This window comes from Citrobacter sp. MGH110, from assembly GCF_001037515.1.
Lineage (GTDB): Bacteria > Pseudomonadota > Gammaproteobacteria > Enterobacterales > Enterobacteriaceae > Citrobacter > Citrobacter portucalensis.
The window spans coordinates 3106724-3222066 of record NZ_KQ089830.1 but is presented as its reverse complement, the minus strand read 5'-3'; the positions used below and the strand labels follow the sequence as shown (position 1 = coordinate 3222066).

Here is a 115343-nt window from a genome sequence, read left to right as displayed (position 1 = left end):
TCGTCCGAGGTGATGTCGTCTTTACGCACCATTGGGATCTTAAACAGACGGAAAATGTTGTTTGCCAGACCGTTAAAGAACCACACCAGCGGGCGGAAGACCAGCAGGCAGAAGCGCATCGGGTTGATGATACGCAAAGCCACAGCTTCTGGCGCAATCATACCGATGCGTTTCGGGGTTAAATCCGCGAACAGGATGAACAGGCCAGTAACCAGCGAGAACGACAGAATAAAGCTTAACTGTTCGGACAGCTCTGGAGTGAAGTACTTCGAGAAAAGGCTGTAAAACGCCGGGGAGAATGCTGCATCACCGACGATACCGCCGAGAATGGCGACCGCGTTAAGGCCAATTTGCACGACGGTAAAAAACATGCCGGGGTTTTCCTGCATCTTCAAAACACGTTGTGCGTTTACGTTGCCTTCATCGGCAAGCAGTTTAAGTTTTATTTTGCGTGATGCAGCAAGCGAGATCTCAGATATCGAGAAAAACGCACTCACGGCGATCAGGCAGAGAATGACTAAAATACTGTTTAACATATCTTATCCGACCGTTCGGGTCAGATCCTCGGAAGGGAGAAGTTGATACTCGTCGTCTTTCAAGCTGCAGGTGCGTTAGCTGCACTCATTCACCCCAGTCACATAGTTCTCTATGCTCCTGGGGATTCACGAGTTTGCCGCCTGCCTGCAACTCGAAATCCTTAGAGTATAAATCCAATGGAATATTCATTGAAAACCGGCTCGTGGAAGTGAGCCGGTAAATTCAGAAGCTAGTATAGCGTAAGGTACTGTAAAGTCGCCAGAGGGGGAAATTATCCTTGTGGGGGCAGGCAAACACCAATACCACCAATGCCACAATATCCGTAAGGATTTTTGTGCAGATACTGCTGGTGATCGTCCTCGGCATAATAGAACGGGGTTGCCGTAGTGATTTCCGTGGTAATGGTGCGCTCGTCGCCTGCGGCGGTCATTGCTGCCTGAAAACGTTCAAGGCTGGCCTGTGCGGCGGCGGTTTGTTCCGGCGTTAACGGGTAAATGGCGGAGCGATACTGCGTGCCCTGGTCGTTCCCCTGACGCATGCCTTGAGCCGGGTCGTGATTTTCCCAGAACACCTGCAGCAGTTGTTCGTAGCTGATAACATGCGGGTCATAGACGATGCGTACCGCTTCGGCATGCCCGGTATCGCCAGAACACACTTCACGATAGGTTGGGTTTGGGGTGTAGCCGCCGGTGTACCCGGCCGCCGTGCTGTAGACCCCTGGCAATGACCAAAATAAACGCTCAACGCCCCAGAAACATCCCATGGCGAAATAAGCTATCTCCATACCGTCGGGCACGTTGGTCATCGAATGTTGGTTAACCGCATGCAGCGTTGCCACTGGCATCGGGGTGTTGCGTCCAGGTAGCGCATCTGCTTGAGTAACAAGATGCTTTCTATCAAATAAACTCATGGCCGTTCTCCCGAAATCAGTCATTTGGGTTAAGGTTGTAACGAGACGCGTCTTTGCCCACAATAAACGGCGTGAATGCGTCTAGAGTTAAACATAAGAAATATTTGGGTTGTCGTCTGTTTTTCAACTCTTATTGTTGATTTTTTGTTAAGCCGAGGAACGGCATAGTATTTTTTTCCAGGGGTGGGAAAAAAGGATATTCAGGAGAAAATGTGCCACATATCCGTCAGTTATGTTGGGTGGGATTACTGTGCTTAAGTGGCTCCGCCGCCGCCGCGAATGTTCGCTTACAGGTCGAAGGATTATCAGGACCGCTGGAGAAAAACGTCCGTGCGCAACTGTCCACGATTCAAAGTGATGAAGTCACTCCAGACCGACGCTTTCGTGCGCGCGTTGATGATGCCATCCGCGAAGGGCTAAAAGCGCTGGGCTACTTTGAGCCGACCATTGATTTTGAACTGCGTCCACCGCCGGCAAAAGGCCGCCAGGTGCTGATTGCCAAAGTGACCCCCGGCGAGCCGGTGCTGATTGGTGGCACTGAGGTGATTTTGCGCGGTGGCGCGCGTACGGATAAAGATTATCTGGATCTGCTGAAAACACGCCCGGCAATCGGTACCGTGCTGAATCAGGGGGACTATGACAACTTCAAAAAGTCACTCACCAGCGTGGCGCTGCGCAAAGGCTACTTCGATAGTGAATTTAATAAAAGCCAGCTCGGGATAGCGCTTGAGCGGCGCCAGGCGTTCTGGGATATCGATTACAACAGCGGCGAACGCTATCGCTTTGGGCATGTCACCTTTGAAGGCTCGCAAATTCGCGATGAGTATCTGCAAAATCTGGTGCCCTTTAAAGAAGGTGAAGAGTACGAGTCGAAAGATCTGGGCGAACTGAACCGTCGTCTGTCGGCGACCGGATGGTTTAATTCCGTGGTCGTCGCACCGGAGTTTGATAAAGCCCGCAAAACCAAGGTGCTACCCCTGAAAGGCGTGGTCTCACCGCGAACCGAAAACACCATCGAAACCGGGGTCGGTTATTCAACTGACGTCGGGCCACGGGTGAAGACCTCGTGGAAAAAGCCGTGGATGAACTCCTACGGGCACAGCCTGACGACCAGCGCCAGTATCTCGGCGCCAGAGCAGGTGCTTGATTTCAGCTATAAAATGCCGCTGTTAAAGAACCCGCTGGAGCAGTATTACCTGGTACAGGGCGGCTTTAAGCGTACCGATTTAAACGACACCGAGCAGGATTCCACAACGCTTGCGGTTTCCCGTTACTGGGACCTCTCCAGCGGCTGGCAGCGCGCGATTAACCTGCGCTGGAGCCTCGACCACTTTACCCAGGGTAATGTCACCAACACCACTATGCTGCTCTATCCAGGCGTGATGATCAGCCGGACGCGTTCACGCGGCGGCCTGATGCCTGTCTGGGGCGATTCCCAACGCTACTCTATTGATTACTCGAACACCGCCTGGGGTTCAGATGTTGATTTCTCCGTTTTCCAGGCGCAAAACGTCTGGATCCGCACGTTGTACGACAGGCATCGCTTTGTGATGCGCGGTAATCTCGGCTGGATTGAAACCGGAGACTTCGACAAAGTGCCGCCGGACCTGCGTTTCTTTGCCGGGGGCGATCGCAGTATTCGCGGCTATAAATACAAATCTATTTCGCCGGAAGGCAGCGACGGCAAGCTGAAAGGGGCCTCCAAGCTGGCAACTGGCTCGCTGGAATACCAGTACAACGTGACCGGTAAATGGTGGGGGGCGATGTTTGTCGATAGCGGCGAAGCGGTCAGCGACATTCGCCGAAGCGATTTCAAAACTGGTGCCGGGGTCGGCGTACGCTGGCAATCGCCGGTTGGACCTATCAAGCTCGACTTTGCCGTCCCGGTCGGCGACAAAGATGAACATGGTTTACAGTTTTACATCGGTCTGGGGCCTGAATTATGAGTTTATGGAAGAAGATAAGCCTCGGCGTGCTGGTTTTTATCCTGCTGTTGTTAGGCACGGTGACGTTCCTCGTCGGTACCACCTCGGGCCTGCATCTGATCTTCAAAGCAGCTAATCGGTGGGTTCCAGGTCTGGAAATTGGTCAGGTCACCGGCGGCTGGCGGGATCTATCACTGAAAAATATTCGCTACGACCAGCCTGGCGTGGCGGTGAATGCTGGTGAAGTGCATTTGGCCGTGGGGCTTAACTGTCTGTGGGACAGCAGCCTGTGCGTCAACGATCTGGCGCTGAAAAACATCAACGTGGCGATCGACAGCAAAAAAATGCCGCCCTCAGCGCCGGTTGAGGAAGAAGAGAGTGGTCCGCTTAATCTTTCCACGCCTTACCCCATCACGCTTTCGCGCGTGGCGCTGAACAACATCAACATCAAAATCGATGACACCACAGTTTCGGTGCTGGATTTTACCTCTGGCCTGAACTGGCAGGAAAAAACGCTGACGTTGAAGCCAACGTCATTACAGGGGCTGCTGATTGCTCTGCCTAAAGTGGCGGAAGTGGCACAGGAAGAGGTTGTCGAACCGAAGATTCAAAACCCGCAGCCGGATGAAAAGCCGCTCGGGGAAACGCTAAAAGATCTGTTCTCAAAGCCGGTACTGCCGGAAATGACCGATGTCCATCTGCCGCTCAATCTCAATATTGAAGAGTTTCGCGGCGAGCAGCTGCGTGTGACCGGGGATACGGATTTAACAGTACATAGCATGCTGCTGAAAGTGAGCAGCATTGACGGCAACATGAAGCTCGACGCGCTGGATATCGACTCGAATCAGGGAACGGTAAAAGCCAGCGGCACGGCGCAACTGACCGACACGTGGCCGGTTGATATTACGTTAAACAGCACGCTAAACATCGACCCGTTAAAAGGCGAAAAGGTGAAGCTGAAGGTCGGCGGTGCGCTGCGCGAACAGCTGGAAGTCGGCGTCAATCTGTCTGGTCCGGTGGATATGGACCTGCGTGCTCAGACGCGCCTGGCAGAAGCCGGATTGCCGCTCAACATTGAGGTGGTGAGTAAGCAGGTTTACTGGCCGTTTACCGGTGAGAAACAGTTCCAGGCCGATGACATCAAGCTCAAACTGACCGGCAAGATGACCGACTATACGCTGTCGATGCGTACCGCCGTGAAAGGTCAGGATATTCCTCCGGCTACTATCACGCTGGATGCCAAAGGCAACGAGCAGCAGATTAATCTCGACAAACTCAGCGTTGCGGCGCTGGAAGGGAAAACCGAGCTGAAAGCGCTGGTGGACTGGCAGCAGGCGATCAGCTGGCGCGGGGAGCTAACGCTGGATGGTATCAATACCGCGAAAGCGATCCCGGACTGGCCGTCAAAACTGAATGGCTTGGTGAAAACGCGCGGCAGTCTGTACGGCGGAAGCTGGCAGATGGAGGTTCCGGAGCTGAAGCTGACCGGCAACGTGAAGCAGAACAAGGTCAATGTGAACGGTTCGCTGAAGGGGAACAGCTACCTGCAGTGGACGATTCCGGGCCTTCATCTGGAGCTGGGACGCAACAGTGCGGACGTAAAAGGCGAACTGGGGGTTAAAGACCTCAACCTCGACGCGACGATTGATGCCCCAAGCCTGGATAACGCGCTGCCGGGGCTGGGCGGTACGGCGAAAGGGCTGGTAAAAGTTCGCGGTACGGTTGAAGCACCACAGCTGCTGGCGGATATTACCGCCCGTGGTCTGCGCTGGCAGGAACTTTCCGTTGCTCAGGTGCGCGTCGAAGGCGATGTGAAATCGGCCGAGCAAATCGCCGGTAATCTCAACGTTCGCGTAGAGCGGATTGTACAACCTGACGTGAATATTGGTCTGGTGACGCTCAACGCCAAAGGCAGTGAAAAGCAGCATGAACTGCAGTTACGCATTCAGGGTGAGCCGGTTTCAGGGCAACTGGATCTTGCCGGGAGCTTTGATCGCAAAGAACAGCGCTGGAAAGGGGAGTTAAGCAATACCCGCTTCCAGACGCCGGTCGGTCCGTGGTCGCTCAACCGGGCTATCGCGCTGGATTATCGTAATCAAGAACAGAAAATTAGTATCGGGCCGCACTGCTGGAACAACCCGAATGCGGAGCTGTGCGTACCACAAACCATTGATGCCGGTGCAGAAGGTCGCGCGGTGGTGAATCTTAACCGCTTCGACCTGGCGATGCTAAAACCGTTTATGCCGGAGACAACCCAGGCCAGCGGTGTGTTCACTGGCAAAGCTGATGTGAGCTGGGATACCACCAAAGAGGGGCTGCCACAGGGGCAGGTCACCCTGAGCGGACGTAACGTGAAGGTCACGCAAAGCGTGAATGATGCCCCGCTCCCCGTGGCGTTTGAAACGCTGAATCTGACCGCCGACCTGCACAATAACCGTGCCGAGTTGGGCTGGCTAATTCGTCTGACCAACAACGGGCAGTTTGACGGACAGGTGCAGGTAACGGACCCGCAAGGGCGTCGTAATCTGGGCGGTAACGTCAATATTCGCAACTTCAATCTGGCGATGGTGAACCCTATCTTCTCGCGCGGTGAAAAAGCGGCAGGGATGATCAACGCCAACCTGCGGCTGGGCGGCGATGTGCAAAGCCCGCAGTTGCTCGGACAGCTGCAACTGAGTGGTCTGGATATTGACGGTAACTTCATGCCGTTTGACATGCAGCCAAGCCAGTTAGCCGTTAACTTCAATGGAACACGCTCAACGCTGGCGGGCGTGGTGCGTACGCAGCAGGGAGAAATTAACCTGAGCGGCGATGCCGACTGGAGTCAGATAGACAACTGGCGGGCGCGTGTTGCGGCTAAAGGCAGCAGGGTGCGTATTACCGTACCGCCGATGGTCCGCCTCGACGTATCGCCGGACGTGGTCTTTGAAGCCACGCCGAGCCTGTTTACTCTCGATGGCAACGTGGATGTGCCGTGGGCGCGTATCGTGGTACATGACCTGCCGGAAAGCGCGGTTGGGGTTTCCAGCGATATGGTTATGCTTAACAACAACCTGCAGCCCGAGAAACCGCAGACCGCCGGTATTCCGATCAACAGCAACCTGAATATCCACGTCGGTAACAACGTGCGTCTTGACGCCTTTGGTCTGAAAGCGCGTCTGACGGGCGATCTGAAAGTGGTGCAGGATAAGCAAGGTCTGGGGCTTAACGGGCAAATTAATATTCCGAGCGGTCGCTTCCACGCCTATGGTCAGGATCTGATTGTGCGTAAGGGCGAGCTGTTGTTCTCCGGTCCGCCGGATCAGCCGTTGCTCAACATCGAAGCGATTCGTAACCCAGATGCCACCGAAGACGACGTGATCGCTGGCGTTCGCGTCACCGGTACCGCCGATGAACCGAAGGCGGAGATCTTCTCCGACCCGGCAATGTCGCAGCAAATGGCGCTTTCCTACCTGCTACGTGGACAAGGGCTGGATAGCGAACAGAGCGATAGCGCAGCGATGACTTCAATGCTTATTGGTCTGGGGGTTGCACAAAGTGGTCAGGTTGTGGGTAAAATCGGGGAGACATTTGGCGTAAGCAATCTGGCACTGGACACGCAAGGGGTGGGCGACTCATCTCAGGTGGTTGTCAGCGGATACGTACTGCCAGGTCTGCAGGTGAAATATGGTGTGGGTATATTTGACTCCTTAGCGACACTCACGCTACGTTATCGTCTGATGCCTAAGCTATATCTGGAAGCAGTGTCTGGCGTAGATCAGGCACTTGATTTGCTCTATCAGTTCGAGTTTTAGCAATGCGAATATTTGTCTACGGCAGTTTACGAACCAAACAAGGCAACAGCCACTGGATGACCAATGCCCTGTTGCTGGGAAATTTCAGTATCGATAACTACCAGTTGTACAGCCTGGGCCACTATCCAGGCGCCGTTCCGGGAAATGGAACAGTACACGGGGAAGTTTATCGTATTGATAACGCCACGCTGGCAGAGCTTGACGCTCTGCGTACCCGCGGCGGTGAATACGCACGCCAGTTAATTCAAACGCCGTACGGAAGTGCATGGATGTACGTGTACCAACGTCCGGTTGATGGCTTAACGCTGATTGAAAGCGGTAACTGGTTAGACAGAGACCAGTACTGATATATCGTCTACCAGAATAAACAACGCCGCCTTCGGGTGGCGTTGTTTATTAAAGGCTTAAAACTCCACGCGCGCGCCGAGGTTATAGCGGCGTCCTTCCACCTGCGCGGATTCATTCCATGCAGTCGTCAGTTTCGGATCTTCATCCAGCACGTTGTAGATCCCTGCCATCAGCTGCGTGTGCTTATTGAGCTTATAACGTACGCCTACGTCGACCATCGTGTAGTCATCGTACTTATAGTTATTGCCGCTGTTGCGGTTACTGCTGCGGTAATTCACCGTACTCCATACGTCCAGACTCTGCGTTGCCGCCCAGTTCAGCGACAGGTTCGCCATATGGCGCGGGTAATCGTTGAGCGCGTAGCCTTTGTTTATGCCGCTTTTCTGTTCGCTATGGTTCCAGGTGTAGTTAGCGTTGGCTTTTACATCGGCGCTAATCTGCCAGTCGGCATTCAGTTCTATGCCGTACACGTCCGCCTTGCTGACGTTGAAGTATTTACTGACGGAGTCCGCCTTGTAGCCATTCACGGAGCACTGATTCGTCGATGTAGTTTCGCAAATGGTTTGTTCAGCAATTTTGTCTTTGAACTGCGTATAGAAGACGGTGCTATCCAGTGACAGCGCATTCCCCGTCCAGTAGAGGCCCAGCTCAGAGTTAACGCTTTGTTCTGGTTTCAGATCGTCGTTACCGACGGTCAGGAAGGGATAAGGTACGGTCGAGCCGTATGGGGTAACAAAGTCGCTGGATGTCGCACGCAGCTCAGGTTTTTTATAACCTGCGGAAACGCCGCCCTTCAGCGCCCAGTCATTGCTGAAGGCCCAGTTACCGTACATTTTCGGCGTAATATGTGTGCCAAAGTTATCATCCTGGTCCATACGCGCTGATGTGGTCAGGATGAAGTCGTCAATGCTCCAGCCGTCTTCAGCAAACAATGCCCAACCGTTACGGCTGATTTTTGTCACTGGCTCAGATCCGGGCAGCGTTTTGTTGGCCACATCAAAGCGGTCATTCAGTTCTTCGCGGGTGAAATTCGCCCCAACGGTCAGTTTATGGTTGTCGAGCGTGAAGGTGGTTTGCGAATTGGCGACGTAGTTCTCCATCTGCACATACTGCGGCGACTGGCTGTCATAAACGTACTTCGAACGGCCTTTTTCATAGTTTATGTAGTTGGTCGTTGCAATGGTGTCGTCGGCATACCAGCCGGTATGCGTTAAGGTGGCGGCGTTACGATCGAACAGCCATGACCACGGCGCGCCGCGCTTCTGGGTACGGTTTTTCTCCTGCTCACCGGTGACCACATTGAGGTCGAACAGGTTATTTTCGCTAGCGGCCAGGCCCAGCGTCATATCAACGGATTTACGGTTGTGTTTACCGAAATAGTTATTGCGATCGTCATCGCGACGGTCAAGCCAGTCGGCCGCTACGCTAAGGCCGAGAACATCGGGCACAATCGGCCCCATGGTAAACAGATTCATCTGGCTGGTATTACCCAAATACTGGTGTTCCTGAAGCCAGGTATTGGCGGCAATTGCCGTCGTCCACTCTTTTGCGCCATACGGTTTTTTGGTAATCACGTTGACCACACCGCCGATGGCATCTGATCCGTACAGCGAGGACATGGGCCCGCGGATAACTTCGATACGCTCAATGGCCTCCATCGGCGGTAAGAAGTTGGCTTCAGTACCGATGTCATGTCCGTAAGGGCGAGATTCACCGGTATTTTGTTTGACGCTGTTGACCATAAACGCGGTATAGGACGGGTCCATGCCGCGAATCATAATGCTGCCAGCGTTCATACCGCTGCTGTTGGTGACCGAGACGCCAGGAAGGTTTTTAATCGCTTCACCAATGCTACGGTCCGGCTGAATATCCAGCGTTTTACGATCGATAACGGAAATGGTGGCCGGCGCTTCGCGCTTTTGCTGCGAGAACCCGGATGCGGTGATCACCATTTCATCTTCGCTATTGCGTGAGGTTTCGGTGAGTTCTTCTGCCTGAGTGGGGAAAATAACACCGCCTGAGAATGCAACGATCCCTGTCAGCGTAATAAGTTGACGCGTTTTCATAATATAGACACCTGAAAAGTAAAAAATAAAAGCATCACCTTGCAGCCCAGAAAAGCTGCAAGGTGTCAGAAGCGTTTTTAATTATTAATATTTGGAGAGGTCGATTTTCAGCACATAGTCGGGCTTCACACCGGTCATTTTTTCCGGCTGTTTGACGCTGACATACAGGGTGTTGGCATCAGACGAGAGCGCCAGGCTGTTAGGTAACGCATTGGTTTCAATGCTTTGTTTTACCTGATAAGTTTTGCTGTCCACAATGCTGATGCGCTTTGCATTACGGTGGGTGATATACACTTCCTGGCGCTTTTCGTTATAAATCACCGCCAGCGAGTTGATAACTTTAATGGGCGCAATAACCTTACCGGTATTAATATCAACAACCAGTACATCCGCTAAATCAGGATCGGTCAGGAATGTGCGATTATTTTTTGCATCCAAAGCAATATTCAGGAAAAAATGTTTTTTGCCTGGCTCAATACTAAAGCGGTTAATAATTTGATGGTTAGTGGTATCCAGCGTAATAAGTTCGTTGCGGCCATTTACGACATACAGGCGGTTCTTATTGGCATCTACGGCCATGCCGGTCGGATACTGGCCCATGTTTTCAAGGGTGGCGATTTTCTCGCGCTTTTGCGTATCCACCACCCAGACAATACCCTTTTCAGCCACGCCGGAAACGTACAGGCGGTGATGCTGTTTATCGAGCACCATTTCGCGGGTATGGACAATTTCTTTCGGGTTTTTGGCTTCGCTCAGTTGCAGTATCGCCAGCTCTTTACCGCTGCGGGTATCAATGAGCGTGACCGAACCCTCCAGCGTGTTGCCGACATAGAGCACCTGGTTTCCTGCATCCAGGGCAGTGGCAAAGGCACGACGGCTGGTTTCGATAACTTCAGTCGTGGTGAGCTTCTCCAGATCGAGTTTATAGATAAGCCCGCTGGTTTTATCTTTATCAAACGACGGCGACGAGGCAGCAAAAAGCGCATTCTGCTGGCTATCAACCGCCAGTTCATACACGCCGTTGCCAACGTCGCGGGTCAGAAAATCTTGCTCAGGTAGCGTCTGCGCCACGCTGGACAGGCTGGTAAATAACAGTGCTGTGGCGAGAGCCACGCAGGAATAGCGTTTCAGGGACTTCACATTGTGGAGGTTCATTGACTTTTATTCACATTTATTTACATGCTGAGAATGATAATGAGATCAAATCTCATTCGCAATTAAGATAAATGAAATGTGACTACCCAATCTGGTAGGTCAAAAAGAAAACAGCGAAGGGGAGGGGGAAAAGAAAGTAGAAATTAAAAAACCCTTACTAACCAGGGGCTGGCGTTCAGGGCTTTAAGCTAACGCGAACTTACTTCTTCGCGCGCTCGAAGGAAGCAACGATTTCAGCTTTAGCAGCTTCAGCGTTGTCCCAACCGTCAACTTTCACCCATTTGCCCGCTTCGAGATCTTTGTAGTGTTCGAAGAAGTGGGTGATCTGCGCTTTCAGCAGTTCCGGCAGGTCGGTCACATCTTTGATGTGATCGTATTCTTTGCTCAGCTTGGTGTGCGGTACCGCAACCAGTTTCGCATCTTCACCGGATTCGTCGGTCATTTTCAGTACGCCAACCGGACGGCAGCGGATCACTGAACCTGGCTCCAGCGGGTACGGAGTCGGGACCAGAACGTCAACCGGGTCACCGTCCAGAGACAGGGTGTGGTTGATGTAACCGTAGTTGCACGGATAGAACATCGCAGTGGACATGAAGCGGTCAACGAATAGGGCGCCGCTCTCTTTGTCAACTTCGTATTTGATCGGATCTGCGTTCGCAGGGATCTCGATAACAACGTAGATATCTTCCGGCAGGTCTTTACCGGCAGGGACGTTGAGTAAGCTCATGTCTGTTTCCTTTAAATAAGCTATGGCAAACAAGTGGCGGGTATTATAGCCAACTCGCGCGGAATGTCTCCGCTTGTTTTCGCTTTCTCTGCGTGCATTTTCTTCTTTTTACCTCTCTCTCGTGACAGAAAAATCCATATCTTCAGCCGCATTTTTCATAGCGAGATGAAAGCGATTACAAAGTTGTGATTAACGTTTTATTTACTTTTTTGAAGTGTGATGTAACGCAATCCGTTACATGCTCAATTGTCTATAGTTTTTTCGCAACGGTTAATTAACCAACAATAATCACCCTACGAGGACGCACTTATGTGGAAGCGCTTACTTTTAGTCACAGCAGTTTCGGCAGCCATGTCGTCTATGGCAATGGCAGCCCCTTTAACCGTAGGATTTTCGCAGGTTGGCTCTGAATCCGGCTGGCGCGCCGCAGAAACCAACGTCGCGAAAAGCGAGGCCGAAAAGCGGGGAATTACGCTGAAAATCGCTGATGGCCAGCAAAAGCAGGAAAACCAGATTAAAGCAGTCCGCTCATTTGTTGCGCAGGGCGTCGACGCCATCTTTATTGCGCCGGTCGTGGCAACGGGTTGGGAGCCGGTTTTAAAAGAAGCTAAAGATGCCGACATTCCGGTCTTTTTGCTCGATCGTTCCATCGATGTAAAAGACAAATCTCTCTATATGACCACCGTCACCGCCGACAACGTGCTGGAAGGTAAATTGATCGGCGACTGGCTGATTAAACAAGTGGACGGCAAGCCGTGTAACGTCGTTGAGCTGCAAGGGACCGTTGGGGCCAGCGTGGCGATTGATCGTAAAAAAGGATTTGCTGAAGCTATCGCTAATGCGCCAAACATCAAAATTATTCGCTCTCAGTCCGGTGACTTCACCCGCAGTAAAGGGAAAGAAGTGATGGAGAGCTTTATCAAAGCGGAAAACAACGGCAAGAACATCTGCATGGTTTACGCCCACAACGATGACATGGTGATCGGTGCGATTCAGGCGATCAAAGAAGCGGGCCTGAAACCTGGCAAAGATATTCTCACCGGTTCTATCGATGGCGTACCGGATATCTACAAAGCGATGATTGACGGTGAAGCCAACGCCAGCGTTGAGCTGACGCCGAATATGGCCGGCCCGGCATTCGACGCGCTGGAGAAATTCAAAAAAGACGGCACGATGCCTGAGAAACTGACCATTACCAAGTCGATCCTCTATCTGCCGGATACGGCGAAAGAAGAGTTAGAGAAGAAGAAAAACATGGGCTACTAAGCCTTCATGAAAATGCCGGGGGCGCTGCGCTTGCCCGACCTACATTATGCTCTTTTGTAGGCCGGATAAGCATAGCGCCATCCGGCGTGATGCAGGGGGAACCATGACCACCGACCAACATCAGGAAATCCTCCGCACCGAAGGATTAAGCAAATTCTTTCCCGGCGTCAAAGCGTTGGATAACGTGGATTTCAGCTTGCGTCGTGGCGAGATTATGGCGCTGCTGGGAGAAAACGGAGCCGGCAAATCGACGCTCATCAAAGCGCTGACCGGCGTTTACCATGCCGATCGCGGCACTATCTGGCTCGAAGGCCAACCGATCACCCCCAAAAACACCGCCCATGCCCAACAACTGGGGATTGGCACCGTGTACCAGGAAGTGAACCTGCTGCCCAATATGTCGGTTGCCGATAACTTATTTATTGGTCGTGAACCGCGGCGCTTTGGCCTGCTCCAGCGCAAGCAGATGGAAAAACGTGCGACGGAGCTGATGGCGTCATACGGTTTTTCCCTCGACGTGCGCGAGCCGCTGAACCGCTTTTCCGTGGCGATGCAACAAATCGTCGCCATCTGTCGGGCGATCGATCTCTCCGCGAAAGTGCTGATCCTCGATGAGCCGACCGCCAGCCTTGATACCCAGGAAGTTGAAATGCTGTTTGGCCTGATGCGACATCTGCGCGATCGGGGTGTCAGCCTGATCTTTGTCACCCACTTTCTCGATCAGGTTTATCAGGTCAGCGATCGCATTACCGTTCTGCGTAACGGCGGCTTCGTTGGCTGCCGTGAAACCCGAGAACTGCCACAGATCGAACTGGTCAAAATGATGCTGGGCCGTGAACTGGATACCCATGCGCTACAGCGTGCGGGCCGCACGTTGCTGAGTGATAAACCGGTGGCGGCATTCAGCGGCTTTGGCAAAAAAGGCACCATCGCGCCATTTGATCTACAGGTGCGTCCCGGTGAGATCGTCGGTCTCGCCGGACTACTGGGATCCGGGCGAACGGAAACGGCGGAGGTGATCTTCGGTATTAAACCCGCCGACAGCGGAAGTGCGCTGATCAAAGGCAAACCGCAGACTTTGCGCTCGCCACATCAGGCTTCGTGTCTGGGGATCGGTTTCTGTCCGGAGGATCGCAAAACGGATGGCATTATTGCCGCCGCTTCGGTGCGGGAAAACATCATTCTGGCATTGCAGGCACAGCGCGGCTGGCTGCGGCCTATCCCACGGAAAGAACAAAACGAGATTGCCGAGCGTTTTATCCGCCAGCTTGGTATTCGTACTCCGAACGCTGAGCAACCGATCGAATTTCTCTCCGGCGGCAATCAGCAAAAAGTACTGCTCTCGCGCTGGTTACTGACCAAACCGCAGTTCCTGATCCTCGATGAACCCACGCGTGGGATCGACGTTGGCGCGCATGCGGAGATCATCCGCCTGATCGAAACGCTGTGCGCGGATGGTCTGGCGCTGCTGGTCATTTCATCCGAACTGGAAGAGTTAGTGGGCTATGCCGATCGGGTCATTATTATGCGCGATCGCAAACAGGTGGCCGAGATCCCCCTGGCTGAACTGTCCGTACCGGCGATCATGAACGCCATTGCGGCCTAAGGAGACTATGGTGATGCCTCAATCTCTCCCTCAATCCAATCCGTCTAAACGGCGGTTCCGTTGGCCAAAGGGGATGCCACAGCTGGTGGCGTTACTGCTGGTGCTGCTGGTGGATAGCCTGGTCGCGCCGCACTTCTACCAGGTGATTTTGCAGGATGGTCGGCTGTTCGGCAGCCCGATTGATATTCTCAACCGCGCCGCGCCCGTAGCGCTGTTGGCGATTGGTATGACGCTGGTGATTGCCACCGGCGGTATCGACCTTTCCGTGGGCGCCGTCATGGCTATTGCCGGCGCGACGACTGCGGCGATGACGGTGGCCGGGCACAGTCTGCCGGTAGTGCTGCTTGCCGCCTTAGGCTCCGGCATTCTGGCTGGGCTGTGGAACGGGATTCTGGTGGCCATCCTCAAGATCCAACCGTTCGTCGCTACGCTTATTCTGATGGTGGCCGGGCGCGGAGTGGCGCAGTTGATCACCTCCGGGCAGATCGTCACCTTCAACTCGCCAGAACTTTCATGGTTTGGCAGCGGCTCGCTCTTACTATTCCCCACGCCGGTAATTATTGCACTGCTCACGCTGGTGGTGTTCTGGCTGCTGACGCGGAAAACGGCGCTGGGTATGTTTATCGAAGCGGTGGGTATCAACATTCGTGCGGCAAAAAACGCCGGGGTGAACACCCGCATTATCGTGATGCTCACCTATGTGCTGAGCGGCCTGTGCGCGGCTATCGCTGGTATTATCGTCACGGCGGATATCCGCGGGGCAGATGCCAATAACGCCGGCTTATGGCTGGAGCTGGATGCCATCCTGGCGGTGGTTATCGGCGGCGGGTCGCTGATGGGCGGGCGCTTTAACCTGCTGCTGTCGGTGGTAGGCGCATTGATTATTCAGGGCATGAACACCGGGATTTTGCTGTCGGGCTTCCAGCCGGAACTGAATCAGGTGGTCAAAGCCGTGGTGGTGTTGTGTGTGCTGGTCGTGCAGTCACAACGCTTTATCAGCCTGATAAAAGGAGTGCGTGGTCATGATAAAACGTAATTTACCGCTGATGATCACCCTCGGCGTGTTTGTGCTGGGTTATCTCTACTGCCTGACGCAGTTTCCCGCTTTTGCTTCCACCCGGGTCATTTGCAATATCCTGACCGATAACGCCTTTCTGGGCATCATTGCCGTAGGCATGACTTTCGTAATCCTCTCTGGCGGGATCGACCTTTCCGTTGGCTCGGTGATCGCCTTTACCGGTGTATTTCTGGCAAAGGCCATTGGCTATTGGGGCATTTCTCCGCTGCTGGCGTTCCCTTTGGTTTTGCTGATGGGCTGCGCGTTTGGTGCGTTTATGGGGTTACTGATTGATGCGCTGAAGATCCCGGCATTTATTATCACCCTGGCGGGAATGTTCTTCCTGCGCGGCGTCAGCTATCTGGTCTCTGAAGAATCCATCCCAATTAACCATCCGGTTTATGACACGCTCTCAAGCCTGGCATGGAAAATTCCCGGCGGTGGTCGCCTGAGCGCGATGGGATTGCTGATGCTGGCGGTTGTCGTCATCGGCATATTCCTGGCGCACCGTACGCGCTTTGGTAATCAGGTTTACGCGATTGGCGGCAACGCCACCTCTGCCAACCTGATGGGCATCTCAACCCGCAGCACCACCATCCGCATTTATATGCTGTCTACCGGGCTTGCGACGCTTGCCGGCATTGTCTTTTCCATTTACACCCAGGCGGGCTATGCGCTGGCGGGCGTTGGCGTCGAACTGGATGCGATAGCCTCAGTTGTGATTGGCGGAACGCTGCTCAGCGGTGGGGTCGGTACAGTGTTAGGGACGTTGTTTGGCGTCGCCATTCAGGGGCTGATCCAGACCTACATTAATTTTGACGGCACATTAAGTTCCTGGTGGACGAAGATCGCGATTGGCATTTTATTGTTTATATTTATAGCGTTACAACGCGGTCTGACGGTGCTTTGGGAAAATCGTCAAAGCTCGCCGGTTACCCGAGTGGGTACGGCGGCAACACCAAAGTAACATCCTGATTTTGCACAAAACATTTAAATATCTAAACTTTTTCCGGTTGTAGTCGATAGGTTCTGTACAGGTCTGTTTTAACCCTACAACCGGAAATATAACGATGCCAAAATCCCTTTCAATTCGATCAAGTTTGTTGGTGTTATTGTCTCTGCTGGCGTTCCTTCTGCTACTGACCGGTGGCATGGGGCTATATGCGTCTACACGTGTCATTACCTCGTTGATTTATCACGGTATTATGAGCGCTGCAATGTTGGCTGCTATCGCATTGCTGGCGGTCATTTGGTTTATGCTGCGAAATAAGTTTCTCAAACCGTTGGATAACATGGTTGAGCAACTGGAACGTCTGGCAACGGGGGATTTGTCGCCGGTTACCGCGTTGTCGGCCAGCGCCGAATTCAACCGCCTGAACGCAGCAATGGATGATATGCGCCATGCGCTGGGCGACTCGGTACAGCGCGTACGCGATGCCAGCTCGCAAATTGATATTGGCAGTCGTGAACTGACGGCCGGTAACCAGCATCTGGCGCAACGCACTGAATCGACAGCCACTTCGCTGGAGCAGACCGCCGCCAGCATGGAAGAACTCACGGCGACGGTAAAACAGAATGCGCAGAACGCGGAACAGGCGCACCAGCTGGCAAAATCGGTGTCGGATACCGCCGATCGCGGTAGCGAAATGGTGTGCTATGTGATCGAGAAAATGCGCGATATTTCCGGCAGTTCCAGCCGAATCGCCGACATCCTCAGCGTGATTGATGGCATTGCTTTCCAGACCAATATTCTGGCGCTCAATGCTTCCGTTGAAGCGGCGCGAGCTGGTGAGCAGGGGCGGGGCTTTGCGGTTGTGGCAGGTGAAGTGCGTAATCTGGCCAGCCGCAGCGCCGAGGCGGCCAAAGAGATCCGTACTCTAATCAGCGATTCGCACACCCATGTGGGGGAAGGCAGTGAACTGGCACAGCAGGCGGGCGAAACCATGGATGAAATCGCGACCGAGGTTATGCGTATGACCAAACTGATGCGTGAAATTGCCAGTGCGTCCCAGGAACAGAGTCGCGGCATAGAGCAGGTGAATATCGCGGTAATTCAGATGGATGAAACGGCGCAGCAAAACGCGGCGCTGGTGCAGCAGTCTTCAGCGGCTACCCGCTCGCTGGAAGAGCAGTCTTCAGCGCTAATCGAAGCAATGGCCGTATTTAAGCTACAGAAAGCGTAAGCAGACGATGGATTTTGTAGGCCGGATGGCAACGCTACGCGTTTTATCCGGCCTACGTCCGTGCGATGAATGATACTTACGCGTCCGGGAACTCGCGGATAAAGCGTTCTACATCTTCAACCATATGGTCGTTACCCACGAAGAAGGAGCGGCGCTGGTGCAGGCTTTCTGGGGTGATATCCAGAATGCGTTCTTTACCATCGCTGGCTTTGCCGCCCGCCTGCTCGGCCAGGAAGGCCATCGGGTTGCATTCATACAGCAGACGCAGTTTCCCTTGCGGGTGGCTGGCGGTGCTTGGGTACAGGTAGATCCCGCCTTTCAGCAGATTGCGATGGAAATCTGCAACCAGAGAGCCAATGTAGCGCGAGGTATACGGGCGCTGGGTTGGCTTATCTTCTTCCTGGCAGAATTTAATGTACTTCTTCACGCCGTTCGGGAATTTGATGTAGTTACCTTCGTTAATGGAGTACGTGCTGCCTTTCGCCGGGAAGCGCATACGTTCCTGGCTGAGGCAGAATACGCCCAGAGAAGGATCGTAAGTGAAGGCATGTACGCCACAGCCGGTGGTATACACCAGCATGGTGGAAGAACCATAAACAACGTAACCTGCAGCAACTTGCTTGTTGCCCGGTTGCAGGAAATCCTCTTCCGTGACCGGTGTGCCGACTGGGGTTACGCGGCGGTAAATAGAGAAAATCGTACCGACAGAGACGTTAACATCGATGTTGGATGAGCCATCCAGCGGATCCATTAGCACAACGTATTTAGCGTGTTCACAGCCTTCAAAGACGACGATTTCATCTTCTTCTTCTGAGGCAATGCCCGCCACAATGTCGCGCGCCTTCAGTGCAGCTTTCAGTTTTTCGTTCGCGAACAGATCGAGTTTTTGTTGAACCTCTCCCTGCACGTTCTCAGCACCGCTGGCACCCAGGATATCGACCAGACCGGCCTTATTGATATCGCGGTGGATGATCTTGGCGCCCAGCTTTATTGCCGACAACAAAGCAGTGAGCTCACCGGTAGCATGAGAAAACTCGTGCTGCTTTTCGACAATAAATTCACCTAACGTTTTCATAACACTTTCCCTGCAATTTATGTGGAGTAAAGCGACCGCAACAATATTAACAAATATTTCCTTTGTTGCGCTTAGGTGAATCGCGCCAGCAAACTGCGGAATATCCTGAAATGCGTTTCTCACTTGCCGGACATGTGCGTAAAATGGCCCCCAGATTAAAAAAGGATAGTGACGTATGCGCATTCATATTTTGGGAATTTGTGGCACTTTCATGGGCGGTCTGGCGATGCTGGCGCGCTCGCTCGGTCATGAAGTAACCGGTTCGGACGCCAATGTGTATCCGCCGATGAGTACCTTACTTGAGAAGCAAGGCATTGATCTGATTCAGGGTTACGATGCCAGCCAGCTCGACCCACAGCCGGACCTGGTGATCATCGGCAATGCCATGACCCGTGGTAATCCGTGCGTGGAAGCGGTGCTGGAAAAGAACATTCCGTACATGTCAGGCCCGCAGTGGCTGCATGACTTTGTCTTGCGCGATCGCTGGGTACTGGCGGTTGCGGGTACGCACGGCAAAACCACTACCGCCGGAATGGCGACCTGGATCCTCGAAGCCTGCGGCTATAAACCTGGCTTTGTGATCGGCGGCGTTCCGGGCAACTTTGAGGTTTCCGCGCGCCTCGGCGAGAGCGACTTCTTCGTGATTGAAGCGGATGAGTACGACTGTGCGTTCTTCGACAAGCGTTCTAAATTCGTACATTACTGCCCGCGCACGCTGATCCTCAATAATCTTGAGTTCGATCACGCAGATATCTTTGACGATCTGAAAGCTATTCAGAAACAGTTCCACCATCTGGTGCGTATCGTGCCGGGCCAGGGACGCATCATCTACCCGGAAAACGACATCAATCTGAAACAGACGATGGCGATGGGCTGCTGGAGCGAACAAGAGCTGGTGGGCGAACAAGGTCACTGGCAGGCGAAAAAGCTGACCACCGATGCCTCCGAGTGGGAAGTGTGGCTGGACGGTGAAAAAGTCGGCGAAGTGAAGTGGGGCCTGGTGGGCGAGCACAACATGCACAATGGCCTGATGGCGATTGCAGCCGCGCGTCATGTTGGCGTCGTGCCTGCGGATGCGGCCAATGCATTGGGCTCGTTCATCAACGCCCGTCGCCGTCTTGAGCTGCGCGGTGAAGCCAATGGCGTGACGGTGTATGACGATTTTGCCCATCACCCGACGGCCATTCTGGCAACGCTTGCGGCACTGCGCGGTAAAGTGGGCGGCACGGCGCGCATCATCGCGGTGCTGGAACCTCGCTCGAACACCATGAAAATGGGCCTGTGCAAAGATGACCTGGCACCGTCGTTAGGGCGTGCAGACGAAGTGTTCCTGCTGCAACCCCCGCACATTCCGTGGCAGGTAGCAGAAGTCGCTGAAGCCTGCGTTCAGCCGGCACACTGGAGCGGCGATGTGGATGCACTGGCAGATATGGTGGTGAAAACCGCACAGCCTGGCGATCACATTCTGGTAATGAGCAACGGCGGGTTTGGCGGTATTCATCAAAAACTGCTGGATGGTCTGGCGAAGAAAGCTCAGGCAGAAGAAGAGTAAAAAAATGCCCGGTGGCGCTACGCTTACCGGGCCTACAACGGATCGTAGGCCGGATAAGGTATTTGCACCGCCATCCGGCACTTTCGGCGGACGAAGAGGTTACGCCTCGTTTTCCGCCAGTTCACGCAGATACTGGAAGATCTGGCGGGAAGATTTTGGCGGCTTGTTGCCCGCTTTTTCTTTCCTGGCGTTACGCACCAGCGAACGCAGTTGCTGACGGTCGGCGTCAGGCCACAGGTTCATCACTTCTTCGATAGCTTCATCGCTACCGTCAACCATACGGTCACGCAGTTGCTCCAGCTTATGGAAGACAACGACCTGTTGGTTGTGACGGTTTTTCAGCTTGTCCAGCGCCTGACGGATAGGATCAACATCGCGCTGGCGCAACATTTTGCCAATCAGCTGCAGCTGACGACGGCGACCTTCCATCTTAATACGCTGGGCCAGCTCAATCGCGGCACGTAAATCCGCATCGAGCGGGATTTTATCCAGCGCGTTTTTCCCCAGTTTTACCAGTTCCACACCCAGGTGTTTTAACTCCTCGGCGTCACGTTTTATTTCACTTTTACTGACCCAGATAATTTCATCGTCTTCGTCTTCGATGTCATCACCGGGAACGTCGTCGAGCCAGTCTTCGGGCTGCTTAGTCATGTCAGGCTCCTTAAAAAAAGAGGCTAATGTTACCAGTTAAGATGCGCACTGAAAAACGGTTCTCTGTTAGACTTCAGAGAAACTCTCTCTACATTATGGCATTTGCGATGAAAGTAATCTCACAAGTTGAAGCGCAGCGTAAGATTCTGGAAGAAGCAGTCTCGACAGCACTGGAATTAGCGTCAGGTAAGTCGGATGGCGCGGAAGTCGCTGTAAGCAAGACCACGGGTATTAGCGTCAGCACCCGTTATGGTGAAGTGGAGAACGTCGAATTCAATAGCGATGGTGCACTGGGGATTACGGTTTACCACCAGAACCGTAAGGGCAGCGCATCGTCCACCGATTTAAGCCCGCAGGCGATTGCACGCACCGTGCAGGCCGCGCTGGACATTGCACGTTACACTTCGCCGGACCCGTGCGCGGGCGTGGCAGATAAAGAACTGCTGGCCTTTGATGCGCCCGATCTGGACCTGTTCCACCCGGCGGAAGTTTCCCCTGACGAAGCTATCGAACTGGCTGCCCGCGCTGAACAGGCGGCACTACAGGCCGACAAACGCATCACCAATACCGAAGGCGGCAGCTTTAACAGCCACTATGGCATCAAAGTGTTTGGCAACAGCCACGGCATGCTGCAGGGCTACTGCTCCACGCGCCATTCCCTTTCCAGCTGCGTAATCGCAGAAGAAAATGGTGATATGGAGCGTGATTACGCCTACACCATTGGTCGGGCGATGGGCGATCTGCAAACGCCGGAGTGGGTGGGGGCTGACTGTGCTCGCCGTACCTTATCACGCCTGTCTCCGCGTAAGCTTTCCACCATGAAAGCGCCGGTGATTTTCGCCAATGAAGTGGCGACCGGACTGTTCGGACACCTGGTTGGCGCCATTGCAGGCGGCTCGGTGTACCGCAAATCCACCTTCCTGCTCGACTCGCTGGGCAAGCAAATTCTGCCGGAATGGCTGACCATTGAAGAACATCCGCACCTGCTGAAAGGGCTGGCGTCTTCACCGTTCGACAGCGAAGGCGTACGGACCAAACGCCGCGACATTATTAAAGACGGTGTGCTGACTCAGTGGCTGCTGACCAATTATTCTGCACGTAAGCTGGGGCTTAAGAGCACCGGTCATGCAGGCGGGATCCACAACTGGCGAATTCCGGGACAGGGTCTAAGCTTCGAGCAGTTGCTCAAAGAGATGGGCACAGGTCTTGTGGTTACCGAGCTGATGGGACAGGGCGTAAGCGGCATTACCGGCGATTACTCGCGCGGCGCGGCGGGCTTCTGGGTCGAAAACGGCGAAATTCAGTACCCGGTGAGTGAAATTACCATCGCTGGTAACTTAAAAGAGATGTGGCGTAATATCGTCACCGTCGGCAACGATATTGAAACGCGCAGTAATATTCAGTGTGGTTCGGTCCTGTTGCCGGAGATGAAGATCGCCGGGCAATAATACCCGTCATACTTCAAGCTGTGGCGTGAATTATTGAGGGTATCTGGCGTTTGTTTATTTTTGAATAATAAAAAAGGAAGTGAGCAATGCGTAAACACCTGTTAGCGATCGTCGCAGCTTCAACGCTGGTTCTTGGTTCTTCTGCGTTTGCAGCCGATCTTGAAGACGATATGGGGATCCTCAACGACAACCTGAAAATCGTCGAAAAAACGGATAATGCGACTGAACTGAAAGATGCGTTAACCAAAATGCGTGCAGCTGCGCTGGACGCGCAAAAGGGAACGCCGCCGAAGCTGGAAAACAAATCCCCGGACAGCCCGGAGATGAAGGATTTCCGCCACGGCTTTGACACGCTGATCGGTCAGATCGACGGTGCGTTGAAGCTGGCGAACGAAGGTAAAGTTAAAGAGGCGAAAGCCGTTGCGGAAGAGCTGAAAACCACGCGCAACGAAAACCACAAGAAGTTCCGCTAATCTGCGCTATCCGGCCTGCATACCCGTAGGTCGGATACAACACCCCGCTACTGCACGTCCCATAAGTAAACGCTATCCCCATCACATTTTTTCATTTTTATCGCCCATTCATTGTTCGCACTTCCTTTCATTTTTCTGCTCGCTCTTGCGATCTCAATCACATTCTTCCAGTGATAAATCGTGGTTCCAGCTCTTTTTGCGGCACAGATCACTATCGCTGCACACCTTTCCACTTCGAAGTGGAAAACAACTCGCTACAAACTCATAACCTCCGTCGCTAATTTACCCTCAGAGACATTAATGGGGTAAGACGAGTGAATAACGGAGCTGTAATGAATGACATGGGGGAATCGGTGGAACTGGCCGACCGCATGCTGGCGCAGGTGTATGCCTTGCTGCGTGAACGCAACATTATTCCCAACGCCGTACAGGAACAGATGCTGACGTCGCATGTTCGCGCCATGGCGCACCGCTCGGTAACGGGTGAACCCTTACCAGAGGTCGATGCCAGCTTGTTTGATGAAATATCTGCCGAATCAATGGCGCTTGCCCGCGACGTGGTCGCCGAGTTTGGCAATCTTCCTGAGGAAGAGGCCTGGCTGCTGTCGGTGCACTTCGAAGTCGCGAAAGACAACCTTTAAGGAGCAAAAGATGGAACAGATTACCGTAGTGATTGGCGATCGTCTGGGTAAAGGCCAGAAAGTGGCGGCAGGCGTAGAGAAAGCGGGTGGCCGTGCCGTTGTGGTGCCGGGCGTTGCAGCAGATATGAAGCTGGGTGACGTGATGAAAGCGGAAAACGCCACCTTTGGTATCTCGTTTTGCGGCAGCGGTGGTGCGGGTGCGATTACCGCGCAGACCAAATACGGCTACAAGGCGAAATACGGCATGCGCTCGGTCGATGAAGGGGTAACCGCCATCAACGAAGGGTGCAACGTACTGGGATTCGGCTTTATGGACAAAGAAGAGCTCGGCGAGCGCCTGGTGCAGGCGTGGCAAAAGAAACACGGCGCTTAAGCATGAAAGAGCAATTCACCACCACGGTGAGAGTCACGGGTAAGGGCGAGACCAAAGCTCGCGCCTTTGCCGATGCCCTGAACCACGTTCAGGCTGCGGTGATGAAAGCGTCGCCGCATATCTTACTGCGTATTGAGCCACAGGATGTGCAGGTTGTTCAAGCGCGTGAATCGGTGCGTAAAGAGGCGTTTTTATTCCTCTTTTTGCGCCGGGAAAGACGCACTTTCAGCGTGGAGCTGGACGTGACCGTCAACGTGACTGCCATCAATCTCGACAAGGTGGATTTCGTTACGCAACGCTGATTTTCTATTAAAAGGCATAATTATGTTCCTGATAATATTAATAAAATCGCTCATCATCGGCGCGTTGGTTGGCGTTGGTGTCGGCGCTGGGGCTGCACGCATGTTTCATGCGCCTACCACTCAAGGGATGGGCGCGTTTCGTACTCTGGGAGAACTGAATTCCTGCGAAGGGGATCCGGCTTCTCACTTCTCGTTCGGCCTGGGCTTCTTCTTTAACGCCTGGGCTTCCTCTGTTGCGGCGGGGGCGTTCACGCAGGACGTCGACCATCGCATCATCCCCAACTGGGGCGCCGCCGCGCTGATGATTAAAAATCGCAACGTCGGTGAAACGCTGCACGACCCCAAACGCATGGCAATTGCCTGCGGCGTTATCGGGATGATCGTGGTGACCTTCCTGAACCTCACCGCATCATCCGTACCGGAAGCGTTGCAGGTTACCGCCGTCAAGGTGCTGGTGCCCGCGGCTAACCTGCTGGTTAACACCGTGATGCCAGTAATCTTCTGGCTGGCGGCGATCGACGCCGGTAAGAAATCTGGCTTCTGGGCCACCGTTTTTGGCGGCGCGGCGCAGCTGATCATGGGTAACGCCGTTCCGGGTCTGGTTCTCGGCATTCTGATCGGCAAAGGTGTTGAAGAGAGCGGCTGGAACCACGTCACTAAAGTGATGATGGTGGCTATCGTCGCGCTGTTTGTCCTGAGCGGCTTCTTCCGTGGCTTCGACATGAAGATGATCGAATCCTTCCATCTGACCGTGCCTAACTGGCTCGAACTTATCCACAACTCGCTCAGCGGCAAATAACGGAGGTCATCATGGAACAGAATAAAGGTTTTTGGTTCGCTGACTGGTCGTTCCCGATCTTCGTGGGCCTGCTCTCCTCTGGCGTGTTTGCCGGAACACACATGTACTACCTGTACGGTATTGGCGCATTTAACGAAGTGGCTTTTGTGGCGATGCTGAAGGCGGGAATGGATACCGGCTCCTACGGAGCGGTGGCGGCATTTGGCGCAAGCTTCCTGTTTGCCCGCATCATTGAAGGTTCGCTGGTGGGGATTTTGGATATCGGCGGGGCGATTCAAACCGGGGTTGGGTTAGGTGTTCCGGCGCTGCTGCTGGGCGCGGGCATTATCTTCCCGGTCGCCAACTTCGCCGCCTCGCTGGTCACCGGTCTGGTGATTGGTCTGGCGATTGGCTACATCATCATTCTGGCGCGTAAGTTCACCATCAACCAGAGCGACTCGACCTACGGTGCGGACGTCATGATGGGGGCCGGTAACGCCTCCGGACGCTTCCTCGGGCCGTTGATTATCCTCAGCGCGATGACGGCTTCGATTCCTATCGGAATCGGTTCTCTGGCAGGCGCGCTGCTGTTTTACCTGTGGCAAAAACCGATTACCGGCGGGGCGATCCTCGGCGCGATGATCCTCGGGTCCATCTTCCCGATTGCCATTAGTTGATGGTGTGTCGTTGTAGGCCGGATAAGGTGCAGCCGCCATCCGGCAATGACGCCTGATGGCGCTGCGCTTATCAGGCCTACACGACCGCCCCCATTTCAACAGGAGAGAGAGACATGTTTGATTTACTCCTGCGCCGTGCGCGCCTCGTTGACGATACGGTGAGCGATATTGCGCTCAAAGACGGCAAGATCGCGGCGTTGGGTGACGTTGATGGCCCGGCGCTGAAAACCATCGAGCTGGGCGGTGAGTGCTACGTCAGCGCAGGCTGGATTGACTCCCACGTTCATTGCTACGCGAAATCCCCGATTTACCACGACCAGCCGGATAGCGTTGGTATTGCGACCGGCGTCACTACCGTAGTGGATGCGGGCAGTACCGGGGCGGATGACATCGACGATTTTTACACCCTGACCCGGGAAGCTGCCACCGAAGTGTACGCGTTGCTGAATATCTCCCGCGTTGGGCTTATCGCCCAGAACGAGCTGGCCAACATGGCCAATATTGACGCTGATGCGGTACGAGAGGCGGTGAAACGCCACCCTGATTTTATCGTCGGTCTGAAGGCACGTATGAGCAGCAGCGTAGTCGGTGAAAATGGCATCACGCCGCTGGATCGCGCCAAAGCGATGCAAGCGCAGAACGGTGATCTGCCGCTGATGGTGCACATCGGCAACAACCCGCCGGACCTGGATGAGATCGCCGAGCGCCTGAGCGCAGGTGACATCATTACCCACTGTTACAACGGTAAGCCGAATCGCATTCTGACGCCGCAAGGCGAGCTGCGGGCGTCAGTGACGCGGGCGATTTCACGCGGCGTGCGTCTGGACGTTGGGCATGGCACCGCCAGCCTGAGCTTTGCGGTGGCAAAACGCGCTATCGAACTGGGTATTTTGCCGCACACCATCAGCTCCGATATTTACTGTCGTAACCGTATCAGCGGCCCGGTGCATTCCCTGGCGAATGTGATGTCGAAATTCCTCGCCATTGGGATGTCGCTTCCGCAGGTCATTGAATGCGTTACCGCCAATGCCGCCGATGGTCTGCGCCTGAAACAGAAGGGGCGGCTGCAGGTCGGTCTGGACGCCGATTTAACCCTCTTTACGCTTAAGCGCCAGCCAACCGTGCTGGTAGATGCAGAAAACGACAGCCTGCAGGCTGAACAACTGCTGGTGCCGCTTGCCGCAATACGTGCGGGCAAGGGCTATATGACCGAACAAGGGAGCGCGGAACATGCCTTCGATTTTTGAGAAATACGATTTAAAACAGGTGATTAATACCTCCGGCCGCATGACGGCGCTCGGCGTTTCCACGCCGCGACCAGAAGTGGTTGAAGCCGCGATGGCGGGGATGAACCAATATTTCGAGATGAAAGACCTGGTCAATAAAACCGGCGACTACATCGCGAAATTACTGGAAGTGGAAGGGGCAACGGTTGTCTCTTGCGCCTCGGCCGGGATTGCCCTGTCGGTGGCTGGCGTATTGGTTAAAGACAGCGACTGGCTGCTGGAGAACCTGCACGTCACGCCCATCGAGAACAACGAAATCGTGCTGCCCAGAGGTCACAACGTCAACTTTGGCGCACCGGTGGGCACCATGGTAGCGCTTGGCGGCGGCAAGTTAGTGGAAGCCGGTTATGCCAACGAATGTTCCGCGGCACAGCTGGCGGCGGCCATTACACCGCGTACGGCGGCCATTCTGTATATCAAATCTCACCACTGCGTCCAGAAAAGTATGCTCAGCGTGGAGCAGGCCGCGGTGGTGGCGCGTACGCATAATCTGCCGCTGATCGTGGATGCGGCGGCAGAAGAGGATTTGCAGTGCTACTACCGGGTTGGTGCAGATCTGGTGATTTATAGCGGCGCCAAGGCGATAGAAGGACCAACCAGCGGTCTGGTGATTGGTAAAACCCAATATGTTGAGTGGGTGAAGCGCCAGACGGCGGGGATTGGCCGGGCGATGAAGGTGGGCAAAGAGGGAATTCTTGGCCTGACCTGCGCCATCGAACTGTATCTGAACGCGCAGAAAGAGAGCGGCGCGGAGATGGTCGAGAAAATGACGCCGTTCATTAATGCGTTGAACCAGCTTAACGGCGTGAGCGCCCGCGTGGTGTGGGATAGTGCAGGACGCGACATCGCACGCACGGAAATTAAGTTTGATGAAGCGGTAACCGGGATCGCCACGGGGGAACTGGTCGACGCGCTGAAACAGGGGGAGTACGCGATTTACTTCCGTGGTTACAAAGCCAATGAAGGCATTATCGAAGCCGATGTGCGCAGCGTCGATCGCGCGCAGCTGGAGATTGTGGCCCGTCGAATTGGTGAAGTGATTTCGCAGGAGAAAAACGCATGAAACTGACCCCTAACTTTTATCGCGACCGCGTCTGCCTGAACGTGCTGGCAGGCTCCAAAGAAAATGCCCGGGATATTTATGCGGCGGCGGAAGGACACGTGCTGGTTGGCGTGTTGTCAAAAAATTACCCGGATGTCGCAAGCGCGGTAGCGGATATGCGTGAATACGCGGCCCTTATCGACAATGCGCTCTCCGTGGGGCTGGGGGCGGGCGATCCTAACCAGTCGGCGATGGTCAGTGAAATCTCTCGTCAGGTGCAGCCACAGCATGTCAATCAGGTCTTTACCGGCGTGGCCACCAGTCGCGCGCTGCTGGGCCAGCAGGAGACAGTGGTCAATGGTCTGGTCTCGCCAACCGGCACGCCGGGCAGGGTGAAAATCTCCACTGGTCCGCTAAGCAGCCAGTCGCCGGACGGTATTGTGCCGGTAGAAACCGCGATTGCGCTGCTCAAAGACATGGGCGGTAGCTCAATTAAATACTTCCCGATGGGCGGCCTGAAATGCCGTGACGAGTACATTGCGGTCGCGCAGGCCTGCGCCCGTCATGACTTCTGGCTGGAGCCAACCGGCGGTATCGATCTGGATAATTTCACTGAAATCCTGCAAATTGCCCTCGATGCCGGAGTGAGTAAAATCATTCCTCACATCTATAGTTCGATTATTGATAAGGTGAGTGGTAACACTCGTCCGGACGACGTACGCCATCTGATGGCGATGACCCGGGCCTGCGTAGGCTAACTGACTGATGAGGAAACTGACGTGCGATTCCCCAACCAACGTTTAGCACAGCTGTTTGACATGTTGCAAAACGAAGCGCTTCCACAGGACGAGCTGGCGCAGCGGTTGTCGGTTTCCACACGCACCGTACGGGCGGATATCACCGCGCTAAACGCGCTGCTCAACCAGTACGGCGCACAGTTTGTCCTCAGCCGGGGTAATGGTTATCAGCTCAAAATTGACGACCCGGCAAGCTTTCACACCCTGCAAACGCAGCAGCCCAATACGTTGCTGCGCATCCCACGCACCAGCCAGGAACGGATACACTGGCTGGTGGTGCGTTTTCTGACGTCGGCTTTCTCGCTGAAGCTGGAAGATTTGGCTGATGAATGGTTTATCAGCCGCGCGACGCTGCAAAACGATATGGCTGAGGTGCGCGAGCATCTGCAACGTTATCATCTGACGCTGGAAACGCGTCCCCGTCACGGCATGAAGCTGTTCGGCAGCGAAATGGCGATCCGCGCCTGTTTGACCGATCTGCTGTGGACGCTGGCGCAGCAGGATCCGCAGCATCCGTTAGTGACGCAAGAAGCGCTGAATGCGGGGCTTCCTGAACAGTTGCAACCCGTTTTGCAGGACATTTTTGCCCGTTTCCATATTCGTCTGACCGATGAGGGCGAGCTGTTTTTACGCTTGTACTGCGCGGTGGCGGTACGGCGGATTAGCGAAGGATATCCACTCCCGGATTTTGCCGCAGAAGAGGCCGATCAATCGGTGTGCCTGGCCACGCGGGAAATCGCGGCGGTACTGCACCGCCTGGCAGACAAACCGCTTTCCGTTTCCGAAGAAAACTGGCTACAGGTGCATATTGCTGCCCGCCAGGTTCAGGAGATCGCGCCCAGTGCTATCAATGCGGATGATGACGAAGCGCTGGTCAATTACATCCTGCGTTTTATCAACACCCAGTACAACTACAACCTGTTGAATGATAAACAGTTGCATGCTGACCTGCTGACGCATATTAAGACGATGATCACCCGGGTGCGTTACCAGATAATGATCCCCAATCCGCTGTTGGAAAATATTAAACAGCATTACCCCATGGCGTGGGACATGACGCTGGCCGCCGTCTCGGGATGGGGAAAATATACGCCGTACACCATCAGTGAAAATGAGATTGGCTTCCTCGTGCTGCATATTGGCGTCGGGCTGGAGCGTAGTTACAACATTGGTTACCAGAGGCAGCCGAAGGTTCTGCTGGTATGCGATGCCGGAAATGCGATGGCGCGGATGATTGAAGCGGTACTGGCGCGTAAGTATCCGCAGATAGAGATCGTCGATACCGTAACGCTTCGCGACTACGAACAGCGGGAAAGCATCAGCGAAGATTTTGTCATCTCAACCGCGCGGATTGGTGAAAAAGATAAGCCGGTGGTGATGATTGCGCCATTCCCTACCGATTATCAGCTGGAGCAGATTGGCAAACTGGTGCTGGTCGACAGAACCCGTCCGTGGATGTTGAACAAATTCTTCGATGCCGCCCATTTTCGTGTGATTGACGAGTCAATGGATCAACAAACGTTGTTCAAAACCTTATGCCGTCAGTTGCAGGATGAAGGTTTTGTCGACGCGGAGTTTCTTGATTCGGTGGTTGAGCGTGAGGCCATCGTCAGCACCATGCTGGGTGACAGCATTGCCTTGCCGCACGCCCTTGGTCTGCTGGCAAAGAAAACGGTGGTCTACACCATCCTCGCCCCACAGGGTATCGCCTGGGGAGATGAAACGGCCCACGTGATCTTCTTGCTCGCCATCAGCAAGAGTGAATACGAAGAGGCGATGGCTATCTACGATATCTTCGTCACCTTCCTGCGCGAACGCGCGATGACGCGACTCTGCGCGTGCCGTCATTTCACCGAGTTCAAAGCGGTTGCGATGGAGTGTGTGAGCCGTTTTTGAGAGGCGGATAACAGAATATTTACCGCCTGAAAGTTAACGCAAATGATGTACAACCTGGTTGCTGCTACCGCGCCAGATCAGCGACGGGTCTTTAAGATCCTGCACAAATTTACCATCGACCAGCACGTTGATGAGATCCACCACCTGCATTTGTGCGGCGTTGAGTTCATCAAGCTTGTAGCCGGTCCACACCCAGATATCTTTCCCCGGACACTCAGCGTGAATACGCTGTACCAGTTGCAGGATATCCGGCACGTTTTGCGGATGCAGCGGATCGCCGCCGGACAGCGAAATACCCTGGCGAGGGATTCGCGTGTCGTTCAGATCGGCAATGATCTTGTCTTCCATCTCTTTGGTAAACGGCTGGCCGGAATTGAGTCGCCAGGTGCTTTTGTTATAGCAGCCAGGGCATTCATGCACGCATCCCGACACAAACAGGGTGCAGCGAGTGCCGGGGCCGTTGACGATATCGACAGGATAGTATTGATGGTATCGCATTTTCGCTTCTCAATTGACGCCATTACTGCGTTGTCTGCGCTCGCTCTCCCGGGTCACTTACTTATGTAAGCTCCCCGGGATTCGCTTGCTTGCCGCCTTGTCCTGGCGCCAATTGCTTTGCGAAAAGCGTCACATCGCCAGGCTATAATACTGTCGAAATTAACCGATCTGCCCATTACCTAAATGCTTAACGCGGCGCTTCACTTCTTCCTGCTTACCGGCGTTAAACGGACGAGCGTCCGGGCTGCCTAAATAACCGCATACGCGGCGGGTGACCGACACGCGCGCGGCGTCGTGGTTACCACATTTCGGGCAGGTAAAGCCTTTGCTGGTGCACTCGAACTCACCGGTAAAGCCGCACTCGTAGCATTCATCGATTGGCGTGTTGGTCCCGTAATACGGCACGTGCTGATAGCTGTAATCCCAGACGTCTTCCAGTGCTTTCAGGTTGTGCTGAATGTTCGGGTACTCGCCGTAGCAAATGAAACCTCCGTTCGCCAGCGGCGGGTACGGCGCTTCGAAATCGATCTTGTCGTACGGGTTAACCTTTTTCTCCACGTCGAGGTGGAAGCTGTTGGTGTAGTAACCTTTGTCGGTAACACCCGGCACCACGCCAAACTCGGCGGTATCCAGACGGCAGAAACGATCGCACAGGTTTTCACTTGGTGTACTGTACAGACTAAAGCCGTAGCCGGTTTCGTCTTTCCACTGATCGACCGCCTGACGCAGACGTTCCACAATGGCGATAGCTTTAGCGCGAAGCTGCTCGCTGTCGTACAAGTGTTTGTCGCCAAACAGCGCGTTGATGGTTTCGTGAATGCCAATGTAACCCAGAGAAATCGATGCGCGGCCGTTTTTAAAGATTTCAGACACGTCATCGTCTGCTTTCAGACGTACGCCGCAGGCCCCTTCCATATACAGGATTGGTGCAACGCGGGCCTTCACGCCTTCCAGACGCGCAATGCGGGTCATCAGCGCTTTACGTGCCAGGAGCAGACGGTCGTCGAGCAGTTTCCAGAAGGTGGCTTCATCGCCATGAGCTTCCAGCGCGATACGCGGCAGGTTAAGGCTGATAACGCCGAGGTTGTTACGGCCATCGTGAACCTGTTCGCCGTTCTCGTTTTCCCATACGCCCAGGAAGCTACGGCAGCCCATTGGCGTTTTGAACGAGCCGGTCACTTTAACCACTTGATCGTAGTTCAGGATGTCCGGATACATACGCTTGCTCGCGCACTCCAGCGCCAGCTGCTTGATGTCATAGTTCGGATCGCCAAACTTGTGGTTCAGACCGTCACGAATCGCAAACACCAGTTTCGGGAACACGGCGGTTTTACGATTTTTACCCAGGCCGGCAATGCGGTTACGCAGAATGGACTGCTGGATCAAACGCGATTCCCAGCTGGTTCCCAGGCCGAAACCGAAGGTAACGAACGGCGTCTGACCGTTGGCGGTATGCAGGGTATTCACTTCATACTCAAGGGACTGGAATGCGTCGTAGCACTCTTTCTCGGTACGGGAATGCGCATAACCGTCGGCATCTGGGATCTGCCACTCTTCAGCGGTTTTGCGATGCTTATTAAAGCTCTCGGTCACGAACGGTGCGAGAACTTCGTCAATACGGTTAATGGTGGTACCGCCATAAATATGGCTGGCAACCTGCGCGATAATTTGCGCGGTGACGGCCGTCGCGGTGGAGATGGATTTTGGCGGCTCAATCTCCGCGTTACCCATCTTAAAGCCCTGCGTCAGCATACCTTTCAGGTCGATCAGCATGCAGTTAAACATTGGGAAGAACGGAGAGTAGTCGAGATCGTGATAGTGAATATCACCACGCTCGTGCGCCTGGACGACATCACGCGGCAGCAGGTGTTGACGCGCATAGTGTTTGGCGACGATACCGGCCAGCAGGTCGCGCTGGGTCGGGATCACTTTGCTGTCTTTGTTGGCGTTTTCGTTCAGCAGAGCAGAGTTGGTTTGCTCAACCAGACCACGAATTTCCTGGTTCAGACGGCCACGTTTTTCACGCTGTATATCACGGTCGTGGCGATATTCGATGTACGCACGGGCGAGTTGCTTGTACGGACCAGACATCAGCTGGTTTTCTACCGCTGTCTGGATCTCGTTGATATCGACCTGGCTGCGCTCATTCATCTGGCTACTAACGACTTCTGCGACGGTGGCACAGTAATCTGCGTCATCGACTCCCGCTGCTTTAGCTGCACGCAGAATGGCTTCTTTGATGCGCTCTGATTTAAACGGCACTTTACAGCCATCTCGTTTCATCACATGCGGTGTCATGATCACTCCATATTTATAAGAACAGGTTATCCACAGAGGTTGGGGAAGCGGTCATGGCTTTATTCATCTCTATTGCCAATGACTTCCCGCAATCCTGACCCACTTTATCCACAATTCCACCGTTAAACGGTGCACTGTAGTTGTAGCAATTGTAGTCGATTAATACAACATATTGGGTCGGCGTGCATTTTAAGTTCTATATGTAGTGATTTGCATCAAGGATGTTTACGATTTATTTGATGTAGCGCAAAGTAAAAATCGGAGCGTACAGATGACGGGCAGTACAGCGATTGTAAATTGTGGGCAGAAAATTCTGATTAATTATTCAACAAAAACAGGAAGCTAAGCTAAGCGTATATAGCAACGCCCGGTAGCGCTATGCGTACCGGGCCTGAACATAATTGCAAGCTATTTTTGCAACCACCAGACGGCCTCAAAAGGACGCAGTGTCATGTCCCCAGGTTGGCTGGCAACCTCGGCATAGTTGTGCATCAGCACCTGCCAGTTTCCGTCGGTCTGGGATGGCTGCCAGCTCTGGAAGGTACCGCTCAGATTGGCAATGACCAGCAGCCGCTGCCCTTGCCACTCTCGTTGATAGCACCACAGATGCGGGCTGTCCGGTAGCAGATCCTGGTAGTCGCCCCAGGTGATAACCGGCTCCGCTTTGCGCAAGGCGATCAGCTTCTGATAGGTGTAGAACACCGAGTCGGCATCGTTCAGTGCTGCCGCCACGTTAATGTCTGCTGCGTTGTCACACAGATTGATCCACGGCTCGCCGTAGGTGAAGCCCGCGTGTTTGCTGCTATCCCATTGCATCGGCGTGCGGCTGTTATCGCGTGATTTACTGGCGAGGATCGCCAGCAGTTCTTGCGCATCGCGTCCCTGGCCGTTCAACTCGGCAAACATGTTATGGCTTTCCACATCGCGATAATCGGTAATCTGGCGGAAATGCGGGTTGGTCATGCCAATCTCTTCACCCTGGTAGATGTAGGGGGTGCCCTGCATGCCATGCAGCACCATCGCCAGCATTTTGGCCGACGGAACGCGGTATTTACCTTCATCGCCAAAACGCGACACGATGCGCGGCTGATCGTGGTTACACCAGAACAGCGCGTTCCAGGCCTGATTGTGCATGCCCTGTTGCCAGTGGCGGAACAGGGTTTTTAGCGCCACATAATCGGGTTTTGCTAACGTCCACTTCTCACCGTTGGGGTAATCCACTTTCAGGTGGTGGAAGTTAAAGGTCATCGACAGTTCACTACCATCTTGTGCGGCGTACTGCTGGCAATGTTCCAGCGTAGTGGAAGACATTTCGCCGACCGTCATCAGGTTGCGTGGGGTAAAAACATCGCGGTTCATCTCACGCAAAAATTCATGCGCGCGCGGGCCGTCGGTATAAAAACGCCGTCCATCGCCGTCGGGATCGTTCGGGAAGTCCTGGTCTTTAGAGATAAGATTCACCACGTCGAGGCGCAGTCCGTCCACGCCGCGATCGGCCCAAAACTCGCATACTTTCTTAAGCTCGGCGCGTACCGCCGGGTTTTCCCAATTCAGGTCGGCTTGCTCCGGAGCAAAGAGGTGCAGATAGTACTGCTCGCTTTCGGCGTGCCAGCCCCAGGCGTTGCCGCCAAACTTGGAGCGCCAGTTATTTGGCGGGCAGTCTGGCGTGCCATCGCGCCAGAAATAAAACTGACGATACGGGCTGTCTTTATCCAGCGCTTCACGAAACCAGGCGTGCTGGGTTGAGGTGTGGTTAAACACCATGTCGAGAATAATACGGATGCCGCGCACTTTCGCCTGCGCCACCAGTTCGTCAAAGTCTTCCAGCGTGCCGTAGGCCGGATCGACAGATGTGTAGTCTGCGACGTCGTAACCGTTATCAACCTGCGGCGAAATATAGAACGGCGTCAGCCAGATGGCATCAACGCCCAGCTTTTGCAAATAGTCGAGGCGCTGCGTCACGCCGCGTAAATCTCCGGTGCCGCTGCCGGTGGTGTCCTGAAAACTCTTGGGGTAAACCTGATAGATAACGCCGTTTTGCCACCAGTGGGGAATATTCATGGTTGTTTCCTGGAAATACACTGGGGCGCAACTGCGCCCCGAAGAAAAGTTAGACAATCTGTAATGTGCCCAGACGGTGTTTACGCTGGTAAACGAATGAGGTCAGTATCATTGGGATGACAATCGCAATGACCATCGCCATGCCAAAGACCTGCCAGTAAGTCGGCTGGATGGAGAGGATGCCCGGCAAACCGCCGACGCCAATCCCGTTCGCCAGCACACCATTCAGGCCGCACAGCAGTCCGGCGAGACCGGAGCCGATCATCGCGCACAGCATTGGGAAGCGGTATTTCAGGTTGATCCCGTACATTGCTGGTTCGGTTACCCCGAGATAGGCGGAGATCGCGGCTGGAACGGAGATTTCACGTTCGTTGTGTTTGCGACTGGAGATAATGATCCCGACCACCGCAGAGGCCTGAGCGATATTCGACAGTGCGATCAGTGGCCATACCGGCGTACCGCCCATGCTCTGAATCATCTGCATGTCGATAGCCAGCGTGGTCTGATGCACACCGGTGATCACCAGCGGGGCATACAGGAAGCCGAACAGCGCCGCGCCAATCGGAGCAAAACTGCCGGTCAGCAGATGACGGACCGCAAACGCGACACCGTCGCCAATCATGCGGCCAAATGGACCGATAAAGGCATGCGCAAGGAATACCGCAAGGATCAGCGAGCACACCGGGACGATCACCAGATACAGGTAATCCGGGACGATGCGCTTCATGCGTGTTTCAATAAACCCGAGCGCCAGCCCGGCCAACAGTGCCGGAATGACCTGCGCCTGGTAGCCCACTTTCTCAATACTGAACAGGCCGAAGTTCCACACGTCCGGCACCTGCTGACCGAGCAAATAGGCGTTCATCAGTTGCGGAGAAACCAGGGTCACGCCCAGCACAATACCGAGGATCGGCGTACCGCCCATTTTCTTCACCGCCGACCAACAAATTCCGACCGGCAAATAGAAGAAGATCGCTTCACCAATCAGCCACAGGAAGTCATAGAGGGTTTTCAGCGAAGGATGCATCTGCGCCAGCGTCTGCCCGTTACTCATGGGCAGATCGCCGATCACGTTACGGAAACCTAAGATCAGGCCGCCGCTAATCAGCGCTGGCAGCAGCGGGAAGAAGATCTCCGCGAAGTGAGAAATCAGCTGCTCGTGCCACTTCATGTTCTGCCGCGCCGCTTTCTTTGCCTGCTCTTTGTCGGCACTGGCTTGTCCGGTGGTCGCCAACAGCGCTTTGTAGTAATCGCCCACCTCGGTGCCAATTACCACCTGAAACTGCCCGGCGTTGGTGAAGCAGCCTTTGACCATTGGCAACAATTCGATCTCTTTCGGCCTGGCGTTTGCAGGCTGATTCAGCACAAAACGCAGGCGAGTAATGCAGTGACTCACCGTAGCGATATTGTCGCGCCCGCCAACCAGCTCAATCAGCCGGTCGATGTCTGCTTGTTTTATTTTGCTCATGATGGTGTGTGTTCCCCGTAGACCGGAAAAGACGCTGTTGCGTCGTCATTCGGCAACTCTCTCGTTGTTGGCGCCAGAGTATATCTTCGATGAATATTTAAAAATGGGAACGTTCCCGAAACGCAGCGAAGATCACAAATTAATGCTCAGAAAGCGATCAGGAGAGGGTGGAAGGAATAACGATTTGTCGTGGTTCGCTTCGGCCGTTGATCTGTTCGATCAGCTGCGAGGCCGCTTGTCGCCCGGCTTCGGCGTATCCTGGATCGACGGTGATAATTTCCGGATGGAGGAATTTCATCAGCGGCGTGCTGCCCACGCTCGCCAGCTGCAGGTTCTCAATCCGCTGCTCCTGCAGGTATTTGCTGACGCCAAGGGCAAGGGTATCCGTCGCACAGACTAAAGCGGTGGTTTCCGGGGTGATGACGTTGGCGGCCTGCTCATAGCCCTGCTTCATGGCCAGACCCGGCAGCGCGGCCACAGGATGCAGTCTATGTTTTTTACAGAATGCCAGGTAAGCCTCATGGCGGCGTTTACCAGTGGTCACATCGCTATGCGGAACACCAATAAAGCTAATATGGCGATGCTCGCGTTCGTATAAACGCTGCATCAGGGTACGAATGGCACCCTCATCGTCATAGCAGACGGAGGCAAAGCCTTTTGCATCTCTTGCCAGCAGCACCAGAGAATCTTGCCAGGAGGCGAGCATGGCTTCAGTAATGCCGGTAAAACCAAACAGCACCACGCCATCAATGTTGCGGCGTCTGAGCATGCCGAGATGTTCTTCAACCAGCTCGGGCGAGAACTGGCTTTCCATCATGATCGGATCGTAGCCCTGTTCATAAAAGGCGGGCAGCATGGTCTGCACGGCGAGATTTTCCGAAAGCGAGTCCAGACGCGTGACGATAATCGCCACCACCTTGTCGCTTTGTCCGCGCATGGCGCGTGCGGAGCGGGAAGGGGAAAAACCGTGCTGATTCATCACCGCCTCAACGCGTTCGCGGGTGCGTTCACTCACGCCGCTTTCATTGTTGAGCACACGGGAAACGGTTGATTTTCCCACACCGCTTAAGCGGGCGATGTCTTTAATGGTCAGCCGATTTTGCATCTTGTTTTCCCGTGTTGCGTGTGAAGTTATGCCAAATAGAGAATAACTTTACTCAAGCGCGGCGCAATGGGCAAAGTCTGGTATACGTTTGGTTTAGTTTCCATGGTTTATCATACCGCCATAATTGCCACAAACCTTATGGTTTTCTGCGTATAATCCGCGGCGCAAATCATTCACTTACCGGAGGCTATATGGATCCCGATCCCACCCCTCTCCCGAGATGGAGAAACAACCCTTTCCGGTAAGCCTGTCTTTCACTGTCTTACCGGAACAGTAAGACAGTGACGTTCTGACGTCCCTGTTGTGATTTTAATATTGCCACCAGGCAAGGCTTTGCCACGCCTGAAGGATTTACTGCGCCTGTTTATACTGGTGCAGAGGGACTGCCTATGTTCAAAAATATGACCCGCCAGCTGTTTGCCCGGCTAAGCCGCCATTTACCACATCGTCTGGTGCATCGCGATCCGTTGCCGAATGCTCAGACCGTTGCCAGCACACCGATCCCGCCATCGCTGAGCGAACATTGCCTGAAAATGGCGCTGATGGACGAAGACGCGCTGTGGAAAACGTTCGGCGCTCATCCGGAAGGCTTAAACGCCGCAGAAGTCGAGAACGCCCGCGAAATACATGGCGAGAACCAGTTGCCGGCGCAGAAGCCGTCACCCTGGTGGGTGCATCTGTGGGTCTGCTATCGCAACCCGTTTAATATACTGCTGACCATTCTCGGGGCGATTTCCTATGCCACCGAAGATCTGTTTGCCGCTGGCGTCATCGCCCTGATGGTCGTCATCTCTACGCTGCTGAATTTTGTGCAGGAGGCGCGCTCCACCAAAGCGGCTGATGCGCTGAAAGCGATGGTCAGCAACACCGCCACGGTGCTGCGCGTTATCAACGAGAAAGGGGAGAACGGCTGGGTTGAACTGCCGATCGACCAGTTGGTTCCCGGCGATGTCATCAAGCTGGCGGCAGGGGATATGATCCCAGCCGATCTGCGCGTGGTGCAGGCTCGTGACCTGTTCGTAGCCCAGGCTTCGCTGACCGGTGAATCGCTGCCGGTGGAGAAAGTGGCAACCAGCCGCGATCCGCAGCAAAGCAACCTGCTGGAATGCGATACCCTGTGCTTTATGGGCACCAACGTGGTGAGCGGCACGGCGCAGGCCATCGTGATTTCAACCGGCGCCAATACCTGGTTCGGGCAACTGGCGGGTCGCGTCAGCGAGCAGGAAAGCGAGCAGAATGCCTTCCAGAAAGGGATCAGCCGCGTCAGCATGCTGCTGATCCGCTTTATGCTGGTGATGGCGCCCATCGTGCTTATTATCAACGGTTACACCAAAGGTGACTGGTGGGAAGCAGCGCTGTTTGCCCTGTCTGTGGCGGTGGGACTGACACCGGAAATGCTGCCGATGATCGTCACCTCAACGCTGGCGCGTGGGGCGGTGAAGCTGTCAAAACAAAAGGTTATCGTTAAACACCTCGACGCTATCCAGAACTTTGGCGCAATGGATATTCTGTGCACCGATAAAACCGGCACCCTGACTCAGGATAAAATTGTACTTGAGAATCATACGGATATCTCTGGTAAACCCAGCGAACATGTCCTGCATTCTGCGTGGCTGAACAGCCATTATCAGACCGGGCTGAAGAATCTGCTGGATACGGCGGTGCTGGAAGGTGTGGACGAAGAATCAGCCCGCCAGCTCTCGACTCGCTGGCAGAAAATCGATGAGATCCCGTTTGATTTTGAACGTCGCCGCATGTCGGTAGTGGTGGCAGAAGAAACCGATGTGCATCAGCTGGTCTGTAAAGGGGCGCTACAGGAGATCCTCAGCGTATGTACCCAGGTGCGTCACAACGGTGAGATAGTCCCGTTAGATGACAACATGCTGCGTCGGGTGAAACGCGTTACGGACACGCTGAACCGCCAGGGGCTGCGCGTGGTGGCGGTGGCGACGAAATACCTGCCAGCGCGTGAAGGTGATTACCAGCGTATTGATGAATCAGATCTGATCCTCGAAGGCTATATTGCGTTCCTCGATCCGCCGAAAGAGACCACCGCACCTGCGCTTAAAGCGCTGAAAGCCAGCGGCATTACGGTGAAAATCCTCACTGGCGATAGCGAACTGGTGGCGGCAAAAGTGTGTCATGAAGTGGGGCTGGATGCGGGCGATGTGGTTATCGGTAGCAGCATTGAAGGGTTAAGCGATGATGAGCTGGCTCGGCTTGCTCAGCGCACCACGCTGTTTGCCCGTCTGACGCCAATGCACAAAGAGCGCATTGTCACGCTGCTCAAGCGCGAAGGCCATGTGGTCGGCTTTATGGGCGATGGTATAAACGATGCCCCGGCGCTGCGCGCGGCGGACATTGGTATCTCCGTTGACGGCGCGGTTGATATTGCGCGTGAAGCGGCGGATATCATCCTGCTGGAAAAGAGCCTGATGGTGCTGGAAGAAGGGGTGATTGAAGGACGCCGTACCTTCTCTAACATGCTGAAGTACATCAAAATGACGGCCAGTTCAAACTTCGGTAACGTGTTTAGCGTGCTGGTGGCGAGCGCCTTCTTACCGTTCCTGCCGATGTTACCGCTGCACTTACTGATTCAGAACCTGCTGTACGATGTATCCCAGGTGGCGATTCCGTTTGATAACGTCGACGAAGAGCAGATCAAAAAGCCGCAGCGCTGGAATCCCAGCGAATTGGGCCGCTTTATGATCTTCTTTGGACCGATCAGCTCGATCTTCGACATTCTGACCTTTTGCCTGATGTGGTTCGTCTTCCATGCCAATACGCCTGAACATCAGACGTTGTTCCAGTCTGGCTGGTTCGTGGTGGGCCTGCTGTCGCAAACGTTGATTGTGCATATGATCCGTACCCGTCGTGTGCCGTTCATCCAGAGCCGCGCCGCGTGGCCGCTGATGTTGATGACGCTGGTGGTGATGGTTGTCGGCATTGCATTACCGTTCTCGCCGCTGGCCAGCTATCTGCAATTGCAGGCATTGCCGCTGAGCTACTTCCCGTGGCTGATTGCGATTCTGGCGGGTTACATGACATTGACTCAATTAGTGAAAGGTTTTTATAGCCGTCGCTACGGCTGGCAGTAAACATCAAACGCCTCAGCAGGATGGTGTTAATACCATCCTGCATTCCTCATTTTCATTCGAAGATATTACCTCACAACATTAGTGTTTTATTTTTATTGAAATGCTAACGGGTGTTATTAGTATCAAATCGCCTTCCTTGCGTTGTTTTTTTATCAATAAAACGATCTGCATTGCAAAAATGAAACAGTGTGCTAAAAATTTTAAGCAACTACGATTTTTTGTGAACGCAGTCATCGAAATAAATTGTTACACCAGTTAGTCTGCGCAGGTAACGTCGTTAAGAAAGTTTCTCGCTGCCCGTTTTTAATTCCGGCAGTCATTTGCTCTGCAAGCTATTCCTGTTAATGGATATTATGAACTTCTGGAGAAGGACAAATGAAACTGACAAAAAACCTGTTAAGTCTATGTATTGGCGCGTCTGTATTACTGATGAGTCATGCAACGCTGGCACAAACTTTTCGCGCCGCAGATGTGCATCCGGCTGATTACCCGAACGTTGTTGCTGTCAAACATATGGGGGAAAAACTTAGCGCCGCGACCGACGGGCGTCTGGAGATTAAAACATTTCCTGGTGGCGTGTTAGGCGATGAAAAACAGATGATTGAACAGGCGCAATTAGGCGCTATCGATATTATTCGTGTCTCAATGACGCCTGTTGCCGCCATTCTCCCTGAAATTAACGTGTTTACCCTGCCATATATTTTCCGCGATGAGGACCATCTGCATAAGGTTCTCGACGGCATGATCGGTCAGGAGATTGGCGACCGTCTGACGGCTAATACCAAATCGCGGCTGGTGTTTCTCGGCTGGATGGATGCCGGCACGCGTAACCTGATCACCAAAAATCCGGTGGTGAAACCGGAAGATTTACACGGTATGAAAATCCGCGTTCAAGGAAGTCCGATAGCGCTGGATACCCTGAAAGCGATGGGCGCTAACTCCGTTGTCATGGGCGTCAGTGAAGTATTTAGCGGCATGCAGACCGGCGTTATTGATGGCACGGAAAATAACCCGCCAACGTTTGTTGCGCATAACTATTTGCCGGTCGTGAAAAACTATACCTGGAGCAAACACTTTATTATTCCTGAGCTTTTTCTGTTTTCGAAAGCTAAATGGGATAAGTTGAAAAAAGAAGATCAGGATCTCATTATTAAACTCGCCAAAGAAGCACAGATAGAGCAACGAAAACTTTGGCAGGATTATAATGCGAAATCACTGGAGACCATGAAAGCCAACGGCGTTCAGTTCCACGATATTGATACGGACTATTTCTATAAAGCCACGCAGTCAGTGCGGGATAATTATGGTAAAGACCACCAGGATTTGATCAAACGTATTCAGGATGTGAAGTAATTCATCAGGTGGAGGATATCAACCCTCCGCCTGAATCTTTTGATTAATTCGAGGTGATAATTATGGGTGAATGCTATTCATCGGTAATGGATTTTATTTATCGGGTGTCAATGTGGATTGCCGGTATCGCATTATTGGTCATGGTCGCCATTATCCCCATTGGCATATTCGCGCGTTATGTTCTGAATAACGCCCTGTCATGGCCTGAACCCGTCGCTATTCTCTGTATGGTGACATTCACCTTTATTGGCGCGGCGGTGAGCTATCGTGCAGGTTCGCATATCGCGGTGAGCATGGTGACTGACCGTCTGGGGGATGCTTCCCGCCGTTATTGCTCGGTAATCGCAGACGTTATGTTGGTGGCGATAAGCCTGTTTATCCTCTGGTACGGAACCAATCTCTGTCTTGAACTGTGGGACCAGCCCGTGGCGGAATTCCCGCTTTTAAGCGCCGGGCAAAACTATCTTCCGTTGCCGATTGGCTCTGCCATAACGCTGCTGTTTATCGCAGAAAAGATTTTCCGTGGACCGCAGTACCAACGTCCCGTTGTCATGCTGGGATCGACCAGCTAGTTACCGCCCCCATTTCAGAAAGGAAAGCAGATGGATGCATTTATTCTCGTCTTTACGCTCGGCATTATGCTGGCGATTGGGGTACCGGTAGCGTACGCGGTTGGCATTAGCGCCATCATTGGGGCCTGGTACATAGATATTCCGCTGGAAGCGGTAATGATCCAACTGACCAGCGGGGTGAACAAGTTCTCTCTGTTAGCGATCCCATTCTTTATTCTGGCCGGGGCTATCATGGCCGAAGGGGGAATTGCGCGGCGACTGGTGAACTTTGCCTATATTTTTGTTGGTTTTATCCGCGGCGGACTGTCGCTGGTAAACATTGTGGCATCAACCTTTTTTGGCGCTATTTCCGGATCGTCTGTGGCTGATACCGCGTCCATCGGTTCGGTAATGATCCCGGAGATGGATAAAAAAGGTTATCCGCGTGACTTTGCCGCAGCGGTAACGGCCAGTGGTTCGGTACAGGCGATTCTTACGCCGCCCAGCCATAACTCGGTTATTTACTCGCTGGCGACCGGCGGCACGGTGTCGATTGCCGCGCTGTTCATCGCCGGGATCCTGCCGGGGCTGCTGTTAAGCCTCAGCCTGATGGTGATGTGCGTGGCTTTTGCGCACAAGCGCGGTTATCCAAAAGGAGAACGTGTACCGTTTCGCCAGGCGCTGAAGATTTTCGTCGATACGCTGTGGGGCCTGATGACCGTTGTGATCATCATGGGCGGTATCCTGTCAGGTATCTTTACCGCAACGGAGTCTGCGGCAATTGCCTGCCTGTGGGCCTTCTTTGTCACCATGTTTATCTATCGTGACTATAAATGGTCTGAGCTGCCGAAGCTGATGTTCCGCACGGTGAAAACGGTCACTATCGTCATGATCCTGATAGGCTTTGCCGCCGCGTTCGGTGCTGTCATGACTTATATGCAGTTGCCGATGCGTATCACTGAAGCCTTCACCAGCATCTCGGACAACAAATACGTCATCCTGATGTGTATTAACATCATGCTGCTGTTGATCGGTACGCTGATGGATATGGCACCGCTGATCCTCATTCTGACGCCGGTTCTGCTGCCGGTGACCAACGCGCTCGGCATTGATCCGGTTCATTTTGGCATGATCATGCTGGTGAACTTAGGGATCGGCCTGATTACGCCGCCGGTAGGGTCGGTGCTGTTTGTGGCCAGTGCGGTGAGTAAACAGAAAATAGAGCAGGTGGTGAAGGCGATGTTGCCATTCTACCTTGTGCTATTCCTGGTGCTGATGCTCGTGACGTACATTCCGGCGATTTCGCTGTTCCTGCCGAAACTGTTTGGTGTGATGTGATAAATGCCCGGTGGCGCTCGCGCTTACCGGGCCTACAAACTACGCTTGCGTAGGCCGGATTACGCGAAGCCGCTATCCGGCACAAGCAGATTTAGCGACGAACGGCGATCGCTTCAATCTCGATTTTCACGTCTTTCGGCAGACGGGCAACTTCTACGCAAGAACGCGCAGGGAAGGTCGCGTTGTGTTCGGTGAAGAATGCTTCGTAGGTCGCGTTTACGGTTGCGAAATCGTTCAGGTCTTTTACGAAGACGGTCGTTTTTACGATATCGCCCACTTTCAGGCCTGCTGCTTCAACGATAGCTTTTACGTTTTCCAGCGACTGACGTGCCTGAGCGGACACGTCTTCCGCTACGGCACCGGTTTTCGGATCGACCGGGATCTGACCGGAAGTGATTACCATGCTACCCAGGTCAACGCCCTGAACGTATGGGCCGATTGCTGCTGGTGCATTTTCCGTCGCGATAGTCTTGCTCATGATTTCTCCTGAATTACAGCGGTAGTAGAATGTTCCCGCTCATTATAGGGAGCCGGGATCTCATAACCAACCCCAATTAGTTGGCCAGCACCACATAATGCGAAAACTCTTTTTCACAGTATTTGCATTTGAGTGCGATGTCATCGGCACGCTTTTTCACTGCAAAACTGGAGGAAACCGGCTCAGCATGGCTGATACAGTTGCTGTTCGGGCAAACCAGTACGCTGTCGATACGCTCTGGCAGGCTCGGACGTGATTTACCCACCACGTCGTAATCGTCAATGCGGTTTACCGTTGCCTGCGGGGCGTACAGGGAGAGCTGGTTTACCTGCTCATCGGTCAGGAACGTGTTTTCAATTTTAATCAGGTCCTTACGGCCCATCTCGCCTGACGGCAGGTTCAGACCGATGGTGATACGCTGGTCGGTTTCCGTCAGTTTGAACAGCGTCAGCAGCTTAAAACCAACCTGTGCGGGAATATGGTCAATCACGGTGCCACGTTTGATGGCTTCAACCTGCAGTTTGTTATCGTGTGTCATCTCTTTTTCTCCCTTACAGTGCCAGTTCGCTATTCAGTACCAGTGCCAGTAACGCCTGGCGGGCGAAGATGCCGTTGCCAGCCTGCTGGAAATACCAGGCGTGCGGCGTCTTGTCGACGTCGGTGGTGATCTCATCGATACGCGGCAGCGGATGCAGTACCTTCATGTTTGCTCTGGCGCCGTTCAGATCGCTGGCGCGCAGAACAAACTGCGCTTTCACGTTGGCGTATTCGGACGGGTCCAGACGCTCTTTTTGTACGCGGGTCATATAGAGGATATCGACCTCCGCCATCACCTCTTCAATAGTGCCGTGGAGGCTCCAGGCGATACCTTTTTCATTCAACATATCCAGAATGTATTGCGGCATGGCCAACGCGTCCGGGGCGATGAAGTAGAAGCGGTTACCTTCGAACTTCGCCAGCGCCTGGGTCAGGGAATGGACGGTGCGGCCATATTTCAGGTCACCCACCATGGCGATGTGCAGATTGTCCAGGCGACCCTGAGTTTCCTGAATGGTGAACAGATCCAGCAGCGTTTGGGTGGGATGTTGGTTGGAGCCGTCGCCTGCGTTCAGTACCGGAACGTTACCGGAGAACTCCGTAGCCAGACGCGCGGCGCCTTCCTGCGGATGGCGCATTACGATGGCGTCGACATAGGTGCTGATGACGGAAATAGTGTCGGCCAGTGTTTCACCTTTTTTGCCCAGAGAGGTGTTGCTGCTGTCAGAGAAACCCACCACGCTGGCGCCCAGGCGGTGCATGGAGGTTTCAAAGGATAAACGGGTGCGGGTTGAGGCTTCAAAGAAGCAGCTGGCGATAACCTTATGCTTTAACAGCTCCGGCTGTGGGTTAGCTTTTAATTTCGCCGCTGTTGCGAGGACCAGATTGAGGTCATCGCGGCTGAGGTCGTTTATGGAAATGATGTGTTTTTGATAGAGCGGGTTAGCCATGTTTATCTCCTGACGCCTGGGCAAAAAAAAAGCCCCTCAATTGAGGGGCTCGGAATGGGTGATCAACGGAAAGAAAAACGGCAGGCCAGCGTCCTTTTTCAGACGCGGTAAGACAAAATGTCGTACACACTGAACCATACATCCTCCCGGCAAATTGTCCGCGATTATACTCAGCTCCGTTATGGGATCAAGCGAAAAATTCACAAATTATTCATCGCAAACGATTCTCATGAATATTCATTCACCCTGAATGCCAAACAGCAACAATGAGATAAACATGCGTTGACGCAAAATATCGGCAAATAGCAGTAGTATGGCAGACCGTTTTTTCGTATAACAACTAAAATGAAACGATGTTTTAATTAAGGGGTTTAAGATGATTGTCGGCAATATTCACAACCTGGATGCCTGGCTGCCGGAAGAGCTGCGTCAGGCGATTGAACACATTAAAGCGCATGTGACGGATGCGACGGAAAAGGGTAAGCACGACATCGACGGCGATCGCCTGTTTTATCTGATTGCTGAAGATATGACGGAGCCGTTTGCACAGCGCCGCGCTGAATATCACGCGCGCTATTTGGATATTCAGATCCTGCTCAAAGGTCAGGAAGGCATGACCTTCAGCACGCAGCCTGCGGGCGCGCCGGAAACTGACTGGCTGGCGGATAAAGATATCGCCTTCCTGCCGGAAGGAGTACAGGAGAAAACGGTGGTGCTGAACGAAGGTGATTTCGTGGTGTTTTATCCGGGCGAAGTGCATAAACCGCTGTGCGCGGTCGGTGCACCAGCGCTGGTACGCAAAGCCGTGGTGAAAATGCGGGTGGCATAAGCGTATTTGCCGGGGGCGGCTTCGCCTTACCCGGCCTACGGGAGCGCGATTGTAGGCCGGATAAGATGCTTAGCATCGCCATCCGGCATTCTTTTCATCCATGCTCTTACTTCGCCAGCGTCGCCACCATCACCGCTTTGATGGTGTGCATCCGGTTTTCTGCCTGATCAAATACGATACTGGCGGGGGATTCAAAGACCTCATCGGTCACTTCCATTCCACCGTGCAGACCATATTCCTGTGCCATTTGTTTGCCAAGCGTGGTTTGATCGTCATGAAACGCTGGCAGGCAGTGCAGGAATTTCACCTGCGGATTGCCGGTCAACGCCATCATCGCGCTATTAACCTGGTACTTACGCAGCAGCGCAATACGTTCGGCCCACTTCTCTTTTGCCTCGCCCATTGATACCCAGACGTCGGTATAGATGAAGTCCGCGCCTTTCACGCCCGTGGCGACATCTTCGGTCAGCGTAATATTGCCGCCGTTTTTCTGTGCCAGCGCTTTGCACTCCGCAACCAGACTTTCTTCCGGCCAGCAGGCCTGCGGTGCGACCAGACGCAGATCCAGCCCGGTTAACGCGGCGGCTTCCAGCATGGAATTACCCATATTGTTGCGGGCATCACCGGTGTAGACCAGCGTCATCTCATTAAACGCTTTACCCGGCAGGTGTTCATGCATAGTTAACAGATCCGCCAGCAGTTGGGTGGGATGAAACTCGTTGGTTAATCCGTTCCACACCGGAACTCCGGCATATTCCGCCAGCGTCTCGACAATCTCCTGACCGTGGCCCCGATACTGAATACCGTCGTACATACGGCCGAGTACGCGGGCGGTGTCTTTGATCGACTCTTTATGGCCAATCTGGCTGCCGCTCGGCCCGAGATATGTCACGCGCGCGCCCTGATCGTATGCGGCAACTTCGAAAGAGCAACGGGTACGGGTTGAGTCTTTTTCGAAGATGAGCGCGATGTTTTTACCGGTGAGCTTTGCGACTTCAGTGCCGTTTTTCTTATCCGCCTTCAGCTGTGCGGCGAGCTGAAGCAGTGACGTGAGTTCAGCAGAGGTGAAATCAAGCAGTTTCAAAAAATGTTTCTGATAAAACGCAGACATGGTTCCCTCACATGGCTTAGGCCATTTATTGAATTAAAATTCAATTTATATGTATGTTTATTCATTTGCAACCTTGTTTAACAAATCTTTCCTGGAAAGGTGGAGGCAATGACAGCGGTATGTGACAATAAGAGTATCGGCAGGACATTATGAGGAACGAGCCATGGCAAACCCGGAACTACTGGAAGAACAGCGTGAAGAAACACGCTTGATTATTGAAGAGTTACTCGAAGATGGCAGCGATCCAGACGCGCTGTACACCATCGAGCATCACCTTTCCGCGGATGACTTCGAAACCCTGGAAAAAGCGGCAGTAGAAGCCTTCAAGCTGGGTTATGAAGTGACCGAGCCGGAAGAGCTGGAAGTGGAAGAAGGCGACACGGTTATTTGCTGTGACATTCTGAGCGAATGTGCACTGAATGCGGAGTTGATCGATGCTCAGGTTGAGCAGCTGATGAACCTAGCCGAAAAATATGATGTGGAATACGACGGTTGGGGCACCTATTTTGAAGACCCGAACGGCGAAGAAGGCGAAGACGGCGACGATGAAGACCTCGTCGACGAAGATGATGACGGCGTGCGTCACTAAGTCATCAACTGACCTGCGGTAGCCCAGGCTGCCGCAGGCCAAGGACAACGTATGGATTACCTGCAAATACTCTCCCCGATCCACAATTTCCTGCACTGTAAAACGCCCCAGGCTTGGCTTGATAAAGCGCGAGACCCGGCGAATCTGCCTCTGTTATTGACTGATCACCTCGTCTGTGAGCTGAAAGCGGCGCAAACGGCGATGCTGCTGGTGCGTAAGTATGTCGCGGATAAACAGGGATCGCAGGCGCTGCTGGACTGGCTGAAACCCTATGAAGCGTTTGCTTTCAGAGAAGGGGATGAGCCGGATTTTATCGCGCTGAATAAACAGATAAGCAAAAGCGTGATGCCGCAAACCGACGACCCGTGGGGACGCAAGCTTATCGACAGCATGGTTTTGCTGATCAAAGAAGAGCTGCATCACTTCTGGCAGGTGCGTGAGGCGATGATGAGCCGCAACATTCCCTATATTAAGATTACCGCCAGCCGTTACGCTAAAGGCATGCTCAAAGAGGTACGCACCCACGAGCCGCTGACGTTAATCGATAAACTGATTTGCGGGGCTTATATTGAGGCGCGTTCCTGTGAACGGTTCGCCGCGCTGGCACCGTATCTGGATGACGATTTGCAGGCGTTTTATCTGTCGCTGCTGCGATCCGAGGCGCGGCACTATCAGGATTACCTGGCGCTGGCGCAGCAGGTTTCAGCCGATGATATCAGTAGCCGGGTGCGGTTTTTTGGCGAAGTAGAAGCCGCGTTGATCACCTCTCCTGACGATGAATTCCGTTTTCACAGTGGTGTGCCAGCTTAATTCCTTTCTTTGACGCGCGGTGTCCATCGCCGCGCGGATTAATCCTTCCTCTTTCTGTTAGCAAAATCTGGTGGCTGGAAATCGCTCGCTGCTGCCGTAATAATCAAAACACACGAAGGGGAAATATATCCCCGTAACAGAGATGATTTGGCATAAGGATGGTTAATGAACTGGGCACACGTTTTGTTGGCAGGTTATATCGGGGCGGTGATTGCTATCGTCGTCGGCATGTTTCGCAAAAAAGGCTGGCTGGGCAAGATCTCCGGCGCGGTGGTTTTTGTGGTGGCGATTATCGCGTGGAATCTGTTTGATGTGCACTACCTGATCCCACGCGAAAGCCCGGATTATGGTCTGACCGAAGAGCAGCAGTTTGAAAAGGCGATGCTCTCCAATCCGGCGTTTCAGGTGATTAAGGAGCAGGAACCTGAGCTGACACAAAAAATTATCAGCCAGGCAGCGCAGATGAAGAAAGCAGGGAGTAGCGAACAGCAGGTTATCGACGCGATACAGCCGCAAATTCTTCAGTTGCAAATGGCAAGATTGCAGCAGGCGCCAGATGCCAATGTCATTGAATATATGAAAATTAACCTTGAGCAGATCGCTTCTGTGGCCAAAATAGGTGATGACGAATGCTTCCGCTTTCTGTTTCCGGCAGTGAAAGGGGGGATTAACCCGGCACGTCTGGTTCCGCGTGAGATCATGAACCGTCGTATGGCGAGTGATATGAGTATGATGCGTGCAGCCTATGGTCCGAACAAACATACGGTCACGGCAGAAGAGAAACAGCTGGCGTTGCAGGATCTGCAAGCAATAAGTCCTGGACTAGTACAGCGCTATGGGCCGGATATTCAGATCATGGCCGATCCGACTAAAGCGATCGGCAAAGAGAAAATTGCCTGTGAGATAGTGCAGGATCTCTGGTCACAGGTGCTGAAGCTGCCAACCGCCCGCGCGGCTGGCGTTATTCGACTGATGCTCTCAGCCGAGATGCAGTAACGCGACTAAAGCCTCTCGGCGTAAGGTCAGAGGGGCTTTAACATCCGCACTTCACAATCCACGTGCCCGGTACAGCCCAGCGCTTCGCTGATATGCTCAAAGCCTAAATGCTCATACAGGCGGATTGCCTCAGTCAGAAACGCTGTGGTCTCCAGATAGCACTGTTTAAAACCCTGCTCGCGGGCATGTTCGAGCGCCATCAATGCCAGCTTTTTCGCCAGCCCCTGACCGCGCGCGCTCGACAGGAAGTACATCTTTTGCAGCTCGCAAATGCCTGGTTCACTACATCCTAACGGCGCAACGCCGCCGCCGCCCACGACTTCACCATTTTGCTCAACCACCCAGTAGGCCGCGCCCGGCTGGCTGTAAACCTGGAACAGTTCGTCCAGATTAGGGTCGGCAACGGTATACCCCTTATCGGCGGTAAGCCCGTATTCAGCGGAAACTTTGCGGATAACGCGGGCAATGGCGGCGTTATCATCGGCAGAAATTCGGCGCAGCGTTGCCGCGACGGAGGTAATGGCACTCATAGCGAACTCATGACATAAAAGTGAGACATATGCAGTTAATACCACTGCGGCGAGGGGAAGCGCAAGCGAGGATAATTCAATAAAAAGCCTCTGAGCATATGCGTCAGAGGCTTCATCGTCTGTGGTGTCGGATGCGCTACGCTTATCCGACCTACGATGACGGTGCCCGTTTGCCGGATAAGCGTAGCGCTATCCGGCATAGGCAATTACAGCGCGGCGATGACCGCCTGCTGTTCAATCAGCTTCGCTTTAGCTTCTGCGTAACCGTCCAGCTTCTCACGCTCTTTGGCGATGACTGCTTCCGGTGCGCGGGCAACGAAACCTTCGTTGGAAAGTTTGCCTTCGATACGGGCAATCTCGCCTTCGATTTTCGCCACTTCTTTCGCCAGACGTGCCAGCTCATCTTCTTTGTTGATGAGGCCAGCCATCGGGATCAGCAGTTCGGCGCCGTCGATGATTTTGGTCACGGAGACCGGACCTTTGTCATCGGCTGGCAGCACGGTAATGCTTTCCAGACGTGCCAGGTTCAGCAGGAAGCTGCGGTTGTCGTTCACGCGACGCATCGCATCAGCGCTGCAACCACGCAGCAGCAGCTCCAGCGGTTTGCCCGGGGCGATGTTCATTTCCGCACGGATGTTACGTACGGCGACGATCGCCTGCTTCAGCCATTCGGTATCAGCCAGCGCCGCTTCATCAACCTGCGCTGCGTTATATTCCGGGAACGGCTGCAGCATGATGGTATCTGCAGTGTTGCCACAAATCACTTTCACGCGCTGCCAGATGGTTTCGGTGATGAACGGAATGATTGGGTGCGCCAGGCGCAGCAGACCTTCCAGCACGGTAACCAGCGTATTGCGAGTGCCGCGCAGTTCAGACTCGGAACCGCCGTTCATGACCGGCTTGGTCAGCTCCAGATACCAGTCGCAGAACTGGTTCCAGGTGAACTCGTACAGAATGCCCGCGGCGATATCGAAGCGGAAGTTATCCAGCGCTTCGCGGTACGCTTTGATGGTCTGGTTGAATTCAGCGAGGATCCAGCGATCCGCCAGAGACAGGGTCATTTCGCCGCCGTTGAAGCCGCAATCCTGATCTTCGGTGTTCATCAGCACGAAGCGGCTGGCGTTCCACAGCTTGTTACAGAAGTTACGGTAACCTTCCAGACGCTTCATGTCCCAGTTGATATCGCGACCGGTAGAGGCCAGCGCTGCCAGGGTGAAACGCAGGGCGTCGGTGCCGTGCGGCTCGATGCCGTCCGGGAACTGCTTCTCGGTACGTTTGGCAATTTTCTCAGCCAACTGCGGCTGCATCATGTTGCCGGTACGTTTCTCCAGCAGTTCTGCCAGAGAGATACCGTCGACCATATCCAGCGGGTCAATCACGTTACCCTTGGATTTGGACATCTTCTGGCCTTCGTCGTCACGAATCAGACCGGTCATGTAGACGGTCTTGAACGGAACCTGTGGCTTGCCGTTTTCATCTTTGATGAAGTGCATGGTCATCATGATCATGCGGGCAATCCAGAAGAAGATAATGTCGAAGCCGGAAACCATCACGCTGGTTGGGTGGAACTGACGCAGCGCGTCGGTATTTTCCGGCCAGCCCAGCGTAGAGAAGGTCCACAGTGCAGAAGAGAACCAGGTATCGAGAACGTCTTCGTCCTGACGCAGCGCAACGTCGGCGCCGAGGTTGTTTTCCTGACGCACTTCGTCTTCGGTACGGCCAACGTAGACATTGCCGTCGTTGTCATACCATGCCGGGATACGGTGACCCCACCACAGCTGACGGGAAATACACCAGTCCTGAATATCACGCATCCAGGAGAAGTACATGTTTTCGTACTGCTTCGGTACGAACTGGATGTCGCCATTCTCAACCGCTTCAACCGCCGGTTTTGCCAGCACGTCGGCACGGACGTACCACTGGTCGGTCAGCATCGGTTCGATAACCACGCCGCCACGGTCGCCGTAAGGTACGGTCAGGTCGTGTGGTTTAATTTCTTCCAGCAGGCCCAGGGCATCAACGGCGGCAACCACCGCTTTACGCGCAGCAAAACGTTCCAGCTTCTGGAACTCAGCCGGGATTTCATTGGAGTAAACGTCGGACTCTTCGCCTTTGGTGTCGTATACTTCCGCGGTTTCGCGGATGTCGCCGTCAAAGGTCAGAATGTTGATCATCGGCAGGCCGTGACGTTTCCCGACTTCGTAGTCGTTAAAGTCGTGCGCCGGGGTGATCTTCACGCAGCCGGTGCCTTTTTCCATGTCGGCGTGTTCATCACCGACGATCGGAATGCGGCGGTTAACCAGCGGCAGGACAACGAATTTGCCGATCAGATCTTTATAGCGCGGATCTTCCGGGTTAACTGCTACGCCGGTATCACCCAGTACGGTTTCCGGACGGGTGGTGGCGACGACCAGGTAATCTTTACCGTCTGCGGTTTTCGCGCCGTCAGCCAGCGGATAGCGGATGTGCCACATGGAGCCTTTAGACTCGCGGTTTTCCACTTCCAGATCAGAAATAGCGGTGCGCAGTTTCGGGTCCCAGTTGACCAGACGCTTGCCACGGTAGATCAGATCTTCTTTGTACAGGCGAACAAAGACTTCTTTCACGGCATTGGAAAGACCTTCGTCCATAGTGAAGCGCTCGCGCTCCCAGTCAACGGAGTTGCCGAGACGGCGCATCTGACGGGTAATGGTGCCGCCGGATTCCGCTTTCCACTGCCAAATTTTGTCGATAAACGCTTCGCGACCGTAGTCGTGACGGGTTTTACCTTCTTCAGCGGCAATCTTACGCTCAACCACCATCTGGGTAGCGATACCCGCGTGGTCGGTACCGGCCTGCCACAGGGTGTTTTTACCCTGCATGCGCTGGTAGCGAATCATGGTATCCATGATGGTTTGCTGGAAAGCATGACCCATATGCAAACTGCCGGTGACGTTCGGCGGCGGGATCATGATGCAGAAGGACTCTTTGCTTTCATCGCCGTTAGGTTTGAAATAGCCCTGCTTTTCCCAGTGCTCGTAAAGCGGCTGTTCGATATCTTGTGGGTTGTATGTCTTTTCCATTATTTCCAGGTTGCCGTATTCAGGTTAAAACCAGCCACGCGGTAAGCTTTGTAGCGATCGCGTGCCGATTGTTTCAAAGAATCTTCGTAAGGAACGAAGTCTATCACTTCTGTGAAAGCGGTGGCAAAATCTGCAAAGCCAACGCGCAAACTGATGAGCAGGTCGCGCGGGCTGCTATTGCGTTTCTCCGGCCAGGCAATCTCTACCGGCGCGCCGCCTCTGGGGCCTTCTCCCGCCAGATTATGCGGAACAAAACTTTCTGCCGGTCTCGCCCACAGAGCTTCATCCAGTCGAAGAGCCTGCTTTTCGTTTTCACAGGCGATCAGCACGCGCTTGCCAGCACGCCAACGTTCTGCGGCAATTTCACACACCAGTTGTTCAACGGCGCTTAAGCCATCGATGGTGTTGTCATTGTCCAGAATATAGAACGTTGCGTTTCTCATGATATGGGGCTTCTTGTTGTGGATTTAAATGCAAAGCCGGGTGGCGCTACGCTTACCCGGCCTACGGTTGAGTGATGTTGTAGGCCGGGTAAGGCGAAGCCGCCACCCGGCGTTTTACATCACTCTTCGCCGTTAAAACCGGCACGATTGAGCAGGAACTGCGACAGCAACGCGACCGGACGACCGGTTGCGCCTTTAGCTTTCCCTGAACGCCATGCAGTACCGGCGATATCCAGGTGCGCCCAGTTGTACTTACGGGTAAAGCGTGACAGGAAGCAGCCCGCGGTAATGGCACCGCCAGGACGTCCGCCGATGTTCGCCATATCCGCAAAGTTGGACTCTAACTGCTCCTGGTATTCATCACCCAGCGGCAAACGCCATGCGCGGTCACCAGCCTGCTCGGACGCACCGATCAGCTCATGCGCCAGCGGGTTGTGGTTAGACATCAGGCCAGTGATGTGATGGCCCAGCGCAATCACGCACGCGCCGGTCAGGGTTGCGACGTCAATCACTGCTTCTGGCTCAAAGCGCTCGACGTAGGTTAACACGTCGCACAGCACCAGACGGCCTTCGGCATCCGTATTGAGCACTTCAACGGTCTGTCCAGACATCGTGGTCAGCACGTCGCCTGGGCGATACGCACGGCCACCCGGCATGTTTTCACAGCCCGCCAGCACGCCGACAACGTTGATGGGGAGCTGAAGCTCGGCCACCATGCGCATCACGCCGTATACCGCTGCCGCGCCGCACATGTCGTATTTCATCTCATCCATGCCTTCGGCTGGTTTGATGGAGATACCGCCGGAGTCAAAGGTTAACCCTTTACCGACCAGCACAATCGGACGCGCGTCTTCGGATGGATTGCCTTTGTACTCGATGACCGACATCAGCGACTCGTTCTGCGAGCCGTGACCGACGGCCAGATAAGAGTGCATGCCCAGCTCTTTCATTTGTTGCTCGCCGATCACTCGGGTCACAACATTTTTGCTGTAGCTGTCTGCCAGCTGGCGCGCCTGAGAGGCCAGGTAGGCGGCGTTACAGATGTTCGGCGGCATGTTGCCAAGATCTTTTGCCGCTTTAATGCCGGCGGCGATCGCCAGACCGTGTTGGATCGCACGCTCACCGCTGGTCAGTTCGCGGCGGGTCGGCACGTTAAAGACCATTTTACGCAGCGGGCGACGTGGCTCGCTTTTGTTGGTCTTCAGTTGATCAAAGCTGTATAGCGTTTCCTGTGCCGTCTCAACGGCCTGACGCACTTTCCAGTAGTTATTGCGCCCTTTGACGTGCAGCTCAGTCAGAAAGCAGACGGCTTCCATTGAGCCTGTATCATTCAGGGTATTGATGGTTTTCTGAATGACCTGCTTGTACTGGCGCTCATCAAGTTCGCGCTCTTTGCCACAACCAATAAGGAGAATTCGCTCAGACAGAACGTTAGGAACATGGTGCAGCAACAGGGTTTGACCCGGTTTGCCTTCCAGTTCGCCGCGACGCAGCAGTGCGCTGATGTACCCGTCGCTGATCTTGTCGAGCTGCTCTGCAATCGGAGAGAGGCGGCGTGGTTCAAAGACACCCACGACGATGCACGCACTCCGCTGTTTCTCCGGGCTACCGCTTTTTACACTGAACTCCATGCACTACGCTCCTGAATCTTAAAGACAACGGCGGTGGCTACGGATAGAATTGCAAGCTTTCGTAACTCATACCCGCTGTTGCGGTGACTTCGTGTTAATCTTAACGTTATTACGGCATTGGCACGTCAGAACAATTTCTGAGAGGTGGATCCGTTGAGTATAATGATCTTAGCGACGATTTCGACGACTCAAGAGAATAAATGACGTTTAAGCCATGAAACAAGCTAAATTCCGGCAAAAGACGGGTTTTTACGGGCGTATTTAAAGTGATAATCATAAGATATCTGGTTCGGGAAACGCTCAAAAGCCAACTTGCGATCCTATTCATCCTGCTTTTGATCTTCTTTTGTCAAAAGTTGGTCAGGATCCTTGGTGCGGCGGTTGACGGTGATATCCCGGCAAATCTGGTGCTCTCGCTGCTGGGGCTGGGCGTGCCAGAAATGGCGCAACTTATCTTGCCCTTAAGCCTGTTCCTCGGGCTGTTGATGACGCTGGGCAAACTGTATACCGAAAGCGAAATTACGGTCATGCACGCCTGCGGGCTGAGCAAGGCAGTGCTCGTGAAAGCGGCGATGGTGCTGGCGCTGTTTACCAGTATTATTGCGGCGGTCAACGTGATGTGGGCCGGGCCGTGGTCCTCCAGACATCAGGACGAAGTCCTGGCGGAGGCGAAAGCGAACCCCGGTATGGCGGCGCTTGCTCAGGGGCAATTCCAGCAGGCGACCAACGGCAGTTCGGTGCTGTTTATCGAAAGCGTTGACGGCAGCAACTTCAAAGACGTGTTCCTCGCTCAAATCCGCCCGAAAGGCAACGCTCGTCCTTCGGTCGTCGTAGCCGATTCCGGACATCTTACCCAGATGCGTGATGGCTCTCAGGTCGTGACGCTGAACCAGGGGACGCGCTTTGAAGGTACCGCGCTGCTGCGCGATTTCCGCATTACCGACTTCCAGGATTATCAGGCGATTATCGGTCATCAGGCCGTGGCGCTGGATCCAAACGATACCGACCAGATGAACATGCGTACGCTGTGGACGACCGACACCGATCGTGCCCGCGCGGAGCTGACCTGGCGTATCACGTTAGTATTCACCGTATTTATGATGGCGCTGATGGTCGTACCGCTGAGCGTGGTGAACCCGCGTCAGGGGCGCGTGCTGTCGATGCTGCCAGCAATGCTGCTCTATTTGCTGTTCTTCCTGGTTCAGACGTCGCTGAAGTCGAACGGCGGTAAAGGTAAGCTGGATCCAGTGTTCTGGATGTGGACGGTTAACCTGGCGTATCTGGCGCTGGCGATTGTGCTTAACCTCTGGGATACGGTGCCGATGCGCCGCTTGCGTGCCCGTTTTATGCGTAAAGGAGCGGTATAATGCAGCCTTTTGGTGTACTTGACCGCTATATCGGTAAAACCATTTTCACCACCATCATGATGACGCTGTTCATGCTGGTGTCGCTCTCCGGGATCATCAAGTTCGTTGACCAGCTGAAAAAAGCCGGGCAGGGGAGCTACGATGCGATGGGCGCCGGGCTGTATACCCTGCTCAGTGCGCCTAAAGATATCCAGATCTTCTTCCCGATGGCGGCACTGCTGGGGGCATTGCTGGGGCTGGGCATGCTGGCCCAGCGCAGTGAACTGGTGGTGATGCAGGCTTCTGGCTTTACCCGTATGCAGGTGGCGTTGTCGGTGATGAAAACCGCGATTCCGCTGGTGCTGCTGACGATGGCTATCGGCGAATGGGTCGCGCCACAAGGCGAACAGATGGCGCGTAACTACCGTGCGCAGCAGATGTACGGCGGCTCGCTGCTCTCTACCCAGCAGGGTTTGTGGGCGAAAGACGGTGACAGCTTTGTCTACATCGAGCGGGTGAAAGGCGACGCAGAGTTAGGCGGGATTAGCATCTACTCGTTTAACGACAAGCGCCGTCTGCAGTCTGTACGCTATGCTGCGAGCGCGACGTTTGACCCGGAGCAGAAGGTCTGGCGTTTGTCGCAGGTGGATGAATCCAACCTGACCGATCCGAAGCAAATCACCGGCTCGCAAACGGTAAGCGGCACCTGGAAAACCAACCTGACACCCGACAAGCTCGGCGTTGTGGCGTTGGATCCTGATGCGCTGTCGATTAGCGGTCTGCATAACTACGTGAAGTACCTGAAGTCGAGCGGCCAGGATGCCGGACGCTATCAGCTCAATATGTGGAGCAAAGTCTTCCAGCCGCTGTCGGTGGCGGTCATGATGCTGATGGCGCTGTCGTTTATCTTTGGTCCGCTGCGTAGCGTCCCGATGGGCGTGCGCGTGGTGACAGGGATTAGCTTCGGCTTTGTGTTCTATGTGCTGGACCAAATCTTTGGCCCGCTGACGCTGGTGTACGGCATTCCGCCGATTATCGGTGCGCTGCTGCCAAGCGCCAGCTTCTTCCTGATAAGCCTGTGGCTAATGCTACGTAAGTCGTAATCACAGTAATCGTAGGCCTGATAGCGTTGTGCTTTTCAGGCCTACTCCGGACCCGTAGGCCGGATAAGGCGTTTACACCGCCATCCGGCAACGTAACACGGGGCTAGCGTTTTCTCCCGCCCATCAAACTCCCCAACATGCCGCGAATTATCTGATTGGTAACCTGTCGCGCCGCGCTTTTCGCCACGCTCTGCACTACGCCATCGCGCTTACCACCGCGCGGCCCGGTGCTGCCAAACAGAATATCCTTCAACCCACCGAGAATACCGCCATCCACATCGACAGCTTTACCGTTGGCGGGAGGTGTATTTTGCTGCTCGGTACTGGCCTGCACGCCTTGCTGTAAACGTTCATAGGCGGACTCGCGGTCGATCTCTTCTTCATATTTGCCGTACAACGAAGAGTGATTAATCAGCCCGTTACGCTCGTCGTCCGTCACCGGTCCCATCCGTGAGCATGGCGCAATCACCATTGCTCGTTCAACCACCGACGGGCTGCCTTTGGCGTCCAGAAACGACACCAGCGCCTCACCGGTTCCCAGCTCCTGAATAGCTTTTTCGGTATCAAATGCCGGGTTGGCGCGCATGGTTTGCGCCGCGCTTTTCACCGCTTTCTGATCTTTCGGCGTGAACGCGCGCAGGGCGTGCTGCACGCGGTTTCCCAACTGACCAAGCACGTTGTCCGGAATATCCGACGGGTTTTGTGAGACGAACCACACGCCGACCCCTTTCGAGCGGATCAGGCGGATCACCTGTTCGATTTTATCCAGCAGCACCTGTGGAGCATCGTTGAACAGCAGGTGTGCTTCATCGAAGAAAAACACCAGTTTTGGTTTTTCCAGATCGCCCGCTTCCGGCAGCTGTTCGTACAGCTCGGAGAGCATCCACAGCAGGCTGGCGGCGTACAGTTTGGGCATCTGGTAGAGCTTCTCGGCGCTGAGAATATTAATCATCCCTTTGCCGCTGGCGTCGGTACGCATCCAGTCTTTGATGTCCAGCATCGGTTCGCCAAAGAAGTGTGCCGCTCCCTGCTGCTCCAACGACAGCAGCCCGCGCTGGATCGCCCCGACCGAGGCGCTACTGATATTGCCGTACTGATTCTGGAAGGATTTAGCGTTATCGCCAATGTACTGGGTGATGGCCCGCAGGTCTTTGAAATCGAGAAGCAGCAATCCCTGGTCATCGGCAATACGGAAGATAATATCCAGCACGCCGGACTGCACGTCGTTGAGGTTCAGCAGACGGGCCAGCAGCAGCGGTCCGAGGTCTGATACCGTGGCCCGCACGGGGTGACCTTTTTCGCCGAAGATATCCCACACCGTGACCGGATTAGCATGCGGTTGCCAGTCAGTAATGCCGATATTTTTCAGGCGGGCGAGCAGCTTTTCAGAGGCTTGTCCTTCCTCGGCCACGCCGGTTAAGTCACCTTTCACATCGGCCATAAATACCGGAACGCCAATCTCGGACAGCGATTCGGCCACCTTCTGTAGCGTGACGGTTTTACCGGTCCCGGTCGCGCCGGTAATCAGCCCGTGACGGTTGGCCATGCCTGGCAGTAAAAACAGTTCGGTGTCCGGCGTGCGGGCAATTAGCAGGGGTGCGCTCATTGAGATTTCCTCCATTTATCCTGCCTGGAGTATAGGCAACCGTGACGCACTCTTCACCGCTAAATTGCGGAGATTGTGAGGAGAATTTAACCTGTCTGGAATAGCGGGGAGAATAGCCGGGAAGCTTACGCCACCCGGCAAAGACGATCAGAAGTCTGCTTTAAGCACTACGCGGTAGCGGGCCTTACCGTCACGCACGTGCTGGATAGCTTCGTTAATTTGCGACATCGGGTACAGTTCGGTGGTGGGCGACACCTTGCTGCGCCCGGCAAATTTCATCAGCTTGCGCAGCTCGAACGGCGTACCGGTCGCCGAACCGGAGATGCTGCGATCTCCGGCTATTAAGGTGAACGCCGGAACCGGCAGCGGCTTCAGCACCGCGCCGACGGTATGGAAGTTACCGCCGTAGGCCAGCGCTTCAAAATAGGGCTGCCAGTCGAGATCGACGTTAACCGTATTAATAATGAGATCGAACTGGCCCGCCAGCGCTTTTAGCGCATCCGGATCGCGGCTGTTGACGACTTTATCCGCCCCCATTGCCAGCACTTCCTGCTCTTTCGCCGGATTGGAGCTGAACGCGGTCACTTCGCAACCCATCGCGTGTAACAGCTTAATGGCGATATGCCCCAGGCCGCCTATGCCGATCACCCCGACGCGACTGGTGGCGGTGATATGGTGCATCAGCAGCGGTTTGAACACCGTGATGCCGCCGCACAGTAAGGGACCGGCTGCCGCCAGATCGATACTCTCCGGAAGCGGGATCACCCACTGCCAGTCGGCCCGCAGCTTCTCAGCAAAGCCGCCGCGATTAAGAATTGTGGGAACAGACCCTTCCAGACAGTTAATCTGATTGCCGCTGATACAGGCATCGCAGTGCCCGCAGCTGCGCGCTGTCCAGCCAACGCCGACGCGCTGACCAACCTTCAGACCTTTATCCTGCGCCGCGCTGCCGAGCGCCGCCACGCGACCAATCACCTCATGCCCGGCAACCAGCGGATACTGAGAGAATCCCCATTCGTTGTCTATCATCGACAAATCAGAATGGCAGATACCGCAGTAATCGACCTGGACTTCGACATCTTCCGGCTTAAGCTCGCCCGCATCATATTCATAGAGTTCGAGTTCGCTGCCCGCCGCTTTTGCGGCGTAGCTTTTTATCATCGACATCGTATTTCCCTCAGTATGGTGTTGAACTGGAAGTGTAGAGCATGGGGAAACGGGACGCTTCGCAGAAGGGGGGATTAAGGAGGGGGCAAACTGTGATGAGGGTTACAGCTAAGAAAGGTAATGCTGAAATTTTCAACACTTAGCGAGCCAGACACACGCTGGCGCTTGCATGGTGGCGCATGACAGGTATAATCCACAACGTTTTCCGCATCCCTTCCGTGCCGGAGTGGCGAAATCGGTAGACGCAGTTGATTCAAAATCAACCGTAGAAATACGTGCCGGTTCGAGTCCGGCCTTCGGCACCATCGGAACATCAATAGACGTCAACGGACGTCTTTTTTGTGCCTGAAATCCATTATCTTCAAGGCTTTCCTCGCTTTTTCACTATTCCTAAGTCAACCTGATTCAATCTACATCAACTTACTGATGCGGGTACAACTGCGGGTATATCCCGGTTCGATAATGTTTGTACCCACACAGAACCCTTGAAAGGATGCTCATCATGGCTCTGAGTGATGTGAAGGTTCGTTCGGCTAAGCCTGAAGTAAAAGCCTATAAACTAACTGACGGTGAAGGCATGGTTTTGCTGGTTCACCCTAACGGCTCCAAATACTGGCGGCTTCGTTATCGCTTCGGCGGCAAAGAGAAAATGCTGGCGCTGGGGAAATACCCCGAAGTCTCGCTGGCGGATGCCAGGGCTCGTAGGGATGAGGCCCGTAAGTTGTTAGCTAACGGCGTCGATCCCAGTGAGAACAAGAAAGCCGCTAAGGTAGAGCAGGAGCAAGAGGCGATAACGTTTGAAGTGGTAGCCAGAGAGTGGCACGCCAGCAATCAGAAGTGGTCTGCATCGCATAGCGCTCGTGTATTGAAAAGCCTCGAAGATAATCTCTTTGCTGCCATCGGTAAGCGGAACATTGCGGAACTGAAGACGCGGGATCTTCTTGTACCCATCAAAGCGGTGGAATCATCCGGACGACTCGAAGTTGCGGCTCGTTTGCAACAGCGGACTACCGCGATTATGCGGTTTGCTGTGCAGAGTGGTTTAATCGACTACAACCCCGCGCAAGAGATTGCTGGTGCGGTTGCTACGGCTAAAAGACAGCATCGTGCGGCATTAGAACTTAACCGCATTCCTGAATTGCTTCACCGTATCGATCACTATTCCGGAAGACCATTAACCCGACTTGCTGTCGAACTTACCTTGTTAGTTTTTATCCGTTCAAGCGAGCTGCGATTTGCCCGTTGGTCAGAAGTAGATTTCGAAACGGCCATGTGGACGATTCCAGGTGAGCGCGAACTGCTGGAAGGAGTTAAACATTCTCAGCGTGGTTCAAAGATGCGGACTCCTCATCTTGTTCCTTTGTCGCGGCAAGCCTTAACTATTCTGGAAAAGATTAAAAGCATGAATGGGAATCGAGAGCTGATTTTCGTAGGCGATCACGATCCGCGTAAGCCTATGAGTGAGAACACGGTGAACAAGGCGCTGAGAGTGATGGGTTATGACACGAAAACGGAAGTATGTGGGCATGGTTTCAGGACGATGGCGTGTAGTTCTCTGATTGAGTCAGGATTGTGGTCGAGGGATGCAGTGGAGCGGCAGATGAGCCATCAGGAGCGTAGTTCTGTGCGTGCGGCTTATATCCATAAGGCGGAGCATCTGGGAGAGAGGAGACTGATGTTGCAGTGGTGGGCGGATTATCTGGATGCTAATCGGGAGAAGGTGGTTAGTCCGTTTGATTTTGCGAAAAAATAAAAAAGTAACGCCATTGAGAATTAAGTAGTTCTATCTTAACTACCTATTTTTCATACAAATAATGGGCATTTTGCCCATTATTTGTTTCTGATGATGAGTTAGACGTTATTGAACACCTAATGCTTTATACACAGCATCCACCGGATCTGCATAGAAACTGATTTGGAATTTGGAGAAAATCTCAGCAGGCACAGTTGGGATATCAGAAGCTGATGCCATCGGCAGCAGCACACGTTTGCCCCCACTATCCATTGCCAGTTGCAAACTACCAGCCAGATCTTCGACCGGATTCACCACACCACCAAGTGTCATATCTCCGAGCACGACCATCTGTTCTTGCACTGGCTTGCCCATCAAAATGGAACAGAAGGCTACCAAGGCGGCAAGGCTGGTTTTGGTACTAGGGCCTGAGTTATGTAACTCAACGGCATGTAGATGGTATTCATGCTCGGAAAATTTGGCGGTAGCACTGATGCGATTTAGGTTGCCTTTGAAATAATCAAAACCTATACGGATTGCTTCTTTTGCTGGTGTATTGGAGCCTAGGCCAGATGTCGTGTGTTTACCATTACCAGGGGTCATCTGAGTCTCGAAGCGATACAGGCCCAGTTGGCCTGTGACACCCTTGGTAACCATGTGCACAACTCCCGGTTTACTCAGACCTTCGGGGATCAACTGGCTCCCGCCTTGCTCAGGTACATTGACGAAAAACTCTTCAAGAGTTTCGTTGTCGAGATAGCTGAAATGCACATCGAAAAACTCCATGCCGCCTAGTTTTTTCAACTGCTCTTTGATTCTACGACGTAACTCTAATGCGTAGGTGAGACAAGGACGTACCTCCTCTTTACCAAACACACCATGAGGATACAGTAATTTGAGCAAACCTGAGACCGTGCGGCGTACTGCGATTACATCACGTTGGTTGAGGTTGTTCCCGAGTTTAAAGAAGCGGTCGATAGCATCAGAGAAGCTACGCTTGCGCATTTCTCGCATATATTCGGCCAGATAGTCGGTGATCAGACCGTAGTTATTGGTAAAAAATTCAGGCCGCATCTTAGGGATATCCCAGCCTGGGATATAGGCATGGAAACGGTCAAAGAAGGCTGTATCGATCATCGCTTCCGGGAAAGGTGCCAGCAGGTGACTGGTTTTGACTAACGTTTCTACGCTTTGGTTTATGTTGCCGACAAATACCATGGATGCTTTGGCTTCGATAGAATCACGGCCACGGGAAAAAGAGCCCGATGCCATGTAATCCTTCATGATCTGGACACCATCTTTATCTTTGAAGGTAATACCAGCCACTTCGTCAAAAGCTACCACATCCCACATGCCTACCAGCCCAACCTGCCGGGAACTCATGTTGTAAAACAGATTGGCGACTGTCGTCTGGCCACCTGAGACTAGTAATGAATTAGGCGAGCACTCTTTATAGACGTGGCTTTTACCGGTACCACGTGGGCCGAGTTCGCAGACGTTATAGTTGTTCTCAACAAAGGGGATCATCCGCGTCAACAGGTGCCATTTCACCCGTTGCTTCAGATTGGTTGGCTCCATGCCGATAGAGCGGATCAGGGTATCCAGCCATTGGTCTGTTGAGAAATTAGCCCGGGCGGCAAAAAGCTCTTCCATATCCATGGAGGGCATCTGGATAGGCTTAAGGTTGAAAATTGAGAAGGGCGAAATTCTTTGCCCTTCTTCATAAAAATAGTTAAGAGTAACGATACACCAGATCCCCCCGGTGAGCAGCTTCTCGTTAGCTTTAACAATGTTGGCGGGGATCACGGCATCTTTGATACCGAGGTTCGAAAGCTGAGCCTCGTAGACATCTTTCTTCTGGTTGAGCTTTACTCCGATTTTATCGATCACTTTAAAGCTGCCACGCTCACGAATCAGAGATTTTACTTTCTCAGCCTCATCCGGGCGAACATAGTTCTCAGCGAGGATTTTTTTGACGTTTTCCAGACCTTCACGTACCACTTCATCATCGTCTGAAGCACAGTACATACCGAGCAGATATTCCAGTACATAGACAGGGACATTAGCCCCTTCTTTTAGCTGTTTTGTCAAATCCTTACGGACAACTTTACCCTTAAAGTAACGATTCAGACGGGCATCAAGATCCATGCTAGCATGCTGAGATAACTCATCGTCAATGCTGAGCATAGAAGCCTCATCAACAGTAGTTCCGCTCGGCTGGGCAAGCTTCTCCGTGTAAACGTCCATCTGCTGGATCACTACATTGTTCGTGATATGTGTGACATTCACCGCTGGCTCTTGTGCGGTTTCCTTTCCTACAAACTCACCTTCAGTAGGATTTATCTCATCATGTGGCATCTGGTATTGCTCCCGGGTACTGATTAGCTGGCACCCAACATTAGAATTTACTTATCACATCCGCAGGATCGCTATTTTGCGAGCCATTAAAAACCGAATTCATCCTGGATTGCCAAATCAATAGTGACTGGATAGCGTGCCATTTCAATACCATCCTCATCATCAACGAGCAGCAATTGATACTGCGCCTTGCGGTCAAATTGAGCACCGGTCAGTTTTAAACGTACGTCTTGCTGGCGCTGATCCAGATTACTTGAGGTCGCTTCAAAGAGTAGCTTCTCAATAGCTGACACGGTTTGTTCTGAACTATCTACCACCGAGAAACGAACCATTCTTGATTTATGACGTTCATCGACGGCATCGGTCTGCAGGAAGCGGATTTTATCGATCACATTTACCAGCTTAATGGGTTGGTATGCCGGAACTATGTCGACTTTGGTTTTTTCATGCAGAGTTTGTTTCTTGCCACGCAGCTCTTGTACTTCAAGTATTGGAACACAGACCTCTTGCAACATTGCACCACCATGGACGAAGCGGGCTCCACCAACAAAATGGAAACGGCTCACTCCTTTCGGAAGCCAGAATTCCACATCAGAGTTACCACCAACAACATTACGCAATTGCCCATGCCAGACATCTTCGTTTGTTGGTAAATTGCGACCAAGGAGATAGCGTTTTGAAGCTTCCAGAGTTCCAGATGGTTCGTGTTTCAGAGGCGATTTTACCCCGTTTTCAACTGAGGCCTGTTGGAATAAGAATCCATGATCGGCTGTGATAACTACGCGAGTAACGCCAAACCCATTGATAATTTTGTTGATGAGTCCATTCAGTTCGTCTATAGCCTGGCGGGCATGAATGAATGTCTTGAGCTCACTTTTCTGAGATTCACTCTGAGCATCGATGACATCGTGATAGACGTAGATTACCTTTGCGTCACCAACCGCCTCGTTAGCTTCTGCCCGGGTCCAGCTCAGCAGACTTTTGGCCGAAATAGCTATACCACCTACCTTACTTAGAATAGTGCTGCGATTTTCTAAACCCGCGCTGCTCTGTCCATCTACTAATACTGTTGAGTTGGTAGCGGCATAGTCTAGTTGCTGATGTGGGAGTAAGGCGGCCATGCCAAGTTGCGTGTAGGTAGGTAGTACCCCGAGCTGGCTCTTGAGCTGCGCAGTGAAGCGCTTGGCTTCATTTACCTGTCCCTGGAGCTCATGAGCAACTTCATAGCGCAAGGCATCACTGATAATAACAAACTGGCGCTTGACCCCGCTCTGGGTAAAACGTTGTTTGATGACAGTATCATAGAAGCGATGCTGCGAAGGGAGATCCAGCCGCCAGTTATCAAGTAGCTGCTCTTTAGCTAACAAACCATCCCACGTTAGCCCAAGCTGATAGAGATACCAGTTCACATACAGATCTTCGATTTTACTGGCCAATACCGCCAGCACTTCGACCGATTGTCCCTGTAGGTGCAATAGTGCTTCATTAAACAGGCGATAGGCTGTATCAAACTGGAACAATTCAGCTTCATAGGCAAGATACATTTCTTGCGCTGAAGTGTAATGAAAACCATCCGGTTTCGAACGGCGTAGTTCTAGCAACAATTCAGCTTGTTGCAGCGCCTGGTAAATATATGCATATTTAGGTACAGTTCTGGCCCAGAATCCATGTCGACGACGAGAGATTAGTTGGGCAAACTCTACTCGATTCAGTTTCAAGTCACCGTTGTTTAATCCAGATATCAGCTCACGGATCAAACCTTGTTCGACCGCTTCAAAGCCTTCGACTTCTCCCCAGAGCCAGATATCTTGCGCTGTCAGGCGTGAAGAAAGTTCGAGTTGATCCGCTACCTGTGCAGATATGTCGGCAAAATTACTGCTGTACTGGTTAGAATCACGCCAACCAGATAGCAGAGCCATAGCATTCGCACGTCCGGTGGGAGTGGCTAATAGTTGTGACTGTAGCCAGACAGGACGCTCTTTGGTATCAAGCTGTTCGTAGCATTCACTCACTAGTAACTTACGAATCAGTTCGCGTAGTGACGGTTCTGTTCCTTCAGCTATATGGTATCCATATTCAAGGTTCATTAAATGCCAAAATCCAGGCAGCAATCCATGCTGTTCTAACGGAACAAGGGCGGTTTCAGCATTCTCAAGTAACCGATCACCAATGCTTTTCATTATTTCGGCAATCTGAGCATGACAGGCCAGCACGACACTTATCATCTTCATATCAAGTGATAGCGGATCTTCTATGCCGCCACGGCCGTCCAGGCGACGTTTAAAGGCTGCAGTACGCTCTTTGTTGGCGAAAAAGCTTTTACGTGACGCGATGTGGTCACGCAGCGCCATATTGGCGAGGCCGAGGTCATTAAGCAAAATTGAGGCTGCATCAGCATAAAACGTGGTGCTATAACGGCGTATATCGAGCAACCAGTCTTTGGCTGGCGATGGTTCTAAACTGGGCCAGTAGAGAAGGAACCCCTGCGTGGTTTCATCGATTTCAATGCGTTTGCGAGTCTGAAGCTGTGATTGCTCTGCCATATTGAGCACTGTCACGGGCAACCCATTCCACAGTAAAGTGAGATCCGTAAGCTGTGCAGTAAAGCTTTGTTCTGGGTCATGCCAGAACACGATCCGGTCAGTGGTGAATTTGTTATTAAGCCCTGTCTGAAGCTGTGTGATATCCATCAGTACGTCTCGGAATAATTGAGCCATCAGCACCATGGCTGTGAATCGGCGGTAGCGTGTAATGTTGAAGATGATTATACCAACTATGAACGTTGATGAGTCACTGGATCCCACATGCTAAAGGTTAGATAGCTAATTTAACTGGTTTGTACAACGGGATAGTGTGAACAAAGCGATACAGCGGAGACACTTATGTCTCCGCTGTATCTTTTTGAACTTAATCTGCTTTATCGCCAGTAATAGCTTTCACTTCAGCTAATAGAGTACCGAACTTGCCGTAGTTGATCTTAACACCATCATCGAGATCGAGCTGGATCTTCATATCAGCATAATGTTTTAGCTGGTCGTCAAAAGAACGCAACTCGGTAAGCTGCTTGGTAAGGCTTTCGATCTCTTTACCGATGCGTTTGGCTTCGGCTGTTTCTGCTTCATTCTGTTGCAGACGTAGGCGATCAATGCGGCTATCCATTTGGCCGAGCAGAGGCGTGACATACTCGGTACGCATGCGCGGGAGGGTGGTTTCATTATAGCGATGCAAATAGACCAAGCATTCAAAGGCTTTCTCTTTACCTGAACTGAATAGCCAGTAGATCGGGCGTTTTTTGTAGGTCTTCAAATGATCTTTAAAGAATTGGGTCGAGAGATAGCGGCGAATAGTCTCGCGTGAGGTTTCTCCCCCTTTTTTCACTGGCTTGATCGCAGCTAAGCACAAGCTATCGGCAATAAATTGCAGGTTTTCTTCCAGATGCTCAACCCCCCAGACTGTGCGGACAAACTCTACAACTCGAGCGGCAATATCATCTTCAAACCAAGCTTCGGTAGTTAGCGGCAGAATACCATCGACGTCTGCAGGGAAACGGGTATAAGCACCTTCTTCTACTAGCGTTTTAAAGCCTTCGTTACCAGCATGAGCATAAACTAACCCTTCACGATTAAGGGAATAACGGCCCATCATGCAGCCAATGGTGAAGGATATCAGCTCTGCCATGGTATCGCTTTGCAGCATGGCTTCAAGTTCTTCAACTGTTTTGTTATTACCATAGCGATAGTACGGATTGCAGGTGAGGGTGATTTCTTTAAGTGGTACCTCAGGTGTTTGTTCATCCTGCAGACCATAGGCATTGATAAAAATACGGTTGTTTTCTACTTCTAGGTGTTGCATTTCTAAGGTAGACTCGTACCAATGGGTACGAAGTTCCTGGTAGGATAATGTGAGCAGTTGCTGGTTATAATTACATTGTAATAGAGGTGGTTTACTGAATTCCCATGAGTTTTCGTATGAATTCCAGTCGTTTTTTGCTTTATTAATAAGTAATTTAACACCATTGATAAAGTCCTCTTTAACAAGACTGTCGCCGTAAGGCATATTCCTGAAATCACCTGTTTGAAAGTGCATCGTTGGATTGAGGACTTTAGAAAAGTCGTTTGCAAAATTTGTATTCAGAAAACCAAGAGCTGCTATTTTTTCATTTTTGTCATGAAAAAAGGCACAAGTTCCTGAACCGTCAAAAAGGAACCCACTATCGTTAAATCTCACTGAAAGACGACCAGAAGTGATGTCCGACCAAGTAATTGAATCTTCAAATATGTGGTCTAAATTAAAGTTGTGTGCCCAGACTCTACTTCCCGAAGGATGTAAAGTTGTTTGCAGTTCCTGACCATCGTTGAACCAATCAACTATATATTCATTGTTCCCGAACCACTTTCTGAATGCTCCTCCTTTGCAATAAGGAAACCACTTACGCTTACTTTTTTTTGCATCCTCCCGGTCTGCACAGGAAAATCCAATATTCTCAATGGAAGTTTCAAACCATAAACGGACGTATTTAGAATTATTCCCTGTAGCTAGCCCCATTCGCGCATCACCTATTTCACCCAGTTTTCTTGAGCTACTTACAGCATCCAATGTTCTTGGACCAATCCAATACGCAATCGGGCTACCCGGAATTTTATTAAAATCCGCTGCGGAGGCGCGATAAAAATGTTTTTCCATATTGTTATTTTCTTGCTGGCTCATTATGAGTCTCCTTTCGGTAATTCTTTTCTGCTATGGGCCATACCTTGGGCTAATCCGTCCGGGACTGGTTTAAAAGGTTTTCCCGGTGAGCGGTGGCTGGATTGAAACTGACGCAAGGCCGTGATTTCAATTTCACCGGTGACGCAGTTATCGTGAGTGCCACCTTTCACGCGTATCAAGTCGCGTTGGCAGCTTTCTTTGTAAGGTGCACGAATACGGCTATCTCCATAAAGGCGATTGTTACACTGAATGATATAGGCATGGATCTCCAAAGGATACGGCATCATTTTCCACTTACATTTGCGGCCTGAATAATTTCTAGGGCACGTGGTCCTTGTTGGTCTGCTCCTCGGAAATCAGATAACCTCACATAACCACCTTTAAATTGTGGGTTATGGGCATTTTCAAGGGTAAACGTGCAAATCGGTACTGTTGCTCCATCAAAACCCGAATATTCCAGCTGAATAAGAGAAGTGATGGTTTTTTTGTTGATAAGATAATTTCTTAGCTGTTCATAGCTAGAGATAAACATCCATACAAACGGGGTCATAAAGCCAAGCTGCCCGCGTGGTTTAGTCAAAGCAAGATTGCGTACGATAAAAGCTGAAAAAAGATCTTTGTCATAGCCCTTGAAGTGGTTTTTCAGATAGTCCTTTACTACTGGAATATGAAATTTACTACCCATATACGGTGGATTCGCGACCACCACATCATAGCGTTTAGCCAGCAGTCGGGCTTGCGCTAGCAGCGGCAATAATTCTTTAGCAGCGAGTTTCTGCATGGCATCGCCCTGATCGTTTAATTTCAGCAGCGTGGAATAAAGATCTTCAATATCAGAGGTTTGCTCGGCAGGCACGTCAATCAGGGAACCTAAGGTTTTGGCATTAAGAAAACTCTGGCGTAGGTCGGCCAGTAGAGTCTGACGTGGGTCATTAGAGGTTAACGACTCATGTGTTTGCGCAAACATATCCTCAACCTGACCATGATTAGCGTTGGCACTAAGATTAAGAGCCTGCCAGAGTTTCGGAATATTGAGGTGACGGCTTTCCTGCAAGGAGTAAATATTCAGGTCCACACCACGAGAAAATAGACGACGATCATCCTGTCGTGCACGCATCAGCAGTGCAAAACCCGCAAGCTGTGCGGCGCGGTCATCGATATCTAGACCAAACAGATTGTGCCTGAGGATTAGCTCCGGGATCTCGCGACTGCGATAGCCACGCTCTTCATAAATGCGATAGAGCACATTGTAGGCTTCTACCAGGATATGGCCGGAGCCGCAGGCAGGGTCGAGTACACGGATTGATTCAGGCTCTATGCTGGTGGGGGTGAGTTCAGCCAGTTGTGTCAATACCTCGGGAGCTTGTTCGCCCGGTTCGATATAGTAGGGCATTGCGCTTTTGAGTGTGGACTCAGGATAGGTTTGCAGCCAGTGACGTCCCACCGAATTTTGCACCAGATATTGTACTATCCAGTTAGGGGTGAACAGTTGGGTAGCGGCAGGGATATCTGCGGATTTGACCACCTTGCCGATGACCTGATCCTTTTTCTCGCTGATATAGAACTGATACAGCCAGCCAATCACCTCTACTTGTTGCCAGTCTGTGTCCGGGATTTCATCCACCAGCTCGCGCCAAAAGGCATCGGTGCGGATAAGGCCGGTGGGCAATAGTAGTTCAGTTTCATCATCAATGGCTTCAAACAAAAACGGCATCGCCTGATGCAGTCGGTGGCACTGGCCGAGTAATAGCTCACGAAAAAGTGCCTCCTGCTCATTACCTGCCAGCAGCAGATCCAGCAAAGCTGGCTTATTGAGAGCCACGCCTTCACTCATCAGGGAGTCGATCACCTCTGGGGCGCGATCCAGCACTTCAAAGCCTTGTGGCTGAGACGGGTGTGACAGTAAACGCACACCGTGTTCTAAATAGCTCTGTTCGTTTTTCAGCTCCATAAACCTGATGGCGCAGAAGCGGTTAAACCAAGTGTAAGCCATCTGTTCTATCAGAGTTTCATAACCATCGTTTGCCAGACGTTGTTGCAGGCGCTTGAGGGCAGAGGCACAGCTGGCAGGGTGGGTAAATCCAGCGATCTGCAACACTTCACCGCTGATTGCCGGTTCGGTATGGCCTTCAGCTGTAATCCCAAATTCAGCAGCACGTGCTTTTATAGCAGTGATAAACGCAGTACGGGCCCGGGGGGCAATTTTCTTTAGATTGGCTGTGTTCATTGATGCTCACAAATTATTTTGTCCGGGCGGTATACCGCCCTTCAGAATGTAATGTCAGATGGTTGAAGTTCACCTGAAACCGAAATTATGCCGTAAGAGATTCACTAAGAATGTGACGCAAACGCGCCAATAATATTTCACGACGTTGATGATAGAATCCCCCAAAATCAACTAAGGTCTCAGGTAGTGAGTCGATTGCCTGTAAGTGAAGATGATTAGCACGGGCAGTTGGCTCCGGCCACATCATTTCGTACCATTCATGGGGTAACTTCTCACGCTTTTCATTGTTCTGGCTTCCTTCCAGCAATTGCAGGTTAGGTAGTCGGTTGGCCATGAGAATCCACGCTTCAGCTTGTGTTTCATCGGTCACCCCTACCTTTTTCAATTGGCTTTTGGTAAAGCGGGCTTTAGGGAATATGTGATCTACATGGAAGTGGCGTGAGAAGTCATGTCCCGGAAAGAGCAGAGATAGCAAGGCAAAAGTGCGGCGATTGCCATAGTCGAGTTCGGCCAAAGACTGTAATTCTTCTTCCTCAAAGCGCAAGCTTTTGCCGCGTTCTGTCATTGCGATGGAAATTTCTGCTAATGGAAACTCTTGCTGACCATGTTCCTTTATCTTGCTGCGCAAACTGGTAAGAAGTGTATCAAGACCACTTCCCCAAATACCGGATTGTTTGAGGATAGAGCGAATGAGCCAACCTCTGAGCCCCTGCCTATCAGCAGCATACTCGCTACGGGATAGGTAGCTGTTATCCAGATCTCGATGGTAGAGGTAATACGCTATGGGAAGTAGGGAACTGTCTGCTCCCAAGTTATAACTGTTGAAGCCGAAACTGCTGAGTAGATTGACTGCAAGAAGCAAAGCTTTCCGGATGCGTTCCCAATTATCTTCCAGCTTGCACATGTTCTCTTTGCTAAAGTTCTCGACTTTAAACCCAACGCTGCCGATATCACTCAGCATCAAACCTGCTTTGAGCACCAGGTCCTTGCTAAAGGAAAAGCCATTACCTATTTGGTTCATTTCATCTACTAGCTTGTGAATCTCATCACGTGCATCCAGCGTGCTCCATTGCGTTACGGCGATGGAGAGCAGTAGATCTGAATAGGAGAGTGTTGTTCCGCCACTATTCATACGGATAAAGATATTGAGAACCTTGGATAGCTCCTGGCCTTCTTCCAGGTAGTAGCTGATTAAAGGCTTATTGTGAATGATGTCATGAAAACGAGAAATCACTTTACCTGCTGCTGGTTTGCGTTCATCAGGCATTTTCATTTCCATGACTGACATCATTACGTCATAGGCATTCATACCGAGAATACGGGAGACTAAAAACCAATGGTGTTGGTCATCGTTGTGGCTTGCCTCATCCTCACTTAAGAACTCGAACTCATAACGAGTTCCGCTGTCAGGGTCTGTGCATTCAAAGAGGTTGAGATAGAGACGACGTTCGATAAAGGCGTCTGAACTGGACCACCATTTGCCCTGAGTTTTCCAGCTATAGGAACCACGCAACCCGATGTTTAGTGCAGTCATTCGCTGCTGGCCATCAAGTACCGCGATGCGATCATTTTCACCGATAATCTCTAGTTTTTTACAGTGGGCTTGATCACGCTGGTGGTAGTCACGCATAAAATCATAAAATTGATACTGACGCAGATTCTCAGTTTTAATTTTCCAAAACAGGAAGGTACCAAACGGGTAGCCTTGTAGTAGAGAATCAAACAGCTGGCAGATTTGATCTGGCCGCCAGACAAATTCTCTCTGGATTGCAGGCAAAATATATTCATGCTGTTCAACTTTGTTCAGCAGCGTTTCGATGGTGCCACCGGTTTGGTACATGTTTTATCTCTTCCCGTATGGTTATGTTCGAAGCACTCTTTCAACCCCTTTTGATGAGAAAAGGGGCTGAGCGTTTTACATCCTTACTTTAGGGTGTAACATTATTTGATTCGCACTCGTTTACCTTGACCTATTGCCTGTTGCAAACGGCTGCGAAGGGTCGCGAGATAGGTGTCGATATCTTGCTCCGTTTCTATAAAGATGTGGCTGGCACCGAGCAATTCAGCGGGTGAAACCAGTTCGATAGGTTTAGGTATTGGTTTGTGGCTAACCACTGTTGCAGCAGAGTTATTCGCAATAGTAGTTGGCGAGCCTGATGGATCCCATTCTCGCAAAGTACCCGCATCGCTATTAGGCGGTTCAGCCGCTTTTTTCCGTGCTGCGGCTTGCTCCGCTTCCAGACGAGCTTGAAGTTCGGCGCTGTAGCGGTTGATCAGTTCTAAGACTTTATCTTCTTCATCATCAGCCTCTTGTTGCAGGCTAACAATCTCATGTAAGGATAAGCTGTTACTGACCCGCTCTTTTAACAGGTTAAAGGGACGCATTGCCTGGTTTTGTAACTCAGCTGGTAAGTCAGCAACCAGTGGTGCAATACCTTGCTGGGTCGCATTGATCGCCTCCAAAGCTGCGGTACGTTTCTGTTCCACCAGTTGCAGGTTAATGGCGATGAGTTGATCAATTAACGATCCCACTTGGCGCAGTTTGCTATACGGAGATTTATCATCGTAGATAGCCTGCAGTGCTGCTAATGCTTTAGCTGCTTCTGGGTTTTGCTCTAGTGCATGGCGATTGGATTTGAATTGCTCATTGAGGGCGCGACGCAACTGTTGCCAGATATCAAACTGACGAGTGAAAAACTCCTCGACTTCTTCAAAATCTTCGGCAAAATCCTGCCATTCTTTACTTTGCTGGCAGAGTCCCTCGATCAGGGCATAACTGTTGTTACCCAGCTCAAGCAGGCTGGCGATCAATCGACTGCCGGTAAGCAGGGTGCTTTTACCCGGGCAATTCCCATCTTTAGCTTTAAAATCAAATCCTTGAATTAACCGCTGCCACTCGACTAGTGCGTCAAGAAGCTTATTCGCCAGCTCTTTTTCGTTGCTCTCGAAGGGTTTATTAAAAATATCTTTCGCCAGTTTAGCCGCTTTGACGACTTGCTGTTCTGTATGCTGACGTACTCGGCGAATACGCAGTGTGCTGTGGCTACGTACTGAGGTAAAATGTTCATAACTGCGTTTGAGGGGCAAATCGCCATTAGGTGTCGATAACGCAGCCTTACCAAGCAAGACCAGATGAGTAACCTGTAACATTACTTCGTCACGGTTCCAGCCGAAAGGACGCGCACTGAATCGCTCTAACAACTCTTTAAGGTAGACCGGCTGATTTTTTTCATCTGCTACATTTAAAAAGAGTTCAATCTCCTTTTTTGCAGCAGCATTGGGGTCTTGTTCACCGAGATTAACATTTAGCTGTGCTATGTCATCGGCAATGATCACCGACTTGAGCTCTTGCACTGGGTTGTTACCACAGCCTTGTAATAAAGAGAGCTTTTGGAATGAGTTTTCGATTATGTAGGTACAAGCTTCATCTAGCATATTGCTTACACTGGCCGATTTACTTTGGAGCTCATTACCGAGTGCGAAGATCTGCGCTTGTTTCACCAGCTCATCAAATAGCACTTTCAGGCGGCTACGACGCTGGGTGTTTTCGAGTGCTTTTTCTGCCAGCAATTTCTCTTGCTCAGGTCGTTTACCCCGAATCCCTGCCAGGAATTTCTCGGTCTTCAACCATGTATCAAATTCAGCCCAGACCCGCTTCTCACTCGACAGGCGTACCAGAATACAACCATTCCCTTCTTGGCTCAGTGCCTTGTAGGATTGTTCGTTATAACTTTCAAAATTGGCATCCAGTGGTGAAATGACTTTGAGGACCAGATCTGTTTGTTGACTGCCGTCTATCGAGTGGCCGTTACAAAAGCGAGTCAGAGGGTAATCCTGTTTGTTTACCGGGTAGCGATACTGACGGCGATTGCCCATCACCTCTTCAAACACCAACCGGGCCAGTTGTCGGTTCTCTTCAGTTGCTTCAACCTGAGTGTGTTTGATCTCCTGCTCGACTTCTTTTTCTTCGTTAGTCAGGAATACGTACTCATCGCCATTTCTGACAATCAATAGCTGGTTTTCAAGACGCTGTAGACTGGCTTCGATTCGGCTTTTTAGTGCTACTTTGTCAGTGTCTATTTCTTCAATAGAGAGAGTAACTAGATTATCAATAGTGGATTTGACTAGATCAACATAGCGGATCAAAAAAAGCGATTTAAGAATATTAATGTCGTAAGGATCGAGACTCGCTTTCTCGGCAGCTTGTTCGAAGATACGTTTAACGTTGGTATCGAGGAAAGACTCGATTGCCGGATAAAAGGCATGGAATGGCACGAGTACACCGATCTCTTTGTTCATCTGCTGGCGTGCGGCATTCTGGAATGCATCCAGCAGAGAACGTTCACCACGGGAGAGATGCTTACCGGTAGCTCCCACTTTGCGGATCGCTTCGAAGACCTTTTGTACTAGCAGATACTGATAGGGAATAAAAGGGTAGTGATCAACAAACTCGACATTATCACTGTAGTTAGCAAGCTCAGCTGTAGTGCTGGTATCAAAGGTCAACTGGTTGCGAAGAATGTCGCCTTTTTGACTGAACAATTCTGCCAGGCAATTTTTAGCGTCTTCACTTTTTTCGAGCAGACGTTTCTGTATTACCTCATTGGTATTGGACGAGGAGAGGGAGATCCTTGTGTGAAAACGCCCTTGGATCTTGGAGAAGTCCTGGCCTTTTTTAGCGCTAAGATCCCCTAGTACGGCATCGATATCTTCTTGTGAAGTTACGATCACCCAAGCTCTGCCCCCACAAGCGGTACCGATATTTTCTGTTATCGTCTGAAGTTTGAGCATCATCTGGGTGTTGTTGCCAATAAACTGTCCGACCTCATCTACCAGAAAGACCATGCGTTTACTGTCGCCAGATGGATCGCTGCGATCGAGATACTCCCGCACCCATTTACAGAAGTTGGCAATGTCGAGAGTAAACATGGATTCGAGATTTTCCATACTCTGCACTGATGAGGCATCTGACTGGCCGGTAGCATAGGCCCAGGCTTTTGCCATTTCATCACGACAGAAACCATAGGCATCACGCTGTTCTTCCCAGCTTGAGCCCGTGAGTTCAGCGAATTTTGCTTTGAATGGCTCGTATTGGCCACGGGAATCTAGCTCACGTTCCAGGTGTGCGATATGAGGATGGTCAGCGCAATATCCCAGGCGCTCATTGAAGACGCGTAAGAAAACTTTGAGAATGGCATCTTCTTTGTCTTCAGTATCTGCGCGGCTGTCGATATTAAAGAGAATTACTTCAGTATTGCGGTTAACTGCAGCATGGATGTCACCATAAAGAAGAGGATCGCTGATTTTCTCTTTGAAAAACTCGATGGCTGCTTTTGTCTGGCCATCGTTAATGGCTTTCTGGTTACCGAGCAGATAAGAGAGGATCTTTATAAAGTGAGATTTACCGGAACCGAAATAACCCGATACCCAAATCCCAATTTTACCCGCCACACTAGGATCATCTGGATGGCTGACACCAGGCAGGTAGGTCTCAAAAAAGTGACGAAGGTGGCGGTCAAGTTCACGGGTCACCACATACTCGTCAAGCTCAGTCCAGATGATTTGCTCATCCAGCTGTTCGGCTTTCACCACACCATTGATTGGGCGATCCAGTTGTTTGGTAAACAGCTCTCTTATCTGCATTAAAAATTCCGTCTCTATCATTTAGCGAGGCTCTTCTGCTCGCTATAACGTGATGACTCTTTCGCGGCCAAGTTAGTGGTTTGAATTCTCTCAAAAAACAAGCTACGGCAGCAGTATAAATTTCAGTACTTAGATGCGTGTGGCACCAGTTGGAAAGCTCGGTAGTAGTTGGCTGTTGCCACTTCTGCGCTGTCCAGATCAAAAGGATAAAGTTCGAGGCCGTTGTAACTGCCCGGGTAAAACAATACCAGTGGTATTGCCCCCATATGGGCATGTAATGCATTAAGCAAGCTATGACCACGTAGCAATGGCCAGCATTGGCCAAGACCTGATAGCAATACAAACTGAGGCGAGGCCGGAAGCACTTTATCTATCAGATGCCTTGCAATTCGACCTTGTTCAAGAGGCCCTTTAAGTGCTTTGGCTAACTCGTCGGTACCTTTTTTGATCTCCAGATCAAAAGCTTTATCCAGCAATTTACGATCTTGCAAAATTGCCAGTACCTCTTCGAACAGATTGAGATGAACAAAATTCAGCCCCTGCCGGGACAGGCGAGGCAAAGTCAATCTCAAATATTCCCGTACGGTTAGTTCAAACTGAGGTGGGTAATCAAAGATATAAAAACCGATCTCACCACCGAGCTCTTGGTTTTTCAGGAAGCCTTCACTTTTTAGCCGGTCTTCGATTTGTTCGAGACGAGCTGACAATTGCGGCTTACTGTCCAGTTTTGCTCTCATCTGACGGACTCCATCACATCGTAGACTTTTTGGCAGTCGAGACTACTTGCCCACTCTCTTATCTGGGGTTGTAGATAGACATTTTTCAACCTTCTACTGCGGCCTGATTCCAGATACCCGCTATCTGCGAGGATCTTAAATACGTTGTTGCCCATTTTCTGGATTGAGCTTTCGGAATATTGATCTAAGCCGATGATGGCACGTTGGCGGGATAGAATAAATTCCTGCCAGTCTTCGCTTCGCAGTGATTCGCGAAACATCTGCCGGGCATCAGACAGTGTTGTAGCCATGAAATCGGTCAGCACTGGGGATTGGCACATTGTCGCCATTAGCAACATTTGTCTGGCTGCATCATCAGGGGCCTTTAGTAGCTCACTCCAGAATGCCTCACCCATCGGTTGAATTCTTTTACGCAGGGTTGAAGCCATGCGTTTAACACTGTGCACTGAGGTCTTCTGCAGCACATTGTCATTTACAATAGCATTATGCCATTGATCATCATTTGGTGAGGATATCAGCAGCTCCGCGATGACTCTGCTCTCACGCAACATCAGGCTGCCACCAATGATGTCACCCAGATATTCTTTGGCGGTCATAATGGCTCCACGGTCAGGGTTTAAAAACTCCGTTATGATACGCGAAATTGGAGCATATGGCCTTATGACAAAACACATTTTGCCTTTGCTATCGACCAGCGTGATTTTTCCGCTTCAGAGGCGCAATATAAATTACCACGGATATTGCCGCACACTTGCAGGTGTAGCGATCATAAGGGGCTGTAAGGGCATCGCTCAGACCACCGTTACCGTCGAGAGCGAGAAAGGAATTGGCAAACATATTCTAGGCTCCAGCCAGCCAACACGCAGGCATAAGCCGTCCCTAAAGGGCAGGCAGAAGCCATGCGGTTGGAAGGTTTAAAGGTGTTGCGAGGTAAATAGCGGTGTGGTAGTCACACTATGAATTGCTGGCGTAAAAAACTACCTTACTCAGAAGTCACTCTTGCGTGGTCGCCCGGTTGCTGGTCGTTCAGGTACATCGTTGCAGCCGAACAGCAGCAGGCCATGTTTCTGCTGAATTTTGGTCATATACGCCAACACCTGTCGGATGTTGTCGATACTGTCTGGTTCGCTGTAACGCACCGGGATATTGATATTGGCTCTGTAATATTTTTTGTATTCACTACGATGGAAGCCCCCGTCACCTTCGGTAATTAACGTCCAGAACTCACGGGCCTTCTCAGCCCAGGGATAAACCTTCCGACTGCGGTTGCCATCTACCCAGAAGACTACGTGCGCATGGTAGTGATGGTCTTCTGTCCATTCGATAACCCAGAAATAACCCACGACTGCGCCCATTTGCATCATGTAATCCATGAGTAACCGAAGATCCCATTCAAGATGATTGTGGTTTTGCAGGTAGTACTTAGCGGTGTGATGCTGATAGAACAAGTCGATTCGGAGTGCCCGCAGGCAGGCATAGCGATCAACCATTTCGTCAATATGGATGTTCAGAAGAGATTCCAGATACCAGTCTGGCTCCCATTGCGGTTTGTTTTGCATAGAACAGATTCCTTCGTGCTGACAAAGATCAGCAGATGTGAGGAAGCCTCCGGAGGGGAGGCTATGACGCAGTATCTGACAGGGCTACTGAAAGATCTGGTAATGCTGGGATTAATCAGGGTGAAGGATTAAGAGGGAATGCCTATTAATAATACTAATAACCGATATTAATAATCACACTCACTAGTGCCTTCAGAAACCTTGTAGGGCAAGGCATCAGGCCTGATTCAGTGGCTCGGCTGTCGTCCGCCATGCAAAGCAGACGTACTCGTCCATCAGACTGGTCAGCGCAGAGTTTTCTGCCTGCCGGTCATTGACCCAGATATCCATCTCTTTATCTTTTTTGAATCTGAGATGGTCGGTCCAGTCATCCAGGCAATTACCCAGCATCAAATCGTACCAGCATAGCCAGACCAGCTTCAGACGCAGCTCGCTACCGCTGAACTGCCGAAACAAACTGATGAGTTTATTTGCCACAGGACGCTGTTTTAACCGCACGCACTCAGACAGCAGAATACCTTCCAGCATGGGATGGTGAGCCAGCAGATGTTCCTGAGTAAATAAACTGACGATCAGGTCATCATTAACAGTCAGTGGGGTTGCTGCTCTGCCATAAATAATCCGGTGCAGACACTGGGGAACAACAGCAATAACCTCTTCCTCTCCCGGAAACTTAAGGCTACCAACCATCAGGGTATGGTGATGATATATATTCTGGTGGCACATACCCGATCTGACCGTCAGCTTCGTAAAATCGGTCAGCCAGGTCTGGTAACATTTATAAAGTTCTTCGTAACGAGGCTTGTAATCTTTCATGTTCATATTCCTTCTGGCTTAAATGACAGACAGCAGAAAACCTCCGGATCAACCGGATAGTCATTATTCTGCTGAGGGTTTAGTCTGGTGGGAGGTTATTTACGGGACTGGTCGATTCGCTCCTGTAGCCAGTTTTCGACTTCGCTTTTTAACCATCGGGAACTTCGTCCCAGCTTGATTGGCTTGGGAAAGATTCCGTCCTTAATGAGCTTATAAATCCACTTATCTGTCATTTGCAGCAGACTGGTGATAAATGCCATGTCAACGAACTGGTCTTCGGTCAGTGAGGGGCGGGTAGTCATGATTTGTATCTCCGGTTAAGAAAGGTCAGCCGGATTAGTGATATTTAATTACGGTCACTGCTCCGGGGCATACCCATGGGGAGATACGTAAAAAAAAGCGGGTTATATTGACCTCTAGGGGGCAACCGGTTCTGAGATGTATTTCGACGCGCTCATGTGCATGACTGTCTTACATTCTTCTGTTACCTCATCTGTTGCAGACATCAATCGCTCAGGCAACCGTCATCCTTCCTCTTTTGTCTTCATGGGAATATAGTCACCGGACTCCCTGTCCTTTGAAAAAGCCCTTCTTACTTTCCCGAAGGTCAGTGAGCAGCTTATCCTCTTGTTTTACATCGAAAACTAGCTAATCCCGCATCACTACACATTACATAAAACATAACTTTCACTAGACTTTTTATTACGCAGATATTGACGCAGAAAGCAACGCATTTGACTACGCATTACACACGCATTAACCTACGTAGTGATACCCACTTTAAAATCAATGAAAATGTAATTATGAAAGAACAGCTGACGGACAGAACAGAAAGAGCGTGCCGGTTTTATATCGAATACATGAAGAAAAACATCGAAGGATACCGGGAGCGCACTCCGCTACTCCTCATAACTGATTATAAAAATCAGGAGGTTATGGATATGATCCTGAGAGACCTTAATAATGAATTTAAAAACACTCATGAGTACAATAAGTTCGTACGGGAAATGAAAAATGGATTATTTTCCAGTATCATCCCGGAGACAAATTTTGAATGGATAAAGGACTATAGCTCCGCTTATTTTGCATGGAATATACTTTCAACCATGGGCCCTAAGGAAATTAATCCACTAGAGGTTGATTTTTACCGTCAACGGCCTCCGGTCATTCAGCATAACTTATTGCCTGTTATTCCGGAAACGTATAAGGATGCCCTTTCAGTACTCTACACCTGTTTTGATAGCTGGGATGTCGATTTATTCTTTAAGATCAAAACACTCTCATCATTAAAAAATATCTGGATTCAGCGAAATCGAGAGTTACCAGAACCATTTAAATGGATTGACCTTAAAAACCATAAACAATGTGCATGGGCATTTAAATATGTTATGGAGCATATCAAACCCGATTACATGCCTTCATTTATGACTGAAATCAGACAACAACAAGTGATTACTTTTCTCACGGCAGTATTGTATTCCTGGCCTGCTCACCCTGACACTCGGCGTCTGATGATTCAACGGATGAAAAAAACATACAACCAGAATTTGTTCCGGGAAAACATTGCTGACAAAAAAGTGATTAACACTTATGTCCAGAAGGACATTAAAGAAAAGCTCGATATGCTGGCAAAGAAAAATGGTCGAAAAATTAACGAAGAACTGGAAGTTATCATTATGAATGCCTGGCACGATGCCAGATATGCAGAAGATAAATAGCATTCACTCCAAATAATTTCAGACAGATATTATCTCCGTGAATCCCCCGCATCCTTTACCGGATCGCGGGTCTTTTTATTTTTCGCGCTGAGATCTCCTTATGCAAAAATCTGACGGCCTTCTGGCCATTGAGAAGCCTCTGGCTTCACTGCCCCATACTCTTCGCAGTCTAATTCTTAAACGCCTTCGTAGTCTCACACAGTACGAGCCGGTTATTGGCATTATGGGCAAAAGTGGGGCAGGCAAATCGTCTCTCTGCAATGCCCTGTTCCAGGGAGAAGTCACGTCGGTCAGCGATGTGGAGGCCTGCACCCGCGATGTGCTGCGCTTCAGGCTCCGCAATGGCAATCACAGCCTGATGATTGTTGATTTACCTGGTGTGGGTGAAAGCGAGCAACGCGATGAAGAATACACTGCACTGTATCGCCGCATCCTACCCGAACTGGATTTAGTGTTATGGGTCATCAAGGCTGATGATCGGGCACTGTCAGTGGATGAACACTTCTATCGCAAGGTGATGCTGGCGTATCAGTACCGGGTTTTGTTCGTGGTTAATCAGGTCGACAAGGCCGAACCCTGTCATGAATGGTGTACCACCGATAGCACGCCTTCACCTGCTCAGCAGTTAACGATTGAGACTAAGAGAATCGCGATGCAGCAGTTGTTCCTACCGCACCATCCTGTCTGTGTGGTGTCAGCCCGCACAGGGTGGGGCGTGGAAACCCTTGTCGATACTATGATGCATAGCCTGCCTGACCGGGCCACCAGTCCACTGACAACACAACTGCATGGAAGGCTCTGCACCGAGCCGGTAAAAAAGCAGGCACGCGAGCGGTTTGGTAATGCCGTAGATGAAATGATTGGCACTGTGGAGTCATCATCTTTTCTGCCAGAGCCTGTAAGGGCTGTGATTCGAACCGTACGGGAAGCAGTGGTGACTGTTGCCCGTGCCGTCTGGGACTGGATTTTCTTCTGACAAACCGCTTATGGCGGACACTCCCTGTCCTTGCTGCGCTCAATTAATGAGCAACCAACTCATCGATTAGGCGCAAAGCCGCGTCATGGCTGAAATCCACATACTGAAAAAATACGCCTTCCCATGTCCATACCCTGTCCGACCCCTTCGTTACACTAATCACTTAATTTTCAGCCTGTTAACAGGATGGAGAGAATCTAATGTCCCAGACTGAGCGTCGCCATGAGCGGCTGGCGGTTCGGCTGTCCCTCATTATCAGCCGCCTTGTTGCTGGCGAAACACTGGATATGGGCCTTCTTGCCGCAGAGTTTGGTGTATCGCTCCTTACCCTCCGCCGGGATTTTCGTGAGCGACTGATGTACCTGGACCTGGAATATCGCGACGGCACCTGTCGTCTGCTTTCAGGTAGCCATCAGCGCGAACTGGCGGTGCTGACTTTTGCTCGTCAGTCAGGTGTGGAGGCCTTGTTTCCTGACATGGATAACCACATGGTCAGCTCACTGCTGAGTGGGCCCGGTGAGTCTCCGTGCCTCATATGGGCAGAATCGGAGTCATTGTCGCCGCCCAGGCCAGGCATATTTACACGCCTTGTCAGGGCTATATCAGAGCATCGTCGCGTGACGCTGCTGGCTGAAGGTTGTCGTTGCTCAGGGCTTGCACCATACCGCCTCGTACTCTGCGGCGGGCACTGGTATCTGACTGGCGAGCATCATCATCGCGTGGCAGTGTTTCCGCTGAACGATATCCATGCGGTTACCTTGCACCCGGAACTGTTCGTGCCCGACCTTCAGATTCGTAACGTTCTCGCCGAACCGGAATTACTCAGAGCCCTTCCCCATTTTCACGTTTTTCACTCACTGCTCGCCAGAACTGGCGACGGTCTTTTACCTCATAAGGAATCATGATGAAGAAATTACTGATTACAACGGCACTGGCCGTTAGTCTCTGCGCTGGCGCTACCTTTCCGACGTCTGCCGAAACTGTCGTGGGTACCGTCAAATTCTGGCAGTACATGCAGGCGGATGGCTGGAAATCGGCCGATGGCATGGATAACGACACGCTAAACAATACGCTCTATCAGGCCAGTGTGATTGGCAATTATCCCTGGACCAGGCAATTCCTGCTGCGTCAGCGGGGTGGTGGTGCTTATTTTCTCGCCGATAAGAAAACGCATACTGTGCGCAAGCTGAATTTGAAACCTGCCAGCGGTTATTACTCCGACCTGACATCGGTCTATCAGGGCGAAGACCAGGGGAAAGGGTGTTACTTCACTATCATCGACACCCAGTATCAGCTGGAGCTGGCTGACGAACCTCACAGCAACCAGGTACTTGCTGCATTCCCGGAAAACTGTGTCAACAAACAGCAGCAGGCTGCCCTGGCGGCGAAGCGTTCTGCATCAGAGCAGAAACTGCAGCATTGGGTAGCCCAACAGAGTCTGGCAGAGTTGTGCCGACGCACCGGCAATTGCTAAAGCAAAGGAACGGACGATTAATAAGGAATCTGCACCATGAAGAAATTGTATCGACCTGTTCTCACCGCTTTGTTGGTTATCGGTGCCATGGGGGTTTCTGGCTGCGACCGCAAGGAAGATGCGGGTGTGAAAACGATAGCCAGTTTTAAGGACCTGACTCCGCCACCGTTCAGCAAGGTTGTCTCGCATAAATCCGATATTGCCCAGGAATGGGTAAAGAAGGATGCTTTCGGCACACCGCAATATACGGTGATGAAAACCAACCAGTCGCCGGAAGGCTGTGAGTCAGGCAATTATTACTACATTGCGGATATGCAGCAGAAAACGGTGCAGCCTCTGATTGCTGCCCTGTGTCTTGCGGACAATATCACCCTGAGCTTCCGGATTGAAACCGACAGCTACACGGGTGAAAAATCGGTGGTGTATTCGCACGATGGCAAGGAAATGGGGAAACTCTATCTGCCGGAGAATCAGGAGAAAAATCCATGAAGAAGCTGAAAGGCGTTATCTCAGTTTTCGCTCTGAGCCTTTGTCTGCTTTCACCGGCTCAGGCCGAAGAACAGCGTTACATGAGTATCCGCAACACAGACATGGTCTGGGTGCCGGGCAATGTCTGCGTGTGGCAGTTTCGTCTGGATAACGGCGGAAGTGGTGAGGGGTTCGGGCCTCTGACGCTCTCCCTACGTCTGAAAGATAAAGGGGGGAACACGCTGGCCATGGGAAATATGGCAGTGGCTGCATTTGGCGACAGCGATGCCACTCGCTCTCAGGAAGCCTCGCTGGAGAACGAATGCGTGGAAAACGTTAGCTCCGTCGAAATCATGAAGGCAACAGAAGAGCGTAATGGTTACCAGATTGACCTGCCACTTTCCGTTTTCGACCCGCAGTACTACCAACCGCTGCAAGTCACGGTTGTCGGAGGTAAGGCGTCTTAGCCAATTCTTTACCCGTTTGATTCAGCCCCTGTCGCTTATGCCACAGGGGCTTTTTGTTTTAAGGGGCCTGTATGCCTGAACTACCAGAGGGACCGTTTTCGCGCCAGCAGGCAGAGGCGGTTGCGGCTCAATATTCCAACATTGCTATAGAGGACGACCAGGGTACCCATTTCCGTCTGGTTATCCGTCATGAGCGTTGCATGGTCTGGCGAGCCTGGAACTTTGAACCGGATGGCGGTTACTGGCTGAACCGGTATATAGCTCGTTATGGCATCCGCAAATTCCCTGAATAACCATCATCAGAGCATCACCGTTATAAGCAAAGTCAGGCCACACCTCCTTCCGGAAGTGTGGCCTTTTGTATTTTTACCCACTACATAAGGAGTTATCCATGCGATTAGCCAGCCGCTTTGGCCGTATAAACCAGATACGCCGTGACCGGCCTCTGACCCACGAAGAGCTGATGAGTTATGTCCCCAGCGTGTTCGGGAGCGATAAGCATGAGTCTCGTTCAGACCGTTATACCTATATCCCGACTATCACCATCCTCGAAAGCCTGCAGCGTGAAGGCTTTGAGCCATTCTTTGCCTGCCAGACGAAGGTTCGCGACCAGAGCAAGCGGGAGCACACCAAACACATGCTTCGCCTGCGTCGTGCCGGACAACTGACCGGACATCAGGTGCCGGAAATCATTCTACTTAACAGCCATGACGGCTCATCAAGCTACCAGATGCTGCCGGGCCTGTTTCGTGGCGTCTGTACCAACGGTCTGGTCTGCGGACAGTCATTTGGCGAAGTGCGGGTACCGCATAAAGGGAATGTTGTCGAGAAGGTGATTGAAGGGGCTTACGAAGTGCTCGGGGTCTTTGACCGGGTGGATGAGAAACGCGATGCAATGCAGTCTCTGGCGCTACCTGTACCCGCCCGTCACGCACTGGCGAATGCTGCACTGAAGTATCGATTTGGTGAGGACCACCAGCCGGTCACGGTATCGCAGTTGCTGACTCCGCGTCGTCGGGAGGACTACAGCGATGACCTGTGGACCGTTTACCAGCGCGTGCAGGAGAACCTGATGAAAGGTGGTCTGTCAGGGCGAACCGCTCAGGGGAAAAGCAGCCGCACCCGTGCCGTTACTGGCATCGCTGGCGATGTGAAGCTCAATCGCGCCCTGTGGGTTATGGCAGAAAACATGCTCGAGTTTTTCGGGCGTTAAACAACCGCTCCGGTATAAGGAGATAGTTTAATGAATACACAAAACTTTGAGTTCGCTGAGCAGGCAGCAATTACTGCCTCGGTGGTCCCTGACGAGTTACGCATCGGCTTCTGGCCGCAGTACTTTGGCACCATCCCACAATGGATAACCCTTGAGCCCTGTATCTTTGGCTGGATGGGCCGTCTGTGTGCCGATTACCACGGTGGTATCTGGAACTTTTCGACGCTCAGCAACGGCGGCGCTTTTATGGCTCCTGAGTCAGAGCACGATGAGAAGTGGGCATTGTTCAACAGTATGAACGGCAACGGCGCGGAACTTACTGGTGAAGCGGCAGGGATAGTCGCCTGTCTGATGGCTTACAGCCACCACGCCTGTCGTACCGAATGTGACGCGATGACTGAGCACTATTATCGCTTACGCGACTACGTGCTAAACCATCCGGAATGCAGCGCCATTATGCATCTAATCGACTGAGGAATACCTGACATGAATATCGCATTATCCCCGGTATCATCACAGCCTGAACTTTTTCCGCTGGCGGTTATGGCTCAACATGATTACCTGCTTACCGCGACATCCGGATTAACACCCTATGCTCAACGGACCATCCGACGCGCTACCAATCTGCTGGATAAATATCTGCGCCAGCCCGGTATATCCTTTACCTCAAGTACTGCTGCCCGTGACTGGCTTCGGTTACAGCTGGCAGGACAAGAACGGGAAGTGTTTATGGTGCTCTATCTCGATAACCAGCATCGTTTACTGGAGAGTGAAACGCTATTTGCCGGTTCGATTAACCATGTGCAGGTCCATCCCCGTGAGGTAGTGAAATCAGCGCTTCGCTTCAATGCTGCGGCCGTTGTGTTGGCGCATAACCATCCATCAGGTGACCCGGAGCCCAGCCAATGCGATCGCAACATTACCGGTAGGCTTAAAGAAGCCCTGGCACTGGTTGATGTGAACACGCTCGATCATCTGGTTATTGGATCAGATGGCATTGTGTCGTTTGCTGAGCGAGGCTGGATATGAGAGTACTTCAATGAAATCAACTGATTCAGAGAACGATTCATTTCTCAAGTGGGGTCTGAATCGTAATGTGACACCTTGCTTTGGCGCTCGTCTGGTACAGGAGGGAAACCGACTGCACTATCTGGCTGACCGGGCCAGTATCACCGGTAAGTTCAGCGAAGCAGAATGTCTTAAGCTGGATGCGGCACTCCCGCATTTTATCAGCCAGATGGAATCGATGCTGACTACTGGTGAAATGAATCCTCGCCATGCCCACTGTGTCACCCTGTACCACAATGGTTTCACCTGCGAAGCCGATACCCTTGGCAGTTGCGGCTACGTATACATCGCCGTTTACCCCACTCATCGTTAACTACTTTCACAAGAGCAAATATGAAAACTCTACCTGCAACAAATCCGCAGGCGGCGACGCTATGTCTGTCGCCCGTGGTAGTCTGGCAAATGCTGCTTGCACACCTGATGGAACAACATTATGGCCTGACACTCAACGACACACCATTCAGTGATGAAACGGTAATTCAGGAACATATCGATGCCGGTATATCTTTGGCCGATGCCGTTAATTTCCTAGTGGAAAAGTATGAGCTGGTTCGTATTGATCGTAGGGGATTCAACTGGGAAGAACAGTCCCCATATCTGCGGGCAGTCGATATTCTGCGGGCGCGGCAGGCAACTGGTTTATTGAAAAGAAATCGTATTAGCGCGGCACAGTGAACATTGGGAATAGCCTTCCTGATTCACACTGCAGCTTTCCTTACTTATTTACTCATTCCAAAAAGCACCTGCCGATGCTGGTTGGTGCTTTTACTTATATGGAAGAAATATCATGCAAATAGAAGCTGTAATTTTAACTGGGCACATCACCACAAGTACAATCCGGGAATGCTGGGTCATCGTTGTTGATGGTTTTGACGCATGCGGCGAACAAGCTTATGATCCAGCTTAATTTCTTTTCCTCATGAAGGGACGGGTATGGGCAATAGAATGTGGATGATCCGCGGTGACGGTGGCAAGCTCTATGACGATTTTCGCGATAAGCAAATTGTAGGCATCGGTTGGTCTCAGCTGGCTCCATTAGTCAAACCCGGCCTGTCCCGAGCCCAGTTACTCGCCTTATACCAGGAGGCAGATCCCTTAACAAAGCTGGGAACAGCACGTTCTGGTGCATCGCAGGTCTGGCGTTTTGTGAATGAGATCCAAAAGGGTGATTGGGTTATTACCTATTCGCCAGCCAACCGTACTTATTTGCTAGGCAAAGTCACATCCGACTTCCAATATCATCCTGAATGGGTGGAAGAGGGGATGGGGATCGCTCGGCAGGTTAAATGGAATACTCAAGAAATCGACCGCGATAGACTGTCTGTCGCTACCAAAAACACATTGGGTTCTACGCTGACGGTTTTCCAGCTTCCAGAATATGCGCTAGAAGAGCTTTTGCAGGATAAGAAACCCACTGCAGATGTAATTACTCAGAATCCAATTGCGATGGATGAAGATGAGGTTGTTTCTGATCCGCTTCGCGATATGGAAATGCTGGCGTTTGAGGGTATCAAAGATCGTATCAACTCTCTTGACTGGGATGAGATGCAAAATCTTGTTGCCGGAGTTTTACGCAGTATGGGCTATAAAACGCAGGTCTCACCTGCGGGAGCCGATCGGGGTAAAGACATCATTGCTTCACCTGATGGGTTCGGTTTTGAAAATCCGCGTATCATCGTTGAAGTAAAGCACCGCAGGGAACAGATGGGAAGCCAACAGATACGCAGCTTTATCGGCGGTCGCCATAAAGACGATCGCGGGCTTTATGTTAGTACAGGGGGGGTTACGAAAGATGCTCGATATGAAGCCGACCGTTCGACAATACCACTGACGCTCTGGACACTTGATGATCTCGTCCGTGCTCTTATTGAGAACTATGAGCAAGTCGATATCGAAACCAAACTTTTGGTTCCTCTGAAGAAAACTTTCCTACCTGCCTGAATCTTGCTTTGATAGCCATATCGGTGTTCTACTGATATGGCTTTGTACCCATTTGCAATGTCTATTTTTTGTACGGATTTTAACTTGTGGGTATAAGTGCGGGTATAACTATTTATCCCTGTTTATAAACTACATTGATATCAGTCTATTGGGTGTGAAATTCGAGTCCGGCCTTCGCACCAATAATGCAAGATTAAGCTACCTAAGGGTGGTTTTTTTTGTGTCATTTTTTCCGAATCATATACTCAGCTTATATATCCCTCTGACAAAGCAACAAATCATAGGTGCTTCATCCTGTTGAATTAATTACACTAATTAAGTATGTTTAATTTATTGATTCTGAAGTGTATTAAATTTACAGGTCTATTTTTATTGTGACTAACTTCGCGTTTTAAAATGCTAATAGATGATCATCTTTGTGAGGGGTAATATTATTATCTGTTTTGCTAGCTATTTTTATGAATTATTCCTGTCGGATCAGTCTGTTTACGCAGTCAATTTGCAAGGAGCATGCTTTGAATCAGTCAGAATACACGTCGATCCTAAAATGTACCCCGTGGCTAGATAAATTCCTCGCTCGTAGAGGATTGAAGCAACCAGATCATCGCCCGTTATATGAATATCACGCAACGTGTGATGAATATGATGAATTGAAACGGCTGTTGCGAGCTATAGGGCTACCCGATGGTTACAAAAGTGATAAAGGGTATGCAGCCTGCTTCACTTTGTTCTGCTCTGAGTGGTACAGAAGGGATTACGAGCGAGATTGTGGATGGACGTGGGAACCTATTTATAAAACTCTTGGTATATTGCTACCTTCTTCTGAAATGGGGAATATAATCCCTAAAGGTCTGGATGGGTACTGGGGACGCCCAGTGCGGTTCTATGATACTGAAAGGCGGAATTTTTTAGGGTCCTTATTCAGTGAAGGCGGTTTACCTTTCAGGTTGCTGAAGGAATCTGATAGCCGTTTTCAGTCAATGTTTTCTCTCATTTTAAACCAATACGATCAGGCTAAATCCTCTAACATTTCCACGTACGCGTTGGTTCATGCAGCGGTAGAAAAATCATCCCTGCCAGTCGTTTTCAAAGAGGATACTTCAGTTGAACTTATTAGTCGAATGGCTGAACAGTTAGTATCTCTTGTTCAAATTTATGATTTGAGTAATCATACCGAACCCGTAAAAGAACTTGAGCGTGTTCATCCAAAGTGGCGGGACAGTTTCCCTGTTCCTCTAGAGGATGATACGGGTACTAGTTTCCTTAATGGACTTTTACGAACAGCTTCTACTGAATCAAAACCCCGCATTCAAAAGAATAAAACCACTCTCTTTCAGTTTTTATGGTCAGAAAATAACCCTGAAGCCGTCCAGGCTATTATTTCTCTGCCTGAGGAGCTGAGCTTTTCAATTGATAGTGAGCCTTCAACAACGCGCTTCGAGCTTGCTATCTATGAAGATGGTAACGAAATCGCAAGTCTGGGACCTGCTTACGCCACGTTAAGTAACTCCCAGGCAAAAATAAGAGTTCGTAAGCGCGAGATTAAATTTTGCCGAAGAAATCCCGCAGTAAGTTTGTTTATTGTGGCGAGAGCTGGGGGAATGTTTGTCGGCTCCAATCTTTTAGAAGGTAGTGAAGTTGCCGTTGGCGATGTTCCATTGGTTTTTGTTTCTGATAAAAGTGAATGGCTGTTACAGGGACAAGCCTCTTGCAGCGTGCGTGGCAGTCATGTGCTTATCGTACTACCAAAGGATGGCTGTCTGGCTTCGGAACATGAGGATTGTGACTCTAGCTTTTCGGCTTTGGGCTGCCGAACTCTGACTATCAAAGGTCGGCAGGATATCATTATTGAAGGCGACGAAACGTACCGGATAAAGACAGGAAGAGAGCAGATTATCCAGACTGGATTTTCTTTCCAGGGAAAGCGATTGAATTGGACAAGCTACCCGGATGAAGTCTTCCTTGGTATTCCCGGAATTACCAAAAATCCTGAGAATCTCTCAAAGCATCATTATAAACGCTTTTTCAACGGTACGTTTATAGATGATTGCGATGTGCAAGAGAGAATGGGAGCACAGTTTATTTCGGTGCGTAACGAAAGTAATGAAACTTTACTGCGTAAGAAAATAGGTATTCTCCCCAATGATTTTAGCCTGGAAATAAAAAACGGAGAACAGGCAAACGAAGGTTCGGTCATTATTACTACTCAGCATCCTTGTTTGTATCGTTTGAAGGAAAAAACACTTGAAGTTGGACGGGAGCGGTTGCCTGGTAGTACAGAAATAATGATGAAGGCGGAGGGGATACCTCCTGCATCGATTTCATTACAAATAACGCCAAACCTCACTGCGGACCCAATTGTTATTTGGTTACCATTTCCTGCACGAGGCTGTCTTGCGTTCGATAAAGACGAGAAGCCTCTACCTAAAAATTTAACGATTAACGATCTTCTGGGAGCCAGAGCATACCTTTTCGGAAAAAATGGAGAGCCTACGCGATACCAGCTTGAACTACGTTTACATTCCCGTAGTGGAATGCAGGCTTGGTATGAGTGGCACTATAGTGCGGGAGAAAGTCCGGTAGAGCTTACGTTATACAGCTTAAGGGAACATATTGATAATTTACTCTCACTGGAAGAGGGAATTGATCAAATAGTTGATATGCGTATAGAAGGAGGTGGTAGTTCTTTTACCTGGCAGATTCGACGTTACAAATATAGTCTGGACTATGATCGGGAAAGGCAGATTCTTTTCGCAAACTCAATAAGTAATCGTACAGGACAGATCCCTTCGCCCGTAATTATGTTACTCAGCGAACCGGAGAGAAAACCCATACCGCTGATGTCAAGAATGAGCGAAGGTGTACCGGTTGGGGAATTCGAATTAAGTTCGACAATACAAAATAATGGCCCATGGCTGGTGTTGCCAAAACAAGGTGAAGAAGCTTCATTTCGGCCATGCTACATTGCTGGCGAGTCGGTGATTCAAAGCGACACGACAACAATACAGTCCTTGCAAAAAGCAACGCAGCTTTTTAATCCCCGGTCGGATGTAAATACAATTACGTTAGTTCTGGAACAAATGGCGAACGACCCTGCACATTCAGGCTGGCAGTTTTTACGCAATTTATACGATCAGTTTGGATATTTACCTTTGGCTACCTTTGAAGTATGGCGGGCGCTTGTTCAGCATCCGCAAGCGTTGGCGATGTCGCTATTCAAATTTGAAATGTCCATTGATTATCTCAGCCGTATTGAAAGCGAGTTTCCTGTTTTCTGGGAGTTTTTACCTATTACAGAAGTTAAACGTGCCGCCACACATTTTCGTACTTTTTTGACTCATAAAGGTGCGCCTGGGGAAATGCAGATAAAGTTGCTGGACAGAATGTATCAGCAGCTGGGCACAGTGTTCCCGACTTATGCCAGTGAGGTGAAATTATGGTTGAGTCAAGGGAAATTACCACCGGTTTTTCCGGAGTTTGTGATGAAAGGTATTATCCAAGGGTGGTATCAGGAACTTCTACGCGAACATGGTGAATCTCGCTGGCCAGAATTTGGTGGTCCGGGCCTTTTCCGTTGGTATATGTCGCAACAAAATCCGGTTATCGATATTTCACCTGATGCCAGTTACCGATATTCCGTTACCTTGCTCCCCGTATTTGCTGCTGCTGTTGCAAGCGGAAAAACAACATTTGGCAGTGTTTTTGAAAATAAGCCCGGTGCCGTATTTTTTTTGAGGCAGGTTAGAGATTTCGACTCACGATGGTTTAACGCCATTTTCCAGTACTGCTTATTGTGTAATGTTACCGAAAAATAAAAAAGGGATAAGAATGACTACACGCTATTTTTCGTCACTTATTGAACAATCGTTGTCTCGTTCTACAGAAGCAACGCTGAGTATCATGGGGGTCACAAACCCGCAGTTGCGTGAACACCTCGCGCAGCAAATGGGCGCCGATTGTGGGGAGTCTGGCTCATTTCTTGCTGCACCGGTATTCCAGCAAATGTTTGGCTGGAAAGAGTCAAATAACACGATGCGCAGCCTGACTGAAGGCAAGGCATTACTAAGTAAAGCCGTTGTTGATTCGCTTGATGCTCAGAACAATGGTCGCTACCGTTTTGGTGCTGACTGGAAACCTTTCACTCACCAACTGGCCAGTTGGAAGGCTTTACTGGAAGAGAAACATTCCGTGGTGGTGACAAGTGGTACGGGTTCAGGCAAAACGGAATGTTTTATGGTGCCGGTGCTGGAAGATCTCTACCGGGAACTGCATGAAAATGGCAACAATCCGCTGGTTGGTGTCAGAGCCCTTTTCCTCTATCCACTTAACGCGCTGATTAATTCACAGCGTGAGCGCCTGGATGCATGGACACGAGGTTTTGGCACCGGGATCCGATACTGCCTCTATAACGGTAATACTGAAAATCTCCACGCTGCGGTAAAAAGTGAGCAGATAAAAAGGCCGAATGAAGTGCTCTCGCGTGAAAAGATGCGTGAAGAACCTGCTCCGATTCTGGTGACCAACGGCACAATGCTGGAATATATGATGGTACGCCAAGTCGACGCCCCGATTATTCAGCAATCCAAAGCACAAAAGTCACTACGTTGGATAGTACTGGATGAAGCGCATACCTATGTCGGTTCGCAGGCCGCTGAACTGGCGCTACAGTTACGTCGCGTGATGACGGCATTTGGCGTGACGCCCGATGATGTGCGTTTCGTGGCAACATCTGCAACTATTGCCGGAGGCGATGCCGAAAAACAGCTGAAAAAATTCCTCTCTGAATTATCCGGTATACCGCAGGAGCGTATTGACGTACTGGACGGAACCCGGGTGATTCCGAAACTAGAACCGTGCAAACACGTTTATATTCCGTTAGAAGAAATTGAGCAAATCCCTGATACAGACATGAAGGGCGTAAGCCCAGAGCGCTTTGAGGCACTTACACATTCACCTGAAGCGCATTACTTGCGTGAGATGTTAGTCACTCAGCCGGATCCAATGAAGCTGGATACGATGACGCAGCGGTTGAATACGCTGACCAGGCAACATTATAGCCAGCAGGATGTGCTGCGCTGGATCGATGTTTGCTCCGGCACTCAACCTAATACTAAAGATCCGGCATTTCTGAAGGTAAGAGCGCATATCTTCCAGCGCAACACCCAGGGTGTGTGGGCTTGCGTTGATAAAGAGTGCAGAAAAAAGCACGGCACTCCGCTGGAAAAGGGCTGGCCCTTTGGCTATGTGTATGTGAATCAACGGCAAAATTGTGACTGCGGAAGCCCGATCTACGAACTGGCATTCTGTAATGAATGTAACGAGCCACATCTTTTGGCGCGGGACAAAAAGGGCAAACTGGTCCAATGGGAAAATAAAGGCGGCGATGAGTTCTCGTTGCAGGATGATACGCATGTTGAATATGACGGCGTAGAAGATAAAGTCGAGAAAGAGAGTACTTTCCAGCCCCCGCTTATTATTGCCGCAGAAAAGACCAGTGAGATGGGGTATACCATCCAAAGGCTGGATCGCCAGACGCGTCGTATTGGCGTGGGTAGTAATGACAGTATCCCGTTAGTTATTAATGATATTGAGCAAGTTTGCAGCGCCAGTGGCTGTGGCTACAGAGGGACGAGCGGGAAACAACCCTTCCGTCGCGCTTTATTGGGGGGGCCATTTTATGTCACCAACATTGTGCCCACCGTTCTGGAGTATTGTCAGGACTTTATTAGTGAAGAAGGAAAAGAGGGCGTCGGACCTGATTCGCTACCAGGTCGAGGCCGTCGACTGATTACCTTTACCGATAGCCGGCAAGGAACGGCCCGAATGGCGGTGCGCATGCAGCAGGAAGCTGAGCGCAGTCGTTTACGCGGCAGCGTGGTGGAAATCCTGAGCTGGCATCAACGAACGCAGACTACTGTCACACCGAATGCCAGTGCCGATCTTGAAAAGTTATCCGCGAGGGCAAAACAGGCCCGAAATGAGGCAGAAGAATATAGAAGCTGGGGAATGCCGGAACAAGCAAAACTGGCAGAAGCGCAAGCTGAACAGCTTGAACAGGCTATTCAGGTTGCGACCGGTGGCAAAGCAGCAACTGTTCTGCTGTCCCGGACCTGGACGGAAATGGTTAATGAACTTAAAGAGAAGGCTGATATTCGCGGTCCGATTCTACAATATAACCACTATCTGAAGCCTGAGATTTTCAATGAAAACGGAGGCCCGCTGAAGCTTTCAGAAATGTTGCTTTTCCGGGAGTTCATGCGTCGCCCTAAACGAACTAACAGTCTGGAAACGCAAGGGCTAGTCCAGGTTGGTTATCAGGGGCTGGAGAAAATAATTAAACTCCCGGTGCACTGGCATGAAAAAGGGCTGACGGAGGGCGACTGGCAGGATTTTCTTAAGGTTACGCTGGATTTATACGTTCGTGAAAGCAACTTCACGCAACTGGACGATGAATTGAAAAACTGGATTGGTAGTCGTTTTTCATCGAAATTCGTCCGTAACCCGGAAACGAAAGATCCTGAAGATAATCAGAACAAACGCTGGCCGCAAATCCGTAATGGCAACTTATCCCATCGTTTAGTGAAGTTGTTGATGCTGGGAGCGGGTTTCAAAACAGCAAATACGGCGACGATTGATATTATCAACGCGTGGCTGAAAGAAGCATGGAATCAACTTACCGGGCCACTTGCCGTACTGAAGCCTGATGGTAACCGTTTCTATCTGCCAAAAGAGCACCTGACTTTTTCTTTAATCACGGATGGCTGGATTTGCCCGGTAACCAATAAAATTCTGGATACCACCTTTAAAGGCTTAACCCCTTATCTGCCAACCCATATTTCGTTTGAACATCTTAGCCAGGTGCAGTTCGACACGTTTATCGCGCAAAAGGTCACCATGCCGGAAATCTGGAAGCTGGACCGTTCGCAAGAAGACTACGCGGCAGGTCTGGCGAAAGTACGTGACTGGGTCAGCAAGGAGCCGCTGATCGCGCAATTACGTTCGGAAAACGTCTGGACGGATATCAACGATCGTGTTGTGGAAGGAGGCTTCTATTACCGCACGGCTGAGCACTCAGCCCAGCAATCATCGGAACGTCTGCAAAGCTACGAAAAGATGTTCAAGAATGGGCAACTGAATGTTCTCAACTGTTCTACCACCATGGAAATGGGGGTTGATATTGGCGGTATTACTGCCGTGGTGATGAACAACGTACCGCCGCATCCGGCCAACTATTTACAGCGTGCAGGGCGGGCCGGGCGTAGTAAGGAATCGCGAGCGATCTCTTATACGCTATGTAAAGGGAACCCGCATGACCAGCAGGTTTTTGCCAATCCGCTGTGGCCGTTTGAAACCATGATCCCGGCCCCGATGGTGGCGATGAATTCTGCCCGGCTGGTACAACGCCACGTCAATGCCTTATTACTGTCCGACTTCTTATGCAACGTTATTGGTGAAACGGAGAAAGAAAAAACCAGCCTCGACAGTCTCTGGTTTTTTGGTGAGGACGACGGGCAGTCAAAATGTGAGCGCTTTAAAGTCTGGCTGGAGCGCCCGGTTCTTGATATCGACGCGGCGCTGGAACGGCTGGTGAAAGGTACGGCGCTGCATGGAGCCAGACCCGACCTGCTGCGGGATAAAACCATTAACGCGATTACTTTCCTGCAACAGCGATGGCTTTCCGTCTATCGCGATCTTGTGGCTCAAGAGCGCGAATCACAGCCGCAAACGCCTTATCGCAAGCGTATCGAACTGGAGAAAAAACGGCACTGTGGCGAGTATTTGTTGCGCGATCTGGCAGCCAGAACCTTCCTGCCTGGTTATGGCTTCCCGACGGATGTGGTGACGTTTGATAACTTCACTATGGAGGACTATATCCGTGAAAAATCGCGGAAAAGCCGGGATAAAAAAGATCGCGAAGATAACGTGTCACGCTACAAAGGGCTGCCCTCCCGAAACCTGGGAGTCGCCATCCGGGAATATGCGCCAGGCGCAGAGATCATTCTTGATGGTCGGGTCTTCCGCTCCGCCGGTGTCTCGCTGCACTGGCACAATATTAACGCTGATACCAATGAGGCCCAGCGTCTGGATTGCGCCTGGCGCTGCCACAAATGCGGTACGATTGGCTATAAAGAGGGGATGAGCAACTCCGGGACGCTCTATTGCACCAACAGCGCGTGTGGTGAAAAAATTATCACTGAAAATCGCCGTCAGGTGCTGCAGCCTGCCGGATTTGTGACCGATGCGCATGCACCGGTGACCAACAATATTGAAACCATGAAATTCATCCCGGTGGTCCCTGCATGGGTATTTGTTAAAGCCGAACCAATGCCGTTGCCTAACCCAATAATGGGATATATGACCTCTGGTGCTGACGGGCATGTCTTCCAGCAAAGCCTGGGAGAAGGTGGGCATGGTTACGCGTTATGTCTGAGCTGTGGTCGTGCAGAGTCGATGTTGAATGCTAACGACGCACCGAAGAGTATGGAAGCACACTACCCACCGCGCCCGGGAAAATCGGATCGCGATAGCCAGAATCAACGTCTAATTTGTCCCGGTTCGACGGCGCTTATGAAGAACGTCACGCTGGGGGCTTTGGCGCGAACGGATGTCTTTGAAATGGTACTACGCAAGCCGCAAAACGGTGAATATCTGCCGGATAACACTGAAGAGGGGCGGGTTGTCGCCATGACCCTTGCAGTTGCGCTGCGTCAGGCGCTGGCGGGTGTTCTGGGTATCTCTGCCGCAGAGCTGGGCTACGCTGTGCGTCCGGTCCGGTTGGAGGACGGGCAATCGGTATTAGCCGTTCAGCTGTATGATGTGATCAGTGGTGGGGCTGGTTTTGCCTCCAGTGCGCCATTGCATATTGAGTCTATTCTGCAGGGAATGGTCAAACAGCTAGGGTGTCATCATTGTGATACCTCCTGCAGTGAATGCCTGCTCGACTCCCAGACTCGCCACGATCACGATTTACTGGACCGAAAAGCGGCACTGGCCTGGCTTGGGGATGACTTCGTCTACTATGTTGGTTTGCCGGATACGGAGACATTCTCGCTGCCGGATGCCCGCTACTGCCCGGGAGCCATTAGCGACACCCTTCGCCGGGCGATTAACGAAGGAGCTGAAAAACTCACGCTGTGGATGAACGGGCCGCTCAATGAGTGGGATCTCTATGCCCGCCAATTCCGGGCGGCTATTCAGAACTACCGGGTAAAAGATAACGTTGCGGTTGATCTCGTCATCCCGGCAGGCGTCGATGACCCTGAACTGATGCACGAGCTTTCGCAGTTTACTGCTCTGGGTGTACGGTTGTGTCATAGCGAACAGGCTCCGGACCTGCCGATTGTGGCACAAATCGCCTTTGCCGATCGGGTCATGACGCTGGCTTCACGCAGCCAGCAGGCAACGATCCCTGGACCGGGCTGGCATCTGAATGACGAACTGGTTGTTCGCAGCCTCGGCTATAAAACGGTAAAACTGAACGAGTTTGTTCTGCCGGGGAAAGCCACGAGCGCGGTTGAACGCGTCAAAGATATTGCGATCCATAAAGAGCTGAACGGCCCGCTTTCGTTGTTCGGACAACGCTTCTGGGACGTGCTGTTTAACGACCATGAAGAGGCGCAGTCGCTGATGAAAAATCAGCGGATCATCGGCGTTCACTATACCGATCGCTATCTGCAAAACCCGGTTGCGCTGGTGCTGCTGGCGGCGTTATTGAAACCGCTGAAGCCGTTACTGACTGAGGAAGCTAAGGTGGCGATTGATACATTATTCAAACCTAAAGATCGCGCCGGTAACCGGCCTTTCCATGACTGGATGAGCGACGCGGATTTTCAGGATTTCGCCGACCAGTGGTTTGCCGCGGCAATGGGCAGGGCGGTAGCGCTAAGAGTATTCGATTCGCTGCGCGACATTCCCCACCATCGTAAACTGACGGTGACATTTGAGAATGGTCAGGTATTAAAGATTCGTTTTGATCAGGGGATGGGCTACTGGCGTATCAACTTTGCATCGAAATGGTATTACTTTGACTTCAGCGATGACGTTTCCTTTCAGTTAGGCAATATGGCGCTGGCCTGTCAGGATGGCAAGGTGCTTAACAGCGAAGAAAGCTGGGCAACGGATGTGCTGGTGGAGGTGATGGCAGCGTAAGGGACACCGCTCCCGACTCGCTGTCGGGAGCGGTGTGCGTCAGGTGGTACGTTTACCGGTAATCACGTCGATAAATTCCTGTACCTGCCGCTGCTTACGGGCGGACAGCTTACAGACCCGACGCAGCGACTGTAGCAAGGCGGGCTCTTCCGGCTGCGGTAGCGTTGCCGTTAACACGATACAGCCAGCCATCACTTTGACATCGAATCTGGTACCGGTGGTAAAACCGGCGGCGGCCAGCCACTGGCCTTTCATAATAATCGACGGAACATGGGTGTAATCCGGATAACGACTCGCATAACTGACAGTACCCATACGGTTATTTGCGGGCAGGACTTCTGGATCGCACGGATCTGCAATAGAATGCTCGGTAGTCATAATGGCTATTCCTGATAAATAGTGATTGTGATGAGCGATATGGCCGTGTTCCCGCACGGCCATATCGCGCTAAATACCTGTACATATCATCAGTAAATAAAAGAAAAGTCCAGCTGAAAATAGACTGTAATGGGAATGTTCAGGAATAAACTGGATATATTTTTGATGGTTATGATTGCGGGAAAATAATATACACAAAATCATTCGAGTTGCATCAAGGCGGCAAGAGAACGAGTCCCCAGGAGCGTATATAAATACGTGACTGGGGTGAGCGAACGCTGCCAACGCCGAGGCAACTTGAAGGATGAAGTGTAAAAAAGCGCACCGGTGAGGTGCGCTTGAAATAAGCGTCAGGCTTTTTTACGCGAGGTTTTTTTACCGCCGCTGGCGGCGCGTTCGGCCTTGATTTTCTCCAGCAAGGCGGCGGCGCTGTTTTCACCGCTGATGAGATCCGGGTTTTCCGCACGCCACTGGGCGGTAAGCTCGCCGCGGAAGGCTTTTGCCAGGATCGACTGGGTGAGGCTGTTGACGCGGGTTAGGGCGCTGTTGACCTGTTTTTCGATGGTGTCGGCGTAGGCGAAGAGTTGTTCGATGCGGCGGACGATTTCAGCTTGTTCTTGGAGTGGTGGTATATTTACGATAGCTTGTTTAACCAATTCACTTCTAATGTTTTGGACGACCCCACCCACAGCTAAACTTGAGAACTGTGTTTGGAGTTGTGATGACGACAACAGGTAATAAAAATAGTTCTTATCGATATTTTCAGGTAGGCGTAAAATAAACCATCCATCATGAACATAACCTTCTATTTCAACTATGTATGCCCTGCCAAGAGACATTGAATTTGAAAGTATAAAATCACCAGGAGTTACTTTTCTGGATTTCTTAGAGCCTTCTCTTGTTATTCTTTCTTTAGTTGAACGTATATATTTCTCGCCTTCTTTTGTATCGCCAATTTTTATCCAGTTAACACCATTCTCATCGGTGGTGATATAATCTTTAATTGGTCTTGGCGAACTGCCTCGATCTATAGTTACCAATTCTCCAAGAGTGTAAGATTTCCATATAGTTTGTAAATCAGTTAATTTTCTCCATTTATCTGTCAACCTACCACTAATAGCAGCAGTCAAAATAGCCTGACGAAAACGTTTCAGGATTTGCGGGATTTGCTCAAGACGTGCTTTGGTGCTGTCTACCTGCGCCAGCAGCGTATCGAGTTTTTCGGCGATGATTTTTTGTTCTGATATTGGCGGGAATTTAAATGGTGCCTGGGAAAATTTGCTCTTATTAACAATTGCAATCGTAGTTGCTGCTGATTGAGACTCTAACCATGGTTTCAATGTCAAAATTTGATAATAAATAAATTTAACATTTAGCTTTTCTGACGGGATCAATGCATTTATTTGTTGATTAGATGCTGATCTTATAGTGGTAATTCCAACTTTTCCTAAGTTTCCAATGCAGGTAACAACGATTGAATTGGTTGGGAGTGTTGGAACAAGAGCTAACCCTTTCTCCGTCAAAGTATCGGCGGTTACCGTGATATAACCACCGAGATCAAGATCGCCTGGTTTGATAAAAGGGATATCGCCTCCAAAATTAGAAGGTTCCTTAGTACTGGGCGTTTTCCCAGTGACGATATGACCTAATGCAGATAATTCACACTCTACCCACCCCTCCGGCAATTTCCCACCACTCATGCCTTCACCTCACCAAACGCTTCACTCAGTAACTGGCGTTGCGCATCCGCCTCATCCCCCGCGCCCAGCTCGCGCATCAGCGCATCCAGCTCGCTCAGCGCCTGCACCAGCTCGCCCATCGCTTCTGCGGCTAACACGTCCGGCTCCGGCAGGCTGTCGGCGTCAATGCTGTCCTTATCCTTCAGCCAGGAGATATCCAGCGAATCGGATTTTGCCGTGCGGATCCACTCGCGGCTGAACTTGCGCCAGCGGCTGGTGGCCTGGTGCTGGTCGGTGTTTTTGTTCTCTTCGCTGTCGGCGACTTCGCTCTCTTCGGCGTTAAAGCTCCATTCACCTTCGGTACGCGGGCTTAAACCGTGTGGGTCTTCGCCGTAGACGGTTTCAAACGGCTGCAGGTGCTGCTCGGTAAACGGCGTGCGCTTGCCGAAGCTCGGCATATTGGTCCGCAGATCATACACCCACACGTCATCGGTGCAGTTTTTATCCTGATGCGGATTGGCGACCGTGCCTTTGGTAAAGAACAGCACGTTGGTTTTAACGCCCTGCGCGTAAAAGATGCCGGTCGGCAGGCGCAGGATGGTGTGCAGATGGCATTTGTCCATCAGGTCGCGACGAATATCGGTGCCCTTGCCGCCTTCAAACAGCACGTTATCCGGCACCACCACCGCTGCACGGCCGCCGGGGCGCAGGGTTTCGATAATATGCTGCATAAAGCACAGCTGTTTGTTGCTGGTCGGGTGGACGAAAGTGCGGGTGATGTTGGTGCCCGCGGCGCTGCCAAACGGGGGGTTGGTGGCGACGATATCGGCCTGCGGTAAATTCTCGCCGTCGCTGCCCAAGGTGTTGCCCAGACGGATAGCGCCGCCGTGGTCGAGGTTGCCTTCAATATCGTGCAGCAGACAGTTCATCAGCGCCAGACGACGGGTGCCGGGCACCAGTTCGAGGCCGATAAACGCGCGGTGGATCTGGAAATCCTGGGTATCGCCGTCAAGGTCATCCAGATCGTTAGTCTGTGATTTCACGTAACGGTCGGCCTCAATCAGGAAGCCCGCGGTCCCGGCTGCCGGATCCTGCACCACTTCACGCGGCTGCGGCTTCAGCAGATGGATAATGGTTTTGATCAGCGGACGCGGGGTGAAGTACTGGCCCGCGCCGGATTTGGTTTCGTTGGCGTTCTTCTGCAGCAGCCCTTCGTACATATCGCCGAAGTCATCGCGGGACTTGCCGTGGTTGCCATTGTACCAGTCCAGCGCGTCCATATAGCTGACCAGTTCAGTCAGCTGTTTAGGCTGTTCAATGGTGGTGCTGACATTATGGAATACCGCCTGCACCAGCTTTTTCTCATCTGAGCCTAACTGAACCAGCAGGTTACGGTAGAACTGCATCTGATCCTGACCAATACGGGATTTCAGGTCATCCCAGCGGTAGCCTTCCGGCAGGTAGTCCGCTTCCTGGCCGGTTTCTTTACACATTTTCAAAAACAGCAGCGAGGCGAGTTCATTGACGTAGTTTTGATAGGAGACGCCGCCGTCGCGCAGGTTGTCGCACAGTTTCCACAGCTTGGCGACCAGATCGTTATTGTTCATTGAAGATCCCATTTGACATGGCGACCACCATTGTGGGTCGCAAAAGTGATTGAGCGTTTCAAATGCCTGATGGCGCTTCGCTTATCAGGCCTACACGTAACCCTGTAGGTCGGATAAGGCATCGCCGCCATCCGGCGAAAACGGGGATGATACCCTCTTAAGCCAGTTCGTCCCAGATGTAATCGCTGAACTTATCCAGCACGCTGTCGAGGTTGTCGTCAAAGGTGCGTTGTAACATTGGCTTACCGCCGCGGCGGTGGAAATTGCCGGTTTTGAACACGTCGTCGTCGAGCACCACTTTCTCTTTTAGCGCCTGCGCTAAACGGTCGAGCCAGCTTAGCTGTTCGTCGCTCCAGTCGTTCTCGCCTTTGATACGCGCCAGCGCGTGGTCGACACGTTCGTCGAACGGTTTGAGCGCATCGCCCACCGCCGCACGACGGATATGGCCAATCAGCCTGGCGGCGATATCCTGATTGCGCGTTGCTTTCCACGCGCTGCGCAGGGAGGACTCTTCAAAATGCTGGCGGTCAAACCACTCCTGCAATTCCACCAGCCCTTTACGGGTGAGGTCGCGCGGGCGATTGATCACCGCCTGCAGCGCCGGCTGGGCGTTAGGAGCGTGTTGCACCAGCGCATCGAAGGCTTCGAGGAAATCCTGCGGCGTGTCGTAATCGCCGTACAGCGATTTGACGCTTACCACCTCATCGTCAATATCGAGGAAAATAGGGGCCTCGCGCAGGGCGTTGATATCGGTTTTAAGCCTTTCGAGGCGGGCGATAAAGCCGGGAAGCTTATTGAAAATCTCGGCGCTCCAGTGCGGCCCTTTTTCCCGCAGGCGTGAGGCCAGGCCGCCGAAGTTAACGCCCGCGGCATCCAGGCATAGCTCGTCCAGGCGGCGGACCTGCTTATCCACCGTTTCGCTGCGATCGCGGTTATAGGTGGCGAGGCCGATGATTCGCTGCAGCTTGGCGACCAGCTGTTCATGGCTGTGTTCGGCAAAACTGCGGCCATCCGCTTCGATGGTTTTGTAGGTTTCTGAGTCGGTAATTTCGTTGACCAGCGTTTGCAGTTCCACCTGCGGACGCACAACCACCGGACGCATGGTGTCGACGCTTTCCAGCGAGTTGTAGATATCGACGCAGTCGAAAATCTTAAAGCTGGTTTTCCCTACTGACGGGCACAGACGCGTGGCGCGCCCCTTCATCTGCTCGTAGAGAATGCGGCTTTTGACTTTGCGCAGGAACACAATATTACAGATAGACGGAATATCCACGCCGGTGGTCAGCAGATCGACGGTGACCACGATATTCGGCAGCCGCTCTTTGTTGAAGCGGACGATCATGCTTTGCACTTTCTTCGCGTCTTTATCGGCGTCACCAGTGATCTTGATGATCGCGTCGTGTTCCAGCTGCGGGTACTTTTTCTTAAACGCGGTGCGCAGCTCGTCCACCACCATATCGGCATGGGCGTTGGTGACGCAGAACACCAGCGTTTTTTGCTGCCCGGTGGGATCCAGGTATTTGGTCAGCTCACCGCATACCGCGCGGTTAAACGCCGGGATCACCAGGCCACGGTTAAAATCAGCGACCTCAAAATCCTGATCGTCAGCCAATGTGTCGTTGATCAGCTCGCCCTGCGGGTTCAGGCGTTCCACCTGTTCACCCTCGGAAAGATAGACCCCATCCTGCGCGTTGCGGGTGACGATCTGAATCGGCGGATCCTGGTCAATCAAGTAGCCGTCGATCACCGCCGTACGGTAGGTGTAGCGGTAAACCGGCTCGCCGAAAATATCAACCGTGTGCAGCGCTGGCGTGGCGGTCAGGGCAATTTTTACCGCATCGAAGTGATCGAGAATGCGACGGTAGGCGGAAACGTAATCCAGCTGACTGCGGAACTGCAGCTCGCCTTCGGTCTGCTCTTTATCGAGAATGTAGCCGCGGTGCGCTTCATCGACGACGATACAGTCGTAGCGGCCGACCGGCATCGGTTCATCAGATTGCAGCGTGCGTTTGACCAGTGACTGCACCGTGGCGACGTGAATTTTGGTGCTGTCTTCCGGGAATTTGTCGGTCAAGCCTTTGATATCAAAAATGCTGTTAAAGGTATCGCCGTTAATGCGTGTGTCTTCAAACGACCCCAGCGCCTGCTCGCCGAGCGAGCGACGGTCGACCAGGAACAGAACGCGTTTGAAACGCTGCGACTGGATCAGGCGGAACATCAGGGCGATGGCGGTACGGGTTTTACCGGTACCGGTCGCCATCGCCAGCAGAATTTCTTGCTGGCCGTTAACGATAGCCTTTTCTACTGCACGGACGGCATCTTCCTGGTAATAGCGCAGGCCGAGTTCGCTCATTCCGGGGTTTTCAGCAAACCACTGGTTTTGTTTCTGCGGGTCGCTGCCCAGCATATCCAGCAGCTCTTCCGGGCGATGCCATTCCGGCAGCGCTTTTGACATGTTGGTGGTGTGGCGGACGTCGCGATACCAGATGCCGCTTTTGGTCTTCATCGCCGCGCGGTATTCGCGCCCGTTGGTGGAGTAGCAGAAAGGGATTTTAAAGCGCTGTTTACCGCTGGTGTCCTGCCAGCTGATTTCATACTCGGGTACGGCTTCGTGTACGTCGTCGGGAGCGTAGTGCTCCAGCAGCGTGTCGCGTAAGAAGGCGTTATCGAAGTATTTGCTGTAGCGGTAAGATTCATTGAGCTTGCTGGGCACATCGGTATTTTTGCGTTTTGCTTCAACGACGGCGATGGGCTTCAGGCCAACGAACAGCACGTAATCGGCAAAGCCTGTTTTTCCCGTTTCATCTGTACCCGTCGGCCATTCGGCAATCGCTTTATTGACGCCGGGTTCCGGGCGAGCGCCTTTGGCAAAGCGCAGCGTTTTACTGTCGGCCTGCCAGCCTGCTTTACGCAACTGGGCATCGATCAGGAAGCGACTCTCTTCTTCGCTGAGATTCAGAGTGCGTTTGATCGCCTGATCGGTGATCTCTTTGTGATAGGCCTTACGTTCCTGTTCGGTTTGTTTCGCCAGTTCGGCATCTTTTGCCGCAAGCTGTGCCTCCAGCGCGGCCAGACGCGCTTTGGTCTGGGCTTCGGTTTCCTGCTGTTTGCCCTCAAGGATGGCAATGTAGCCGTTGAGCGCAACCAGTCTTTGCTGCTGAGCTTCCAGCTCTGCCTGGCTGTGTACTTTTTCCAGTGCCTGCTGCTCCAGCTGTTGTTTGAGCGTGAGAACCTCGGCGTGGTAGCGATCCTCGCCGTGCTCGGGCATCACAAACGTTGGCACCAGGAAATCGTAATCTTTGGTCACCAGCCTGTAGTACCAAACGGCAAGACGGAATCCGAGGCGCAGACACATCTGGGCATCATCGAGATCATTATGGTATTCGTGAACGGCCTGATTACCGATACGGCGCAGCTTATGGAAAACGGAAAGAATGCTGTCGTCAATGAAGGCGATTTTGCCCAGCTCACGCAGCAGGTCGTGCTGGTTTTCGCAGGGAGGAATATCCAGTAATAGCCCCAGATGTTTGGCCGTAGCTTCGCCAAACATGCGCATTTTTACCAGTGTCGTATTCGGGTCGTCGGGGTAGTTGTTTTCCGCCGCGCAGGCAATGGCGTAAGTGAAATCGTTTACGCCTTTCAGGAAATCGAAGTTGGATTTGTTCATGCACGTTCCGCGTTCAGGCCAGCCTTTGGGATGCTGACGTATTAGGATAATCCGTTAATGGAGGAGGCATCAGTGCATGCTACCTCTCTCCAGTTGTACATTCAATCGTCAGAATTTAATGTAACTCACTATTTTGTAAGTATGTTATCAACTTCCTGCCCCACTTATTGTTCTGTGTTTAACAGGCAGTACTCACTTGTTCCTGTTTTTGTGCTTTTTCATTAAGGTTTTTAATGCCTCAATAGTAAGTGAGGGTTTTTGTCTGTGGATCATGGCATGGCAATTGGGGCAGACAGGACGAAGGTCTTTTACGGGATCCAGTTTGTAGCGCTCTCCAATATCAGACAGCGGTGTAATATGGTGGACGTGAATATAATCCTTCCCGATTTCACCATATGTTTCCTCAAAATCCATATTGCACACGCTGCACTGACAGCCGTAATGATCTATGCATTTGTCTCTTGCCGTTTTACTACGTTCGTATTTGTTAACTTTGATTTGCTTTACGGCACCTTCGTAAAAGGTTTCTGGAACATCATCTGGATAATCGATATTTAATCGGGTGGAAAGCGATTCTGCCTTTTTGATGCCATCTGGCGTGAGCTTCCAGACACCAAGGCCTGATTCTTTTGCATTGTGGAGATACTTGTAGTCAACAAGCTTTTTCCTTGCCCATTGGACCATGTTGTTCCATTGAGGGCGATTAGTATCATCAGGGAGTAACATGTTCATTTCTTCGTTTGTCAGGCCGAACTCCTTGCCCAACGGCTCGTAACATGAGGAGGAACTTACTTCTCCCCCTCTGGTGTAAATATTTAAAAGCAGGGGGATTTCTATTTCTTTATAACTTGGAAACGACATGTTGATCACCATCAATGGATTAATATTTTTATGTCCTGAAAACTTCTTGTTGATGCCACTCAATAAATTTGTCTTGAGGATAGTCCTCTTTATTTTTTGGAAGATGAATCTGAACTCCTGAAAAGTCCCAAAATAGCCTGGAGACAATATTACTGCCATTTACTGCAGACGAAATTCGTACTCGCATACTCTCATCCAGCCCAATCGAACCTTTATCAAAGGCTTTATGATGAATTGCACACAGCGCCAGGCCGTTCGAAATCTCGCACGGACCGCCGTGCTGTTTCCATTTGATATGGGCGGCTTCCAGGGCAACCGAAGTGCTGTCGTGGCGCATATTGAAGCCACAAATGGCGCATTCATAGTTATAGGCACGCAGAACCTGCTGGCGGAACAATGGGTCCCGCTGTTTGCGGATTTGCAGGATATCAAACCCCAGTTCATCCGCGATCTCTTCCTGGATGCTTTCGGTGAAGTGAGTCTCGAGAATTTGCTGTGCCAGGGTGTTAATGAGGTTGTTGCTCTTTTTCAGCAGGGCAAAATGTTGTTCATCAAAGCCTCCGGCAACGTTATGCGCCACCAGTTCTCCGGCAGGGGGCTGTTTGCTGCTGCCGGATGTTGAGCAATGCTCGGAGTTTTGTAGCTCCCAGAACCCATCTCCCTGTAAGCGCCAGAAGGGCATATCGGGGCGGTACTGCGCGCGCTGTGGCCCAAATCGCTCCAGCAGGCTATGCAACGGGTCGCGAACTTCTGACCCGTAGTCAAACAGGCGACCGTGACCCTGCTGATACCCCGCCAGCACATGAAGCAGCAGCAGAGGCTTGTGCGGCGCACGCTGCTCGCCTTTACGCCAGATGGTGATGTCGGCAATTGCCTGTTGCAGGGATTTACTGGAAGTCATTGATTTCATTTTTTGGTAAATAATTGCGATGATGCTCGCAAAATATCACTTAATCAAGCGTTGCTGTGTCTATTTCGGCCAACACTAAAAACAATATTCATTATCGAATTCGCAGATTAAATAAAACACTTTTTTCGCCATATTATTTTTAAGTTATTCATGCTCATTCATAGGGGGGGTATAAAAAACCTTGCTTTAGTAAGTGTTATTTGTCTAACTATACGAAAAGAAAAGGTTATTTCCTGGGGTGTTATGCTGGTTTCTGCTTGTTAATAAAAGCAATATCGGTAATTTGAAGTGTTGGGTTTATCATATTTTAAACATGCATGACATTCCCTTTATATATTTGAATGTTTGGCAGAAATAGGACGCTCGGTTCCCAATACACAGAGCGAAATAGATATGGGTGAAGATAAAAATTATTCCCTTTGACGAAAAGGTCTACGGATACACCACATCAAAAAAGGCGCCAGTGGGCGCCTTTATACCTGACCATCACCCCTCTGGCTTTGCGAGATGGATAAGCGTGTCGACACGCGCGGGGGAGAGCGGTTCGCGCGGCTGCGGCAGCGGCCAGCCGTACAGCCAGCGGGCGCTGGTGGCGCAGACTTTTCCCTGACAAGCCCCCATTCCACAGCGTGAGGCGAGCTTTGCCGCCAGCCAGCTTTCGGCGTTTTGCACGTCGCCACAACGAATATCCTCACAACGGCAGAGCAGCGTATCCGCGGTGGTCGCGGCTTTTAGCGACTCCGGTAGCGCAAACGTCGTATGCAACGCCTGGGCAAAACGCTGCCAGCGGGCGCGTGCGGAGATGGCGCTTTGGGCCTTTTGCGGACAACTTGCGGCGGCATAGCCGGCAATTTCTCCCTCGGCTAACGCCAGCTCGCTGCCGCCAAAGCCGGTGCATTCTCCTGCCGCATAGATGTCCTGCACACTGGTGCGTTGCTCCGCATCGACCCAAATAGCCTGATTTTCTGTTTTGCAGCCAAAGATTGCGCCAGGTTCTGTATTAGGTACCAGCCCATAGCCAATGGCCAGCCTGTCGCAGGCGATCTCCCGGGTTTGCCCCTGGTGGCGCACGGTCACTGACTGCAGACAGGTATCACCCTGCGCTTGGATGACCTGGCTTGCCGGATGATAGCGGGCTGGAAAGAGCTCGCCGAACTGACGCAATTTTTCAGGCCAGCGCCATAGCCCGGTTGCGAAACGGGCCAGTGCGCTCATCGGGGCCTGTTCGATGATGGCGACAATATTCCCGCCAGCGCGTTTCACCGTACTGGCGACCGCCAGCAGAAGAGGACCGCTGCCTGCAATGACCACGCGTTCCCCCTTGAGTTGTAGGCCGTGTTTTATCTGCGCCTGCAGGCCTCCGGCCCCCGTCACATTGGGTAGTGTCCAGCCGGGAAAAGGCAGCGAGAGTTCTCTGGCGCCGCAGCATAAAATCAGCCGCTGCCAGCGGATTTCGCCGCAGTCGTCTGCGGTTTCGAAGACTACGGAATGTGGGTTGGGGCGGGCAATCAGCCGGGCACCGCTCAGCAGTGTGATGTTGGGATGTTCCGCCACCGCCTGACGAAGCCGTCTGGCGTGCCGGGGGAGTGAGACCTGCGGCCCGTCGCGCCAGATTTGCCCGCCGGGGCGCGGGTTATCATCAAGGATTATCACTGATTTTCCACAGCGTGCGGCAGCCAGTGCCGCCGACAATCCGGCTGGCCCTGCGCCAAGGATCAGGATCTCACAGTCAACGCTTTGCATGATGGCTCCTTTCAATCACCATTTCAGGCTGGCATTCCGTCTGGCAGGCCAGCACTCGGTGTCCGTTCACCGTGACGCGGCACTCCTGACACACCCCCATTCCGCAGAAGGGCGCGCGCAGTTGACCACTCACCGAACGACGGGTCACGCCGTTGCCCACCAGGACCAGTGCTGCTGCAATACTCATTCCGACGGGAACCTCACAGGTCTGGCCGTCGATAATTACGTTCAGGGTCGTCATGCGATGGCCTCCTGCTTGTGCAGGCGAGCGGGAAGCCAGGCATCCGGGGACACCGCCGGGCGCTCGCCAAGGATCTGGGCGCAAAGTAACTCGGCGGTTGCTGGCGCGGTTGTGACGCCGAGTCCTTCATGTCCCAGCGCCAGCCAGATACCCGGACGCGCAGGATGTGGGCCAATCAGCGGGTTACCGTCAGCCGATGCCGCGCGAAAACCGCTCCAGCAACGGATGATATTTAGCGTCTCCAGAGAGGGTAAAAAATGGCGCGCTCGCGCCAGCATCTGTGCCAACAGGGGGAGATCAACCTCGCGGTAGGTGTTATCAAACTGGCGGGAGGAGCCAATCAGCAACTGTCCGGTGGGGCGTGGCTGAATGTTAAATGCCACTGAGGTGCCGCCTGCATGGGCGCTGGCACCGTATCCCAACTCTACCAGCTGGTGGCTGAGCAAGGGGCCGTAGCGGTCGGTGATCGCCAACTGGCCTTTTTTGGGTATGAGCCAGTTTTCACCCAGCAGCATATTGGCACCCAGACCGCTGGCGATGACGATGGCGCGTGCACGCAGTCGTTTACCGCTGTGTAGGGTGACGTAAGGGGCATCAACAGAGAGGGCGCTATCCCGAAGATGCGTTAAATTGGCATCGTTAATAAACCAGCGGGCGACGTTTGGGGCGTAAACTATCCCGTCGCCGGGGACCCACAGCCCGCCAGTGAGTCCGGTGGTGAGCAGCGGTTCGCGCGCGGCAAGCCGATCGCGGGTCTGCATTTCGCTGACAACCTGGTATTGTGCCATTCGTTGTTTCTTTTCTTCTGCCAGCGCAAGCTCTTGCGGCGTTTCCGCCAGCCACAGCGTGCCGCATCCGCGCCAGGCACAGCTTTCCGGCATCCGGGGCGTCAGTTTGCGCCAGCTCTCCAGAGACCAGGCAGAGAGTGCGAGCTCCGCAGGATCGTCATCCATGCACACCAGGTGACCCATACCCGCCGCCGTCGCGCCCGCATTGCCGTCATCGACCAGCGTGACTCGCTGTCCGCGAGCGGCCAGTTGCCAGGCGCAGGCGGCCCCGATAATCCCGGCACCGATGACGATGACGTCACTTTCGATCACAGCGAGATCCCCCAGCAGAACGGATCTTCAGGATTGAGGATCAGCTTGTTATCACCACAGACCCATGCCTCTCCGCGGATCGTCGGAACGATCTTGTCGCCATGCGGCACGAAATGCGCCGTAAATTCGCTGCCGATGATGCTCGCCTGCCGCCAGGATTCTCCGGATTTGAGTTTTCCGTCCTCAGCCAGACAGGCCAGCTTAGCGCTGGTGCCGGTGCCGCAGGGCGATCGATCCCAGGCTTTACCGGGGCAGAGTACAAAGCTGCGGCTGTCCGCGCGATCATCTTCTGCAAACAGTTCGATGTGATCGATAATGCCGTCATGTTCGCCACGGATGCCTGCACGATCTAACCCTTCACGGATTGCCCATGCGTACTCCGTCAATTCAGGGATCTTTTCCGGCGAGACCGCGAACGGATGATCGTTGACGAGGAAGAACCAGTTGCCACCCCAGGCGATATCACCCGTTACCGTACCGTGGATGGTTTCAACCTGTACCTGCTTACGCCAGCGGTAGGCCGGCACGTTTTCGACCGAGACGCTGCCGTCTTCGTGCAGCGTGGCGGTCACATCGCCCACCGGCGTTTCAATCAGATGTTTACCGGGCTGAATGCGCCCAAGCCATGCCAGCGAGGCAATCAGCCCGATGGTGCCGTGACCGCACATGTTCAGAAAGCCGCAGTTGTTAAAGAAGATGACTCCCGCCGTGGCCTGTGGCGAAACTGGCTCACAGAGCAATGCACCGACCAGAACGTCGTTACCGCGCGGCTCAAGAATAATGGCTTTACGCCAGTCGTCGTAGTCGCGGGAAAAACGCTCGCGACGCTCGCTCATGTTCCCCGCTCCCAGATCCGGAAAGCCGTCGATGACCAAGCGAGTGGGTTCACCGCCGGTGTGAGAATCAATCACTCTCAGTTCACTGTACTGTGCTGTCATAGGATCTCCGGGAAGTTAATTTTTTGTTGCTAAATGCTGACGCAAGCCCTGCGTCCCGGCTTGATCGCTTTCGTCACCGTAAATGACGAAATCAGCATAATGGCCGCTGTCATCGTTAAGGCGATATCATATTTATTTGTTATTAATCATTTTGTTAGTGGTGTGGTAAACCAAAAAAGGCAACCGCGCCAGTGGCTGGAAAAGGGGAAATTATAAATCTACGGCAGGATCGCAAAACGCAGTAAGGATGCTTGCTGAGTTAACAAAAAGTTAATAAATATTCAGATCACTAATCGGGAGGAAGCGTGATGTCCTGTGTGATTAATGATGTGCGGGCCCCGTCGCCGGTGCCTGAAGTGGCTGAACTTAGCCAGATATGTGAGGGGTTGGCGCGTCAGCGTCCGGACAATATCCAGACGTTGCTCCATGCGATGGCATTGATTGCGCCGCTGCTCAATGCTATTCCGAATGTGGTCTTTTTTATCAAAGATGTGCAGGCCCGCTATTTGATGGTCAATATGACCCTGGCACGACGCTGCGGGTTTAAGACGGTCGTTTCTCTGCTGGGTAAAACCTCTGCTGATGTTTTCCCTTCAGCGCTTGGGCTGGGCTATACCGAGCAGGATATGCGGGTGCTGCGCGAAGGGGTAACGCTGCGCGATCAGCTGGAAATGCATCTCTACAACGGTCGTGAACGCGGCTGGTGTTTGACCCAGAAGCTGGCGCTGCGGGATGCGCAGGGCCAGGTCATCGGTATGGCGGGGATTTCACATGATCTGCAGGAAGCGCAGGCGCGTCACCCGGCGTGGCAGCGACTGGCGATCGTCGACGATCATATCCGCAACCATTATCACCGTCCCATCGCGATGGAAGAACTAACCGCCCTGAGTGGCATGTCGGTGGCGCAAATTGAGCGCTACTGTAAGCGTATTTTTCATCTCACACCGCGCCAGATGATCCACAAAGTTCGGCTGGAAAAAGCTACCGAACTGCTGGCGGGCGATACGCCGATTACCGATATTGCGTTGCAGTGCGGTTATACCGATCACAGCGCGTTTAGCCGCCAGTTTAAGGCGATGACGGGCTCTACGCCGCGTGATTTTCGCATTACGCTTGCCGGGTAAGACACACTCACTGTGCTAATTTCGTCATCAAAGAGGAAGAAAACCACCAAGCAGTCGGTCGCCTGAAACGTCAATCTGTCAGTGAATATTCACCATTCATTCACTTTAAATTAACAAATTGACGACAAGGAACCGAACATGAGCAAGAAAGCCATTCACTGGAGCGGTGTATTCCCGGCAGTCAGCACCCAGTTTCGTAGCGATTATTCCCTGGATCTGGATGCCACCCATACGGTGATGAAAAACCTGGTCAAGGATGGTGTTTCTGGCCTGGTGGTGTGCGGCAGCGTGGGGGAGAACACCTCTCTGACCACGCAGG

At 51.9% G+C, this 115343-nt stretch carries 95 protein-coding genes, 1 tRNA gene and 1 pseudogene (2 of these 97 running past the window's edge); 51 read left to right on the top strand and 46 right to left on the bottom strand.

Annotation, left to right across the window (positions count from 1 at the left end; translation table 11 throughout):
• Together SK38_RS15080 and msrA are read right to left on the bottom strand one after the other, a co-directional pair.
• Positions 1-536: the start of a polyamine export protein PaeA gene (locus SK38_RS15080; protein ID WP_003830418.1), read on the bottom strand. The gene continues 805 nt to the left of window position 1, outside the view; 536 of the gene's 1341 nt are visible here — the first part of the coding sequence; it begins with the start codon at positions 534-536; its stop codon lies beyond the left edge, outside the window.
• A gap of 272 nt (positions 537-808) precedes the next feature.
• Positions 809-1447, bottom strand: a complete 639-nt coding sequence (gene msrA, locus SK38_RS15075; protein WP_003830412.1) for a peptide-methionine (S)-S-oxide reductase MsrA — start codon at positions 1445-1447, stop codon at positions 809-811.
• A gap of 212 nt (positions 1448-1659) precedes the next feature.
• Here msrA and tamA point away from each other — a divergent pair, with 212 nt between their 5' ends.
• From tamA to SK38_RS15060, 3 genes are read left to right on the top strand one after another with little or no spacing between them, the layout of a single operon-like run.
• Positions 1660-3393 carry an autotransporter assembly complex protein TamA gene (gene tamA / locus SK38_RS15070; protein WP_003025718.1) on the top strand — a complete coding sequence of 578 codons (1734 nt, stop codon included), beginning with the start codon at positions 1660-1662 and terminating at the stop codon, positions 3391-3393.
• Complete coding sequence (gene tamB / locus SK38_RS15065; protein WP_048236269.1) at positions 3390-7166, top strand: autotransporter assembly complex protein TamB; 3777 nt, start codon at positions 3390-3392, stop codon at positions 7164-7166. The genes tamA and tamB overlap by 4 nt, the downstream gene beginning before the upstream one ends.
• A 2-nt stretch (positions 7167-7168) precedes the next feature.
• Positions 7169-7513: a gamma-glutamylcyclotransferase family protein gene (locus SK38_RS15060; RefSeq protein ID WP_003025723.1), complete on the top strand. Its 345-nt coding sequence runs from the start codon at positions 7169-7171 to the stop codon at positions 7511-7513.
• A 57-nt stretch (positions 7514-7570) separates the two neighbouring features.
• Here SK38_RS15060 and SK38_RS15055 read toward each other — a convergent pair whose 3' ends face one another.
• From SK38_RS15055 to ppa, 3 genes are all read right to left on the bottom strand, one after another.
• Positions 7571-9580: a TonB-dependent receptor domain-containing protein gene (locus tag SK38_RS15055; protein WP_048236268.1), complete on the bottom strand. Its 2010-nt coding sequence runs from the start codon at positions 9578-9580 to the stop codon at positions 7571-7573.
• 84 nt (positions 9581-9664) lie between these two features.
• On the bottom strand, positions 9665-10735 hold the full coding sequence (gene yncE / locus SK38_RS15050; protein ID WP_048236267.1) for a 7-bladed beta-propeller protein YncE: 1071 nt from the start codon (positions 10733-10735) through the stop codon (positions 9665-9667).
• Positions 10736-10934: 199 nt separating this feature from the next.
• Positions 10935-11462: an inorganic diphosphatase gene (gene ppa / locus SK38_RS15045; protein WP_003025726.1), complete on the bottom strand. Its 528-nt coding sequence runs from the start codon at positions 11460-11462 to the stop codon at positions 10935-10937.
• 309 nt (positions 11463-11771) lie between these two features.
• On the opposite strand from ppa, the gene ytfQ reads away from it, so the two are divergent.
• The 5 genes from ytfQ to SK38_RS15020 all read left to right on the top strand — a co-directional run bounded on the left by ytfQ (position 11772) and on the right by SK38_RS15020 (position 17574).
• Complete coding sequence (gene ytfQ, locus SK38_RS15040; protein ID WP_008786033.1) at positions 11772-12728, top strand: galactofuranose ABC transporter substrate-binding protein YtfQ; 957 nt, start codon at positions 11772-11774, stop codon at positions 12726-12728.
• A gap of 103 nt (positions 12729-12831) precedes the next feature.
• Positions 12832-14334, top strand: a complete 1503-nt coding sequence (ytfR, locus tag SK38_RS15035) for a galactofuranose ABC transporter, ATP-binding protein YtfR (protein WP_048215067.1) — start codon at positions 12832-12834, stop codon at positions 14332-14334.
• Between the two features lie 13 nt (positions 14335-14347).
• Positions 14348-15370 (top strand): galactofuranose ABC transporter, ATP-binding protein YtfT, encoded by a 1023-nt coding sequence (gene ytfT, locus SK38_RS15030; RefSeq protein ID WP_003830397.1) that lies wholly within the window; start codon positions 14348-14350, stop codon positions 15368-15370.
• Positions 15357-16358 carry a galactofuranose ABC transporter, permease protein YjfF gene (gene yjfF / locus SK38_RS15025; RefSeq protein ID WP_008786036.1) on the top strand — a complete coding sequence of 334 codons (1002 nt, stop codon included), beginning with the start codon at positions 15357-15359 and terminating at the stop codon, positions 16356-16358. Before ytfT ends, yjfF begins: the two co-directional genes overlap by 14 nt.
• A 103-nt stretch (positions 16359-16461) precedes the next feature.
• Positions 16462-17574: a methyl-accepting chemotaxis protein gene (locus tag SK38_RS15020; RefSeq protein WP_075553055.1), complete on the top strand. Its 1113-nt coding sequence runs from the start codon at positions 16462-16464 to the stop codon at positions 17572-17574.
• A gap of 76 nt (positions 17575-17650) precedes the next feature.
• Here the strand turns inward: SK38_RS15020 and fbp are convergent, their stop codons facing one another.
• The gene (gene fbp, locus SK38_RS15015; protein WP_003830390.1) at positions 17651-18649 is read right to left on the bottom strand and encodes a class 1 fructose-bisphosphatase; all 999 of its coding nucleotides are present in this window, start codon (positions 18647-18649) and stop codon (positions 17651-17653) included.
• A gap of 175 nt (positions 18650-18824) precedes the next feature.
• Between fbp and mpl the strand changes: the two genes are divergently transcribed.
• Entirely contained in the window at positions 18825-20201 is a 1377-nt protein-coding gene (mpl, locus tag SK38_RS15010; protein ID WP_003830388.1) for a UDP-N-acetylmuramate:L-alanyl-gamma-D-glutamyl-meso-diaminopimelate ligase, read from the top strand.
• A 99-nt stretch (positions 20202-20300) separates the two neighbouring features.
• On the opposite strand, the gene yjgA is transcribed toward mpl, so the two are convergent.
• Positions 20301-20852 carry a ribosome biogenesis factor YjgA gene (gene yjgA / locus SK38_RS15005; protein ID WP_008786039.1) on the bottom strand — a complete coding sequence of 184 codons (552 nt, stop codon included), beginning with the start codon at positions 20850-20852 and terminating at the stop codon, positions 20301-20303.
• Between the two features lie 95 nt (positions 20853-20947).
• Between yjgA and pmbA the strand changes: the two genes are divergently transcribed.
• From pmbA to SK38_RS14950, 11 genes are all read left to right on the top strand, one after another.
• Positions 20948-22300, top strand: coding sequence for a metalloprotease PmbA (gene pmbA / locus SK38_RS15000; protein WP_048215065.1), 1353 nt, complete (start codon positions 20948-20950; stop codon positions 22298-22300).
• A gap of 86 nt (positions 22301-22386) precedes the next feature.
• Positions 22387-22773, top strand: a complete 387-nt coding sequence (gene cybC, locus SK38_RS14995) for a cytochrome b562 (RefSeq protein WP_003025756.1) — start codon at positions 22387-22389, stop codon at positions 22771-22773.
• A gap of 332 nt (positions 22774-23105) precedes the next feature.
• Positions 23106-23414, top strand: coding sequence for a glycine dehydrogenase (locus SK38_RS14990; protein WP_003025758.1), 309 nt, complete (start codon positions 23106-23108; stop codon positions 23412-23414).
• Positions 23415-23424: 10 nt separating this feature from the next.
• Entirely contained in the window at positions 23425-23787 is a 363-nt protein-coding gene (locus tag SK38_RS14985; protein WP_003830384.1) for an SFCGS family glycine-rich protein, read from the top strand.
• A gap of 2 nt (positions 23788-23789) precedes the next feature.
• Positions 23790-24089 carry a DUF4312 family protein gene (locus SK38_RS14980; RefSeq protein ID WP_003025762.1) on the top strand — a complete coding sequence of 100 codons (300 nt, stop codon included), beginning with the start codon at positions 23790-23792 and terminating at the stop codon, positions 24087-24089.
• 22 nt (positions 24090-24111) lie between these two features.
• Positions 24112-24888: a DUF4311 domain-containing protein gene (locus SK38_RS14975; RefSeq protein ID WP_003025764.1), complete on the top strand. Its 777-nt coding sequence runs from the start codon at positions 24112-24114 to the stop codon at positions 24886-24888.
• Positions 24889-24899: 11 nt separating this feature from the next.
• A complete protein-coding gene (locus SK38_RS14970) occupies positions 24900-25544 on the top strand; it encodes a DUF4310 family protein (RefSeq protein ID WP_003830379.1) in 645 nt (214 codons plus the stop codon).
• A gap of 113 nt (positions 25545-25657) precedes the next feature.
• A complete protein-coding gene (locus SK38_RS14965) occupies positions 25658-26791 on the top strand; it encodes an amidohydrolase/deacetylase family metallohydrolase (protein WP_048236266.1) in 1134 nt (377 codons plus the stop codon).
• Positions 26775-27893 carry a DgaE family pyridoxal phosphate-dependent ammonia lyase gene (locus SK38_RS14960; RefSeq protein ID WP_032942188.1) on the top strand — a complete coding sequence of 373 codons (1119 nt, stop codon included), beginning with the start codon at positions 26775-26777 and terminating at the stop codon, positions 27891-27893. The genes SK38_RS14965 and SK38_RS14960 overlap by 17 nt, the downstream gene beginning before the upstream one ends.
• Positions 27890-28630, top strand: coding sequence for a 2-dehydro-3-deoxy-phosphogluconate aldolase (gene dagF, locus SK38_RS14955; protein ID WP_048236265.1), 741 nt, complete (start codon positions 27890-27892; stop codon positions 28628-28630). Before SK38_RS14960 ends, dagF begins: the two co-directional genes overlap by 4 nt.
• A 21-nt stretch (positions 28631-28651) precedes the next feature.
• Positions 28652-30565: a BglG family transcription antiterminator gene (locus SK38_RS14950; protein ID WP_048236264.1), complete on the top strand. Its 1914-nt coding sequence runs from the start codon at positions 28652-28654 to the stop codon at positions 30563-30565.
• 33 nt (positions 30566-30598) lie between these two features.
• On the opposite strand, the gene nrdG is transcribed toward SK38_RS14950, so the two are convergent.
• From nrdG to treR, 5 genes are all read right to left on the bottom strand, one after another.
• On the bottom strand, positions 30599-31063 hold the full coding sequence (nrdG, locus tag SK38_RS14945) for an anaerobic ribonucleoside-triphosphate reductase-activating protein (RefSeq protein WP_008786048.1): 465 nt from the start codon (positions 31061-31063) through the stop codon (positions 30599-30601).
• Between the two features lie 159 nt (positions 31064-31222).
• Positions 31223-33361: an anaerobic ribonucleoside-triphosphate reductase gene (gene nrdD, locus SK38_RS14940; protein ID WP_048236263.1), complete on the bottom strand. Its 2139-nt coding sequence runs from the start codon at positions 33359-33361 to the stop codon at positions 31223-31225.
• A gap of 408 nt (positions 33362-33769) precedes the next feature.
• Positions 33770-35422, bottom strand: coding sequence for an alpha,alpha-phosphotrehalase (treC, locus tag SK38_RS14935; RefSeq protein ID WP_048236261.1), 1653 nt, complete (start codon positions 35420-35422; stop codon positions 33770-33772).
• Between the two features lie 49 nt (positions 35423-35471).
• Positions 35472-36890, bottom strand: coding sequence for a PTS trehalose transporter subunit IIBC (gene treB, locus SK38_RS14930; RefSeq protein WP_008786051.1), 1419 nt, complete (start codon positions 36888-36890; stop codon positions 35472-35474).
• A 157-nt stretch (positions 36891-37047) separates the two neighbouring features.
• Positions 37048-37995, bottom strand: a complete 948-nt coding sequence (gene treR, locus SK38_RS14925; RefSeq protein ID WP_048236260.1) for a trehalose operon repressor TreR — start codon at positions 37993-37995, stop codon at positions 37048-37050.
• Positions 37996-38186: 191 nt separating this feature from the next.
• Between treR and mgtL the strand changes: the two genes are divergently transcribed.
• The 5 genes from mgtL to SK38_RS14905 all read left to right on the top strand — a co-directional run bounded on the left by mgtL (position 38187) and on the right by SK38_RS14905 (position 44335).
• Complete coding sequence (gene mgtL, locus SK38_RS25425; RefSeq protein ID WP_223240846.1) at positions 38187-38240, top strand: mgtA regulatory leader peptide MgtL; 54 nt, start codon at positions 38187-38189, stop codon at positions 38238-38240.
• A gap of 144 nt (positions 38241-38384) precedes the next feature.
• Positions 38385-41093 carry a magnesium-translocating P-type ATPase gene (gene mgtA / locus SK38_RS14920; protein ID WP_048236259.1) on the top strand — a complete coding sequence of 903 codons (2709 nt, stop codon included), beginning with the start codon at positions 38385-38387 and terminating at the stop codon, positions 41091-41093.
• Positions 41094-41468: 375 nt separating this feature from the next.
• Positions 41469-42446 carry a TRAP transporter substrate-binding protein gene (locus SK38_RS14915; RefSeq protein ID WP_008786055.1) on the top strand — a complete coding sequence of 326 codons (978 nt, stop codon included), beginning with the start codon at positions 41469-41471 and terminating at the stop codon, positions 42444-42446.
• A 62-nt stretch (positions 42447-42508) separates the two neighbouring features.
• Positions 42509-43018, top strand: a complete 510-nt coding sequence (locus SK38_RS14910) for a TRAP transporter small permease (protein WP_048236257.1) — start codon at positions 42509-42511, stop codon at positions 43016-43018.
• Positions 43019-43048: 30 nt separating this feature from the next.
• A complete protein-coding gene (locus tag SK38_RS14905; RefSeq protein WP_003830349.1) occupies positions 43049-44335 on the top strand; it encodes a TRAP transporter large permease in 1287 nt (428 codons plus the stop codon).
• A 91-nt stretch (positions 44336-44426) separates the two neighbouring features.
• Here the strand turns inward: SK38_RS14905 and ridA are convergent, their stop codons facing one another.
• From ridA to pyrL, 4 genes are all read right to left on the bottom strand, one after another.
• Positions 44427-44813 (bottom strand): 2-iminobutanoate/2-iminopropanoate deaminase, encoded by a 387-nt coding sequence (gene ridA, locus SK38_RS14900; RefSeq protein WP_000047544.1) that lies wholly within the window; start codon positions 44811-44813, stop codon positions 44427-44429.
• 76 nt (positions 44814-44889) lie between these two features.
• Positions 44890-45351 carry an aspartate carbamoyltransferase regulatory subunit gene (gene pyrI / locus SK38_RS14895; RefSeq protein ID WP_048236256.1) on the bottom strand — a complete coding sequence of 154 codons (462 nt, stop codon included), beginning with the start codon at positions 45349-45351 and terminating at the stop codon, positions 44890-44892.
• A 13-nt stretch (positions 45352-45364) separates the two neighbouring features.
• On the bottom strand, positions 45365-46300 hold the full coding sequence (pyrB, locus tag SK38_RS14890; RefSeq protein WP_003025818.1) for an aspartate carbamoyltransferase: 936 nt from the start codon (positions 46298-46300) through the stop codon (positions 45365-45367).
• A 36-nt stretch (positions 46301-46336) separates the two neighbouring features.
• The gene (pyrL, locus tag SK38_RS24150) at positions 46337-46438 is read right to left on the bottom strand and encodes a pyr operon leader peptide (RefSeq protein WP_003025819.1); all 102 of its coding nucleotides are present in this window, start codon (positions 46436-46438) and stop codon (positions 46337-46339) included.
• Positions 46439-46676: 238 nt separating this feature from the next.
• Here pyrL and SK38_RS14885 point away from each other — a divergent pair, with 238 nt between their 5' ends.
• A complete protein-coding gene (locus SK38_RS14885) occupies positions 46677-47129 on the top strand; it encodes a YhcH/YjgK/YiaL family protein (protein WP_008786059.1) in 453 nt (150 codons plus the stop codon).
• Between the two features lie 106 nt (positions 47130-47235).
• Here the strand turns inward: SK38_RS14885 and argF are convergent, their stop codons facing one another.
• Positions 47236-48240 (bottom strand): ornithine carbamoyltransferase, encoded by a 1005-nt coding sequence (gene argF, locus SK38_RS14880; protein ID WP_048236254.1) that lies wholly within the window; start codon positions 48238-48240, stop codon positions 47236-47238.
• Positions 48210-48305, bottom strand: coding sequence for a putative translational regulatory protein ArgL (gene argL, locus SK38_RS25420; RefSeq protein ID WP_373371225.1), 96 nt, complete (start codon positions 48303-48305; stop codon positions 48210-48212). Before argL ends, argF begins: the two co-directional genes overlap by 31 nt.
• 98 nt (positions 48306-48403) lie before the next feature.
• Here argL and rraB point away from each other — a divergent pair, with 98 nt between their 5' ends.
• The 3 genes from rraB (at position 48404) to SK38_RS14865 (ending at position 50635) form a co-directional block, all read left to right on the top strand.
• A complete protein-coding gene (rraB, locus tag SK38_RS14875) occupies positions 48404-48829 on the top strand; it encodes a ribonuclease E inhibitor RraB (RefSeq protein ID WP_003025845.1) in 426 nt (141 codons plus the stop codon).
• A 51-nt stretch (positions 48830-48880) separates the two neighbouring features.
• Complete coding sequence (gene miaE, locus SK38_RS14870; protein ID WP_008786061.1) at positions 48881-49639, top strand: tRNA isopentenyl-2-thiomethyl-A-37 hydroxylase MiaE; 759 nt, start codon at positions 48881-48883, stop codon at positions 49637-49639.
• 165 nt (positions 49640-49804) lie between these two features.
• On the top strand, positions 49805-50635 hold the full coding sequence (locus tag SK38_RS14865) for a hypothetical protein (RefSeq protein ID WP_020996254.1): 831 nt from the start codon (positions 49805-49807) through the stop codon (positions 50633-50635).
• 26 nt (positions 50636-50661) lie between these two features.
• Here the strand turns inward: SK38_RS14865 and SK38_RS14860 are convergent, their stop codons facing one another.
• The 4 genes from SK38_RS14860 to pepA form a co-directional block, all read right to left on the bottom strand.
• Positions 50662-51165: a GNAT family N-acetyltransferase gene (locus tag SK38_RS14860; RefSeq protein ID WP_003830259.1), complete on the bottom strand. Its 504-nt coding sequence runs from the start codon at positions 51163-51165 to the stop codon at positions 50662-50664.
• A gap of 206 nt (positions 51166-51371) precedes the next feature.
• Complete coding sequence (locus SK38_RS14855) at positions 51372-54227, bottom strand: valine--tRNA ligase (RefSeq protein WP_008786064.1); 2856 nt, start codon at positions 54225-54227, stop codon at positions 51372-51374.
• Positions 54227-54670 (bottom strand): DNA polymerase III subunit chi, encoded by a 444-nt coding sequence (gene holC, locus SK38_RS14850; RefSeq protein WP_048212826.1) that lies wholly within the window; start codon positions 54668-54670, stop codon positions 54227-54229. Before holC ends, SK38_RS14855 begins: the two co-directional genes overlap by 1 nt.
• Before the next feature lie 119 nt (positions 54671-54789).
• Positions 54790-56301 carry a leucyl aminopeptidase gene (gene pepA / locus SK38_RS14845; RefSeq protein ID WP_003025870.1) on the bottom strand — a complete coding sequence of 504 codons (1512 nt, stop codon included), beginning with the start codon at positions 56299-56301 and terminating at the stop codon, positions 54790-54792.
• A gap of 153 nt (positions 56302-56454) precedes the next feature.
• Between pepA and SK38_RS25225 the strand changes: the two genes are divergently transcribed.
• From SK38_RS25225 to lptG, 3 genes are all read left to right on the top strand, one after another.
• Positions 56455-56505 (top strand): hypothetical protein, encoded by a 51-nt coding sequence (locus SK38_RS25225; protein WP_212723231.1) that lies wholly within the window; start codon positions 56455-56457, stop codon positions 56503-56505.
• 62 nt (positions 56506-56567) lie between these two features.
• Complete coding sequence (gene lptF, locus SK38_RS14840) at positions 56568-57668, top strand: LPS export ABC transporter permease LptF (RefSeq protein WP_032942200.1); 1101 nt, start codon at positions 56568-56570, stop codon at positions 57666-57668.
• Complete coding sequence (gene lptG / locus SK38_RS14835) at positions 57668-58750, top strand: LPS export ABC transporter permease LptG (RefSeq protein ID WP_008786067.1); 1083 nt, start codon at positions 57668-57670, stop codon at positions 58748-58750. Before lptF ends, lptG begins: the two co-directional genes overlap by 1 nt.
• A 103-nt stretch (positions 58751-58853) precedes the next feature.
• Here the strand turns inward: lptG and SK38_RS14830 are convergent, their stop codons facing one another.
• Positions 58854-60356: a helicase HerA-like C-terminal domain-containing protein gene (locus SK38_RS14830; RefSeq protein WP_048236495.1), complete on the bottom strand. Its 1503-nt coding sequence runs from the start codon at positions 60354-60356 to the stop codon at positions 58854-58856.
• Positions 60357-60503: 147 nt separating this feature from the next.
• Positions 60504-61523: an NADPH-dependent aldehyde reductase Ahr gene (gene ahr, locus SK38_RS14825; protein ID WP_048236253.1), complete on the bottom strand. Its 1020-nt coding sequence runs from the start codon at positions 61521-61523 to the stop codon at positions 60504-60506.
• 220 nt (positions 61524-61743) lie between these two features.
• Between ahr and SK38_RS14820 the strand changes: the two genes are divergently transcribed.
• Together SK38_RS14820 and SK38_RS14815 are read left to right on the top strand one after the other, a co-directional pair.
• Positions 61744-61828, top strand: a tRNA-Leu gene (locus tag SK38_RS14820).
• A 197-nt stretch (positions 61829-62025) separates the two neighbouring features.
• On the top strand, positions 62026-63276 hold the full coding sequence (locus SK38_RS14815) for a tyrosine-type recombinase/integrase (protein WP_048236252.1): 1251 nt from the start codon (positions 62026-62028) through the stop codon (positions 63274-63276).
• A gap of 105 nt (positions 63277-63381) precedes the next feature.
• Here the strand turns inward: SK38_RS14815 and brxL are convergent, their stop codons facing one another.
• The 12 genes and pseudogenes from brxL to SK38_RS14755 all read right to left on the bottom strand — a co-directional run bounded on the left by brxL (position 63382) and on the right by SK38_RS14755 (position 81604).
• Entirely contained in the window at positions 63382-65442 is a 2061-nt protein-coding gene (gene brxL / locus SK38_RS14810; RefSeq protein ID WP_038423376.1) for a protease Lon-related BREX system protein BrxL, read from the bottom strand.
• 257 nt (positions 65443-65699) lie between these two features.
• Positions 65700-68303, bottom strand: coding sequence for a BREX-1 system phosphatase PglZ type A (gene pglZ, locus SK38_RS14805; RefSeq protein WP_048236493.1), 2604 nt, complete (start codon positions 68301-68303; stop codon positions 65700-65702).
• Positions 68304-68520: 217 nt separating this feature from the next.
• Positions 68521-70320, bottom strand: a complete 1800-nt coding sequence (gene pglX / locus SK38_RS14800) for a BREX-1 system adenine-specific DNA-methyltransferase PglX (RefSeq protein WP_048236250.1) — start codon at positions 70318-70320, stop codon at positions 68521-68523.
• Positions 70321-70603: 283 nt separating this feature from the next.
• Positions 70604-72547: a BREX-1 system adenine-specific DNA-methyltransferase PglX gene (pglX, locus tag SK38_RS14790; protein ID WP_053069344.1), complete on the bottom strand. Its 1944-nt coding sequence runs from the start codon at positions 72545-72547 to the stop codon at positions 70604-70606.
• Positions 72548-72632: 85 nt separating this feature from the next.
• On the bottom strand, positions 72633-74387 hold the full coding sequence (locus tag SK38_RS14785) for a DUF262 domain-containing protein (RefSeq protein ID WP_048236248.1): 1755 nt from the start codon (positions 74385-74387) through the stop codon (positions 72633-72635).
• 101 nt (positions 74388-74488) lie between these two features.
• Positions 74489-78211, bottom strand: a complete 3723-nt coding sequence (brxC, locus tag SK38_RS14780; RefSeq protein ID WP_231587318.1) for a BREX system P-loop protein BrxC — start codon at positions 78209-78211, stop codon at positions 74489-74491.
• Between the two features lie 101 nt (positions 78212-78312).
• Positions 78313-78927, bottom strand: a complete 615-nt coding sequence (locus SK38_RS14775; RefSeq protein ID WP_053069343.1) for a DUF1788 domain-containing protein — start codon at positions 78925-78927, stop codon at positions 78313-78315.
• On the bottom strand, positions 78924-79523 hold the full coding sequence (locus SK38_RS14770; RefSeq protein WP_048236245.1) for a DUF1819 family protein: 600 nt from the start codon (positions 79521-79523) through the stop codon (positions 78924-78926). Before SK38_RS14770 ends, SK38_RS14775 begins: the two co-directional genes overlap by 4 nt.
• Positions 79524-79680: 157 nt before the next feature.
• Positions 79681-79764, bottom strand: a pseudogene (locus SK38_RS25415) (putative zinc ribbon protein); the annotation flags it as partial.
• Positions 79765-79913: 149 nt separating this feature from the next.
• Positions 79914-80486, bottom strand: a complete 573-nt coding sequence (locus tag SK38_RS14765; protein ID WP_048236243.1) for an inovirus-type Gp2 protein — start codon at positions 80484-80486, stop codon at positions 79914-79916.
• 216 nt (positions 80487-80702) lie between these two features.
• Positions 80703-81302 carry a hypothetical protein gene (locus SK38_RS14760; protein ID WP_048236241.1) on the bottom strand — a complete coding sequence of 200 codons (600 nt, stop codon included), beginning with the start codon at positions 81300-81302 and terminating at the stop codon, positions 80703-80705.
• A gap of 95 nt (positions 81303-81397) precedes the next feature.
• Positions 81398-81604: a helix-turn-helix transcriptional regulator gene (locus SK38_RS14755; protein ID WP_004108780.1), complete on the bottom strand. Its 207-nt coding sequence runs from the start codon at positions 81602-81604 to the stop codon at positions 81398-81400.
• 501 nt (positions 81605-82105) lie between these two features.
• On the opposite strand from SK38_RS14755, the gene SK38_RS14750 reads away from it, so the two are divergent.
• The 15 genes from SK38_RS14750 (at position 82106) to SK38_RS14680 (ending at position 100776) form a co-directional block, all read left to right on the top strand.
• Positions 82106-83020, top strand: coding sequence for a hypothetical protein (locus SK38_RS14750; RefSeq protein WP_231587317.1), 915 nt, complete (start codon positions 82106-82108; stop codon positions 83018-83020).
• 100 nt (positions 83021-83120) lie between these two features.
• Positions 83121-83996 (top strand): GTPase family protein, encoded by an 876-nt coding sequence (locus SK38_RS14745; RefSeq protein ID WP_048236239.1) that lies wholly within the window; start codon positions 83121-83123, stop codon positions 83994-83996.
• Positions 83997-84196: 200 nt separating this feature from the next.
• Positions 84197-84901, top strand: coding sequence for a WYL domain-containing protein (locus SK38_RS14740; protein ID WP_048236238.1), 705 nt, complete (start codon positions 84197-84199; stop codon positions 84899-84901).
• Positions 84901-85470: a hypothetical protein gene (locus SK38_RS14735; protein WP_048236235.1), complete on the top strand. Its 570-nt coding sequence runs from the start codon at positions 84901-84903 to the stop codon at positions 85468-85470. The genes SK38_RS14740 and SK38_RS14735 overlap by 1 nt, the downstream gene beginning before the upstream one ends.
• Before the next feature lie 36 nt (positions 85471-85506).
• Positions 85507-85959, top strand: a complete 453-nt coding sequence (locus SK38_RS14730) for a YfjS/YafY family lipoprotein (protein ID WP_048236233.1) — start codon at positions 85507-85509, stop codon at positions 85957-85959.
• Positions 85956-86405, top strand: coding sequence for an IrmA family protein (locus SK38_RS14725; RefSeq protein ID WP_048236230.1), 450 nt, complete (start codon positions 85956-85958; stop codon positions 86403-86405). The genes SK38_RS14730 and SK38_RS14725 overlap by 4 nt, the downstream gene beginning before the upstream one ends.
• A gap of 71 nt (positions 86406-86476) precedes the next feature.
• Entirely contained in the window at positions 86477-86698 is a 222-nt protein-coding gene (locus tag SK38_RS14720; protein WP_048236229.1) for a DUF905 domain-containing protein, read from the top strand.
• 98 nt (positions 86699-86796) lie between these two features.
• On the top strand, positions 86797-87618 hold the full coding sequence (locus SK38_RS14715; protein WP_048236227.1) for a DUF932 domain-containing protein: 822 nt from the start codon (positions 86797-86799) through the stop codon (positions 87616-87618).
• A gap of 30 nt (positions 87619-87648) precedes the next feature.
• A complete protein-coding gene (locus SK38_RS14710) occupies positions 87649-88092 on the top strand; it encodes an antirestriction protein (RefSeq protein ID WP_048236226.1) in 444 nt (147 codons plus the stop codon).
• A 12-nt stretch (positions 88093-88104) separates the two neighbouring features.
• Entirely contained in the window at positions 88105-88647 is a 543-nt protein-coding gene (gene radC / locus SK38_RS14705; protein ID WP_017880113.1) for a RadC family protein, read from the top strand.
• 10 nt (positions 88648-88657) lie between these two features.
• A complete protein-coding gene (locus SK38_RS14700; RefSeq protein ID WP_048236224.1) occupies positions 88658-88999 on the top strand; it encodes a type IV toxin-antitoxin system YeeU family antitoxin in 342 nt (113 codons plus the stop codon).
• Between the two features lie 20 nt (positions 89000-89019).
• Positions 89020-89361: a TA system toxin CbtA family protein gene (locus SK38_RS14695; protein WP_048236222.1), complete on the top strand. Its 342-nt coding sequence runs from the start codon at positions 89020-89022 to the stop codon at positions 89359-89361.
• Positions 89362-89619: 258 nt separating this feature from the next.
• The gene (locus SK38_RS14690) at positions 89620-90627 is read left to right on the top strand and encodes a restriction endonuclease (protein ID WP_048236221.1); all 1008 of its coding nucleotides are present in this window, start codon (positions 89620-89622) and stop codon (positions 90625-90627) included.
• Positions 90628-91142: 515 nt separating this feature from the next.
• The gene (locus tag SK38_RS14685) at positions 91143-94442 is read left to right on the top strand and encodes an STY4851/ECs_5259 family protein (protein WP_048236220.1); all 3300 of its coding nucleotides are present in this window, start codon (positions 91143-91145) and stop codon (positions 94440-94442) included.
• 13 nt (positions 94443-94455) lie between these two features.
• On the top strand, positions 94456-100776 hold the full coding sequence (locus tag SK38_RS14680) for a DEAD/DEAH box helicase (protein WP_048236219.1): 6321 nt from the start codon (positions 94456-94458) through the stop codon (positions 100774-100776).
• A gap of 39 nt (positions 100777-100815) precedes the next feature.
• Here the strand turns inward: SK38_RS14680 and symE are convergent, their stop codons facing one another.
• The 10 genes from symE to SK38_RS14630 all read right to left on the bottom strand — a co-directional run bounded on the left by symE (position 100816) and on the right by SK38_RS14630 (position 113900).
• Complete coding sequence (gene symE / locus SK38_RS14675) at positions 100816-101154, bottom strand: endoribonuclease SymE (protein WP_048236218.1); 339 nt, start codon at positions 101152-101154, stop codon at positions 100816-100818.
• A 350-nt stretch (positions 101155-101504) separates the two neighbouring features.
• Positions 101505-102854: a restriction endonuclease subunit S gene (locus SK38_RS14670; RefSeq protein WP_048236217.1), complete on the bottom strand. Its 1350-nt coding sequence runs from the start codon at positions 102852-102854 to the stop codon at positions 101505-101507.
• The gene (gene hsdM, locus SK38_RS14665; protein ID WP_048236216.1) at positions 102851-104440 is read right to left on the bottom strand and encodes a type I restriction-modification system methyltransferase; all 1590 of its coding nucleotides are present in this window, start codon (positions 104438-104440) and stop codon (positions 102851-102853) included. Before hsdM ends, SK38_RS14670 begins: the two co-directional genes overlap by 4 nt.
• 157 nt (positions 104441-104597) lie before the next feature.
• Complete coding sequence (gene hsdR, locus SK38_RS14660; protein ID WP_048236215.1) at positions 104598-108107, bottom strand: type I restriction-modification system endonuclease; 3510 nt, start codon at positions 108105-108107, stop codon at positions 104598-104600.
• A gap of 192 nt (positions 108108-108299) precedes the next feature.
• A complete protein-coding gene (locus tag SK38_RS14655) occupies positions 108300-108968 on the bottom strand; it encodes a winged helix-turn-helix domain-containing protein (protein WP_075553063.1) in 669 nt (222 codons plus the stop codon).
• Between the two features lie 28 nt (positions 108969-108996).
• On the bottom strand, positions 108997-109869 hold the full coding sequence (locus SK38_RS14650; protein ID WP_048236213.1) for a phosphorothioated DNA-binding restriction endonuclease: 873 nt from the start codon (positions 109867-109869) through the stop codon (positions 108997-108999).
• Between the two features lie 495 nt (positions 109870-110364).
• A complete protein-coding gene (locus tag SK38_RS14645) occupies positions 110365-111621 on the bottom strand; it encodes an NAD(P)/FAD-dependent oxidoreductase (protein WP_048236212.1) in 1257 nt (418 codons plus the stop codon).
• Positions 111608-111862, bottom strand: a complete 255-nt coding sequence (locus tag SK38_RS14640) for a (2Fe-2S)-binding protein (RefSeq protein WP_048227173.1) — start codon at positions 111860-111862, stop codon at positions 111608-111610. Before SK38_RS14640 ends, SK38_RS14645 begins: the two co-directional genes overlap by 14 nt.
• Entirely contained in the window at positions 111859-112962 is a 1104-nt protein-coding gene (locus SK38_RS14635; protein WP_048236211.1) for an NAD(P)/FAD-dependent oxidoreductase, read from the bottom strand. The genes SK38_RS14640 and SK38_RS14635 overlap by 4 nt, the downstream gene beginning before the upstream one ends.
• Entirely contained in the window at positions 112959-113900 is a 942-nt protein-coding gene (locus SK38_RS14630) for a 4-hydroxyproline epimerase (RefSeq protein ID WP_048236210.1), read from the bottom strand. Before SK38_RS14630 ends, SK38_RS14635 begins: the two co-directional genes overlap by 4 nt.
• 308 nt (positions 113901-114208) lie before the next feature.
• On the opposite strand from SK38_RS14630, the gene SK38_RS14620 reads away from it, so the two are divergent.
• Both SK38_RS14620 and SK38_RS14615 read left to right on the top strand, forming a co-directional pair.
• Positions 114209-115024: an AraC family transcriptional regulator gene (locus SK38_RS14620; RefSeq protein WP_008786078.1), complete on the top strand. Its 816-nt coding sequence runs from the start codon at positions 114209-114211 to the stop codon at positions 115022-115024.
• A 138-nt stretch (positions 115025-115162) separates the two neighbouring features.
• On the top strand, positions 115163-115343 hold the 5' end (the start) of the coding sequence (locus SK38_RS14615) for a dihydrodipicolinate synthase family protein (RefSeq protein WP_003830108.1). 740 nt of this gene lie beyond the right edge of the window; the window shows 181 of its 921 coding nt (coding positions 1-181); its start codon is at positions 115163-115165; the stop codon falls past the right edge of the window.

Bases quoted from the DNA above. Each gene is read 5' to 3' on its own strand.
- mgtA (WP_048236259.1), top strand. From the start codon at position 38,385: ATGTTCAAAAATATGACCCGCCAGCTGTTTGCCCGGCTAAGCCGCCAT.
- nrdG (WP_008786048.1), bottom strand. From the start codon at position 31,063: ATGCGATACCATCAATACTATCCTGTCGATATCGTCAACGGCCCCGGC.
- hsdR (WP_048236215.1), bottom strand. From the start codon at position 108,107: ATGAACAAATCCAACTTCGATTTCCTGAAAGGCGTAAACGATTTCACT.
- SK38_RS14645 (WP_048236212.1), bottom strand. From the start codon at position 111,621: ATGCAAAGCGTTGACTGTGAGATCCTGATCCTTGGCGCAGGGCCAGCC.
- SK38_RS14690 (WP_048236221.1), top strand. From the start codon at position 89,620: ATGGGCAATAGAATGTGGATGATCCGCGGTGACGGTGGCAAGCTCTAT.
- SK38_RS14755 (WP_004108780.1), bottom strand. From the start codon at position 81,604: ATGACTACCCGCCCCTCACTGACCGAAGACCAGTTCGTTGACATGGCA.
- radC (WP_017880113.1), top strand. From the start codon at position 88,105: ATGAATATCGCATTATCCCCGGTATCATCACAGCCTGAACTTTTTCCG.
- SK38_RS14765 (WP_048236243.1), bottom strand. From the start codon at position 80,486: ATGCAAAACAAACCGCAATGGGAGCCAGACTGGTATCTGGAATCTCTT.
- argL (WP_373371225.1), bottom strand. From the start codon at position 48,305: ATGAATAAACATACATATAAATTGAATTTTAATTCAATAAATGGCCTA.
- SK38_RS14990 (WP_003025758.1), top strand. From the start codon at position 23,106: ATGAATGACATGGGGGAATCGGTGGAACTGGCCGACCGCATGCTGGCG.
- mpl (WP_003830388.1), top strand. From the start codon at position 18,825: ATGCGCATTCATATTTTGGGAATTTGTGGCACTTTCATGGGCGGTCTG.
- SK38_RS14830 (WP_048236495.1), bottom strand. From the start codon at position 60,356: ATGAGCGCACCCCTGCTAATTGCCCGCACGCCGGACACCGAACTGTTT.
- hsdM (WP_048236216.1), bottom strand. From the start codon at position 104,440: ATGAACAATAACGATCTGGTCGCCAAGCTGTGGAAACTGTGCGACAAC.
- brxC (WP_231587318.1), bottom strand. From the start codon at position 78,211: ATGATAGAGACGGAATTTTTAATGCAGATAAGAGAGCTGTTTACCAAA.
- ytfR (WP_048215067.1), top strand. From the start codon at position 12,832: ATGACCACCGACCAACATCAGGAAATCCTCCGCACCGAAGGATTAAGC.
- SK38_RS14710 (WP_048236226.1), top strand. From the start codon at position 87,649: ATGAATACACAAAACTTTGAGTTCGCTGAGCAGGCAGCAATTACTGCC.
- pepA (WP_003025870.1), bottom strand. From the start codon at position 56,301: ATGGAGTTCAGTGTAAAAAGCGGTAGCCCGGAGAAACAGCGGAGTGCG.
- SK38_RS14695 (WP_048236222.1), top strand. From the start codon at position 89,020: ATGAAAACTCTACCTGCAACAAATCCGCAGGCGGCGACGCTATGTCTG.
- ytfQ (WP_008786033.1), top strand. From the start codon at position 11,772: ATGTGGAAGCGCTTACTTTTAGTCACAGCAGTTTCGGCAGCCATGTCG.
- pyrL (WP_003025819.1), bottom strand. From the start codon at position 46,438: ATGGTTCAGTGTGTACGACATTTTGTCTTACCGCGTCTGAAAAAGGAC.
- ytfT (WP_003830397.1), top strand. From the start codon at position 14,348: ATGCCTCAATCTCTCCCTCAATCCAATCCGTCTAAACGGCGGTTCCGT.
- dagF (WP_048236265.1), top strand. From the start codon at position 27,890: ATGAAACTGACCCCTAACTTTTATCGCGACCGCGTCTGCCTGAACGTG.
- pglZ (WP_048236493.1), bottom strand. From the start codon at position 68,303: ATGGATATCACACAGCTTCAGACAGGGCTTAATAACAAATTCACCACT.
- treC (WP_048236261.1), bottom strand. From the start codon at position 35,422: ATGAATATTCCCCACTGGTGGCAAAACGGCGTTATCTATCAGGTTTAC.
- ppa (WP_003025726.1), bottom strand. From the start codon at position 11,462: ATGAGCTTACTCAACGTCCCTGCCGGTAAAGACCTGCCGGAAGATATC.
- SK38_RS14630 (WP_048236210.1), bottom strand. From the start codon at position 113,900: ATGACAGCACAGTACAGTGAACTGAGAGTGATTGATTCTCACACCGGC.
- fbp (WP_003830390.1), bottom strand. From the start codon at position 18,649: ATGAAAACGTTAGGTGAATTTATTGTCGAAAAGCAGCACGAGTTTTCT.
- SK38_RS14750 (WP_231587317.1), top strand. From the start codon at position 82,106: ATGAAAGAACAGCTGACGGACAGAACAGAAAGAGCGTGCCGGTTTTAT.
- ahr (WP_048236253.1), bottom strand. From the start codon at position 61,523: ATGTCGATGATAAAAAGCTACGCCGCAAAAGCGGCGGGCAGCGAACTC.
- brxL (WP_038423376.1), bottom strand. From the start codon at position 65,442: ATGCTCAGCATTGACGATGAGTTATCTCAGCATGCTAGCATGGATCTT.
- pglX (WP_048236250.1), bottom strand. From the start codon at position 70,320: ATGAGCCAGCAAGAAAATAACAATATGGAAAAACATTTTTATCGCGCC.
- SK38_RS14770 (WP_048236245.1), bottom strand. From the start codon at position 79,523: ATGACCGCCAAAGAATATCTGGGTGACATCATTGGTGGCAGCCTGATG.
- SK38_RS14815 (WP_048236252.1), top strand. From the start codon at position 62,026: ATGGCTCTGAGTGATGTGAAGGTTCGTTCGGCTAAGCCTGAAGTAAAA.
- SK38_RS14775 (WP_053069343.1), bottom strand. From the start codon at position 78,927: ATGAGAGCAAAACTGGACAGTAAGCCGCAATTGTCAGCTCGTCTCGAA.
- SK38_RS14655 (WP_075553063.1), bottom strand. From the start codon at position 108,968: ATGTCGTTTCCAAGTTATAAAGAAATAGAAATCCCCCTGCTTTTAAAT.
- SK38_RS15060 (WP_003025723.1), top strand. From the start codon at position 7,169: ATGCGAATATTTGTCTACGGCAGTTTACGAACCAAACAAGGCAACAGC.
- lptG (WP_008786067.1), top strand. From the start codon at position 57,668: ATGCAGCCTTTTGGTGTACTTGACCGCTATATCGGTAAAACCATTTTC.
- nrdD (WP_048236263.1), bottom strand. From the start codon at position 33,361: ATGACACCGCATGTGATGAAACGAGATGGCTGTAAAGTGCCGTTTAAA.
- SK38_RS14650 (WP_048236213.1), bottom strand. From the start codon at position 109,869: ATGACTTCCAGTAAATCCCTGCAACAGGCAATTGCCGACATCACCATC.
- SK38_RS14785 (WP_048236248.1), bottom strand. From the start codon at position 74,387: ATGTACCAAACCGGTGGCACCATCGAAACGCTGCTGAACAAAGTTGAA.
- SK38_RS14855 (WP_008786064.1), bottom strand. From the start codon at position 54,227: ATGGAAAAGACATACAACCCACAAGATATCGAACAGCCGCTTTACGAG.
- symE (WP_048236218.1), bottom strand. From the start codon at position 101,154: ATGACTACCGAGCATTCTATTGCAGATCCGTGCGATCCAGAAGTCCTG.
- SK38_RS14720 (WP_048236229.1), top strand. From the start codon at position 86,477: ATGCCTGAACTACCAGAGGGACCGTTTTCGCGCCAGCAGGCAGAGGCG.
- SK38_RS14860 (WP_003830259.1), bottom strand. From the start codon at position 51,165: ATGAGTGCCATTACCTCCGTCGCGGCAACGCTGCGCCGAATTTCTGCC.
- pyrB (WP_003025818.1), bottom strand. From the start codon at position 46,300: ATGGCTAACCCGCTCTATCAAAAACACATCATTTCCATAAACGACCTC.
- yjfF (WP_008786036.1), top strand. From the start codon at position 15,357: ATGATAAAACGTAATTTACCGCTGATGATCACCCTCGGCGTGTTTGTG.
- SK38_RS14680 (WP_048236219.1), top strand. From the start codon at position 94,456: ATGACTACACGCTATTTTTCGTCACTTATTGAACAATCGTTGTCTCGT.
- SK38_RS14740 (WP_048236238.1), top strand. From the start codon at position 84,197: ATGTCCCAGACTGAGCGTCGCCATGAGCGGCTGGCGGTTCGGCTGTCC.
- pyrI (WP_048236256.1), bottom strand. From the start codon at position 45,351: ATGACACACGATAACAAACTGCAGGTTGAAGCCATCAAACGTGGCACC.
- yncE (WP_048236267.1), bottom strand. From the start codon at position 10,735: ATGAACCTCCACAATGTGAAGTCCCTGAAACGCTATTCCTGCGTGGCT.
- cybC (WP_003025756.1), top strand. From the start codon at position 22,387: ATGCGTAAACACCTGTTAGCGATCGTCGCAGCTTCAACGCTGGTTCTT.
- yjgA (WP_008786039.1), bottom strand. From the start codon at position 20,852: ATGACTAAGCAGCCCGAAGACTGGCTCGACGACGTTCCCGGTGATGAC.
- SK38_RS14975 (WP_003025764.1), top strand. From the start codon at position 24,112: ATGTTCCTGATAATATTAATAAAATCGCTCATCATCGGCGCGTTGGTT.
- treR (WP_048236260.1), bottom strand. From the start codon at position 37,995: ATGCAAAATCGGCTGACCATTAAAGACATCGCCCGCTTAAGCGGTGTG.
- SK38_RS15055 (WP_048236268.1), bottom strand. From the start codon at position 9,580: ATGAAAACGCGTCAACTTATTACGCTGACAGGGATCGTTGCATTCTCA.
- SK38_RS14980 (WP_003025762.1), top strand. From the start codon at position 23,790: ATGAAAGAGCAATTCACCACCACGGTGAGAGTCACGGGTAAGGGCGAG.
- SK38_RS14725 (WP_048236230.1), top strand. From the start codon at position 85,956: ATGAAGAAGCTGAAAGGCGTTATCTCAGTTTTCGCTCTGAGCCTTTGT.
- SK38_RS14700 (WP_048236224.1), top strand. From the start codon at position 88,658: ATGAAATCAACTGATTCAGAGAACGATTCATTTCTCAAGTGGGGTCTG.
- SK38_RS14965 (WP_048236266.1), top strand. From the start codon at position 25,658: ATGTTTGATTTACTCCTGCGCCGTGCGCGCCTCGTTGACGATACGGTG.
- rraB (WP_003025845.1), top strand. From the start codon at position 48,404: ATGGCAAACCCGGAACTACTGGAAGAACAGCGTGAAGAAACACGCTTG.
- SK38_RS14865 (WP_020996254.1), top strand. From the start codon at position 49,805: ATGAACTGGGCACACGTTTTGTTGGCAGGTTATATCGGGGCGGTGATT.
- pmbA (WP_048215065.1), top strand. From the start codon at position 20,948: ATGGCATTTGCGATGAAAGTAATCTCACAAGTTGAAGCGCAGCGTAAG.
- SK38_RS14915 (WP_008786055.1), top strand. From the start codon at position 41,469: ATGAAACTGACAAAAAACCTGTTAAGTCTATGTATTGGCGCGTCTGTA.
- SK38_RS14760 (WP_048236241.1), bottom strand. From the start codon at position 81,302: ATGAAAGATTACAAGCCTCGTTACGAAGAACTTTATAAATGTTACCAG.
- tamB (WP_048236269.1), top strand. From the start codon at position 3,390: ATGAGTTTATGGAAGAAGATAAGCCTCGGCGTGCTGGTTTTTATCCTG.
- SK38_RS14715 (WP_048236227.1), top strand. From the start codon at position 86,797: ATGCGATTAGCCAGCCGCTTTGGCCGTATAAACCAGATACGCCGTGAC.
- SK38_RS14730 (WP_048236233.1), top strand. From the start codon at position 85,507: ATGAAGAAATTGTATCGACCTGTTCTCACCGCTTTGTTGGTTATCGGT.
- SK38_RS14885 (WP_008786059.1), top strand. From the start codon at position 46,677: ATGATTGTCGGCAATATTCACAACCTGGATGCCTGGCTGCCGGAAGAG.
- miaE (WP_008786061.1), top strand. From the start codon at position 48,881: ATGGATTACCTGCAAATACTCTCCCCGATCCACAATTTCCTGCACTGT.
- SK38_RS14985 (WP_003830384.1), top strand. From the start codon at position 23,425: ATGGAACAGATTACCGTAGTGATTGGCGATCGTCTGGGTAAAGGCCAG.
- SK38_RS14670 (WP_048236217.1), bottom strand. From the start codon at position 102,854: ATGAGTGGTGGGAAATTGCCGGAGGGGTGGGTAGAGTGTGAATTATCT.
- argF (WP_048236254.1), bottom strand. From the start codon at position 48,240: ATGTCTGCGTTTTATCAGAAACATTTTTTGAAACTGCTTGATTTCACC.
- SK38_RS14970 (WP_003830379.1), top strand. From the start codon at position 24,900: ATGGAACAGAATAAAGGTTTTTGGTTCGCTGACTGGTCGTTCCCGATC.
- treB (WP_008786051.1), bottom strand. From the start codon at position 36,890: ATGAGCAAAATAAAACAAGCAGACATCGACCGGCTGATTGAGCTGGTT.
- msrA (WP_003830412.1), bottom strand. From the start codon at position 1,447: ATGAGTTTATTTGATAGAAAGCATCTTGTTACTCAAGCAGATGCGCTA.
- SK38_RS14735 (WP_048236235.1), top strand. From the start codon at position 84,901: ATGAAGAAATTACTGATTACAACGGCACTGGCCGTTAGTCTCTGCGCT.
- SK38_RS14745 (WP_048236239.1), top strand. From the start codon at position 83,121: ATGCAAAAATCTGACGGCCTTCTGGCCATTGAGAAGCCTCTGGCTTCA.
- pglX (WP_053069344.1), bottom strand. From the start codon at position 72,547: ATGAACACAGCCAATCTAAAGAAAATTGCCCCCCGGGCCCGTACTGCG.
- SK38_RS14910 (WP_048236257.1), top strand. From the start codon at position 42,509: ATGGGTGAATGCTATTCATCGGTAATGGATTTTATTTATCGGGTGTCA.
- ridA (WP_000047544.1), bottom strand. From the start codon at position 44,813: ATGAGCAAGACTATCGCGACGGAAAATGCACCAGCAGCAATCGGCCCA.
- SK38_RS14640 (WP_048227173.1), bottom strand. From the start codon at position 111,862: ATGACGACCCTGAACGTAATTATCGACGGCCAGACCTGTGAGGTTCCC.
- SK38_RS14620 (WP_008786078.1), top strand. From the start codon at position 114,209: ATGTCCTGTGTGATTAATGATGTGCGGGCCCCGTCGCCGGTGCCTGAA.
- SK38_RS14960 (WP_032942188.1), top strand. From the start codon at position 26,775: ATGCCTTCGATTTTTGAGAAATACGATTTAAAACAGGTGATTAATACC.
- SK38_RS14905 (WP_003830349.1), top strand. From the start codon at position 43,049: ATGGATGCATTTATTCTCGTCTTTACGCTCGGCATTATGCTGGCGATT.
- holC (WP_048212826.1), bottom strand. From the start codon at position 54,670: ATGAGAAACGCAACGTTCTATATTCTGGACAATGACAACACCATCGAT.
- SK38_RS15020 (WP_075553055.1), top strand. From the start codon at position 16,462: ATGCCAAAATCCCTTTCAATTCGATCAAGTTTGTTGGTGTTATTGTCT.